Origin of the sequence: Paenibacillus fonticola DSM 21315 (genome assembly GCF_000381905.1) — a bacterium.
GTDB lineage: Bacteria > Bacillota > Bacilli > Paenibacillales > Paenibacillaceae > Fontibacillus > Fontibacillus fonticola.
This window is the reverse complement of sequence record NZ_KB907245.1, coordinates 60,622-150,539: the sequence shown is the minus strand read 5'-3', so window position 1 is coordinate 150,539 and position 89,918 is coordinate 60,622. Positions and strand designations below refer to the sequence as shown.

General features: G+C 50.0%; 85 protein-coding genes, 1 pseudogene and 2 riboswitches (1 of these 88 running past the window's edge). Of the genes and pseudogenes, 61 read left to right on the top strand and 25 right to left on the bottom strand.

Annotated features, from left to right (window positions below):
* The 5 genes from G358_RS29235 to G358_RS29230 form a co-directional block, all read left to right on the top strand.
* A partial coding sequence (locus G358_RS29235) for a peptidase U32 family protein (protein WP_205621501.1) occupies positions 1 to 1,320 on the top strand: 1,320 nt, incomplete at its 5' end.
* A 611-nt stretch (positions 1,321 to 1,931) separates the two neighbouring features.
* Positions 1,932 to 3,218: an aspartate aminotransferase family protein gene (locus G358_RS0100660; RefSeq protein WP_019635264.1), complete on the top strand. Its 1,287-nt coding sequence runs from the start codon at positions 1,932 to 1,934 to the stop codon at positions 3,216 to 3,218.
* A gap of 360 nt (positions 3,219 to 3,578) precedes the next feature.
* Positions 3,579 to 4,448, top strand: a complete 870-nt coding sequence (locus G358_RS0100655; protein ID WP_019635263.1) for a UbiA-like polyprenyltransferase — start codon at positions 3,579 to 3,581, stop codon at positions 4,446 to 4,448.
* A 159-nt stretch (positions 4,449 to 4,607) separates the two neighbouring features.
* Positions 4,608 to 6,941: a nitric-oxide reductase large subunit gene (locus G358_RS0100650; RefSeq protein WP_026341978.1), complete on the top strand. Its 2,334-nt coding sequence runs from the start codon at positions 4,608 to 4,610 to the stop codon at positions 6,939 to 6,941.
* Between the two features lie 329 nt (positions 6,942 to 7,270).
* Positions 7,271 to 8,005 carry a Crp/Fnr family transcriptional regulator gene (locus G358_RS29230; RefSeq protein WP_019635261.1) on the top strand — a complete coding sequence of 245 codons (735 nt, stop codon included), beginning with the start codon at positions 7,271 to 7,273 and terminating at the stop codon, positions 8,003 to 8,005.
* A 110-nt stretch (positions 8,006 to 8,115) separates the two neighbouring features.
* On the opposite strand, the gene G358_RS0100640 is transcribed toward G358_RS29230, so the two are convergent.
* From G358_RS0100640 to G358_RS0100610, 7 genes are all read right to left on the bottom strand, one after another.
* A complete protein-coding gene (locus tag G358_RS0100640) occupies positions 8,116 to 9,534 on the bottom strand; it encodes an ABC transporter substrate-binding protein (RefSeq protein WP_019635260.1) in 1,419 nt (472 codons plus the stop codon).
* A 333-nt stretch (positions 9,535 to 9,867) separates the two neighbouring features.
* Positions 9,868 to 10,719, bottom strand: coding sequence for a carbohydrate ABC transporter permease (locus G358_RS0100635; protein ID WP_019635259.1), 852 nt, complete (start codon positions 10,717 to 10,719; stop codon positions 9,868 to 9,870).
* Positions 10,716 to 11,633 (bottom strand): carbohydrate ABC transporter permease, encoded by a 918-nt coding sequence (locus G358_RS0100630; RefSeq protein WP_240479913.1) that lies wholly within the window; start codon positions 11,631 to 11,633, stop codon positions 10,716 to 10,718. Before G358_RS0100630 ends, G358_RS0100635 begins: the two co-directional genes overlap by 4 nt.
* A gap of 957 nt (positions 11,634 to 12,590) precedes the next feature.
* A complete protein-coding gene (locus G358_RS0100625; protein ID WP_019635257.1) occupies positions 12,591 to 13,571 on the bottom strand; it encodes a polyprenyl synthetase family protein in 981 nt (326 codons plus the stop codon).
* Between the two features lie 45 nt (positions 13,572 to 13,616).
* Positions 13,617 to 14,069: a hypothetical protein gene (locus tag G358_RS0100620; RefSeq protein WP_019635256.1), complete on the bottom strand. Its 453-nt coding sequence runs from the start codon at positions 14,067 to 14,069 to the stop codon at positions 13,617 to 13,619.
* A gap of 237 nt (positions 14,070 to 14,306) precedes the next feature.
* Complete coding sequence (locus tag G358_RS0100615; RefSeq protein WP_026341976.1) at positions 14,307 to 16,184, bottom strand: FAD-dependent oxidoreductase; 1,878 nt, start codon at positions 16,182 to 16,184, stop codon at positions 14,307 to 14,309.
* A gap of 184 nt (positions 16,185 to 16,368) precedes the next feature.
* Positions 16,369 to 17,280 (bottom strand): hypothetical protein, encoded by a 912-nt coding sequence (locus G358_RS0100610; protein WP_019635254.1) that lies wholly within the window; start codon positions 17,278 to 17,280, stop codon positions 16,369 to 16,371.
* A gap of 425 nt (positions 17,281 to 17,705) precedes the next feature.
* On the opposite strand from G358_RS0100610, the gene G358_RS0100605 reads away from it, so the two are divergent.
* The 3 genes from G358_RS0100605 to G358_RS0100595 all read left to right on the top strand — a co-directional run bounded on the left by G358_RS0100605 (position 17,706) and on the right by G358_RS0100595 (position 21,196).
* A complete protein-coding gene (locus G358_RS0100605; protein WP_019635253.1) occupies positions 17,706 to 19,211 on the top strand; it encodes an HD-GYP domain-containing protein in 1,506 nt (501 codons plus the stop codon).
* Positions 19,212 to 19,308: 97 nt separating this feature from the next.
* Entirely contained in the window at positions 19,309 to 20,778 is a 1,470-nt protein-coding gene (locus tag G358_RS0100600) for an ATP-binding protein (protein WP_019635252.1), read from the top strand.
* Positions 20,779 to 20,818: 40 nt separating this feature from the next.
* Positions 20,819 to 21,196, top strand: a complete 378-nt coding sequence (locus tag G358_RS0100595) for a RidA family protein (protein ID WP_019635251.1) — start codon at positions 20,819 to 20,821, stop codon at positions 21,194 to 21,196.
* 134 nt (positions 21,197 to 21,330) lie between these two features.
* Here G358_RS0100595 and G358_RS0100590 read toward each other — a convergent pair whose 3' ends face one another.
* Positions 21,331 to 22,086: a tryptophan-rich sensory protein gene (locus G358_RS0100590; RefSeq protein ID WP_019635250.1), complete on the bottom strand. Its 756-nt coding sequence runs from the start codon at positions 22,084 to 22,086 to the stop codon at positions 21,331 to 21,333.
* Positions 22,087 to 22,427: 341 nt separating this feature from the next.
* Between G358_RS0100590 and G358_RS0100585 the strand changes: the two genes are divergently transcribed.
* Positions 22,428 to 25,649, top strand: coding sequence for a DEAD/DEAH box helicase (locus tag G358_RS0100585; protein ID WP_019635249.1), 3,222 nt, complete (start codon positions 22,428 to 22,430; stop codon positions 25,647 to 25,649).
* A 30-nt stretch (positions 25,650 to 25,679) separates the two neighbouring features.
* Here the strand turns inward: G358_RS0100585 and G358_RS32800 are convergent, their stop codons facing one another.
* From G358_RS32800 to G358_RS0100570, 4 genes are all read right to left on the bottom strand, one after another.
* Positions 25,680 to 26,120: a hypothetical protein gene (locus G358_RS32800; protein ID WP_157274214.1), complete on the bottom strand. Its 441-nt coding sequence runs from the start codon at positions 26,118 to 26,120 to the stop codon at positions 25,680 to 25,682.
* Between the two features lie 290 nt (positions 26,121 to 26,410).
* Complete coding sequence (locus tag G358_RS32795; RefSeq protein ID WP_205621500.1) at positions 26,411 to 26,656, bottom strand: hypothetical protein; 246 nt, start codon at positions 26,654 to 26,656, stop codon at positions 26,411 to 26,413.
* 222 nt (positions 26,657 to 26,878) lie between these two features.
* Positions 26,879 to 27,589 (bottom strand): GTP pyrophosphokinase, encoded by a 711-nt coding sequence (locus G358_RS31150; protein WP_019635247.1) that lies wholly within the window; start codon positions 27,587 to 27,589, stop codon positions 26,879 to 26,881.
* A gap of 118 nt (positions 27,590 to 27,707) precedes the next feature.
* Positions 27,708 to 28,082 carry a hypothetical protein gene (locus G358_RS0100570; RefSeq protein ID WP_019635246.1) on the bottom strand — a complete coding sequence of 125 codons (375 nt, stop codon included), beginning with the start codon at positions 28,080 to 28,082 and terminating at the stop codon, positions 27,708 to 27,710.
* A gap of 231 nt (positions 28,083 to 28,313) precedes the next feature.
* Between G358_RS0100570 and G358_RS0100565 the strand changes: the two genes are divergently transcribed.
* The 4 genes from G358_RS0100565 to G358_RS0100550 all read left to right on the top strand — a co-directional run bounded on the left by G358_RS0100565 (position 28,314) and on the right by G358_RS0100550 (position 32,094).
* On the top strand, positions 28,314 to 29,033 hold the full coding sequence (locus G358_RS0100565) for a zinc-ribbon domain-containing protein (protein ID WP_019635245.1): 720 nt from the start codon (positions 28,314 to 28,316) through the stop codon (positions 29,031 to 29,033).
* 270 nt (positions 29,034 to 29,303) lie between these two features.
* Positions 29,304 to 29,609: a hypothetical protein gene (locus G358_RS0100560; protein ID WP_019635244.1), complete on the top strand. Its 306-nt coding sequence runs from the start codon at positions 29,304 to 29,306 to the stop codon at positions 29,607 to 29,609.
* A gap of 142 nt (positions 29,610 to 29,751) precedes the next feature.
* Positions 29,752 to 29,852, top strand: a riboswitch (purine riboswitch).
* 182 nt (positions 29,853 to 30,034) lie between these two features.
* A complete protein-coding gene (locus G358_RS0100555; protein ID WP_019635243.1) occupies positions 30,035 to 30,622 on the top strand; it encodes a xanthine phosphoribosyltransferase in 588 nt (195 codons plus the stop codon).
* Positions 30,623 to 30,729: 107 nt separating this feature from the next.
* On the top strand, positions 30,730 to 32,094 hold the full coding sequence (locus G358_RS0100550) for a nucleobase:cation symporter-2 family protein (protein WP_019635242.1): 1,365 nt from the start codon (positions 30,730 to 30,732) through the stop codon (positions 32,092 to 32,094).
* A 129-nt stretch (positions 32,095 to 32,223) separates the two neighbouring features.
* On the opposite strand, the gene G358_RS0100545 is transcribed toward G358_RS0100550, so the two are convergent.
* The 3 genes from G358_RS0100545 to G358_RS29215 all read right to left on the bottom strand — a co-directional run bounded on the left by G358_RS0100545 (position 32,224) and on the right by G358_RS29215 (position 34,897).
* Positions 32,224 to 32,562 carry a DUF4870 domain-containing protein gene (locus tag G358_RS0100545; protein WP_019635241.1) on the bottom strand — a complete coding sequence of 113 codons (339 nt, stop codon included), beginning with the start codon at positions 32,560 to 32,562 and terminating at the stop codon, positions 32,224 to 32,226.
* Positions 32,563 to 32,687: 125 nt separating this feature from the next.
* A complete protein-coding gene (locus tag G358_RS0100540) occupies positions 32,688 to 33,836 on the bottom strand; it encodes an MGDG synthase family glycosyltransferase (RefSeq protein ID WP_019635240.1) in 1,149 nt (382 codons plus the stop codon).
* A 35-nt stretch (positions 33,837 to 33,871) separates the two neighbouring features.
* Entirely contained in the window at positions 33,872 to 34,897 is a 1,026-nt protein-coding gene (locus tag G358_RS29215) for a serine hydrolase domain-containing protein (RefSeq protein WP_157274211.1), read from the bottom strand.
* A 355-nt stretch (positions 34,898 to 35,252) separates the two neighbouring features.
* Between G358_RS29215 and G358_RS0100530 the strand changes: the two genes are divergently transcribed.
* The 28 genes from G358_RS0100530 to G358_RS0100395 all read left to right on the top strand — a co-directional run bounded on the left by G358_RS0100530 (position 35,253) and on the right by G358_RS0100395 (position 57,356).
* Positions 35,253 to 35,450, top strand: a complete 198-nt coding sequence (locus tag G358_RS0100530) for a hypothetical protein (RefSeq protein ID WP_019635239.1) — start codon at positions 35,253 to 35,255, stop codon at positions 35,448 to 35,450.
* A gap of 159 nt (positions 35,451 to 35,609) precedes the next feature.
* On the top strand, positions 35,610 to 36,362 hold the full coding sequence (gene map, locus G358_RS0100525; RefSeq protein WP_019635238.1) for a type I methionyl aminopeptidase: 753 nt from the start codon (positions 35,610 to 35,612) through the stop codon (positions 36,360 to 36,362).
* A 543-nt stretch (positions 36,363 to 36,905) separates the two neighbouring features.
* A complete protein-coding gene (coxB, locus tag G358_RS0100520; protein ID WP_019635237.1) occupies positions 36,906 to 37,964 on the top strand; it encodes a cytochrome c oxidase subunit II in 1,059 nt (352 codons plus the stop codon).
* A 93-nt stretch (positions 37,965 to 38,057) separates the two neighbouring features.
* Positions 38,058 to 39,908, top strand: a complete 1,851-nt coding sequence (gene ctaD, locus G358_RS0100515) for a cytochrome c oxidase subunit I (protein WP_205621502.1) — start codon at positions 38,058 to 38,060, stop codon at positions 39,906 to 39,908.
* A complete protein-coding gene (locus G358_RS0100510) occupies positions 39,905 to 40,534 on the top strand; it encodes a cytochrome c oxidase subunit 3 (RefSeq protein WP_019635235.1) in 630 nt (209 codons plus the stop codon). The genes ctaD and G358_RS0100510 overlap by 4 nt, the downstream gene beginning before the upstream one ends.
* 3 nt (positions 40,535 to 40,537) lie before the next feature.
* Positions 40,538 to 40,855 (top strand): cytochrome C oxidase subunit IV family protein, encoded by a 318-nt coding sequence (locus G358_RS0100505; RefSeq protein WP_019635234.1) that lies wholly within the window; start codon positions 40,538 to 40,540, stop codon positions 40,853 to 40,855.
* Between the two features lie 101 nt (positions 40,856 to 40,956).
* The gene (gene ctaG, locus G358_RS0100500) at positions 40,957 to 41,883 is read left to right on the top strand and encodes a cytochrome c oxidase assembly factor CtaG (protein ID WP_019635233.1); all 927 of its coding nucleotides are present in this window, start codon (positions 40,957 to 40,959) and stop codon (positions 41,881 to 41,883) included.
* Positions 41,884 to 41,951: 68 nt separating this feature from the next.
* On the top strand, positions 41,952 to 42,416 hold the full coding sequence (locus G358_RS0100495; protein WP_019635232.1) for a DUF420 domain-containing protein: 465 nt from the start codon (positions 41,952 to 41,954) through the stop codon (positions 42,414 to 42,416).
* A gap of 208 nt (positions 42,417 to 42,624) precedes the next feature.
* A complete protein-coding gene (locus G358_RS0100490; RefSeq protein ID WP_019635231.1) occupies positions 42,625 to 43,356 on the top strand; it encodes a hypothetical protein in 732 nt (243 codons plus the stop codon).
* 48 nt (positions 43,357 to 43,404) lie between these two features.
* Positions 43,405 to 43,812, top strand: a complete 408-nt coding sequence (locus G358_RS0100485; RefSeq protein ID WP_019635230.1) for a GntR family transcriptional regulator — start codon at positions 43,405 to 43,407, stop codon at positions 43,810 to 43,812.
* Between the two features lie 2 nt (positions 43,813 to 43,814).
* Positions 43,815 to 44,714 (top strand): ATP-binding cassette domain-containing protein, encoded by a 900-nt coding sequence (locus G358_RS0100480; RefSeq protein ID WP_019635229.1) that lies wholly within the window; start codon positions 43,815 to 43,817, stop codon positions 44,712 to 44,714.
* Between the two features lie 55 nt (positions 44,715 to 44,769).
* A complete protein-coding gene (locus G358_RS0100475) occupies positions 44,770 to 45,675 on the top strand; it encodes an ABC transporter ATP-binding protein (RefSeq protein ID WP_019635228.1) in 906 nt (301 codons plus the stop codon).
* Positions 45,668 to 46,960 carry an ABC transporter permease gene (locus tag G358_RS0100470; RefSeq protein ID WP_019635227.1) on the top strand — a complete coding sequence of 431 codons (1,293 nt, stop codon included), beginning with the start codon at positions 45,668 to 45,670 and terminating at the stop codon, positions 46,958 to 46,960. The genes G358_RS0100475 and G358_RS0100470 overlap by 8 nt, the downstream gene beginning before the upstream one ends.
* Before the next feature lie 69 nt (positions 46,961 to 47,029).
* Positions 47,030 to 47,224 (top strand): hypothetical protein, encoded by a 195-nt coding sequence (locus tag G358_RS0100465; RefSeq protein ID WP_019635226.1) that lies wholly within the window; start codon positions 47,030 to 47,032, stop codon positions 47,222 to 47,224.
* A gap of 183 nt (positions 47,225 to 47,407) precedes the next feature.
* Entirely contained in the window at positions 47,408 to 48,613 is a 1,206-nt protein-coding gene (locus tag G358_RS0100460; RefSeq protein WP_019635225.1) for a TraB/GumN family protein, read from the top strand.
* A gap of 54 nt (positions 48,614 to 48,667) precedes the next feature.
* A riboswitch (TPP riboswitch) is annotated at positions 48,668 to 48,777 on the top strand.
* 74 nt (positions 48,778 to 48,851) lie between these two features.
* Entirely contained in the window at positions 48,852 to 49,499 is a 648-nt protein-coding gene (gene thiE, locus G358_RS0100455) for a thiamine phosphate synthase (protein WP_019635224.1), read from the top strand.
* On the top strand, positions 49,477 to 49,692 hold the full coding sequence (gene thiS / locus G358_RS0100450; RefSeq protein ID WP_019635223.1) for a sulfur carrier protein ThiS: 216 nt from the start codon (positions 49,477 to 49,479) through the stop codon (positions 49,690 to 49,692). The genes thiE and thiS overlap by 23 nt, the downstream gene beginning before the upstream one ends.
* Positions 49,693 to 49,696: 4 nt before the next feature.
* Entirely contained in the window at positions 49,697 to 50,476 is a 780-nt protein-coding gene (locus G358_RS0100445) for a thiazole synthase (RefSeq protein WP_019635222.1), read from the top strand.
* A 32-nt stretch (positions 50,477 to 50,508) separates the two neighbouring features.
* Complete coding sequence (locus tag G358_RS0100440) at positions 50,509 to 51,762, top strand: FAD-dependent oxidoreductase (protein ID WP_019635221.1); 1,254 nt, start codon at positions 50,509 to 50,511, stop codon at positions 51,760 to 51,762.
* A 257-nt stretch (positions 51,763 to 52,019) separates the two neighbouring features.
* Positions 52,020 to 52,619 (top strand): sulfurtransferase TusA family protein, encoded by a 600-nt coding sequence (locus G358_RS0100435; protein ID WP_276203549.1) that lies wholly within the window; start codon positions 52,020 to 52,022, stop codon positions 52,617 to 52,619.
* Between the two features lie 48 nt (positions 52,620 to 52,667).
* Positions 52,668 to 53,063: a DsrE/DsrF/DrsH-like family protein gene (locus G358_RS0100430; protein WP_019635219.1), complete on the top strand. Its 396-nt coding sequence runs from the start codon at positions 52,668 to 52,670 to the stop codon at positions 53,061 to 53,063.
* 34 nt (positions 53,064 to 53,097) lie between these two features.
* A complete protein-coding gene (locus tag G358_RS0100425) occupies positions 53,098 to 54,249 on the top strand; it encodes an MBL fold metallo-hydrolase (RefSeq protein WP_019635218.1) in 1,152 nt (383 codons plus the stop codon).
* 81 nt (positions 54,250 to 54,330) lie between these two features.
* Positions 54,331 to 54,561, top strand: a complete 231-nt coding sequence (locus G358_RS0100420) for a sulfurtransferase TusA family protein (RefSeq protein ID WP_019635217.1) — start codon at positions 54,331 to 54,333, stop codon at positions 54,559 to 54,561.
* Positions 54,562 to 54,881: 320 nt separating this feature from the next.
* Positions 54,882 to 55,676, top strand: coding sequence for a sulfite exporter TauE/SafE family protein (locus G358_RS0100415; RefSeq protein ID WP_019635216.1), 795 nt, complete (start codon positions 54,882 to 54,884; stop codon positions 55,674 to 55,676).
* Between the two features lie 176 nt (positions 55,677 to 55,852).
* Positions 55,853 to 56,119, top strand: a complete 267-nt coding sequence (locus tag G358_RS0100410; RefSeq protein ID WP_019635215.1) for a metal-sensitive transcriptional regulator — start codon at positions 55,853 to 55,855, stop codon at positions 56,117 to 56,119.
* A gap of 40 nt (positions 56,120 to 56,159) precedes the next feature.
* A complete protein-coding gene (locus G358_RS0100405) occupies positions 56,160 to 56,471 on the top strand; it encodes a rhodanese-like domain-containing protein (protein ID WP_019635214.1) in 312 nt (103 codons plus the stop codon).
* A 114-nt stretch (positions 56,472 to 56,585) separates the two neighbouring features.
* A complete protein-coding gene (locus G358_RS0100400; RefSeq protein WP_019635213.1) occupies positions 56,586 to 56,942 on the top strand; it encodes a rhodanese-like domain-containing protein in 357 nt (118 codons plus the stop codon).
* A gap of 27 nt (positions 56,943 to 56,969) precedes the next feature.
* Positions 56,970 to 57,356: a rhodanese-like domain-containing protein gene (locus tag G358_RS0100395; protein WP_019635212.1), complete on the top strand. Its 387-nt coding sequence runs from the start codon at positions 56,970 to 56,972 to the stop codon at positions 57,354 to 57,356.
* 932 nt (positions 57,357 to 58,288) lie between these two features.
* Here G358_RS0100395 and G358_RS0100390 read toward each other — a convergent pair.
* From G358_RS0100390 to G358_RS0100375, 4 genes are all read right to left on the bottom strand, one after another.
* Entirely contained in the window at positions 58,289 to 58,996 is a 708-nt protein-coding gene (locus tag G358_RS0100390; RefSeq protein ID WP_019635211.1) for an AIM24 family protein, read from the bottom strand.
* Positions 58,997 to 59,026: 30 nt separating this feature from the next.
* The gene (locus G358_RS0100385) at positions 59,027 to 59,434 is read right to left on the bottom strand and encodes a hypothetical protein (RefSeq protein ID WP_019635210.1); all 408 of its coding nucleotides are present in this window, start codon (positions 59,432 to 59,434) and stop codon (positions 59,027 to 59,029) included.
* Positions 59,435 to 59,825: 391 nt separating this feature from the next.
* Positions 59,826 to 60,686 (bottom strand): DegV family protein, encoded by an 861-nt coding sequence (locus G358_RS0100380; RefSeq protein WP_019635209.1) that lies wholly within the window; start codon positions 60,684 to 60,686, stop codon positions 59,826 to 59,828.
* Positions 60,687 to 60,808: 122 nt separating this feature from the next.
* A complete protein-coding gene (locus G358_RS0100375) occupies positions 60,809 to 61,702 on the bottom strand; it encodes an AraC family transcriptional regulator (RefSeq protein WP_019635208.1) in 894 nt (297 codons plus the stop codon).
* 306 nt (positions 61,703 to 62,008) lie between these two features.
* Here G358_RS0100375 and G358_RS0100370 point away from each other — a divergent pair, with 306 nt between their 5' ends.
* Positions 62,009 to 63,418 (top strand): MATE family efflux transporter, encoded by a 1,410-nt coding sequence (locus G358_RS0100370; protein ID WP_019635207.1) that lies wholly within the window; start codon positions 62,009 to 62,011, stop codon positions 63,416 to 63,418.
* A 198-nt stretch (positions 63,419 to 63,616) separates the two neighbouring features.
* Here the strand turns inward: G358_RS0100370 and G358_RS0100365 are convergent, their stop codons facing one another.
* Positions 63,617 to 64,174 carry a hypothetical protein gene (locus G358_RS0100365; protein ID WP_019635206.1) on the bottom strand — a complete coding sequence of 186 codons (558 nt, stop codon included), beginning with the start codon at positions 64,172 to 64,174 and terminating at the stop codon, positions 63,617 to 63,619.
* A gap of 376 nt (positions 64,175 to 64,550) precedes the next feature.
* Positions 64,551 to 66,419, bottom strand: coding sequence for an LTA synthase family protein (locus G358_RS0100360; protein WP_019635205.1), 1,869 nt, complete (start codon positions 66,417 to 66,419; stop codon positions 64,551 to 64,553).
* A 366-nt stretch (positions 66,420 to 66,785) separates the two neighbouring features.
* On the opposite strand from G358_RS0100360, the gene G358_RS34215 reads away from it, so the two are divergent.
* Positions 66,786 to 67,070: a Spo0E family sporulation regulatory protein-aspartic acid phosphatase gene (locus tag G358_RS34215; protein WP_084662603.1), complete on the top strand. Its 285-nt coding sequence runs from the start codon at positions 66,786 to 66,788 to the stop codon at positions 67,068 to 67,070.
* Here the strand turns inward: G358_RS34215 and G358_RS29210 are convergent.
* Positions 66,974 to 67,918 carry an alpha/beta hydrolase gene (locus G358_RS29210; protein ID WP_019635204.1) on the bottom strand — a complete coding sequence of 315 codons (945 nt, stop codon included), beginning with the start codon at positions 67,916 to 67,918 and terminating at the stop codon, positions 66,974 to 66,976. The genes G358_RS34215 and G358_RS29210 overlap by 97 nt on opposite strands.
* A 244-nt stretch (positions 67,919 to 68,162) precedes the next feature.
* On the opposite strand from G358_RS29210, the gene G358_RS0100350 reads away from it, so the two are divergent.
* From G358_RS0100350 to G358_RS0100325, 6 genes are all read left to right on the top strand, one after another.
* Positions 68,163 to 68,738 (top strand): GNAT family N-acetyltransferase, encoded by a 576-nt coding sequence (locus G358_RS0100350; RefSeq protein ID WP_019635203.1) that lies wholly within the window; start codon positions 68,163 to 68,165, stop codon positions 68,736 to 68,738.
* Entirely contained in the window at positions 68,732 to 69,490 is a 759-nt protein-coding gene (locus tag G358_RS0100345; protein ID WP_019635202.1) for an energy-coupling factor transporter transmembrane component T family protein, read from the top strand. Before G358_RS0100350 ends, G358_RS0100345 begins: the two co-directional genes overlap by 7 nt.
* Positions 69,491 to 69,596: 106 nt before the next feature.
* Positions 69,597 to 70,187, top strand: a complete 591-nt coding sequence (locus G358_RS0100340; protein WP_019635201.1) for an ECF transporter S component — start codon at positions 69,597 to 69,599, stop codon at positions 70,185 to 70,187.
* A 7-nt stretch (positions 70,188 to 70,194) separates the two neighbouring features.
* Positions 70,195 to 71,958, top strand: coding sequence for an ABC transporter ATP-binding protein (locus G358_RS29205; protein WP_019635200.1), 1,764 nt, complete (start codon positions 70,195 to 70,197; stop codon positions 71,956 to 71,958).
* Positions 71,959 to 72,111: 153 nt separating this feature from the next.
* Positions 72,112 to 73,611, top strand: coding sequence for an MDR family MFS transporter (locus G358_RS0100330; RefSeq protein ID WP_026341972.1), 1,500 nt, complete (start codon positions 72,112 to 72,114; stop codon positions 73,609 to 73,611).
* 193 nt (positions 73,612 to 73,804) lie between these two features.
* Complete coding sequence (locus G358_RS0100325; protein WP_019635198.1) at positions 73,805 to 74,149, top strand: hypothetical protein; 345 nt, start codon at positions 73,805 to 73,807, stop codon at positions 74,147 to 74,149.
* Positions 74,150 to 74,256: 107 nt separating this feature from the next.
* On the opposite strand, the gene G358_RS0100320 is transcribed toward G358_RS0100325, so the two are convergent.
* Entirely contained in the window at positions 74,257 to 74,724 is a 468-nt protein-coding gene (locus G358_RS0100320; RefSeq protein WP_019635197.1) for a MarR family winged helix-turn-helix transcriptional regulator, read from the bottom strand.
* A gap of 264 nt (positions 74,725 to 74,988) precedes the next feature.
* Between G358_RS0100320 and G358_RS0100315 the strand changes: the two genes are divergently transcribed.
* Complete coding sequence (locus G358_RS0100315; RefSeq protein WP_019635196.1) at positions 74,989 to 75,693, top strand: ABC transporter ATP-binding protein; 705 nt, start codon at positions 74,989 to 74,991, stop codon at positions 75,691 to 75,693.
* A gap of 22 nt (positions 75,694 to 75,715) precedes the next feature.
* Positions 75,716 to 76,972: an ABC transporter permease gene (locus G358_RS0100310; RefSeq protein ID WP_019635195.1), complete on the top strand. Its 1,257-nt coding sequence runs from the start codon at positions 75,716 to 75,718 to the stop codon at positions 76,970 to 76,972.
* Between the two features lie 9 nt (positions 76,973 to 76,981).
* Here G358_RS0100310 and G358_RS0100305 read toward each other — a convergent pair whose 3' ends face one another.
* Positions 76,982 to 78,244 (bottom strand): BaiN/RdsA family NAD(P)/FAD-dependent oxidoreductase, encoded by a 1,263-nt coding sequence (locus tag G358_RS0100305; RefSeq protein ID WP_019635194.1) that lies wholly within the window; start codon positions 78,242 to 78,244, stop codon positions 76,982 to 76,984.
* Between the two features lie 144 nt (positions 78,245 to 78,388).
* Between G358_RS0100305 and G358_RS0100300 the strand changes: the two genes are divergently transcribed.
* The 7 genes from G358_RS0100300 (at position 78,389) to G358_RS0100270 (ending at position 85,538) form a co-directional block, all read left to right on the top strand.
* Positions 78,389 to 80,221, top strand: a complete 1,833-nt coding sequence (locus G358_RS0100300; protein WP_019635193.1) for an ATP-binding protein — start codon at positions 78,389 to 78,391, stop codon at positions 80,219 to 80,221.
* A 194-nt stretch (positions 80,222 to 80,415) separates the two neighbouring features.
* On the top strand, positions 80,416 to 80,850 hold the full coding sequence (locus G358_RS0100295) for a BrxA/BrxB family bacilliredoxin (RefSeq protein ID WP_019635192.1): 435 nt from the start codon (positions 80,416 to 80,418) through the stop codon (positions 80,848 to 80,850).
* Between the two features lie 90 nt (positions 80,851 to 80,940).
* The gene (gene nadE, locus G358_RS0100290; protein WP_019635191.1) at positions 80,941 to 81,750 is read left to right on the top strand and encodes an ammonia-dependent NAD(+) synthetase; all 810 of its coding nucleotides are present in this window, start codon (positions 80,941 to 80,943) and stop codon (positions 81,748 to 81,750) included.
* A 175-nt stretch (positions 81,751 to 81,925) separates the two neighbouring features.
* On the top strand, positions 81,926 to 82,579 hold the full coding sequence (locus G358_RS0100285; RefSeq protein WP_019635190.1) for a Yip1 family protein: 654 nt from the start codon (positions 81,926 to 81,928) through the stop codon (positions 82,577 to 82,579).
* 6 nt (positions 82,580 to 82,585) lie between these two features.
* Positions 82,586 to 83,656, top strand: a complete 1,071-nt coding sequence (locus G358_RS0100280) for an efflux RND transporter periplasmic adaptor subunit (RefSeq protein ID WP_157274209.1) — start codon at positions 82,586 to 82,588, stop codon at positions 83,654 to 83,656.
* On the top strand, positions 83,653 to 84,342 hold the full coding sequence (locus tag G358_RS0100275) for an ABC transporter ATP-binding protein (protein WP_019635188.1): 690 nt from the start codon (positions 83,653 to 83,655) through the stop codon (positions 84,340 to 84,342). Before G358_RS0100280 ends, G358_RS0100275 begins: the two co-directional genes overlap by 4 nt.
* Complete coding sequence (locus G358_RS0100270) at positions 84,339 to 85,538, top strand: ABC transporter permease (RefSeq protein ID WP_019635187.1); 1,200 nt, start codon at positions 84,339 to 84,341, stop codon at positions 85,536 to 85,538. The genes G358_RS0100275 and G358_RS0100270 overlap by 4 nt, the downstream gene beginning before the upstream one ends.
* A 106-nt stretch (positions 85,539 to 85,644) precedes the next feature.
* Here G358_RS0100270 and G358_RS0100265 read toward each other — a convergent pair whose 3' ends face one another.
* Complete coding sequence (locus tag G358_RS0100265; RefSeq protein ID WP_019635186.1) at positions 85,645 to 86,469, bottom strand: alpha/beta hydrolase family protein; 825 nt, start codon at positions 86,467 to 86,469, stop codon at positions 85,645 to 85,647.
* Positions 86,470 to 86,809: 340 nt separating this feature from the next.
* Here G358_RS0100265 and acpS point away from each other — a divergent pair, with 340 nt between their 5' ends.
* The 3 genes and pseudogenes from acpS to G358_RS32790 form a co-directional block, all read left to right on the top strand.
* Positions 86,810 to 87,205 (top strand): holo-ACP synthase, encoded by a 396-nt coding sequence (gene acpS / locus G358_RS0100260; protein ID WP_026341969.1) that lies wholly within the window; start codon positions 86,810 to 86,812, stop codon positions 87,203 to 87,205.
* 215 nt (positions 87,206 to 87,420) lie between these two features.
* Positions 87,421 to 88,428 (top strand): annotated as a pseudogene (gene mutY, locus G358_RS33395) (A/G-specific adenine glycosylase); the annotation flags it as partial.
* A 741-nt stretch (positions 88,429 to 89,169) separates the two neighbouring features.
* On the top strand, positions 89,170 to 89,918 hold the 5' portion of the coding sequence (locus G358_RS32790; protein ID WP_157274208.1) for a hypothetical protein. It continues 193 nt past the right edge of the window; 749 of the gene's 942 nt are visible here — the first part of the coding sequence; its start codon is at positions 89,170 to 89,172; its stop codon lies off the right edge, out of view.

The following is an 89,918-nucleotide window of genomic DNA, read 5'->3' as shown; positions in this document are numbered from 1 at the left end:
CATCTAGCCGAGACTACGCCCCATCTGGCCGAGGCAGCGACTCATCTAGCCGAGACTACGCCCCATCTGGCGGAGGCAGCGACCCAGCCCGCCCATGCTGCGTCCCATCTCGCCGAGGCATCAACAAACATCGAAACGGGGCAGCATGAGGACAAACGAAATAATAGAAACAATCAAATCGAACTAGGTGAACGAATGGAACGGGACACACAAACCGAACGAGACGAACTAGGTAATCAAACCGAACAAGGTGGACGAATTGAACGGGGTACACAAACCGAACAAGGTGAACGAATGGAACAGGGCACACAAACCGAACGAGGTACACAAGCCAAACGAGTGAAACAGATGGAACTGTCCGTGCATGTGAATAATGCGGCCCAAGCGCGAGCAGCGTTTGAGGGAGGGGCGGATCATGTTTACCTGTCGGGCGATGTGTTCGAGCCGGACCGTCCGTTTACGAAGCAGGAGATTAAGCAACTGGCAGCGATCAAAGGGAAAGCCAAGCTGTATTTGGGTCTGCCGCGCATGATGACCGAGCTGCACTTTGAGCTGTACGACGGGCTGCTGTCCGGTGAGCGGCTGCCGATCGATGGCATACTCGTGACGAACCTGGGTGCAATCCATAAATTCGCCTCCAAGGGATATCCTCTTGTGGGCGATATCAATTTGAATATTTTCAATCATTTATCCTCGGAGATGTATGCAAAGCTTGGCGTAGAACGGTTTACGGCTTCCATTGAGCTCCCGCTCCATGATTTGACCAAACTGTTGGGAAATGCGGCTGCTCCAATGGAGGTTGTCGTTCACGGCTCCCCCGCCCTGATGTATATGGAACATGATTTATACAAGAACGCCGAGGTGTTTGAGCCGATTGCCGAGGAGGACAACCGGTACGTCGATAACCGCATCCTGGTGCTGATGACCGACAAGGGAGAGAATCCAGTCTACCGCGACGTCCATGGCCGATGCCATTTGATGCTGGCCAAGGAACTGTGTTTGTTGCCTGTGGTGAAAGAACTACAGGACGTTGGTCTGTCCGTTTGCCGGATCGAAGGCTCGACCTATCAGCCAGAGCAGTTGCGTTCGATCGTTAGCGTTTATAGAGCCGCGATAGAGAAGCCGGAAACTGCTGGTGAGCTGTTTGCCGGAATGACCCCGGTCTACGCGGGATATACGCTGGGGGCGCTGCAATTCGACGGCGGTGCAGCGAACCAGCCTGCCGCTGCGGAAGGAGCCCCGGAAGTGGAGCAAGTGCAAGAGAAAGAGAAAGAGAAAGAGAAAGAGAAAGAGAAAGTACGAGTGCAAGTGCAGGTATAGGAGTAGGAGTAGGAGTAGGAGTAGGAGTAGGAGCAGCTCAAGAGCAAGTACGCGAGCAAGTAAAAGAGCGGTGCAGCGCAAGAAAGTGGAGATGTAAGAGTAGGAATAGGAATAGGAGTAGGGTAGGAGCAAGCGGGGGCAGGTGTAAATACAGAAGTAAGTGTTGGTGTAAGTTTAAGAGAAGTCCTAAGTGTGGGTGTAGGTTAGGAATAGAGTCAAGTGCAGGAGCAGCTCGAGTGCAAGTAAGTGAGCAAGTAAAAGAGGGGGGCAAGCGCAAGTAGAGCTCGATTCAAGGATAGGGCTGATGAGCCTGCCCAAAACCTTCAAAATAACTGGATTATACGCATTTAAAATAAGGGTTTTTATGATCAAGGGAAGGTTAGCTGGATTTGATGTAGTTAAATCTGGATATTTTCATCTGTTATTCCAAGGGCTCAGTTTTAATTACAAGAAATCCAGTTAAAGTGCCGCTTAATCGTAGATCTGCATTTTTAAGCGCCATAAATACAGTTAAACATTTTATTTATGTTGTCTAAATTGTTTAGTTTGTCTATATTGTCTGTTTTGTCTACTAGTAAGATTTTGCCTCCAAAAGAAAAGGAGTTGACACAATGGTGCGATACAGCGGACCAGATCATATACTTCAACAACGTCAGCAGTACTTCTACCCTTGCACGAGTCATTTTTACCGTATTCCGCCGCAAATCGTAAGAGGGGAAATGCAGTATTTGTACGATCACGATAAACGGAGGTATACGGACTTTTTTGCAGGGGTATCCGTCGTAGCTTGCGGGCACTGCAACCCGGATATCACCAAACGTACGGAGGAGCAGCTGAGAACGCTGCAACATACGTGCACCATATATTTGACACAGCAGAACGCCGACTTGGCGCAGCGCATGGCCGAGGTGCTGCCTGGCGATTTGAAACGCACTTTCTTTGTGAACAGCGGTTCAGAGGCCAATGAAGGCGCTCTGCTTCTGGCCCGTCTGCATACGGGAAAAAGAGGCTTCATCGCGCTGGAGCAAGGGCTGCACGGCCGCACCTATTTGACCATGAGCGTGACGGGCCTGCGCATGTGGCGGACCGATCCGCAGCTGGAGGCGGATCGTGACGTGACGTTCATTCCCCGGCCCTATGAACGGGGAATGAACGGCGACGAGGCGGCACAGCGCTCCCTCGCTGCCCTGAAGAAGACGCTCGAGAAGAAGGGCGGCGAAATCGCCGCCATGATCGCCGAGCCGATCCAGGGCAACGCGGGCATTATCGTGCCGCCAGCAGGGTATTTCGCCGAAGCGAAGGCGCTGCTGCAGCAGCACGGCGTGCTCTTGATCGCGGACGAGATCCAGACCGGCTTCGGCCGGACGGGGGAGATGTTCGCGATCGAGCACTACGGCGTGCAGCCCGACATCGTCACGATGGCGAAGGCGCTCGGCAACGGCGTGCCGGTTGCCGCATTCGCCGCGACGGACGAAATCGCTGCCAGCTTCAACCGGCCTTCGGCGTCCACGTTCGGCGGCAACCCCGTGTCGGCGGCAACCGCGCTGGCGGTGCTCGACTATATCGAGACGCACCGATTGGTGCAGCGCTCTAAGCTGCTTGGGGGCATCCTGCAGGAAGGCCTGCGCAGCTTGGCCGCTCGCTTCCCAGACGCCATCACGGAGGTGCGCGGAGCCGGCCTGATGATCGGAGCTGAGCTGTGCGGGGACGATACGGCGCGCGGCGCGACATTGGTGGACGATGTGTTGGAGTTGATGAAGAACAAAGGATTCATCATTGGCAAAAACGGCTTGGATCGCAACGTGCTGGCTTTTCAGCCGCCGCTTGTCATTACGGAGGAGGATGTCGAGGGCATGCTGACCGCTTTGGAGGAGACGCTTCGCTCCTTAATGAGATGAATTGCGATGAGCCTTTATCAATTCCGGACTCCCATTTCGTAGTTTCGAATAGATGAAGCATAAAATTGAATGAAGATTAACTTTACAATTTAATCATTACAATTAGGCCCTCCAATTTGATTTTCCAATTTGACTTTTGCATTTTGATATCATTTGACTTCTGCATTTTGATATCTTTTGATTTTTGCATCAATCTCTGTACTTGAACTTTTGCAAATTGATTCTAAATGGGATGATGCTTTTGTGTTATAGAGTGTCATTTTTGAATAGGGTAAGCGGGAAGTGGGAGCGGCCAGCCACTTAAAGGACGGTACGGTACCTGCCACCAGCCGCCTGCTGCATCAAGGGAGTGTGGATGTTATGGATTACGCCCGCAAAGTCGGGGCCAAAATCAAGCTGTACAGTGAACTGGTCATGTTCTCGCATACTTTATTCTCGCTGCCCTTTGCCATCATATCGATGGTTTGGGCAGCGAACGGGCTGCCGCCCGCGCGTGTCATAATATGGGGGCTGGTTGCCCTGGTCGCTGCGCGCAACGGAGCCAATGCCTTTAACCGCGTCGTGGACCGGATATACGATGCCCGGAACCCGCGAACGGCGCACCGTCATTTGCCGCAAAAACTGCTGGAGGCGAAGGAGGTTCTGCTATTCGTCACAATCAACTATGGCATCTTTATCGCAGCCTCCGCGATGCTGAATCCGTTGTGCTTCCTGCTCTCTCCAGTGGCGATATTCTTGATCTCGTCGTACTCCTATACGAAGCGCTTTACATATTTAAGCCACTTGTATTTGGGATTTACGATCGCTTCCGCGCCGATTGGCGCCTGGTTTGCGGTGACCGGCAAATTTGCATTTACGCCGTTTGTGCTCGGAACGATCGTTATGCTGTGGATCGCTGGATTCGACATCATCTACGGTTCGCAGGACATCGAATTTGACCGAAATCATGGCCTGTGGTCGATACCAAGCTATTTCGGCCTGAAAAACGGTCTGCGCATCGCCGCGGCGCTCCATCTGCTGATGGTTCTGCTGCTGCTTGCCCTCATCCCTCTGCGGGGGCTCGGCTGGTCCTACGGCATCGGGATTGGCATAGCCGTCATCCTTCTGCTAGCAGAGCATCGCATCATTAAGCCAGGCAACCGGCAGGTGATGAAGGTCGCTTCCTACAACCTGAATCAGGTGATCAGCATCGTTATTTTATTTACCACATTAATTGACTTCTTTATTTAATCTTTATCAAAATTATTTTCAAAAAAATAGCGCAGCTAGCCATGTATTTAATAATTTGATGAATTTGTGTTATTTTCCACCCTGGCTTCAGTTGTTTTTGGGATTTGTAATCTGAATCACAAAACCCCTCATTCAGTAGTTTTATCCTTGAATTGTCTAATGGAATGGAAGGAGAGAACGCTGATGAAGGGGAATAAAGCTCAAAATTCATTTTTGAAGGGGATTCTGATTTTTACCCTGTTAATTAGCTTTACTGTACTGATTGCCGGAGGCTTCTGGATTTTTAAGACACAGGCTCCAACCCCGTTGAAAGTAGTCGACAGCAAAGGGACAGTGTTGACGACGCGGGAGCAAATTACTGGCGGGCAAGCAGTGTTTCAAAAATATGGACTCATGGATTATGCGACTGTTCTGGGTCATGGCTCTTACTTGGGTCCGGATTTCACGGCGCAGGCCCTTAAAATCGTTGTGGATGGCATGCACGACGTACATGCCGAGACTGATTATGGCAAGTTATTCGAGGAGCTTAGCAATGATGAACAGACCTTGATCATCAAGAAGGTCAAGCTGGAAATGAAGCAAAATCGCTATGAGAAAAATACTAAAGAGCTGGTTCTAACCGACGGCCAGGCAGAAGGACTTAAACGCGTACGGGCATATTACGACAAGGTTTTTACAGAGGGCGATGGGCTCGGAATTAAGCCGAATTTGATCGAGGATACGTCGATGCCGGAGCAAGGCCGGGCATATGTTGCGCCTGGGGATATGCGCCAGCAAATTTCCGACTTCTTCTTCTGGACGGCCTGGCTGTCCGGAACGAACCGTCCGGGCGATACGATTACCTATACGAATAATTGGCCCTATTTTGAAGAAGCGGGCAATACGATGTCATACTCTGCCGTACTGTGGAGTGGTGTAAGTGTGACGCTGCTCATTCTTTTTATCGGCCTGATTTTGTATTTTTATAACCGATACCGTCTTTATATGCACGAGGCTTATGAAGCGAATAAATTTCCGGTGTTTGATTTGGATAAAATGCCACTAACAGCCAGTCAGGTAAAGACGGGAAAGTATTTCCTCGTCGTCGTCCTGCTGTTCCTGATCCAGGCTGGATTAGGCGGGCTTCTTGCCCACTATTATATTGAGCCGAATGGCTTTTACGGGCTGAACTGGCTGGTTGAGCTGTTCCCATTCAACATTGCTAAATCATATCATTTGCAATTGGTCATTCTGTGGGTAGCTACCGCTTGGCTGGGGATGGGCATTTACGTGGCGCCGCTGGTAGGAGGCAAGGAGCCTAGACGGCAGGGCCTGTTAGTGGACATTTTATTCTGGGCGCTCGTTGTGTTGACCGCCGGCAGTACGATTGGGGAATGGTTTGGCGCCAAAGGATATCTCGGTAACTCCTGGTTCTGGTTTGGTCATCAGGGCTGGGAGTATTTGGAGCTGGGCCGCTTTTGGCAGGTTGTACTTGTTATTGGGATGGGCATTTGGCTGTATATCGTTTTCCGAGCTATTCGCAGCGCTCTACGCAAGGAGAATGATAAAGGCGGACTGACACATTTACTGTTCTACTCTTCCATCGCCGTACCCTTCTTTTATATATTCGCCTTCTTTTTTAATCCATCGACTTCATTTACTTTTGCAGATTATTGGCGCTGGTGGATTATCCATTTATGGGTAGAGGGGATATTCGAAGTATTCGCCGTCGTCGTCATCGGCTTTCTTATGGTCCGCATGAAACTGGTCACTAAGGAATCGACTGTGCGCGCCCTGTTATTTCAGCTGATCCTGCTGCTCGGCAGCGGTGTGATCGGGATCGGGCATCATTATTACTATAACGGCTCCGCTGAAATTTGGATCGCTTTAGGTGCGGTATTCTCAGCGCTGGAGGTCATTCCGTTGACGCTGCTTATTTTGGAGGCTTATGAGCAATACAAAGTGATGAAAGAGGGCGGGCATGCGTTCCCGTATACTTCGTCTTTCCGTTTCCTGATCTCCACGGCAGTTTGGAACCTGCTCGGTGCTGGTGTGCTTGGTTTTCTGATTAACCTTCCGGCGGTAAGCTACTTTGAACACGGGTCCACTTTGACTACCGCTCATGCGCACGGTTCGATGATGGGAGTCTATGGCATGTTTGCGATCGCGGTGCTCCTTTATACGTTACGGAATATCGTCAAGCCGGATCAGTGGAATGATAAGCTGCTGCGGCTCTCCTGCTGGGGCTTAAATATTGGATTGACGGGGATGATTGTCATTACTTTGCTGCCAGTGGGCTTTATGCAGCTGAAGCATGCATTTGACTTCGGATTTTGGGCGGCCCGGGACTATTCATTTTATGAGCAAGGCCCTGTACATTTGCTGCTTTGGCTGCGGATGCTCCCGGACACGGTCTTTATTGTTGCGGGTATTGTGCCGCTCGTCTATGCGGTGATACGCTCCATGCTGCACTTGCGAAAGCCGAATGTGGCTGAAGATGAAACTTTTGAGTAGCTAATAGAGGAGCGGAGTGTAGGCAAAACCTACATGAGCACCGGAAGGACCGGCTGAATTCAAGATTCGATGCCGATTTTCACCTTGGTGCAACTACGTGCTCAAAAGATGTCTTTTTGAACAACCTCTCAAATCAAGTTGAAAAAGACAAATTTTCAGCACCGAGAAGGTTGAATGAAGATAGGGACTGAGGAGCGGAGTGTAGGCAAAACCTACATGAGCACCGGAAGGACCGGCTGAGTTCAAGATTCGATGCCGATTTTCACCTTGGTGCAACCACGTGCTCAAAAGATGTCTTTTTCAACAACCTCTCAAAAGGAAGTGTTCTTATGGAACTATCGGCGGAAACACTCCGCTCAATCCCGATACTACGCGACATAGGGAGGGAGGGGGCCGAGAAACTTTGCAGCGCCGCAATCCCGCGCGGGCTGCCGCGAAGAACGACGGTGATCCGTGAAGGGGAAGAGGTTAAGGCCGTTTATTTCATTTTGCAAGGGCTGGTTAAAACGTTTCGAACGGATGAAAAAGGCAATGAACAAATCTTTTCGCTTTTAAAATCGAAAGAAATGTTCCCGCTGACTTGCCAGTCTGATGGGACTTTGCATTCCGTTAGTGCAGTAACCGTCACAGATACTAAGCTACTGGCCATCCCGAGCAAATTATGGGAGCAAATCATTACTGGTTCGCCGGATGTTGCGGTAAAAATGGTGGAACTCATGAGCCATAAAATTAAGGAGCTGCAGGATAAGCTGCAGCGTTTCTCCCAGCGCAGCGTGGAAGAGCGCGGAATTGCATTTTTAATTGAGCTGTCCGAGCACTTCGGTGTTGAACGTGAAGGTATGGTTTGGATTCCCGTGCCCATGACCCATCAGGAATTGGCCAGCACGATCGGCTTCGCCCGTGAATCGATAAGCCGCCTGCTGATCAGCCTGCGCCGAGAGGGGATTGTACAGATGAATCGGAATGGCTTCGTCGTCAGAGACTTATTTGCTTTGAAGGAAAAAATATGCGTAAAGGAAAACTGTGCCCATTGCCGGGAATTATTGCTGGGGAAGCAAGGATAGGGGCAGGGATTAGGAACAGAAGCTGACGCGATAAAAAAACAATAGCTCTTTTCCCTATGCGGGAGGAGAGCTATTGACGTAAATGGGAACGGGTTTATTTTTTCACCGTTTTACCGTTTCACCGTTTTGTTATAGTTGCCGATTTTGTCCGTGATCGCTTTGGCGGCATCGTCCAGCGCCTGTTTTGTGGATTTGCTGCCGCCGAGAGCTTCTTCGATTGCGCTCTCCACGATTTGCCTGGCCTCCGGGAATACGCCCATAACCGCTCCCTGCGTTGCCAGGCTCGGCTTGCTGGCATGAAGCTGATCGACCGCCGTCTGGAATTGTGGATATTTGGCCAAATTGTCCTTCACGATCTGCTCGTCGTAAGCCTTCTTTGTGATCGGGAAGTATCCAGTCGCGATGTGCCATTTGGCTTGCGTCTGCGGCTCGGCGAGGAACTTGATGAATTCCCAGGCAGCCTGCTGCTCTTCGTCCGGCTTATTATTTAATACCCACAAGCTTGCTCCGCCGATAATAACACCGCCATCGGAGCTGCCGTCTGGCTTAGGAAGGAACGCAGTACCTACCTCGAATTTGTCTCCCACACCATCCACAATGCCCCGCAGCCCTGCCGTAGAATCGAGCGTCATGCTGATCTGTCCGGCAACGAAGGCTTTCTTTGTGTCATCGGTTTTACGTCCAAGATTGATAGCGGCCTGGCTGTCGACAAGACTTTTCCACCATTCTAGCGTTTTCACGCCGGCTTCTTCGTTGACTAGGGAATTAGTTGCCGCAGCGGTACGGCCGTTGCCGTTGTCGACGTACTCCGCCCCTTGGTTCGCAAAAAACTGCTCCATAAACCAGCCGTAAATGGCGAAGGAGGCCGGGGCTCCGTTTTTGCTTAGCGCCTCGGCTGCCTTTTTCAACTCCTCATAAGTGGCTGGAGCTTTTTCGGGATCAAGCCCTGCGGCTTTGAACAAGTCCTTGTTGTAGTACAAAATCGGGTTCGAAGTATTAAAGGGCATGGAGTACTGTTTGCCTTCGAACGTATAGTAATTCATAATATTTTCTTCCAAATGACTGAGATCGTAGTTCTCTGCATCGATGAACTGCTGCACCGGGGTTATGGCACCAGAATCGATCATGAAGCGGGAGCCAATTTCATACACCTGAATGAGAGACGGGCCTGATTTGGAGTCCATCGAGGCTTTCATTTTGTTCAAGCTCTCATCATAAGTACCCTGGAAAATCGCTTCAACTTCCACCTTGTCCTGGGAGTCATTGAAATCGGCCACAAGCTGATCCGCCGCTGTACCGAGTTCGCCGCCCATCGAGTGCCACCATACGACCTTTGTTTTGCCGGCCGGGGCGGAATTCGCGCCATTCTTCAAATTGCCGGAACCAGCTGCGTTGTTGGCCGAAGCTTCTCCGCCTGTACTGGCCCTCGAATTTGCTCCAGCCCCGCCGCAGGCGGACACAAGCATGGATAGCAGCAAAATCGTGGTCAGCAAAAATGAGTACTTAAGCTTGAACGGTTTCCGTTTCATTTGGTTTCATCTCTCCCTCTTGATCTTCATTAGTTTATTTGGCGTAAAAAACGCCGGAAAATAACATCATGTATAATCATCCGTCTATGAGACGGTTGTTACTGTTGTTATTGTTGTTTTGCTGTGTGCAGCGTTTGCTGTGATCAGGATCAAACTTCACAGTGCAAGTTATCCGAGTACGGTTGGTTAGATAGGCATACGGGAGGTTTACCTGTCATCTCAAAAGCGAATCCTTGTTTGGAAGCATGCCTTGCTCAAAAGCAATTCCTTGTGCATAAGCTATGCCTTGCTCAAAAGCTATTTTCTGCTCAACAGCTATTCACCGCTCAAATATTACCCCTTGATCGCCCCGGCCGTTAACCCTCGCACAAGCTGCTTGAGCCCGAGGACGATGAGCAGCAGGGAAGGAAGCAGCACGAGCGCGACTCCGGCAAGAACGACGTTCCAGGCAGTCATTTCCTCAAATTGCAGCATGCTGATGCCGATTTGCACGGTGCGCATGTTGGCGGTGTTCGTAATGAGCAGCGGCCATAAATAACTGTTCCACGTGTTCAGGAACACGTATACCGCCAGCGTTGCCAAGCCGGGCCTGGCCAGCGGCAAAACAATGCCGGCGAAGTAGCGCGTATGCCCACAGCCGTCGATGCGTGCTGCCTCGAACAGCTCCCGGGGCAACTGCAGGAAAAATTGCCGCAGCAGAAATACGCCGAAGGCGGAGGCGAGAAAGGGGAAGACGAGACCCGGGTAAGAGTCGAGCCAGTTCCAGGACTTGATCAAGAGAAAATTCGGGATCATCGTCACTTCCCAAGGAATCATCATCGTCGATAAAAAGACGGCAAACCAGAACGCCTTTCCGCGAAAGGCGATGAAAGCGAAAGCATAAGCCGCCAGGCTTGCCGTAACGAGCTGCCCCAGCATGACGAGCGTCGAGACGAGGAAGCTGTTGGCGATAAAACGAAACACCGGGATTAGCCGGACAACCGCCTCTATACTGCCCAAATACAAGCTGGACGGGAAGAGGGCCGGGGGAAATTGGCTCGTCTCTTCCGGCGTCATGAATACCGAGAGAAAGGTGTAAAGCAGCGGATAGAGAATGAACAGCGACAGCAAGCACAGGAAGAAATATATTGAGCCGTGCCGCAGTGAACGGGACAAAACAAATCCCATTTTTATTCCTGGCGTCATTGATAATGCACCTTCTTTTCCAAAATGGTGAACTGTATGAGCGTCAAAGCCAGAATGAGCAGAAACAGGATGATAGCCATGGCGCTTCCCGTACCGAATTGGTAATTGACGAAGGCTTCCTTGTAAATGGAATAGACGAATACTTCGGTCGAGCCCGCAGGGCCGCCTTTCGTCAAAATATGCATTTGCCCAAACGCCTGAAACGAACCGATAACCGAGACGATGAGCAGAAAGAATAGTGTAGGCGACAACAAGGGCAAAATGATGCGGATAAACGTGCGGAAAGGTCCTGCGCCGTCCACTTTGGCACTGTCGTACATATCCTCGGGAATGCCTTGCAGGCCGCTGAGCAGGACGATGAAATTAAAGCCGGAATTCATCCAAATTGTCATGACGGAAATCGAGAGCAGCGCCCAGCGCGAATCGGTCAGCCATTGTACCGCGGGAAGTCCCGCCAAATCGAGGAAGTAATTGAACATGCCCAGCGTAGGATGGAACAGCATCATCCAGATGACTGCCGAGGTGCTGACCGAGACGGCGAGAGGAAGGGAGAATATAAACTGAAACAGGCTCATCCCTTTGAGGCGGGAATGAGCGAGCGCAGCCATGATCAGGCCGAGGGCAAGCCCGCCCGGAACGGTGAGCAGCACGAACTTTCCAGTAACCTCCAGGCTGTTCCAGAACTGGGCGGAGCCCAAAAGCTGCTTGAAATTGTCCAGCCCGACGTAAGCCGCGATATTGCCCCGAGGGTCAGTCAGGAAGAAGCTGAGGTATATCGATTTAACGAGGGGATATAAGAGAAATAGACCGAAAATTACGATGGATGGAGCGAGAAAAAGATAGGCCAGCGCATGCTCTTTCAAGCTTGCTGAGATTCGTGCCCTATGTATGGGTTTGTAAGGTGAGGTGGGTATCGCGGCAGAAGCTGGCGCGTTTCTGGCTGTGGTGTTCAAGGCTATTCCCTCCCTGGCGAATCAATTTTATGGCTAAATATCAATCTCAGTTTAGACGGGGGGGATTAACACGGCATCAACGCCGGGTTAAACGCCTGTTAAATTTTTGGGAGAGAACTTCCACCTGTTACGAACCTAAGCTGGCAAGCCATCCTCTACGGCGTGAACGTAAGCGCTCGAACGAGTATCATTCAAGGAATTTGGGTACAACAGCGATTGCAGCAACATTTTACGTACTTGCCTTTGCCGCGCATTCAATTTTATAGTTCAACTTATATAAATGGATTTTTAAATGGATTTTTGGCAGTTAGTTGTTGTGGGAAGTAGGGGAAAGCAGATTTAAATGTATTTCATGTCATTAAAAGAAGGGGGAGGCCCATCATAGGCTGAATTTTTGATTTTAGATACATAAAATCTATCTAATCCGCTGAAACATTCGTATAGAGCATAATTAGATACATGAATTACATTTATCATCCAAGAAATCTGGGTACAGCAGCGATCAAAGGAATATTTACGTACTTGCCCCGCATTCATTTCGATAGTTCATCTTATATAGAAATATCTGAATGTCTAAGGAACGAAAAAATACCGAAACATCTAAACATCGAAATATCTAAATATAGAAGATGGAAATATAGAAAATGGGGATACCAAAATATGGAGGATAGAAATATAGAAGATAGAAATATAGAAGATAGATATATAACCTCAAACGAATATTGAAGATATCTGAGTAAATTTAACGGGAAATACAACAAAAGGCGACCAAAAAAAGAAGGCATCCGCCCCATAATGTGGGAAATGACACCTTCTTTTTGAGCTGGACTATACCGACTCTTGAAAAAAGCCAGTTCTTCAGTGGCCCCATCCATGACGAGAAGTGTCTTCTTATGAATTTAGTAGAGAACCTGAGAATTATTTCTCACGGCCGCCAAAGAAGCTGAGCAGCGCCTGCAAATCCCGGTGGGCCGGATAGCCGCTTAACCGATCGATGATTTGCTGCGCCTCGTCCAAATATTGCTGGCTTAACGCCTCGGTTTGCTGAAGCGCCCCGCTGCTTTGGATCGCGTCGATGACTTCGCTTGTATATTCGGCCGGCGTGTGCGCGCCGATCGACCGGATTCTAAGCGCAAGCTCCTCATCCTGCAGCGCGAACAGAACGGGAAGCGTCACTTGACCGCTGCGCAGGTCGCTGCCCGCAGGTTTGCCAAGCTTCGCCGAGGACTGGGTGAAATCCAAAATGTCGTCGCGAATTTGGAAGGACATGCCCAGCTTCTCCCCGAAGCTGTACAGTAAATCCGCTGTTTCCTCGTCCGCTGCGGCTGACAGCGCTCCGATTCGCAGGCAGGCTGCCATGAGCTGGGCGGTTTTATTTTTCGATTTCTCCAAGTATTGCTCTATCGTTACGTCGTAATCGAACAGATGAGATAACTGCTGATATTCGCCCAAGCAGAGCTGCGTCGTAACCAGAGAAGAGAGATCGTAAGCATAGCGTTCGCGATCGGCAGAATAGGCGGAGATCAGTTCGATCACCCGGGCCGACATATAATTGCCGACGTGGATCGCCCGGTTGATTCCGAGCTTGATATGCATCGCTGTGTCGCCCCGGCGAACCGGAGAGTCGTCGATGACGTCGTCGTGGATCAGGGAAGCGGCATGAATGAATTCGGCGGCAGCGGCCAACCGCCATGCCTTGCGCTCGTCAGGCGCGGAGCCGAAGCGGCTTCCCACGATCACCATTAGTGGACGTACCCGCTTGCCGCCTGAGCGAATAAGTTCGAGAATGCTGCGGGCCAGCTCTGAGGAGCGGGGAACATCCTTGTCAAACTTCACCATATTCTCGATTTCTTTATCTACCGCTCTAAGGGAGATGCCAAGCTGTTCATTCAGGTTCATCCTGTTCCCCTCCTCGTTAAAAGTGGCCGCCTAACGCCTAAATTGTTAAATGGCTTCGCGGGTATTGTTGCGATGATGCTCCAGTCGGAGAAATATCTCCATTCCTTTAATAAGCCGTTCATCTTCAGGTTGGCCTTCTACCCGTTTAATTTGAATTTGCTTAACAACAGGAGCCAAATGGGCAAGGAAATCAAATTCCTCAAAGCGCAGGCAGAGCTGCACGTATAAGCTATATAAGTAATCGCCGTCCAACACTTTACGAGTAAGCACGTCACCGGGTTCCAACTGATTGCAATTTTGGTGACGCAGGAGAGCGAGATTGATTGCGATGTAAATGGAGAGCAAACGAGCTTGTCGTTGTGCTGTCATATCATATTCAGAGAGAAGAAGGGCTGCAGGCCATACGTCTTCTTCTTTTAAATGAAGGATAATGCCGGTTTCGGGCGATATTTCGCCCTGCAATAAATGAAAAGCATCTTGAATGAGCGCAGTAATCATAAGAAACACTCCTTAACAAGCAAGTAGGTTGCAGGGAATTTCGCACCGGTGTCGGCGGCTTAATCTCCTTTGCGAATCATTACAGTGATTGAAGAGCAGATAAAGATTGAAGAGCAGATAAAGATCGAAGAACAGATATAACTTAAATGTTTAATTGTTAAAAATCAGAGTAATGTGCAGCAACCGCACATTACTCTGGATTTAAGAGGTCAATAACTGATGTGCAGTTTTAGATAACTAATCCGTGTAAAGATACCATCTGCGTACGAGTGGTATTCTCTTCCAGTGCTTTTTCAGCCAAGGCAGTACGTAGTAATCCAGTCCGAACATGCTGCCGGATCCGCCAATCAGTGCTACGCCAGCTGTCATGTACCAGAGCATTTCGCCCGAAGCCATGCTGGACGACCAGATCATGATGCCCAGAGCTACAGTGACAATCGAAGATACTGCAGTGAACAGGCCGACGATGAGCAGAATTCCGATAACAATCTCCGCAAACACCATGCCGGTCTGGAATACGGAGGCGAGCCCGGTATAGCCGCCGTCGGAAGTATAGAAGAAGAGACCCATAAACCAGTTCACCGTATCGGTAATGAAGCCTGGTACTGGCAGTGCTGTAACAGCGGTAGATGCGCTCTCTACTGCGGATGCTGCCGTTTGCGCGTCGACGGTTGTCGTAACGGCCTGTGCCGCTTCACTTGCTGCCGATATCGCGTCGCCGGCATTCGGAGGCGCCGGAATCAGAAAGATGTCGGATGGGTTCTTCAACACTTTAGGCAGCTTGTCGAGACCTTCCTGCAGCCATTTGTAACCGACGAATACCCGAAGCGGCAGCAGCCAGAAGTTAGGCGAGCGCTTGGAGAAATGGCCGCCTACGAAGCTTCGGCGATTGTTCACGTGGAAAAACTCATGCATCATATAAGTCCATACTTTATTGAAGCCTACTACCGTGAACAGATAATACATATTGATCAAGTGCTTGCAGAACATTGCGAAGAATCCGCTGACCATGAACATTTTATTCGGCATTCCTACATTCGCTACGCCGTAGCGGCTGCCGATGCAGACCATCGTTCCATGGAAGCCTGGTTTGTAGGATTTCTGCGGCTTGCCTTTGATAACTGCATGAATGTTACGGGCTATGAGCGGTCCCGCTTGCTCGGCGTTCTCAACCATTTGCGGAACAGGACGGGTCTCGCCTTCCGGGATGTAGTAGATGTTGTCCCCAACGATATATACATCCTCGTGATCGACACTTTGCAGCTTGTCATTGGTGACAATCCGTTTGCGGCCTTCCTGCTGAACGTCCAGCTTGCCTACCAGCTCGGAGCCTTCTACACCAGCTGTCCAGACGATCGTCGCCGCTTCGAGTTCCTTCTCTCCGAGGAGGACGCTCGATTTTGTAACGCCGGTAATTTTAGCACTCGTCACGATTTCGACGTTCATTTTATTCAGGCGTTTGACCGCCTTGTCGATCAGCTTGTCAGGCAGGATGGGCAAAATTTTCGGCGCCATATCCGCTACGACGAGGCGAACCTCGCTTTGATCGATGTAGAACTCCTTGCACAACTCGTCGCGGAATTCGGCAAGCTCGCCTATGAGCTCTACTCCAGTAAAGCCAGCTCCGACGACGACGAAGGACAGTTTCTTCTTACGGATCGCTGGGTCCGTCTCTTTGGCGGCCTCGCTGAACATGCGGCGAACCTGTTCCTTTAGTCTAACGGCATCCTCGTAGGACCATAAGGTCATCGCATGCTCCTCAGCACCTGGAATGCCGAAGAACGTTGGTTTACAGCCGGTACCGATAACGAGGTAGTCATACTTGTAAGTGTGTTTCTTGGAGCGCAGCTCCTTGGATTTAAAATCAATGTTGTCGATGTAGTCCAGGACGACATCGACTTTCTGTCCTGCGAAGATTTTCTTCAATTCAATTTGTATGGAATCTTCAGGCGCCCGGTTTGCCGCGACTTCGTGCAATTCCGTGAGCAGTGTATGGTACGGGTTCTTGTCAATGAGCTGGATTTCGACGTCTTTGTCTTTTTTGAACAGTTTGGCCAGGTGCTTCGACGTGACGACACCACCGTAGCCGCCGCCAAGAACAACTATTTTCTTCAACATATTCACCTTCTTACTTTAGGCTGGTAATCAATGGAGATACAGTAGCTTAGCTGCTAAACCAGCTGCATTTTTTTGTAGGAGCCGCTGCTCAAGCAGAGATGTTCACTCTCTAAGCTGGAATTACTGCTTAAGCAGCGGCGGATAATTCAATAAGATGGGGCTGCTGCTTAAGCGGCGATGATTACTTCGCTTGTTCTAAAGCTTTAGCCGTAAGATCAAAGTACGATTTCAAAGTAATGGATACACCAGAAACAGCATCGGTTTTACCTGCATCATCAAAGCTTGCAGCGGCTGGATCTTGTTTCTCAATCAAGTATTGCTCGGCTTTGGCTGCTTGCTCATGCCACTCAGCTTGCGCGCCGCCGTTGGCAACCATGCCGTATTTGCCGTCGATGGAGTTTTGTTTCTTGTCTTCGCCGGCTTCGTTTACGCCGCTGAAGTTCACTCTAACGATATTTCCTGCGGATACGATCACGTCAACGGTTTCTTTCCAGCCGGATTTCTCGGCGAATTTTTCTTCTTCGGCGTGGTAATTACCGTCTTTGTAAGGCCCTGGTTGGATTGGACCTGCAGCTAGCGCTTGATCAGCAAGGTCGAACAAGTCGTTAACGTGAATGGATACGCCGGAAATGGCATCTGTTCTGCCTTCAGCATCAAGGGTTACCGCCTTTGTGTCTTGCTTCTCGATGAGGAAAGCGACCGCTTTGGCTGCTTGCTCATGCCACTCAGCTTGCGAGCCGCCTTTGGCAACCATGCCGTATTTGCCTTGCTCGGAGTAAGTAACTTTGTCTACTGGAACTGTTGCGTTGGTGCCATTCCAGTCTACGTCGGTGATTTTTCCGCCTTCCACTTGCAGCTTCACGAAATACTGCCAGCCGGATTTTGGATCTTCTTTACCCAGTGCGAAGTAGAGACCGTCCTGGAATTTGCCCTCCGCAGAAGGAGCTTCAGCAGCAGCGTTCGTGGAGCTGTTCTCGGTAGCGGGAGCGTTGTTTGCCGGCTCCGTCTTGTTGTTAGCTTCATTTTTTGCCCCGCAACCTGCGAGAAGGCCTAGCAGCAATGCGCTGCAGAGAAGAATGGATGCTTTTTTCATGTTAAATGACCTCCAAAAGATAAAATTGTATATATTAAAATGTGAACCATTTTAATAACGTAGGGGCTATATAATTAAGGAAGTTTCAGGATTCCTGAAGCCTTGGAAAAAGAGGAAATCCTTTGGTTTGAGGAAAGCTTATCATATAAATAAAAGCATATATGTGAAATAAATCACTTACCCTGTGACAAAAAACATCCTGCAATAAAATGAAGAAGGGATGAAGCTTGATACATCGCGTTTGTAAGCGATTACTTAGATTTTAAAATATTTTTTTTAAATATTATGAAAAAAAGCAATCTTTCCCGGAAAAGATATTTGACCTGTTGAAAAACGGAAAAAGGTGTCAAATTTACATACTTTTGTGCCGATAATGATGTAATATAGCATCCATAATTTCCTAGTTGAAAGGGATGAATATTCTATTGTCTGTATACAAGACATTTTTTTCTCGGCTGATGCTTGATTATGTGGCAGGATTGCTCGTAACAGTACTTTCGATTGGAGGTATTCTGGCCTTCACGCTTATGGATAAGCAGCTGGATTATCCAAGGAGCGAGTACACCTGGCTGTATATTGTCATGCTGCTGTCCGTTACATTGATGAGTTTCTTGGAATGGGAGATTTTTAGAAGGCAAATCAAACCGGTTCGAATGGCATTTTATCAGAAGATCGAAAGCTTTCCTACAATGCAGACGATTTATTTAAGGACCCACCGCTTACCTGCACTGACCGTCAAAAGAATTCTTGGCTCCCATTCATTGGGCTTGGCTGTACCGGCATTGACCTTAACTATGCTGCTTAAGTCCACTGGCAAACTATCGATTCCTGTGTATGATATAGCGATGACCCTGCTGGGAGCAGCGCTCGTTACTGGCATGCATGCGTTGATCGTGTTTTTTCTAACCTCCCATTACATTCGACCGGTGCTGCAGGAGCTGCATATCCGATCGCTGTATTTGTTCGGCAGAGAATTAAACCTAGGGGGCAAGGTGCTTATTACGATTAAACGCAAGCTGAGATGGAGCTTCTTTCTGATAGGTGCATTCCCGCTCCTGCTGTACAGTCTGTTTATGCAATTTCGGCTGGAAGATTGGAATATCGATCACTATACATATTGGAAATGGGCCGGCATCGTATTATTGATTGGGCTTAGCTTTGCTTTTGGCGGCTCGCGCCTGCTGACCCGGGAAATTGAAGAGCCTATACAGCATTTATTCGAAAGAATGGCGGAGGTGAAAAACGGCCATCTGCGGACGGATGCGGGCGATCTGTTCTCGGATGAGTTTTCCCGGCTCGTTTCCGGTTTTAATCACATGCTGCGCGGCATCAGAATTCAGTCAGCCCGAAATGATCAATTGGTTGAAAGCTATTTTGCAACGTTAGCGGCAGCGCTTGACGCTCGTGATCCCTACACGGCCGGCCATTCTTTACGGGTAGCTGAATACGCTGTTCAAATCGGCATTTTGGCCAGACTGCCCAAGCATACTATAGATCAATTACGAAAAACGGCACTGCTTCACGACATTGGAAAAATGGGCATAAGAGATGCTGTGCTGCTGAAGGAAGGGCGGCTTACCGAGGAGGAATGGGTTCAAATCAAGGCCCATCCCGTACTTGGCGAGGCGATTTTGAAGCAGATTGAGCCTGCGGATGAAATGGCTGCTTTTTTGCCAGGTGTTCGTTCCCACCATGAGCGCTACGATGGCACGGGATATCCCGACGGTCTCAAGGGAGAGGAGATTCCTCTATTTGGCAGAATTATTGCCGTTGCCGATGCTTTTGACGCGATGACATCGGATCGGCCCTATCGTAAAGGCTTAGATGTTAATACAGCAATCGCTATTTTGGAGAAAGGACAGGGAACGCAGTGGGATCCGTATTTTGTAAGCTTGTTCACTGAAGCTTTTCACGAAAGAAAATCGTTGTGATGCTTCCAAGTCCTGCTTCATGTTAATATGGTGAAGAACAAAGGACTGCAAACAGTTCCAGACCTTATTAGCACATAAATAAAGTAGGTGGGAACAGATGGGGCTTGGAAATTCATTCATAATGAATTTAGGAATGCTGGTCATGGTCGCCTACTTGGCGAATGTGTTATATAAGTACTGGTTCACGGCAACGTCACGGCGCATAAATTATATTTTATCTGTACTATTAATGATATTTTCAGGCTGGATTTGCATGAAATTCGGCTTCAAATTAAGTGACAATGTTATTTTTGATCTGAGATTCGTACCGCTGCTTATTGCTACGGCTGTTTACTCGCAGCCGATTACCCTTGTAGTAATTGGTCTTGGAATCGGACTCGCCCGGTTTACTTTGGGATTTACTGATGCAGCGTTCGCCGGCTTTCTCAATCTGACGATACTAGGGATCGTTTGCGCCGGAATCAACATTTGGATGAGAAGAAATGATTATCGCTTTACTTTAAAAGCATTGATCGCAATCGTAATTGTAAATGTGGTAAACACGGTGAATATCGCGGTGTTTGGCGTGCTTCCTTTTAAGCAGTATATGCTGGAAATTATGCCTTATGTCCTGCCGCTCAGCTTCGGCTTAAGCATTGTATTTTCGATGATACTACGTGACTTTCAGTTGGATCGGCGCAAAACATTGGATTTGAAATATGCCAACCATGTGCTTCTTGAGCAGACGGCTGAGCTGCAAAAGGCACAGCGTGTGCTCGAGGAGAAAAACAAGCAGCTGGCCCTCGCTTCCCAGTATAAATCGGAATTTCTGGCGAATATGTCCCATGAATTAAGAACCCCACTGAACAGCATTATTAATCTGGCGCAAATCATTTCCGAGAATACCCCAAAGGAAGAGCATTCGGCGGATTATGCCCAAATCATTCATAAGTCGGGGCAGGAGCTGCTGCAGATTATTAATGACATTCTTGATTTGTCCAAGGTCGAAGCGGGAAGGCTGGAGATTTCCGAGGAGGAGGTCAACGTGCTGGAGCTTCCGCAAATGTTATATTTGCAGTTCGAGCAGACCGCCCGGCAGAAGGGGATTAACTTCGAAATCAAAACAGCTCCTCATTTGCCGGCCACGATTTCGTCCGATCCGCAGCGTATCGGCCAAATTTTACGGAACCTGCTGGCTAACGCGTTCAAGTTCACCGTTGAAGGCTATGTCACACTGGAAATATACCGGGCAGAGCCGGAGGAGGCGTTGCCGGGAGATTACATCGTGTTCGCTGTAAAGGATACCGGGATTGGGGTTCCTGCGGACAAGCATACGGTGATCTTCGAAGCGTTTCATCAGGCGGACGGTTCAATCAGCCGCAAGTATGGAGGAACCGGCCTCGGATTGCCGATTAGCAATCATTTGGCCCGCCTGCTCGGCGGATTCATTGCCATGAGGAGCAAGGAAGGCGAGGGGAGCGAGTTTTTACTGTACCTGCCCCTGAATAGGGAGCAAGCTTCCGGCGCTGGCTCTCTGTCTCTGGCTAAACATAATGTCAAGATTGCCGGAAAAGAAGTATCAGGCTAAAATTTATAATGTAATCGTATAAGGAAGGTTGGGATTTGCAATGGAAAAGCAAGCATTATCAACGAAAGCAGCACCCGGAGCTATCGGTCCATACTCGCAGGGGGTAGTTGTCGGCGATTTGGTATATACATCGGGGCAGCTTGGCCTCATTCCGGAGACAGGTCAATTGGCAGAAGGCGTAGAGGCGCAGGCCAGTCAGGCGTTAAACAATGTCAAGGCGATTCTTGAGGCGGCTGGAAGCGGGCTGGAGAAGGTCGTAAAGACAACCGTGTTTCTTAAGGACATGAATGATTTCGCCAAAGTAAATGAAGTGTACGGTTCTTTTTTCGAGGAGCCTTATCCGGCGAGAAGCGCTGTGGAGGTCGCCCGCCTGCCTAAGGACGGTCTGGTGGAGATCGAAGTGATTGCGCTGAAATAGCCTGATTTATTTGTAAAATGTGGTTTGTTGGTAGAAAAATAGGCTGTTTGCTAGAAAGAAGATCCACCTGCATTTCCGAGGCATCATAGCTGGAAGTGTAAGTGGTCTTTTTTTGTGAGAGAGGGTCAACAAATCTAATCTCTTTCACGCGCACGCATTAACATAATCCAAAACGCATATAGCAGTAAAATGAACGCGAGAATTCCCGCAGCCATGCTCAAGCTGGATAAATTTCGATGCTCCAGTGCGATGGCGGCGTAAGCCCACACGAACATCAAGGGCAGCACCCCGTCGCGAGGACGCAGCGTTATGGCGATGGCGGCCACAGTGCCGATGACCAGCAGGGCAATACCTGTTATGGATGGAGCAAGCTTTATTCCGCTTCCCGTGTAGTATAGGATGACGGCAAGGTTAACTAGCGCAGCAACGCAAATCCATCCGAAATAAATGCTGAACGGCAAACGTATAAACCAGGTTTCACCCATTGTTGGAGAGTAGATAAAGCGGGTTTTGGCATAAATGACAGCTAGAGATATGAGGAGGGCGGTCATTGCCGCCATGGACAATCCGAGATATTGATACTGCCATAGGACAACCCAGGCTATATTACAAACACAAGATAGGATGAACCAATAGCTTATAGCCAGAACGGAGTTTCGTTTACCGGTGATGCTGCGAAACTGATAAATGATATAGCAGGCAAGCGAAAGATAGATAAAGGACCAGATCATAAACGCGTATCCTGGCGGTGTAATCGCCGTGTAATATTTATTCGATAATTGCCCCGTAGTCATCCCGCCTAATGGAATGGACATGGCCAGGAAATTAACAATGAGAACAGCGAGGAAGAACAGCGCGTTCCACCAGCGATATTTATTGTTCCGAAACATGTGATAACCTCCTACAGCGCACGTTTACTAATTTTTTTACAGCCCAGATACATTGGCTTATTTGCAGATCTCAGTCTGCGAAGGTTGAGTGACTTATTAGTTGAGTTACTTATTATATGAATATACCCATTTGAAGCGAATGATATCAGGCCAAGAGCGCATATGTTATCATATTTATGGTAAGCAGGTGAACAAATTGCCGTACTATGCCCGTGGAACGTTTGGAAGCCCCTGTTTTCTGGGCAAGATGTAGCGAGAATGCAAGCTTCAGAAGACTGGTTCGTCAAGTATGTGGAAGTTTAATCAGTTAGAGATACAATCAGAAATGACGGGAGATCATCATGAATCAACGTCTTTATGCGATATGGCTTGGAGAGGTATTGTTTTGCTTTTCCGGGGAAACATCTGAACCTAAGGTGGATGCATGGGCAGCCGCACTCAGGCGATTGGAGCTCACTGGGGGACAGCGTCCATTTCAGCACGCAGCCCTTCGTTTGGCTGAAGTGCGTTATCCGGCAGCTTCGGGGCGAAGCGCTTTCAAGGCAGGCGAGCGCAGAGCACTGATCGGCCGAACGCAGGAAGGGCTGGCCCTGTCTGTGCAACAGGCCTGGCCTCTGCTCCTTTCCTGGGATGATACAGAGATAAGGAAGCAGGATATTCAGCCCGGCATGGAATTAAATTACTGGAGCAAGGCAGCCAGGTTTTCACTTGAACTCATGCTGCGGGGACGGATCGTTCCTGGGATGATAGAGGTGCCTTTGACCGGAAATCGCCGTCCGAAGGGCCTGGCTTCGGCCCGCGCGCTTTGGGGACCCGACCTGCAAGATCCTTACGATGAAGAGCGGTTCCGGCAGCTGGCGGGAAGCATGCCGCCGATTTGTCTTTCTGCCGTTCAGTACGGTGTTGGACAAGAGGAGGATATCGAGTCCAGACAGTTGTCAGTTCTACACTCTTTTATGAGCAGGATGATCGATGATCAAGCCCGCAAAGCGATCACCGGCCTCGGAAGGAAGCTGAATGCCAGTCGTGCGGATTACCGCCGGGGCAGTTCTCCGCTATCTGAATTGTGGTGGAATGGTCTGCTTGCCGGAGTGCCGCTTGCGGATATTCAGGGCAGTGCGGAGGAACTGGCGGAGCTTCGGGAAAATATCGGGAACGCAGGAGGAGGTCAGCCGAGGGCCCCACAGGAAGAGAACGAAGACGCCGGCTTGAATGCCGGAACCTTCCGCTTTTGTCTCCGGCTTGAACCGAGTGCGGTGGAGCTTTGGGCTTTGCCGCCCCAGGAGCGCAGTCAAATCCAGGAGCAGGGTCATGTTCAGGAGAACGGTCCTGTATTGGAATACGGTCATGGCCCGGAACATAGTCATCTAACGGAACAGCCCGGGCCCGCCGCTCCGTTTTGGCGGCTGTCATTTTTGGCGGAAGGCGTTGAGGACCCGAGTGTGCTGCTTTCGTACGGACTTCTATGGAGCTATCCGGAGCGCGAAATTGAGATTTTTGGCAGGATGTATCACGATGTCGCAGGTAATTTACTGCTCCGTTTAAGCAAGGCGGCTAAAGTGTCCGCTGCCGTGCGCGAGGGGATGAGGCAGCCGCGTCCAGAGGGGGTCCTGCTCAGGCCGGAGCAGGTATATGCTTTTCTTAGTAAAGAGGTAAGCCAGCTCCGCAAGTATGGCGTAACAGTGCAAATGCCTTCGCGTTTGACGAAGGAAGGCCGCCGGACCACCGGAGTCAGAATCAAGGCGGCAGGCGGAATTGCAGCCCCAAAGCTTAGGTCGAAAGAGGCTCCGCAATTAGGCGTGGAGCAGCTTGTGGCCTATGAAGCGGAAGCCGTGCTAAGCGGAAGTGTGATTAGCGAAGCAGAGCTGAATGAATTGGCGGCCTCCCGGTCTCCGCTCGTTTTTTTTCGCGGGGAATGGATTGAAATAGATATGAAGGAAATACGTCAAATGCTCAAGTTCATGAAGCGGCATGGGACAGGACAAATCACTTTCCGTGAGTTCATGCATCTGGCTTCTGAGGAAGAGGGGGACATCCGTTGGGACGGTCTGCGGGTAGAGCAGGTAGAGACTACGGGAATGCTCGCAATGTTAATGGAAGGTCATCCGGAGTGGGAACTGGGTTTTAAGCCAATACCCTCATCGCTGCACGGAACGCTTCGGCCGTATCAGGAACGGGGCTACAAGTGGCTGGCCATGATGCGGCAATACGGATTCGGCGCACTGCTTGCAGACGATATGGGGCTTGGGAAAACGATTCAAGTCATTACAGCGCTGCTGGACGGAATAGACAGCGGGACGGTACTCATCATTTGTCCCACTTCATTGTTAGGTAATTGGCAGCGGGAGTTGTCGAGGTTTGCTCCCGAGCTCAGGCTGTATATGCATCATGGCAGTCACCGGCTTCACGGGGAGGAATTCCGGAAGGAGTCTGGCAGGAAAAATGTGGTACTGACCACTTATCCGCTGGCCGGGCGGGATATGAAGGAGCTGCAGTCTGTTGAATGGGCTTCTATTGTGCTGGATGAAGCGCAGTATATTAAAAATTATGGCACAAAGCAGGCGCAAAGCGTTATGAAGCTGAAAGCACCACATCGCATCGCGATGACCGGAACCCCAGTTGAAAATCGGCTAAGCGAGCTCTGGTCTATTTTTCAGTTTCTTAATCCGGGCTATCTTGGTTCCCATAGTTCATTTAAGGCGCGTTATACGGGAGGCGGCGAGCAACAGCCGGCTGAACTGACGAAGCTTCGCAAGCTGGTGGCTCCTTTTTTAATGCGCCGGTTGAAGAGCGATCCGGACATTCGCAAAGATTTGCCGGATAAAATCGAGCTGAAATCCTATTGTGCGCTTATGCCCGTACAGGCGGAAATGTATCGCGAAGTGACGGAGGAATTGATGAGCCGGATTAGCGAAAGTACGGGAATCGCCCGCAAAGGCATCGTGTTGTCTTCACTTACCCGCCTGAAGCAAATTTGTAATCACCCGTTGCTGGTAAAAGGAGCGAAAGGCTCCAGGCTGCGGGGGGAAGGCTCCGGAAAAATGGATCGCCTGTTCGAACTGCTCGATCTCATCATCGACAATAATGAAGCAGCGCTCATTTTTACGCAATATGTTCAGATGGGCGAGCTGCTCTGCTCCGCGCTGGAGCGGAAATATGGCGTGGTCCCTTCATTTTTGCACGGGGGCGTAAGCAAGAGCGAACGCGATCGTATGGTGGCGGATTTTCAAGAGGGTGACGGCTCTCCATTCTTTGTCCTGTCACTGAAAGCGGGGGGCGTAGGCCTAAATTTGACGCGGGCCAACCATGTGATTCATTATGACCGCTGGTGGAATCCAGCGGTGGAAAATCAGGCGACAGACCGGGTATTCCGGATCGGCCAGAAAAGAAATGTAGAGGTGCACAAGCTGATCTGCCAAGGGACGCTGGAGGAGCGGATAGACGAGCTGATCGAAAGCAAGCGGGCATTATCGGAGCAGGTTGTCGGTTCTGGAGAGCAGTGGCTGACTGAAATGTCTAACGAGGAACTGCAGCAATTAATTTCTTTGCACGCGGAAACTTAAGGAAGGTGAGGGTGAACAATGGGCGAGCTGTCAGGTCATAATACGGTTGGAATCCACATGGAGCCGGTGCCCGGGGGCTGGCGTATCGACATGCCGGCTGGGGACACTGACATTGACAAAAAAAAGGTCAAGGTCAAGGACAAGGGCAAAGACAAGCGCACAGAGGAAACCAAAACCAAAACCAAAGCCAGTTCCAGAGTTAAGGACATGGACCCTAACACCGGCACTGGCACTGACGTAAAGCAGACGGACTGCTCTGTGCTCCTGCTTGAAGCAGGCGCAACGGCGCCCAGCGCTGGCCAGCGTCTGCTTCACGCCCTGGCGCAGCAGCCGCTGGAGCTGGCTGCGCTGCAGGAAGGCGGCGCGCCAGCCATCGCCGGCCTGCTGCCCCAAATTCCGCCGTGGGAAACGGCGGAAGGCCAAGTGCGCGGCAGCTGCAGCTGCGCTGCTGCCGAGGGCGCCTGCGGCCATGTGGCGCAGGCAGCATCCCGCGGCGCGGCGCTGTGGCGCGCCGCCACACCCGAGCAGCGGCTGAAGCTGCTCGGGTGGACGCGCGAGGCGCTGCTCGCCGCCGCGCTGGCCGCCTGGGCCGGAGGCTCTGCCCCGGCCCAGGCGAAAGAGGCCCTGCGCGCAGCGCTGGGGCCTCGAGGGAAAGCGGTTCGGCCGAGCGGCGGCGGGCCGAACCTTGCCGAGTGGCTCGCGGAGATGGCGGACCAGGGCAGCATGCATGCCCCTGGTCCGCGGTTCCACGACGTCCAGATTCATCTGGACGTCGTGGAATCCGCCGCAGCCCCCGCGGCCACGCCCGCTGCGACCAGCCCGGCTCGCGCGGCCGAACCGCCTACCGCTGCATCCAGCCCGGCTCCCACGGTGACACCGTCACCTGCCGCATCCAGCTCGACTCGCGCGGTCGAACCGTCACCCGCCGAATCTAGCCCAGCACCTACAGCCACGCCCGTACCCGCTGCGTCTCGCTCTGTTCCTGCCGGATCCAGTCGGACTCCCATGGTCCCACCAGCATCCGCCGCATCCAAATCGGTGCCTGCGGGCACATCTGCGGCCAGCCCCGCGGCCGTGCCTGGCCCCGACCCCGTGGCCTGGGCCAGGCTGCTCCCGGGCGTGCCGGGAGCGGCTAAAGGCCTCGGCCTGGTGGCCGGGGCCGTCATGCAGCAGGCGGAGGAGCAGGCCCGCCCGCTGCGTAAAAAGCTGCGCAGAGAGGAGCGCAGCGGCTATTGACCGTCTAACGAAACGTTGCAATGGGCTTTGGGCAAAGCGGTTTCGGCCGCGCCCATAATTTCCTTGCGCAGGCCGTGCATTTTTTTATCCAGCGCATCGGCTGCTCGGGCCGCTTCCGTCAGCTCGTGTACCACATGAGGGGGCACCTGCTTGTCGTATTTATAGAACAAAATATGCTCCATGCTGGCCCAGAAATCCATCGCCAGCGTACGCATTTGAATTTCCACCTTCATCCAGCGCTGTCCTTCGAACAATGTCAGCGGTACCGCTACGATAACGTGGAGGCTTTGGTATCCGTTCGGCTTCGGACTCGCGATATAATCTTTAATTTCGATAATCGTTATGTCCTCTCTGCGGCGCAGATGATCCAGCAAGCTGTAAATATCTTTAACGAAAGAAAACACGATACGCATCCCGGCGATATCGTGGATTTTGTTTACCATGTTGTCCACCGTCATCTCCAGCCCTTTGCGCTCCAGCTTTTCTAAAATGCTCTTCGGCTCCTTGATCCGCGTCTTGATATGTTCAATTGGGCTGTATCCGTTATGGATTTTCCATTCCGTCTGGATCAGCTTGATCTTATTTTTCAATTCATCGAGCGCCAGCTGGTATAGCGTCGGAAGCTTTTTCCATTCCTCCAGCTTGCGGAGCGAATCGTCTCCGATTTCCCATTGATATAACTCTCGCAAGTCCAACTGATTCAACAGAGGGTTGTTCCTGCTTTCGTCTACTTTGTCCAGATTAATCTACTCCCAGTTTATAAAATTGTTCCTCAGCCCCCTTATTGTAGCGTGAATAGCATGGCAAAATCAAAGAAGAGCATCAACTATTGAACGGTGCGGCACCGTCGTAGCCGGGATGATGATAATCGGGATTTTGCAGCTTGCCGAGCACGCCGAGGCTGATGATCGTCTGCCGGGTTTGATCATCTCCAAACTGATACAGTAATGTGTACAACTCAATGAGCCGTTTGTTGAAATGCTCGGTTGCTTCATCGTGATCCGCTGATTTATAAGGTATAGGGGCACGCTGAAAAGTAAAATCATCCTCCCGGGACAGCTCGGTGAGCTTATCACGCAGCTTTACGAGGTCCTCATCATCGAGAAATACTTTGAATTCCGCGGAATGATGATGGGGCGCCTCTCGAATGACCCGGTGACCGACAGAAACATAATAGGCCTTCTTCAGTGGTTTCATAAGGAATTCCCTCCATTTTTTAATACTCGCTTATATATATTGTCTTTATAAACGGGCGCAGCTAGGCTGAATCAAAGGAAATTTTCACTGCGCTGGCAAATCTGTTATGATAATTACAATTTCATAGACAGCAAGGATATGGATTTCGTAAAGGCAAGGTAAAATATCAGCTTGCGGGACAATATAAATCCAATTACATCAGGAAGCTTAAGAACATGGGAGGAGTATGTCATGAAATTTTTGCAGCGGATTAAAGACGGTGCGGGCAAAGTGACCGACAAGGCGCAAAATGCGGTGGAGATTGGAAGATTGAATACGCAAATTCATAATATCGAGCGTGAGATGGACTTATATTTTCAAAGAATGGGCGAAGTATTTTATGAAGGATACCGCGTTAAAGATATGTCTCAGGCGGAGAAGGAAATGATCGATTTGGCCAAAACCTGCGATCTGCTCGCCGAGGAACGGGACGAAGTCCGGCTTAAAATCGCGGAGCTCAAAAATGAGCGCCTTTGCGTTTCCTGCGGCAAAGCAGTCACGGACGAGGCGTTATTTTGCCAGTATTGCGGGCATAAGCTGGAGAAGGAAAGCAAACCAGCTCCGGTCAAAGCAGAAACGCCAGAACAAAGGGAAGATGAAGAGCCGCTGGCTTGGGCCGAGGAAAATGTCCTTTTTGCTTCTCCAGCTCAGGAAGAACCGCCTCAAGAGGAGCCCGTTCAGCGGATTGGTCCGGAAGAGGAAGCGCGGCTGCTGCGGGAGCTTGAACGGGAACGGAAGCGCCAGGAAGAGCTGGACCGCCGGATAAGAACCTGGAAAGAAAATGTAAAGCCAGCTGATGATGCCGAGGTGACAGAGACATTGTCAGCGGACGAGACAAACTGCCAAATTTGTTCGGCGCAACTGGTCAAAGGGACGAAATGGTGCCCGCACTGCGGTTCCGAACAAATTTAGCGCGTATTTAGGCGTAAATAGAAGGAACATGGATAAAGTTCACCGAGTTGTTATAAATAGCGTCTTACTTGCCGAGGGCTGATACGTAGTAACAAGTAGGGTGTTAACATTCTCGCTGGCACGACGGTAAACGGGAGGAAATATCCGGTGCCGCCGTGCCTAATCTAGTTTGGCTGCATGCAGAGAGACGCAGCAGGGAATGATGAATGGCAGCAAGGTCGCTTTTTACCGTATGGAGACATTATTTATAACTTGGGAGTGTGGACAGACATGGAATGCATCGTTCATTATGAATTGGAGAACAAGCAGGGGACAAAAGAACTGCGAGGGCTGATTTTTTTGGAGCCAGGCAAGGCGCCGACCGAGAAGGATTTTTTATCAATGTTTGCAGATATGGGGTACAAGCTGCGGCTTGAGGACCAGGATAATCTGGTGTTCAAACCAGTCGATCCCGCTGCGGAATATCGGAAAATTCGTATCCGCCGCCTGGATACCGGGGAAGAAAACCTGCATGAAGACGGAAATCTGAAATCGATTATTTCTAATTTGCTGCCGAAGGATACCAGACCGATCTAGTCCAGGCGGCAAAAGCTGTGGTTGAAAGGCAGCTGCGGCCGAAAAGGATAATTAACAAAATATTTGCTTAATCCACGAAATACCTCTTTATTTCTGTGGATTGTTTGCGTTATACTACTAATCATTGCATATTAACATTCGACAATTTTCTTCATACTTTTCTCGTATATGTGCAGGAATTGGCCTGCATGTTTCTACCTGATCACCGGAAATGATCGGACTACGGGGGAATTTGACCGGTCGGACCATGCTGCTTGGCCGGCTTTAATTCGGGCATGACAGGGCCCGAGAACGGGTGAATTCTGCCATGAAGTCCATTTCCCAGTTGTGGGAACTGGACTTTTTCTTATTGTGGCATGTTACTTTATGAAATGATCGGGAAAGATGAAGTTGAAGTTGAAGATGCCTAATAAGGGGGAAGAGAGATGAAACTGCTGAAAGACAAAGTGATTGCGGAAGGAATTGTGCTGGGCGGGCAAGTGCTGAAGGTCGACTCCTTTTTAAATCACCAGATGGATCCGGTTTTGATGAAAGAGGTTGGCGCTGAATTTACGCGGAGGTTTGCAGGTGAGCGTATTACGAAGGTGCTGACGATCGAATCTTCCGGGATTGCTCCGGCGATCATGACTGCGCTCGAGCTTGGCGTGCCGATGATTTTTGCCCGCAAGCATAAGTCACTTACGCTGAAGGATAACATTCTCGTGGAAAAGGTGTATTCCTTTACTAAAAAAGAGAGCAATGAAATTACAGTGTCGAAGAAGTTTCTCGGCCCGGAGGATCGCGTGCTTATTATCGACGATTTTCTCGCTAATGGCGAAGCGGCGTTTGGTCTTGCCCGGATCGTAGAGCAGGTAGGAGCGAGCGTAGCCGGCATCGGCATCGTTATTGAGAAGTCATTTCAGCCTGGAGCAGGCCTGCTGCAAGAGGCCGGATATCGCGTAGAGTCATTAGTGCGCATCGCTTCATTGGAGAACGGGGCTGTCGCTTTTGTAGACGAGGTTACAACACAATAACGGATGATAAATGATAGAACATCTATATAGAACATAAGACCATAACAGAGATACTTACCTGAATATACGGTGATAGGGATACTTACCTGGGGAGGAACTAGATTTATATGGAGCGCGAAGTGAAGCGGGAAGCCATTTTTCAAAGAAACAGACATCCATTCCAAACATTATCGCTGGGATTACAACACGTATTAGCGATGTATGCGGGCGCGATCATTGTACCATTGATCGTCGGCCAGGAGTTGCAATTGAGTCACGAGGAAATTACTTATTTGATTGCGATAGACCTTCTGGCCTGCGGTGTAGCTACGCTGCTGCAGGTATGGGGCAACCGTTTCTTCGGGATCGGCCTGCCGGTTATGCTGGGCTGTGCTTTTCAGGCCGTATCGCCTATGATTGCGATCGGCTTGGCAGACGGTATGGGGATAACGGCCATTTACGGCGCCATTATTGCATCGGGGCTGTTCGTCTTTCTATTCTCCGGCTTGTTCGGAAAATTAATTGCCTTATTTCCGCCTGTCGTAACGGGCTCGGTTGTGACGATTATCGGTGTGACGCTGGTTCCTGTAGCCTTGGAGGATCTAGGAGGCGGCCAGCCGGGCAGTCCCGACTTTGGCAGTCCTCTTAATTTGGCGCTCGGCTTCGGTGTTTTGCTGTTCATCATATTGATGAACCGTTTTTCCAAAGGATTTCTTCGCTCCATTTCAGTACTCCTTGGCCTTATTGCGGGTACGATCGTGGCCGGTCTCGTTGGTAAAGTGAATATGAAGCCGCTCATGGAAGCGAGCTGGGTCCATATGCCGGAGCCGTTCTACTTTGGTACTCCGACCTTTCATGCCTCCGCTATTTTGACGATGATACTGGTGGCGATCGTAAGCGTCGCCGAGTCAACGGGAGTATTTATGGCTCTCGGCAAAATTGTGGAAAAGGACATTTCATCCAAAGATTTGGCGAAGGGATATCGGGCCGAAGGATTGGCGATTATGCTCGGCGGCATATTCAATTCATTTCCTTATACGACTTATTCCCAGAATGTCGGGCTGATTCAAATGAGCCGGGTCAAAACGCGTGATGTCATCTTCGTAGCCGGAGGACTGCTCGTGCTCATTGGCTTCGTACCGAAAATTGCCGCTCTAACGCAGCTTGTTCCGCCATCGGTGCTTGGCGGGGCGATGATCGCTCTGTTCGGGCTTGTGCTGTCCTCGGGCATTCGCATGCTGGGGGATCAGGTTGACCTTAACCGGCATGAGAACCTGCTCATCATTGCCTGCGCGGTCGGGATGGGACTGGGCGTAACTGTCGTTCCGGACATATTCCAGCGCGTACCGGGCTGGCTCCGCATTCTCGTTGACAATGGCATTGTTGCCGGCAGCTTTACGGCTATCGTGATGAACCTGCTGTTTAACGGCCTTAAGGGGCACAAGGGGAAAGCCGCCGATACCACAGCTGCGGCGGACCAGTTTCCACAATAATTATGTCCTAAGTTTACGCAATAATTTCGCCATAAATATAGTTAAAGAACGGTGATCATAAGGCCAGGGGCTGATCGCCGTTCTTTTTTCATTGAGGCGGAAGGGATGTGGCATGACCATCTTTTGCAGCTACATCCGGTTCAGTTGTCTTTCGGCAAGCTCGCCGATCCAAGGCAGCTTTAACCATTTGCCCTGCAAGCAGGTCAGCATCAGAAGGAGCCACAGGAAGACGCCGAGCAGGCTGAGCAGCAGGCTGACGACAACGCCGATCAGCGGAAGAAAGCCGGCGGCGGCATGGGCAATCATGAGTCCGGCGAACAGCATGACCGATTGAAGGGCATGGAAAAGGACGAAACGGCTTCTTTTTTCTACAGCAAGAAAGAGGACACCGCCTACAAAAGCGAATAAATAGCACAGAAATGCCGCTACATTTTCATAAAGACCGGTAGAGGATTTGAAAGGGGACATCGATATTTACCTTCTTTCTTTAGGAAAACTGAAGGGAATCAGACTGCTCCCTGCGCCTTATTCAATTGTATGACGAGCCCTCATGGTGCAGAACGCCTTGTCTTAAAAACGTGAGGATTCCTGCGCTACATGACGACAGGACAGCCCGGATCACGCTGGGGAGCAAACCATTGCTCCATAATATCGCTTACGATAAGCTCGGCAGCACCCGGTTTGCGAAGATGGTCTATTTCTTTGTGAATTTGGGCGAGCTGTTCCTCGTCAGACAGCAGTGCGCCGATCTGCGTGATCAGCGTATCCGCGTCGTAAGCAATACTGGCGATGCCTTTACTTTCTAAATAAAGTGCATTGTTAAGCTCTTGACCTGGTACCGGGCGATATATAAATATAGGCAGCCTGCTGACAAGCGATTCGGACAAGGTGATGCCGCCAGGCTTGGTGACAATACAGTTGCTCAACTGCATGAGCTGGGCTATTTCGCTTACATAACCAAACAGATGGAAATTCGGGCGATGTCCAAGCGCGGCCTGGAGCTTGCGGTACAGCTCTTTATTTCTGCCGCAAACGGCGATGACCTGGTGCTCTTTGCTGTCGGTCAATGCAGCGCAAATTCCGCGAATTCCCTGCATTACTCCGAATGCGCCGGCCATAAGGAGGATCGTTTTTCTGGAAGGATCAAGCTCGCAGGGCAAAGAGGCTGACGGCTGCGGATCGGAATCAAAATCAGGCTTCAACGGAATTCCGCTAACAAACACTTTTTCTGCCGGGATTCCGCGGTTCTCCGCCTCTTTCTTCAAATCCTCGGTAGCGACATAATACCGGTTGACGTCGGGATGAACCCAGCGCGCGTGAAGGTCAAAATCGGTTACGATATTGATCAGCGGCAAGGTTAAGCCTGTTTTTTTGAGCAGTTTAGGCATTGCGAGCTGAGGGAAGGTATGAATTATAATATCCGGCTCCATACTGAAAATAGTTTGCTGCATTTTTCTCATGCCCAAGGAGTTGAGGACGTTTAACAACGATGTATCAGGAGGCATGTCTTTCGTAGCGTTATAAACCCAGCCATACAGTAACGGCATCGTTTTAAAGCTCTGCATATACACAAATTTAGTCATCTCATTCAACAGAGGATGAGCTTCTGCCATTAAATCGAGCAAAACTACGTCGCTCACGCCTGATTTATGAAAACCGGCTTCAAGGGCTTTAGAGGCTTGATAGTGTCCATCACCGTAACTTGCGTACATTATCAACACTTTGGGTGCATAAGAATTCATTGACAAATTCCTCCATTATAAGAGCGTTATTTAGGCTAGCCGTGCTTCAAGGCGGGAATTACATACTTCTCCAGCAGCGGCTTGGGATTTTTCCAGCGGTTTAATGCACTTTCTGACGTGAACACTATGACGGCATCCAAAGCAGGAATTACGTTGATTTGCTGTCCGCCATGACCGTGGGCATAAGCATAGGAGATGCCGTTCGCCTTTGCTGTCCACCAATGGTAGCCGTAACGGCCATACCCGGGACACTCTGCAGATCTGGGAGTCATCGATTGGAGCAGCCAATCCGCGGACAAAATACGCCGCCGCTCCCAAAGGCCTTCCTGCAGGCAAAGGACGCCGATTTTAGCCATATCCCGCGCTGTTAAATGAAGGCCAATATGGCCTGTAGAATGGCCATCCGGGCTTGTATTCCAAGCGGTCTGCTCAATGCCGAGCGGCTCGAATAAATGCTGTTTAGCATAGTCTTCTGCGCTTAGCCCGGTCCATTCGGTCAGGAGGATGGATAGTAAATGACTATCTACACTACAGTATTGAAATTCGCCGATTTTATGCTTCACGATCGGGAGATGAACAATGTATTTGGCCCAGCTCCTGCTTTGGTGAAAGCGATGAATGAAGGCTTCTCCCATTTTGGCGCCGGTCTTCCAGTGGAAGCCGGAAGTCATCGCGAGAAGATCGCGAAGCGTCAGCTGCTGCCATAAAGGATCTGGAGGCTGTACTGCATATTTTTTGACAAATTCCAGTATGGGCTTATCCAATGGAGGCAGCTCCCTCCGGGTATCCGCGATGCCTAACAGAATACATAAAATCGATTTTGTGGCGGATCTTAAATCATGAAGTTTCGAAGGATCGTAACCGTTATAATATCGCTCTATCAGCAGACGGTCCCCCTGGGCAACTACAAAGCTATGCATTTTGGGATAATGCTGCTGAATCTCTTCGTCCGCGGCACGCAGCAGCTCGTGCGATTCCTTGTTCCATACAGGAGAAGAAGGCGGTGCAGTCTCGTCGGCTAAGGCGGCAGATGAACGATGTATATTGCTGGCTTGCTGCATGAAGCTCCCTCCAAAAATAATATTATATTCCTATTGTAACCAGAAATCGGGCTTAACAATAAATTTAATAATTTACAGCAAAAAAAAGGCTCCGTTTGGAAGAAAGCTGTAAGGTTGGCTTGAATATGTTACAATATAAAAGACAGGAGGTTATTCCATCAAGTCTGCGACTGTCCTAAGCATACGGACAACACTTTGCTAGCACGCTTGATTAAGCGGGAATTTCAGCGGGTATGTATGTTTTAGGTGCCTGCCGGGAAGGCGTAATGCAGCCTGCAACTTCATGAATCAACATCACTTTTCGGCGTTCTCGAAATCGGAGCATTAATTACAAGCGTTCTGGGAGGGAATTTGTATGGCAACGAAAGGTCATAATGAAGTAAAGGAAAGTCTGCGGGAAATGACCCGAATCTTTAAGCCAAAAGACCCGAAAAAATTCGTTAAGGAATACGTCCGGAAATACCGTATTATGGGTGGCTATGAAGAAGAGTTAACGGATTTAGTCGAGCATGAAATGGGCAAGCTGAATTCAGTGAACTCGTCTGTATCTTGACGCTTCAACGAAGCGCTGTTTCATAACTGTTCGCATTAGGAAACATCTTATATCCGTCTTGGGCAGATGCCATAGGACGGTTTTTTTCTGCTTATTCCTACATATATTATATTAACTCGTTATTAACGTAGTGTTAAGCCCTGAGAGGAGAATGAGATTTTGAAAATAAATTTGAAATCCCAGAGCGAGATAGCCATGATCCGCAAAGCCGGGATGATTCTTGCCGAATGCCATAAGGAATTAGCAGGTAATATATCAGCCGGTATGACCACTTTGGAAATTGACCGGTGGGTAGAAGCGTATTTGGCAGGCAGGCAGGCTACGCCTGAGCAGAAAGGATATCGCGGATATCCTTTCGCGACATGCGCATCGGTCAACGATGTAGTATGTCATGGATTTCCGAATGATCGTCCGCTGGAGAACGGAGATATTGTCACGATCGATATCGTTGTGAATAAAAATGGCTGGCTGGCGGATTCAGGCTGGTCGTACCGGATTGGCAAGGTGAGTGAAGAAGCGGATATGCTGCTGACCGTAACGCAGCGCGCGCTCGAAGCCGGAATCGCTCAGGCCGTACCGGGCAACCGGGTTGGCGACATTAGCAGCGCGATCCAGAAAGTGGCGCGAACCGCGGGTGTCGGTGTCGTCAAGCCGCTGATCGGGCATGGGATTGGCCGTGCTATGCATGAGCCGCCTGATGTTCCGAACTTTGGCCGAGCTCACACCGGCCCGCTTTTAAGAGAAGGAATGGTCATTACGATTGAACCGATTTTTACATTTGGAGATACGGGGGCGGTCTTATGGGATGATGACGGGTGGACGATCCGCAGTGCCGATGGAAGCTTGGGCGCTCATTACGAGCACACGCTGGCTATTACGAAAGACGGCCCGCTCGTGCTGACAACGGTGTAAAGGGCTGCTGCTGTAGGCAGCCTGCCGGTTTACTTTCAATTAACTCCTTAAGTAAACTTAGGTGACCTTCATATGTAGCCTTCACGTGTAACCTTCACGTGTAACCTTCACATACAACCTTCTTATGTAACTCCTTTAAGTAACCTCTTTTAGTAATCTTCATTAAAGGAACCTCGTCGTTGGCGAGGTTTTTTTGCAATTGTGACAAGAAGTTTGCCGAAATGTCGAAAATGTTTCAAACGATCTAGGGTGATTTCACCAGGGAGGCCAGACGTTTGTGTCTAGCGATCGAAGTGTAGGGTCCCAGGTTAAATAGAGAGGTGAAAACGTTCGCAAACCCTAATTTGACGGGCTTTTTCGGCTTTTTGAACAATTTGTGAACTCCCCCTATCTCATTGACAAAAGAGGGGTTCGCTCTTATATTTAATAGGTGATTGTTTTAATTGACAGGATTGCAGTTTCCGTGCTAGTGCAGGTATGTTTTTCAAAGGAAGGGAGAAAACCTGTAATCATCGGAAGAATACGTAAAAGTGGGGTAGATCAATGATGAAACGGTGGAAGGCTGGGAAGAGGCTTGTTCCTTTGTTCGTAGGAATCTCGCTCTTGCTGTCCGCTTGCGGTCGCGAAGATTTGTCTGCGTTAAGACCACAAGGCCCGGTAGCTCAAGGGCAGTTTGATTTGATGAAGCTTTCAATTACGATCATGTTATCTGTACTCGTGATCGTGTTCGGTATTGCGGCCTATGTGTGGATTAGATTCCGCCGCAAGCCGGGGGATACGGAGTATCCTAAGCAAGTGGAAGGAAACCATATGTTGGAAGTAATCTGGACGGGAATTCCATTGATCCTCGTTCTGATTCTTGCTATCGCGACCGTTCAGAAGGTGTTCGCGTACGGGGAGAACTACTGGGATGACAAGGATGCCATCAGGGTTAAAGTAACCTCGCATCTTTTCTGGTGGGAATTCACTTATCCGGATTATGATATTACGACGGCTCAGGATTTAATTATTCCTACAAATAAGAAAATCGCTTTCGAATTAAGGACAGCGGACGTGCTTCACTCTTTCTGGGTGCCATCGCTTGCCGGAAAGACGGATACGAACACTGAAGGAACGGTTAACTCGATGTGGCTAGAAGCGGAGAAAGAAGGCGTTTATCTGGGTAAATGCGCGGAGCTGTGCGGACCGTCCCACGCTTTGATGGAATTTAAGGTGAAGGCAGTGAGTCAGGAAGCGTTTGATAATTGGATTGAGGCATTTAAGCAACCGGTTGAGCCGATCCAGGACCCTGCGCTGGCTGAAGTATTCAAAACACAGTGCCTAAGCTGTCATGCTGTAGGGGATCAGGGCGGACCTCTGGGACCAAACTTGACGGGAATCGGCAATCGGGAGACCGTCGCCGGCATTCTGATCAACGAGGAAGGCTCGAACAAGCCGTTTCCAGGCAAACCGGTCAAAGACAATTTGATCGAGTGGCTGCAGGATCCGAATGCGGTTAAACCGGGCAACCATATGCCTTCTCCGAAGGAAGATTTGGGATTGACGGACGAAGAAATTGAAGGAATCGCCGAGTATTTGGCTAACATTAAGCTGGACTATTAATAGTCCGCTTGTCAGACAGCACTGATGCACAGGAATTTAAAGGGGGTACAAACCTTGGCTCACGCTCACAGTGTCAAGCGACACAAGGGTTTGATGGACTGGTTGACGACAGTTGACCATAAGAAAATAGCCATACTGTATTTGGTTGCAGGCGGCTTCTTCTTTGGCATAGGCGGAATTGAGGCGCTCTTGATCCGCGTTCAGCTATGGAAGCCAATGAGCACGTTTGTAACGGCTCAGCAATTTAATGAATTAATTACAATGCATGGTACTACAATGATATTCCTCGGGGTTATGCCTATTATTTTTGCGATTATGAATGCGGTTATTCCGCTGCAAATCGGGGCGCGCGACGTTGCGTTTCCGTTCTTGAACTCGCTCGGCTTCTGGACGTTTCTGTTTGGGGGCTTGCTGCTTAACCTGAGCTGGTTTATGGGCGGAGCGCCGGACGGCGGCTGGACTGCTTATGCACCGTTGTCCTCAACGACATACAGTACGACGCATGGGGTCGACTTTTATACGATCGGCTTGCAGATCGCCGGTTTGGGTACGCTGATCGGGGGGATTAACTTCCTGGCGACAATTATTACGATGCGGGCGCCGGGCATGTCCTTCATGCGGATGCCGATGTTTACATGGACGACTTTCGTTACATCGGCTATGATCCTGTTTGCATTCCCTGCGATTACGGTAGGATTGGTGCTCCTTAGCTTTGACCGGATTTTGGGGGCAAACTTCTTTAACGTAGAGCTGGGCGGAAACCCGGTTTTGTGGCAGCATATATTTTGGATCTTCGGGCACCCTGAAGTTTACATTCTGATTCTGCCTGCTTTCGGAATTATTTCCGAAGTTGTAAGTACGTTCTCGCGTAAGCGCTTGTTCGGATACAGCTCGATGGTGTTCGCAACGATCCTGATCGCCTTCTTGGGCTTCATGGTTTGGGCGCACCATATGTTCACAACAGGAATGGGACCTGTAGCGAATGCGCTCTTCGCTATTGCCACGATGTTGATTGCCGTACCGACAGGGATTAAAATCTTTAACTGGTTGTTTACGATGTGGGGCGGACAAATTACGTTTAATACCGCTAACTTATTCGCAGCCGGATTTATTCCTACGTTCGTTATGGGCGGGGTAACAGGCGTTATGCTTGGTGCTGCGCCAGCGGATTACCAGTTCCATGATACGTATTTCGTAGTTGCGCATTTCCACTATGTTATCGTCGGTGGGCTGGTGCTTGGTTTGTTCTCCGGACTGCACTACTGGTGGCCGAAAATGTTCGGCCGTGTATTGAACGAAACGCTTGGTAAAATCGAGTTCTGGACGTTTATTATCGGTTTCCACCTGACTTTCTTCCTGCAGCATTTCCTTGGTTTGATCGGAATGCAGCGCCGCGTATATACATATCTGCCGAATCAGGGCTTTGATATGATGAACGTACTTAGTACGATCGGCGCGTTCTTGATGGGTGTAGGGGTCATTATATTCCTGATCAATATTGCCATTACGGCTAGAAAGCCTTCAGGAGTAGAGAACGATCCCTGGGGCGACGGCCGGACGCTGGAGTGGGCTATTCCATCTCCTCCGCCGGAGTATAACTTCAAACAGCTTCCGCTTGTACGCGGCCTTGACGCTTACTGGAAAGAGAAGATGGCCGGTAACACTGAAATGACGCCAGCGGAGCCGGTGGGGCCGATTCATATGCCTTCACCAACGATCATTCCGTTTGTAATGTCCGTAGGACTGTTCATTGCGGGACTTGGCTTCATGTTTACAACGGAGGATTTCGGCAACAGTGCGCTTAACTTTATTTTCAACAATTATATTGTTGTTATTCTCGGCTTGGGAATTACCTTCGGCTCGATGATCGTTCATTCCATCAATGATGATGAAGGATGGCATATTGAACCGGAAGAAATCGACGGGAAGGGGGTAGAAGCATGAGTACTCTTCATGCACAGAAGGCTACGAACACGTTACCCCACGAACCGGAGAAGGCAACGCTGGAGGGACGCAATAAAATACTGGGCTTTTGGCTTTTCCTTGCCGGAGAGGCTGTTCTGTTCGGTACTTTATTCGCGACGTTCCTGACACTTCGGAACCAGGTGGCTGACGGTCCGTCGGCCTCCGAGCTGTTCAGCTTGCCGATTACCGCAGTTGCGACACTGATCCTATTAGTGAGCAGCTTGACGAGCGTATTCTCGATTCAGGCCATGCATCGGGGCAATGTGAAATCGCTCTTGACTTGGCTGACGGTTACGGTACTGCTTGGCTTTGGATTTCTATGCTTGGAAATCTATGAGTTTTATGAGTATGTGACCCATTATGGATATGGGATGACGACCAGTGCTTTCAGTTCTTCATTCTATACGCTGGTAGGCTTCCATGGTGCGCACGTCATTTTCGGAATTTGCTGGATTTCAATCATTATCGGCCAAGTAGCCAAAAAGGGATTGACCGTCGTTACAGCCCCGAAGGTGTACGTGTCCGCGATGTATTGGCACTTTGTTGACGTTGTATGGGTGTTCGTGTTTACGGTAGTTTACCTGCTTGGAAAGGTGGTAGGTTAAGCGATGACAGATCATCACAATGACGGTTCTGTTGTAAGGCACCGGCACCGCCATGAAGGGCCACGAAAGCATGTCATAGCTTTTATATTTTCCATTGTCCTGACAGCGATCGCTTTTGCTACAGTAGCTGCGGGAGGCGTGAATACGGCCTTTACAGTAATTCTGTTACTAGTCATGGCTGTTCTGCAAGTCCTTGTTCAGCTAGGTTACTGGATGCATTTGAAAGATAAGGGCCATATGATTCCGATTGTGTTTATGGCTGGAGGATTTTTCGTCGCTGGACTGTGTATCATTGCGGCGCTCTACTGGATGTGGTGGTAGAATCAAAAGAGGCGGGCTTGCTTAAAGCCCCCTCTTTTGTATATTAAGGGGTCAGTTCACAATTTGGACAGATTTCAAAAGCGGCGGAGGGAGTTTTTACATTGCTGGGATTACAATATTTTAGCTTTAAAGATGTTTGGAGTCCCGTACTTTTGTCATTTATGCTGTTTGTCACAGCCGGCTATTTTTTGCTGGTTGGCCCGCTTAGTGAGCGATTTGCCCACAGTGAGCCGACTTCTTTTGGCCGAAGAGTGATGTTCGTTACGGGGATGTTCTTATTGCACTTGGCCCAAGGCGGCCCCGTCAATTTGCTAGGCCATACGATGTTCAGCTTTCATATGCTGTCTATGGCGTTGTCTTATATCGTTGCTCCGCCGCTGATCATGTTGGGAATTCCGCCGTGGATCTGGCGTTATGTCGTAAAGGTTTTGGAACAAAGTCCGGTAAAAAAACTGAAGTTTTTAGTTCATCCTGTTGTCGCTGCCATCTTATTTAACGGATTGTTCTCAATCTATCACCTCCCTGTGGTGCTTGATTATGTTATGCTTAACTTTGGAATTCACCGCCTGTATTATATAGTCCTGTTCATAGCAGCCATACTGATGTGGTGGACGTTCGTCAATCCGATCCCGGAACGCGCGACTCCACAGGGCTTGAAGAAGCTCGGCTTCATTTTTTTGAACATGGTGCTGTTGACGCCGGCCTGCGGCTTGATCATCTTTGCCAGCGAGCCGCTTTACGCCACCTACAGCGATCCCAATATATGGGCCAAAGCGATGGGGTATTGTGTACCTAACAGTGACCCGGCGGCCCTGCTGAGTCAATTCGGCGGGCCTGAGTTTTTCGGCTTCCTGGAGCCCCGTGTGGATCAGCAAGTCGGCGGAATCCTGATGAAATATACGCAGGAACTTATTTTCGCGTCGATGTTGGCTTATGTATTTTTCCGTTGGTATAAACAGGAGAATAAAGAGGATGCAGAAGATAGTCTGATTGCGGATGTGCCTCCAGGCGAACTGAATCAGGGTTAAGGAACTTACGCAAGATTTGACTTATAGAATTGTCTCTAAATAAGACATTGTAGGGCAGGAGGATGGAAATGGATTTATTTACGCTTTTCCCCACGCTCAGCACATCATTTATCGTCATCAGCGCAGTATTGGTGGCCATCGGCTGGGGACAGATCATTAAGGGCAAAAGAGAGGCCCATAAGAAAACGATGATCGCAGCGGCGATCGCGGCAATCATTTTCTTTATCATCTATACGTCGCGCACCGCTTTTATCGGCAACACCGCTTGGGGCGGTCCGGTTGGGCTTAAGCCTTACTATCAGACGTTTCTTATTTTCCACATTGTTCTGGCGACAGTGGCTGCCGTGTTCGGTATCACGACCTTGACGCTTGGCTTCAAGGAGAAGTATGCAAAGCATCGCAAATGGGGCAAAGTTACGTCGATCATTTGGTTTTTCACGGCCATCACCGGGGTAGCTGTGTATGTATTGTTGTACGTACTGTATCCGGGCGGGCATACGAAGCCGGTATGGGATATTCTGCTTGGCACATAAGGAATAAACGGCAAGACCTCGATCTTGAGCGGTGTACGCTTGAGAACGGGGTCTTTATTTTTTTCCAAAAAGGGGATTGACGTCTTAAAACGACCCGTATATACTGTGTATAAAGATATATACAGTAAGCACACATAAATACACACTGAACATTAAGGATCGTCATGATCGAAATGCAATTCTAATTGGCGAAGGAAGGTTGATCGGCTTGAACAATACCTGGAAAGACGCATGGGTTATTTTTAAAAGGGATTTAGTGCTGGATCGGCTGTATCTGATTTGGAACGTGATCAGCATGATATATGTGGGTGCTGGGATTGCGATTATGGCATGGGCGACTTCATCGAACAACTCGGGAGAATACTTGAATCCATTGCAGGATTTCATGCTGTTCGTAATAATCCCCATTACTGGCTTTTACTTCTCTAGGCGGTCTTTTAACTACCTTAAGGAAGATTCGTACACCCGCATGCTGCAATATTACCGGACACTGCCCATCCCTGCGATTACGGTGATGAGGGGACGGATCATTCAGTTGCTTACGGCGACGCTGTTTAATGGCCTTATATTTTATCCGACTTATTATCTGATTACGGGGTTCACCAGTGACTGGCTTAGCGATGTGGGAAGGATGCTCACCTTCGCATTGACATGGACCGGATACCTGCTATTCGTTAACGGAATATATATTTACTTTGAATTTCTCAGCAGAGGACGCGGGTACTTCTGGGTTAGTGCTCTTTCCGCGCTCGCGGTAGGCATGCTGGCATTTTTGATTCACTGGTTCGACGGGAATATGCTCGTATACACACTAGAGCAGTCCAAGCGGTATTCGCTTTTATCGCCTTTAATGTGGGGAATGTTGATCCTTGGAGGATCATCCTTGGCTCTATTTTGCAAAATGACGTTAAGCAAATTGGGAAAGAGGGATTTGATATGATCGCGGAAATAATTTCCGACAGGGATAACCCGGAGGTGAGATAGAAAGGTGTGGATTCCCATTCAGATCAATGAGAATAGCGCAGAACCCTTATATTTTCAAATAGAGACACAGTTGCGTTCTTTAATTGTCAGCGGACAGATTGAGGAAGGGACACTACTTCCTTCTATCCGGGAATTTGCAAGCAGTTTAAAATGCAGTGTAATTACGGTTCGCAGGGTATATCAGGATTTGGAGAACGAAGGGCTGCTGCTGACTAAACAAGGTACGGGCACCTTTGTCGCTCGGGTTGGACATAGCGAGAGGAGTGAATACCGCAGGATGGTCGTGCAGGAAGCCGTAGAAGCCGCAGTCGATGCGGGCTTATCCGTTCAATATAGCGAGGAAGAGCTCAAGGCTCTTTTTCTGGAAATCATTAAAAACAAATACCGTTCGCAAGCGGGGGAGGGGAGCTAGGAATGAACGAAGCATTGGCGCTAGAGCTTAAAGATATCGTAAAGAAACGCCGGCGGAAAACGATTGGGCCCATCAATCTCCAAATTCCCCAGGGATACATCGTCGCGCTGGTCGGCACCAACGGCTCAGGTAAAAGTACGATTCTCCATATGCTGACTCGGAGCCTTATTCCGGATGAAGGGGAAATTAAGTGGTTTGGGGAAAAGAGTGCCGGCGATTTGCCGCAGGAAATCAGAAGCAAGATGGCTTATGTGTCAGAGAATCCGGTTGCAGAGGAAAACTACCAGACCGCGGAGCAGGCCGCGAGCTTCCGGGCTCACTGGTATCCATCCTGGGATCAAAAGAAATTTGAGCGATTGATGACACACTTTGAGGTGCCGCGGAATGAACGGCTGAGCCGTATGTCCAAGGGGGAGCGCCGCAAATTCGAGGTTGCTGCTGCCCTGGCCACAAGCCCTAAGCTGCTTATTCTCGATGAACTATCGTCCGGGCTTGATCCTTTTGTCTGGAAGGATATGCTCGAAGAGCTTCAGGAGAGCATGATGGGGGAGGATGTTACCATTATTATGGCCACCCATATCGTGGAGGAAGTAAAGCGGCTTGCCGATTACATCGTATTGGTGCATCAAGGCAAAGTGCTGGGCATGGTGGAGAAAGACCTGCTTTACGGAAGCTGCTATGAAGCTTGGGTGGCCGGCGATTTAGGCGAATGGAAGGGAAGACCTGAGCTGATTCGGTGCGATGAGGATGGACCGTCGATGCATAAATTGATCGTTCGAAACGAAGCTTTCATTAGCGAACTGCAGCAATCCAAGGATCTTCAAGTAAAGCGTACCCGGGCTCTTGAACTGGAAGAGGTGCTTGAGCTATGGATCCAAGGGTACGCTCCGGAGTATAAGTGATGTTTATTGATTTATTGATACTGAAATACAAGCATGGTAAAAGGAGGCTGACACGATGGCAAAACCATTGGTACTGGAACAGGTAACGAAGCAGTTTGGAGAAAAAACGGCCGTAAACGACGTATCCCTTCAAGTGGAGGAGGGGGAAATATACGGGCTGCTTGGCGGCAATGGGGCCGGTAAAACAACGACAATGCGGATGGTGCTCGGGCTAATCTATCCCGACGATGGGCGAATTCTCTACCATGGGCAAGAGTACAGTAGCGAATTGCAGCACAAGATGGGCTACTTGCCGGAAGAACGCGGTTTATATCCGAAAATAAAGGTCAGCGATCAAATCATATATTTAGCGCGGCTGAAGGGGATGTCGGCTAAGGAGGCGGATAAAAGCCTACGTTACTGGCTGGAGCGCTTCGAGGTGCCGGATTATTACAACAAGAAGATCGAAGAGCTCTCCAAAGGAAATCAGCAAAAAATGGGCTTTATCGCAGCTGTCGTCCATAAGCCTAAAATCCTCATCCTGGATGAAGCCTTTAGCGGACTCGATCCGGTCAATGTCGAACTGCTCAAAGCCACGGTGAAGGAGCTGCGGGATGAAGGAACGAGCATTCTGTTCTCAACCCACCGTATGGAGCACGTAGAGGAGCTGTGCAGCAACATTACGATTTTGCAGCGTTCCAATACGGTACTGCAAGGGAAGATTCAAGACATCAAGAAGCGCTATCCGCGTGAGGAAGTTCTGCTTCATACGACCGGAACGGTCACCGGCCTGGAAGATATTTCGGGCGTAGAGCGGGTCGAACGCCGTGAAAGAGGGTATTCCCTGCGGATTTCCGATGTAGCGGCCGCGCAGGAGATTTTGCGCCGGGCGATGGAAGAGAGCACGGTTGAGCATTTCGAAATCAAGGAACCGACATTGAATCAAATCTTTATTAAAGAGGTAGGTGAATCGCATGAATAAGCTGCTGCCGGTCATTAATTTTACGTTTAGCAACAAGCTTAAAACGAAGTCCTTCGTTGTCACCACGATTATTTTCGCCGTATTGTTATCTGTCGGTATTCATCTGCCGTACATCATCCAATTATTCACTGGTAACGAGTCCACTGAATCGCGGATCGGCCTTGTTTATGGCAGCCAACCTGAGATTGCGGAATCGCTGGAAGCGATGATCGCCAAGCAGCCGGATGGAAAAATCAAGTTCGTGAAATACGAGCAAGCGAATGAACAGGCGCTTACTCATGATTTCGAGAACGGAACGATCAAGGGTTATCTGGAGTTCGGAGAGTCTGTTGGACTGCAATTTCCGAAGGTCACTTACACCTCGAAGAAGGAAGGCATGGATTTGACCCTTCAGTCGGTACTCCAGCCTGCTCTGGAGAACGTGAAAATGCAGTACGTCACTCGTGGAAGCTCCCTAACCGATGAGCAAATCGCAGCGATAAGCGCGCCAGTCGTCATCGAAGAACAGAAGACCGAGCGGACCGCCGGGACGGGCAGCGCTGCCGATACAAAGGAAGATCCTAAGCCGGCGGTGGTCAATTACGTTATTGTATACGGGCTTATCGTGTTGTTCTTCATGACCAATACGATGACGGGCAACATGATTGCTGCAGAGGTTACTTCGGAGAAAAGCTCGCGGATTATGGAGATTCTGGTGACGAGTGTCTCGCCGCTGACGCAAATGTTCGGCAAAATTCTAGGCATGTTCCTGATCGGATTGCTGCAGATTGCCATCTTTATTGCTGTCGTTGCCGCCAATCTTGCCTTACCGTACAATCAGGCTTCCTTGGCCGAACTGAATTTGGATTTATCGCAAATTAATTTGCAAATTGTTATCGTGGGGCTCCTGTTCTATATCTTGGGCTACTTCCTGTATGCCACTTTGTATGCCGCGGTAGGCTCCATTGTCAGCCGCACGGAGGATCTCGGCCAGGCGGTCATGCCGATCACGATGCTGTCCTTGGCGGCGTTCTATATCGCAATGTTCAGCTTGTCTTCGCCGAACTCCATGCTGCTCAAGGTATGCTCTTACATCCCGTTTGTATCTCCGGTAACAGCTCTGCTTCGGTTTGGCGTTGGGGACGCAACGCTCCTGGAGGTCGGGTTGTCTCTGATTATTCTTCTTATCGCCATTGTATTCTTCAGCTGGCTGGCCGCTAAAATTTACCGCACAGGCGTCTTGCTGTACGGCAAGCGTCCGACGCTGAAGGAACTGCGCAAAGCGATGAAGGCTTATAAGATCTAAACATATATTATGAGTAACCTTTATAGTTGAGACTGTCCGGAGTCAAACCAATATTGAGGAGTGGAAATAATGAATAAAAAACAAAAACAAAATGTAGGAATACTCTTTACAATCTCTATTTTCTCGCTAACATTGAGTCAAATTATTCATTCTAACGGGAGTAATTTGATGGATTTCGCACAAGGGACTCTAACTGGTGTGGGCATTGTAGGTGCGGTGCTAACCATCGTAATCTTTGGTAGATATAACAAGCGCAGCCAATGAGAATAGGTCCTGTGGCACGTTTCAATTCAGTTGATTAACGGGCTCAATTCTTAGCAATTTCCTTCCAGGATTTTGTTCCGCGTGCGGGTACAGTGTACTTGCGAAAATCTGTTGAAATTTTCTCATTATTTATGAAACCACACAGCTGTTATTTTAAGCAATATATTTTAAGGAGAATTGAACATGAAAAATTGGAGAAAATCGCTCTTATCCCTCTTTATTTCTGTAGGCTTGCTTGCTGCGGCGGCCCCGGCTATGGCTGCTCCACAGCCAGCTTCGCTCAAGATCAACAACGAAAACGTTGAATTCGCAACAAATGCGCCTATTGTTGATCAAGGAACTACGATGGTGCCGCTGAGATCAACGCTTCAAGCAATGAATGTTCAATTAAGCGATGTACAGGATAGTACGATTCATGTCGTGATGGACGGCAAGGAGATTGTGCTGAACAGCAAGACAGAGCTGATTAACGGCGAGACGTACGCGCCGATTAGAATCGTCGGCGAAGCGGCAGGCTATAAGGTGCATTGGGATCAGCAATCCCGCACAGTGTTTCTTTTCTCCGAAGCTACGGGAGAAGGTGCCCGCGGCTTCATGTGGGAAGTCAAACATGGCGGCAATACGGTCTATCTAGTAGGATCGATGCATATTGCGGACGACAGCTTTTATCCGCTGCGTTCGGAATTCGAGGATGCTTTTGCCGAAGCGGATTATTTGGGGGTAGAAATTGACCTTAGCAAGGCTGCTGATGAAGCCAATCAGAAGCTGATCCTGGATGTGGGGATGTATCAGGACGGTACGACTTTGAAGGATCATGTGTCCAAGGAGACATATGCAAAGCTTCAGGATATTTTGCAGCAGAACGGCCTGGAGCCAAATGCCTTTGATGTCTTCAAGCCATGGGTCGTCGAGAGTACCATCAGCACGCTTAAATCGATGCAATCAGGTTATGAAGCCTCTGCCGGAATCGACCTGTATTTCATCCAGAAAGCCATAGAACGCAAGCTGCCGGTGTTGGAACTGGAAACCTACGAGTCCCAGCTGAGCATGCTCGACGGGTTCTCCAGCGAATTACAGGAGAAAAACCTAAATACCGCCTTGGACAACTTCGATGTTTCGGCTGAACTTGTGGACGATATGGCCGATATGTGGAAATCAGGGGATGATCAGAAACTGCTTGAGTTCACCGAGAGCATGATCGAGGATCCGGAGTATTACAAAGCGATGCTGACCGACCGGAATATCGTTATGGCCGATAAAATCGATGGATACCTGAAAAGCGACAAGAAAGCGGAATATTTCATTGTGGTTGGCGCCGCGCATTTCGCCGGCAAAGACGGCATCGTTCAGTTGTTGCAAGATAAAGGCTATTCCGTCGTTCGCAAATGAGGGTTCGGATAATCTTGCCAAGGCTACTAAGGTAAGTTATAGTGAGAGTAACTGAATATCGAGTGCGGGTGCTGGATGAAGTCCGGCTGAGATTGGAACCTGATGTTCCGGACCGTTAATCTGATCCAGGTAATGCTGGCGTAGAGAACATATCGAATTTAAAGCCATTCGTGTATTCTCGGATGGCTTTTTTGCGTGGTATGGGCCGGTAAATACAAAACGGAGGTAGAGTTAGCAGATGAGAGATTTTCGTTTGTACGCTATTACCGATGAAAGAAGCCATCCGGGCAAAGAGCTTGCCGAAGTGATGGAGGAGGCTATTCTTGGCGGCGCTGATATCGTGCAGCTTCGGGATAAGCACAGCGATCGGGCGGCCGTGCTGGAGAAGGCGAAGCGGCTTCGCGAATTGACACGAAGGTATGATGTCCCTTTTATCGTCAACGATTATATCGATATTGCGCTTGAGGTGGATGCGGACGGCATTCATCTGGGACAGGGCGACACGCCGCTTTCTACGGCCAGGAAGCTGGCTGGCGGCAAGATCATCGGTATTTCCACGCATGCGATCGAGGAAGCGCTGCTGGCCGAGCAGCAGGGAGCGGACTATATCGGCGTTGGTCCCGTATACCCGACGGCCACGAAGGCGGATGCAGCGCCGGTGACGCTTGCTTATGTTCGCGAGGTAGCGGCGAAAATTCGCATTCCGTGGGTGGCGATCGGCGGCATCAAGCTGTACAATGCGGATGAAGTGATCGCTGCCGGGGCAACGCGAATCTGCGCGGTGACCGAAATTGTAGGCAATCCGGACGTAAGAGGGACATGCGAGGCTTTTATTCGCAAATTAGAGCAAGGGGGAACGGCTCATGGGAAATACGCACAGCGTTAAGCTGAAGGTGAATGGTGTTATGCAGAGCTTGCAGGCGGGAACCGTTCAGGATGTAATCGCCCATTTCGGCTTGACGGGCAAGCCGGTTATCGTAGAAGCGGACGGTGTGATTTTGACCCCCGAGCAGTGGGCGGATACAACGGTGTCTTCAGGGATGGTCATCGAGCTGGTTCATTTTGTGGGAGGGGGTTAAACGGATGCGGGATGATGCATTGCGTATCGGCGGCCGCTCGCTGTCGTCGCGGTTTTTTATTGGCACAGGGCTGTTTCCCAACCCGTTCGTGCAGAAGGAAGCGATCAAAGCTTCCGGAGCGGAAGTGCTTACGTTTGCTATTCGGCGCATTAATCTCGACGCGGTAGAGGATGATTCCATATTGCAGCATATCGAGGATGACGCTTTTCAATATTTGCCGAACACATCAGGCGCAAGCACGGCCGAGGAAGCGGTCCGGATTGCGCGGCTTGCTAGAGCCTCCGGCCTCAGCGACTGGATCAAGGTTGAGATCAGCGCGGACGCGAAGACACTGCTGCCCGACCCGATTGAGACGCTTAGGGCGACGGAAATGCTGGTCAAAGAAGGATTTACGGTGCTTCCTTATATTTCGGACGATCCGGTCATCTGCCGCCGGCTGGAAGAAGCCGGGGCTGCTGCAATTATGCCGGGAGCAGCGCCGATCGGCACGGGGCTCGGCATATTGAATCCTTACAATTTAGGCCTGATTGTAGAGGAAGCGGGCGTGCCCGTTATCGTGGATGCGGGGCTTGGAACGGCGAGTGACGTAACGAAAGCGATGGAGCTGGGTGTGGACGGGGTGCTTATGAATACTCCGGTAGCTAAGGCGAAGGACCCGGTCATGATGGCGGCCGCCATGAAGCACGCGATAGAGGCAGGAAGGCTAGCTTATTTATCCGGACGAATTGCCCGGAAGAAGTATGCTTCCGCGAGCAGTGGTCTGGAACAATTCATTTTGAAATAGCCCTATGAAAAATGGCGCCTGGGAGCGATAGCATGATGCAGAATATAGTAATTATGGGCGGCGGCGTTATCGGATTGTCCTGCGCCTTTGAATTGCGGAAGCGGGGGCATAACGTAACTCTGCTGGAGATCGGCAAATGCGGCGGGCAAGCCTCGGGAGCTGCTGCCGGTATGCTGGCGCCTTACTCCGAAAACCTGGAGGAGCCGGACGAATTTTTCCGATTGTGCCTGGACAGCCTGCGGTTGTATCCGGCATGGCAGGCGGAGATCAGGCAGATGTCGGGGCAAGCCTTTGAATATGCCAACTCTGGCAGCCTTTATGCGGTATACCATGAGGCGGATATTTTGGCCTTGGAGGGCAGGCTGCTCTGGCAGAGGGATTTCGGTTCCTCCGGCCGGATTGTCGAGGGGGAGGAGCTCCGGCGAATCGAGCCGGGGATCTCCGGCGAAGTCAAGGCGGCGCTATATACGCCGGAGGAGAGCCACATTTATTCGCCGTATTATGTGCAGGCGTTAGAGCAGGTTTGCCGAGACATGGGCGTGCGTATTTTCGAGCATTTGGAGAGTGTGGACATTGACGATTGGCAGGCAGAACTGGCGAAAATGCCGGAGCGGGCACAAATGCACTTGCCATTACGGGCGCAAGCGCAAGCACCACTGACAACAGGGCCAGGGCAACTGCTTGGTCTGCTGCAAGAGCAGCCGCAGACTCTGCGCCGCGAGATCGTAGTGAAGTCCAAGGATGGCCGGAAATTCCCGGCAGATCGCTTAGTTGTATGCTCCGGCGCTTGGGCTCAGGAGCTTTCCGGGACGATTGAGCTTCCCCTTCCGATCTATCCGATTCGCGGGCAAATATGCGCTTACGATAACGCTCGGCATACGGTGAGGGGTATGGTGTTCAACAATCAAGGTTACGTAGTCGCCAAAGGTAACGGCACCGTTGTATGCGGCGCATCCGAGGATATCGCCGGATTCGATACTACGGTTACGGAGAAGGGCATAGAGCGGCTGCGCAAATGGAATAAACGGTTGTTTCCTTCTCTGGGAGGAGAAGTCCCCTTTCATAAATGGGCGGGCCTGCGCCCTTCGACGCAGGATGGCCGTCCTTTGTTAGGGGGGCTTGAAGCTGCGGAGCAGATTGTTTTTGCGGCTGGCCACTATCGCAACGGGATTTTGCTCAGCCCGATTACGGCCAAAATCGTCGCGGATGTCATCGACGGCCTGGAATTACCCAGCTATTATCCAGCGTTCGCACCGGAAAGATTCAATCATATGATGATGCGGTAAACGCAGCAATTAGAAAATCGGAAGCAATCGCAAGTGAACAGAACAACCTCTTCTTGTGGGCGGCATCGTCTTTCGCAAGAAGAGGTTTTTTGTCTTGGCTATTATTACCGCCTCAAGCTTTCGACAATCTTTGTTGACAAAGTAAAGGTTATGTTCTAAGATTTATACCCATAGGGGTATATGTATTATATATCACGATGAATCAAAATTAGGCTCGTTTGGAAAGTTATTAAATCATGATGAAAGGGAGAATCGAATTGTCTGAGCCACAAGAAGTACAGACGCTGCAAGTCGATAAAACTCTGGACTGTAAAGGACTTTCGTGTCCGATGCCCATAGTAAAAACCAAGAAGGCCATGGATGAGTTGAATCCTGGCCAAGTGATCGAAGTTCAGGCCACGGACCGCGGTTCGCTGGCGGATATTCAAGGCTGGGCCAAAAATACCGGCCACCAATATTTAGGCACGATTGAAGAGAATAGCGTTCTCAGGCATTATCTTCGCAAGTCGCGGCCCGATGAGGTCAAAGCGGAGCAGAAGTACCCCTATGTCGCTTCTAATGAGGACTTGCAAGTCAAAATCGCAGCGAAGGATGCGATTACGATTTTGGATGTGCGCGAGCCAGCGGAATATGCCTTCGGCCACATTCCCGGTGCGAGGTCTATTCCACTGGGTGAGCTGGAGCAGCGTGCGGACGAACTGAATCCGGACGAGGAAATCTACGTAGTGTGCCGGACCGGCAGCCGCAGCGACCTGGCTTGCCAACTGCTTGCCAATAAAGGCTTCAAGCAGGTGAAGAATGTAACACAGGGGATGACAGATTGGAAAGGGCCTATGGAACAGGCAGTTGAGAAGTAACCCGCACCATTTTTAAAATTAAATCAACTAATTCATGGAGGTATTATGATGACAACAAAAGTAGCAATCATTGCAAGTAACGGCGGATTATTCGACGCGTACAAAGTATTCAATATCGCCACGGCATCGGCAGCCACGGAGGCTGAGGTAGCTATCTTTTTCACATTTGAAGGGCTGAATCTGATCCACAAGCAGGGTCACCAGCAATTGCCGCTTCCAGCCGGGAAAGAACATTTTGCGGAAGGCTTCAAGAATGCCAACGTTCCATCTATTCCGGAATTAGTAAGCATGGCTCAGGAACTTGGCGTGAAATTGATCGCCTGCCAGATGACGATGGATGTCATGAACCTGGCTAAAGAAGATTTCGTCGACGGCATTGAAGTCGGAGGGGCTGTAACGTTTTTAGATTTTGCGAAGGATGCTAATGTGTCCTTGTCCTTTTAATTAACGATCCATTTATCGAAAGGGGATAACTCGAATGTCAGCAACAACTTCACTATTGCAAAAAATGACGGCCGGCGAGTTGACCCGGCGGGTTCTGAACAAGGAGCCATTATTCATTCTCGATGTCCGCAACGATAGCGACGCAGCCGATTGGCAAATCGAAGGGGAGAGCATTGAGCTGATTAACATTCCTTATTTTGATTTGCTGGAAGGCGTGGACGCTGCTCTGGAACAGCTGCCGGAGGACAAGGACGTACTCGTCGTTTGTGCCAAGGAAGGCTCCTCCAAGTTTGTGGCCGAGCAGCTCTTGGAAGCGGGTAGAAGCCGCGTGTATTATTTGGAAGGCGGGATGAAGGCATGGAGTGAGCATTTGGAGCCCGTGCTGATCGGCAAGCTGCAGGATGGCGGATCGCTGTACCAATTTGTGCGAATCGGCAAAGGCTGTCTGTCCTACATGGTCGTTTCCGAGGGGGAAGCCGCGGTGATTGATGCGGCAAGAATGACTGACGTATACTCGGCCTTTGCCGCAGAGCAAGGTGCTGCGATCAAGTACGCGCTGGACACGCACCTGCATGCAGACCATATCTCTGGAGGCCGTAAACTGGCGGAGCAGACGGGAGGAACGTACTGGCTTCCTCCAAAGGATGCGGAAGAAGTAACATTTGATTATGAGCAGCTGGAGGAAGGAAAAGTCGTCAACGTGGGAAATATTAAAATCGAAATTCAGCCGGTGTATTCTCCGGGACACACAATCGGCAGTACTTCCTTCATCATAGATAACCGGTATTTGCTGACCGGCGATATTCTGTTCGTCGAGTCTATTGGACGCCCGGATCTGGCTGGCAAAGCAGAGGATTGGGTGGGTGATCTGTATACTACCTTGCATGAACGCTATAAATCGTTACCGGATGAATTGATCGTACTTCCTGCCCATTTTGGCAAGATAACGGAGCTGGGAGAAGACGGGGCTGTCTCCGCGCGGCTCGGGGATCTCTATGAGCGCAATCCTGGCTTGCAAATTACTGCCGAAGCCGATTTCAGAAGGATGGTTACCGAAAATTTACCGCAGCACCCTAACTCCTATCAGGAAATCCGCCAGACAAATATGGGAAAAATACATCCGGATGAAGAGCAGCAGCGTGAAATGGAGAGCGGTCCGAACCGCTGTGCCGTGCATGATAAATAATCCGCGAACCTGCGGAGAACCGCGATGACCCAGTAACTACGCAATACATTCATTTCATTGATCATTAGGAGGTATGAACCAGTGGAAAGCAACAAAAAAGTTGATACAACAGGATTGATGTGTCCTATGCCGATCGTAAAGGCAAAGAAAGCGTTAGATGAGCTGAATCCCGGCGAAATTATGGAAGTCATTTCTACGGACAAGGGCTCCCTGAATGATTTTCAGGCTTGGGTTAAGCAAACGAACCATGAGCTGCTTAAGCATTCAGAGAAGGACGGCGTCTACACTTTTCTGGTGAAAAAAAATGAATAAAATCAGCGAACACGGCTTCGTCCGCTGATTGCTTATTTCGAATCGTAGACGATGCGCACGCCGAGGGTGGCATAAGTTTCTTCTTTATAGTGGCCTTGTGGACAGTACTTTAGCACGTGCAGGCTATCCTGCCGGGATTGCATAGTCCGCTGGCATTGAGGACAGCGATTGGCGAAGAGGGCGCGAAGCGCTTTTAGCATATGACTTCACCTTTTTCATATAAGTTTACTTGGTTTTGAGTATAACTTATTATTTTCAATTCGTACAGCCATAAATGTTGGGAGACCGCCTTCGGTAAAGCAATCGGAAAGGAGGGAGCTATGGACTTTCTGTTATTCATCGTCATGCTGCTGCTTGGTTTAATTGGTTCCTTCTTTTCAGGCCTGCTGGGAATAGGCGGAGCGATCGTGTCGTTTCCGTTATTACTTTTCGTTCCCTCAGCGCTTGGCGTTGCGAATTTTACGGGGCAGGAAGTCTCTTCGATCAGCATGTTCCAGGTGTTCTTTGCCTCACTTGCCGGCGTACTGACGTATCTTAAAAACAGTAAAAATCAAGCGGCTGTCATTCATAAAGGCCTTATTATATATATGGGCGCCGGGATTTTATTCGGGAGCCTCGCCGGAGGGCTTGTCTCCGGATACCTGGACGGAAGGATCATCAACATCATTTACGGGGTTCTGGCCATCATTGCGGTTATCCTGATGCTGATCCCAAGCAAAGGCAAAGAAGGGGAAGCGGCTGGCCAGCCTATCGTATTTAATCGGGCGTTCGCTGTTATTATATCGTTTCTGGTCGGCATCGTCTCGGGAATCGTTGGCGCTGGCGGCGCATTTATTCTAATCCCTGTCATGCTGACGGTCATGAAGATTCCGACCCGTATTACAATTGCTTCTTCCTTGGCCATCGTGTTCATATCAGCGATCGGCGGTGTAGCCGGCAAATTGACCACAGCGGCTATCCCCTGGGAGGCTACGCTGTTCACCGTCATCGGCAGCCTGCTTGGCGCGCCGCTTGGTTCTTGGCTCAGCGCGAAAATGAACGTCAAATATTTACGGTACGGGCTTATTGTTTTAATTGCACTGACAGCTGTTAAGGTGTGGATGTCGATATTGTAATGTCAACATTGTATCCCAATGCCGTAGGCATGGCTTTTATTCGCATTATTTCATTTGCTGAGTGGTTTATGGGGGTATTTCCTTTGCTGGGTTGCGGTTGCCATTGCACCAGCTGTTATTTTCGAATAATATACCCTTAGGTGTATAGGTTAAGTGAATGAAATGGAGTGAATCCTATGGAATACAATTATAACGAAGATTTAAAAAGACGCCTGAGAAGAATAGAAGGACAAGTTCGGGGAGTTCTGCGTTTGATGGATGAAGGAAAATCCTGTAAGGAAGTAGTAAGCCAGCTATCTGCTGTCCGCAATGCTTCGGACCGGGCTATCGCTCAAATCGTAGCCGAAAATTTGCAGCAGTGCATTTTAGAGGAGCAAGCGGCAGGCGGGAACACGGATAAAGTCGTGCAGGAGGCGATCGAGCTGCTGGTCAAAAGCCGGTAGTATTTCAGAGTTTTTTAAAATAGACAGAGGAGAGATTACGATGGCAGGACGAGTAAGCAAGGAAATTTCGCCGCAAGAGCTATCCGCACGTTTGAAGAAGGGCGAGGCGGTCAAGATGCTGGACGTCCGTGAACCGGAAGAATGGGCGGCAGGCCATATAGAGGGAGCAAAGCATATTCCGCTTGGACAAATCCTGGAGAGACTGCGTGAACTGGATGCGGACGAAGAGCTTATCGTGATTTGCCGCAGCGGCAACCGCAGCGGATTAGCTTGCGAGCTGCTGGAGGAGAAGGGCTTCAATGTCGTCAACATGACCGGCGGGCTGCTGGCTTGGGAAGACGAGTTGGTCTAAGCCATATGTTTTTAGGCGAGTGAAGGATAGTGGGTTAGGTTAGCTGACACCGCTTTAAACCTTGGATATGAAGTTAGTTATTAGAGTTATAGAGTTTGGGAGGAAGAAATGCTCATGTGGTTCATTGTTTTAATCATAGCCGGTCTGGCATACGTGCTGCTTCGCAATTTGCTGCCTGTAAAAGGGCTGGCCTATGTCGACGCGAGCATTCTGCATAACGATTCAGAGCTGCCGGAAGAGACGAGGATGCTCGATGTCCGGGACGAGGTGTTCTACCGGGAATGCCACGTGCAAGGGGCGATTAACATTTCGATCGGTCGTCTTCCTTTCGTTTGGAGCAACGAACTGTCCCCGAATGAGCCGATTCTGATTCTCTCAGACAGCAACATCAAGAGCAAGCGGGCAGCGCGCCTATTAAAAAGTCGGGGCTTCCGGCAAATATACGCTGTCCGTGGGCACTTCTGTGCGTAATAAGCAGCGAAAGCGTGGTTAACTATCATGGAGACAGGCACAATAATCAATATTTTGTTCATTCTATTCGTTGTTTGGTTCGCATACACCCGTTTCCGGCCTGCCCCCGGCTTGAAGACACTTCGCGAGGAGCAATTCAGAAATGAAATGCTGAGCTCTGAAGGCCGGGTAGTTATCGACGTCCGGGAAACGGGCGAATATATGAGAGGGCATATACCTGGCGCTAAGAACATTCCGCTCTCTCAGCTGCAAAGGCGGCTTGGCGAAATTCCGCACGATAAGGATCTCTTGCTCTACTGCCAGAGCGGGATGCGCAGCAAGAACGCGGCTCGAATCCTTAGCAAAAACGGCTTCAGCACGCTGTCCCACCTCGCCGGGGGAATTAGCGCCTGGAGAGGCAAGATCACGAAGTAGATGCCGGCGTGGCAGTGATGAGGGCTAGGGATTTCCCGGATCAGGGACTTCCCTAGCCTTGTTTTTGCTGGTGATAATGGATCCAGAGAGCCAGCAACACCAGCACGCTATGGCTGCACCAGCAAGCTATGGCTGCACCAGCAAGCTATGGCTGTATTAGCATGCTATGGCTGCATCAGCATGCTATGGCTTACCGGCTCCTCACCATTGGAGCTGTCGCAATCCCTCTCTAAATGGCAATGCTAGCGGCTGCGGATGGCTAATGCAGCTAGTGCTAATCATTGAGCTAATCATTGAGATGGCTAACGAAAGCGGCTAGGTTGGGTCAACCAACTGTCCGTGATGGCTAACGGACCGTAGTTCCGCTATTCGGCGAAAAAGCAGAAAAAACTAAGGTCAACGGACACAGGTTCCGCTATATCGCTAAAATGGAATGGAAATGAGGAGGTTTGTGGCAAATAGGTGCCTCTCTGTCCGTTAGGCTATGTCAAACGGGTATATCCTCACGAATAGCGGATCTCATGTCCGTTAGCATTCGCCAAGCTCATCTGTAACCTAGAGGCCGTTCCCATTATAGCTACATCTGCAACAGTTACTCCAGCTACTCAAACCACGTTCACGATGCTCAGTTACTCCAGCTACTCAAACCACGTTTACGATGCTCAGCAACTTCAACTTCAGCTACACAAACCACGTTCACGATGCTCAGTTACTCAAGTACGAAGGGGCGGGGGAACGTTACTAAATTTACTCACGTCCAGCCTGCCCAATATCTTTTCACCAGTCTTTGTTCACGGTTCTTACTCCGTCTTCAGTGCTTACGAACAACTCTCTGAAACTAGTGCCCCAATGCAAAAATCGATGGTAGTGTACAGCTATTGACCGGCGTGACCAGAGCTTGTTAGGGTGGCTCACCCGCCCGTCTGAGCCTCTTACTTGATGAAGACGCTGCCGAAGGGAATGGCCTCGCGCAAGAAGCGTTTCACGATGCCATCTTCGTTTTGCAAATCGTGTTCCAGCTCGCGATTGCCAGATCCGGCTTGGATAAGGACATGGCCGCGTCCAGTCATCTTCCACTGGTAGCGCATATGCTGGCTGGCGAGATGATTACCGTAGACGGATAGCTCCAGCTTGGCGTTCTCGGGGTAAGCGATGACGCTGCCTGCCTCCACATAGATCGGCTCCTCGGGATCAAGCGGCAGTTCCAACACCTGGCCTTGCGTCAGGATTCCGATAAGGCCCTCCCCCGAGAACTTCATCTTGATCGCATCGCGGGTAATCATCATGTTTTTCATACTGAGAACCCGGGTTTCCATCTGCACACCTTCGGTATAAAAGAACAAATGCTTGAAATCGTACAGCAGATCGCTCCCCGTTGTAAGCGTAATCGGCTTCATCGTAATAGAAGGGGGGAGGGAAGCTACAAATTGGCAAGGGCCATGGATATCCGCACGGATTAGCTTGCGTTTCCGGTACATTCCTTTCATGTTCATCAGCTTATCGCTCCGCAGGCTGCTCTCTCCCCGAAAGGCGATAATTTGCCCCGGATGCAGCACATGAGCAATCTCCCCGTCTTGCAAATGAAAGGTAACCGCCTGCCCGCCCAGCAGAGCGGATTCGTTATTATACTCAATGTTCAACCTTTTACCCCCTTCCTCCCCTCTCAAGAACTACCTCCGCAGCACAACGCGGATCACACGAAGGAGAATGAAATATCCTGCAAGCAGAGCGGCGCCCGTAATCAACATAATCCGCGTTTTGCGGGCTTTGGCATCGCGGACTTCCTGGGCTTCGGTCAAAGCGGATACCGTTGCGGCCAACTCCTTGTTGCTGGCCATGAGCTCTTCGTTCTGCTGACGATAGGCTTCCAATGTCCCCTGCGCTTCCTCCAGCCTGTCCAAGGTGACCTGATAGTTTTCCTTAATTTCATTAATATCATTAGGAAGCTCGGACAGCACCTTAACACCTTTGAAAAAATCGTCGAAATATCCCGCCTCGGCGCGGGATGCATTTGTTAATCCGGCGAAAAATACAGTCGCCAATACGACTGAGACGATGCGCACTAAACCTTGCTTCATTCTCTATTCACCTCCGGTGTCATCCGTTCAAAATAGGAGTTCCTCATTATGAGATATTACGTAGTATTTGCTCGAAAAGTTTCCATATGCAATGTCGAAGCAGTTGCACTTCGAGTACTATTATAGCAAAAAGACCGCTTTTTACCGGGGCATACAGCCCATCCGGGGAAAAGAGCGGTCAAACAAGGCCATTGAGCGCCAGCAAAGCACAATCCAAGTACAACAAGGTACGAACCAGGTACGAACCAGGTACGAACCAAGTACGAACCAAGTACGAACCAAGTACGAACTAAGCACGAACCAAGTGCAATACAAGTACGATCCAAGCATCACACGAGTTGCATTAAAGCGCCACAATCCTGCAAAGTTCCACAAATTCGCCAAGCGAATACTAGGCCTGGGCAGCTTTGCGCATATACATAATGGCAACGGTACGAGGGCCGCAATGGCAGGAAATCGCGCAGCCGCCTTCGATAATGGCTACTTCTTTCGCATCCGTCTGCTCCAGCAGCGTTGTCCGGATATAATCCGCAGCTTTCTCGGCAAGCGTCTGGGCCACGATGATTAAATCACGATCAATCTTCTGAAAATTGTCGAGGAGATTCTGCAGCATCCGCTGAACAGCCTTCTCCGTTTTGCCTCTATATTTATCGGCGGAAATGACGAAGCCGTCCTTGATTCGCAGCACGGGGCGAATTTTGAGCAGGCTGCCGATCATGTGCTGAACGCTGGAGACACGGCCGCCCCTATGCAAATAATCCAGGCTGTCCACAAGCACTTCCATCTCGACGCGCTCGCGCCATTCCTCAACAAGCTCGACGATCCGCTGCGGGCTAGCACCGTCCTTTGCCGCCAAAGCGGCTTTGAGTACGAGGAGCGCAACGCCGCCGGATACGTGCATCGAGTCGACGACCCGCACACACCCAGCTGGAAACTCCTCCGCTGCAATGAGCGCGTTCTGGTAGGTGGAAGAGAGCTTCGAGGACATGCTGATAAATACGATGTCCTGTCCTTGCTCAATGCAGGGCGCGAAGGCAGCGACGAAATCAGCTGGCGAAGGCGCCGCCGTCCCGGGCAGTTCTCCACCTTCATCCACCCTGCGGTAAATGTCGGTTGTGGTGATTTCAAGCTTGTCCTTATAAGCTGTTTCACCGAACACGACATATAGCGGAACGATACCGATATCATGCTGTTCGATCCAAGAGCCCGGTACGTCAGAAATACTGTCCGCGAATATTTTAACTTGTGTCAACGCATTTCCCCCAGTAATAGGTTTTGGTCATAATGAAATAATAGCAGAGACCTACTTGAATTATAGTAGAGTTGATCTGCTATAGCAAAGGATCGTGTCACATTTTATCGTATAAGAAGCCACTATTGATTAATCCACGCAAAACGCTGACGATACTTGCGGGGGGACAGGCCCTCAATTTTGGTAAAGCTGGCGGTAAAATAGGCGGGGTGGTTGAACCCGACCTCCTCGGCGATCCGCTCCACCGTATAATTGCTCTGCAGAAGCAGCAGCTTGGACTGCTCGATCCGGTAACGCTGCAGGTAGGCCGCAGGCGAGCAGCCGAAGACCTTCTGCATGCAGCGGGCGATATAGACGGGATGAAAGTTGATGCTCTCGCCGAGCCGCTTGGCCGAGAACTGTTCCTTGTAATGCTCCCTTAGATACGAGGCGGCCCGCTCCGCGCAAATCGATTGCGGGGACGGTCCGTTCATGCCGAGGGAGGCGGACAAGAGGGAGATCACTTCCTGAAACAGCGTTTGCTGGCGCAGCTTGGCACCGGAGATATGCAGGCTCCGGTTCAAATCGGTCAACTCCGTAATGGTATCGCTCAGCTTCTGCGGCTGCACGACCTTCGTAAATTGGGGGACCGGCACACTGAACGTCCATGTGGAAAAAGCCGATGCCGGCATATACCCCGGACGATCATCGCCCGTGCAGAAATGCTCGCCGCATCTCTCCGTCTCGACGGTCCAACTGGAGCTTGTATGAAAATGAAGCCAATGATAAAGCGTATCCTCCTTGCAGTCGGCTACCGCATAGTGGTAGCTGTCTGGCCGCAAAATGAGCGCATGCCCTTCGCTGACCTCATAGCTGCGTCCTTCCTCGCCCATGTAGAGGCAGCCTTTGTCGACGAGCAGAAGATCGAACACATCGATATTTTGACGGCTGGGATGCTTTTGCCCTGCACTCAGCAGGGACAAGCCGCTAGCGATATAGTGGGGAAGGGGAGGAACTGTAAATTGAATGACAGACATGCGAACAACCTCCTAGTACAATTGCATTCAGGTTTGAATATTTAAAGATTCAGTTGGTTGAGTGATACATCCATTCCAATATAACATCTATAATGTGTCTCATGCTAAAAGTTAGTTAAAAAGTATGATTGTCAGGCATCTGCATCCTGGATTGCTTTTGAAGGAACGGAGGAGCGCTGCGGCTGGAAGGCTGCACCAGCTTAAAGCGAATTCCCGCCTAAAAGCGAAATGGGACTTTTATAGCGGCTTTTACAAGTTATATTACGGATGGTTGATATCTTCTCCGCCATACTGGAGGTTGTAATAATGAAAAAAATACGGAGTAGAGAGAAAGATAAATTCGGCCTTTGGGTCCTGACCTGGCCAATCTTCATTGAAATGTTCCTGCAATTCCTGCTGGGCGCCGTCGATACGCTGATGGTGAGCCGCATCTCGGATGATGCCGTAGCGGTTGTCGGCTTCTCCAATCAGCTCTTCAATGCGTTGACGACGTTGTTTGCTACCGTCGCGAGCGGAGCTGGAATCGTCATTGCTCAGAAACTTGGCTCGAGGCGCGAGGAGGACGCCAGAACTGTCGCCGTCATTTCGGTAAAAGTGACGGCATTGATCGGCCTCGGCCTAAGCCTGATGCTCGTGGCTCTTCCCGGCCCTATTGCGAGAATGCTGCAGCTGCCTGAGGAGCTGATGCCGCTGGCCATGCCGTACATCTCAATTGTCGGTGGAGGAATGATCCTGACCGCGCTTATGTCTGCGCTCAGCACTGCGATTCGCAACACCGGCAATACGAAGGGACCGATGTACATTGCCGTAGCGATGAACATCATCCATATTGTAATGAACTATGGCTTTATTTTCGGAGAGCTTGGATTTCCGCAGCTCGGCCTGACCGGGGTGGCGATTTCCACAGTGACGAGCCGTTTGCTCGCGACAATTATGCTGCTTCTTATGTTCCTGGTCGCCTTTGAACGCAGAATCGGCGTTCGCGACATCTCCCTGTTCGACCGCAAGCTGTTCAAGGAAGTGCTCGTCATCGGCTGGCCGCTCGGGGTCAACTCGGGCAGCTGGGTGTTCTCGCAGCTCGTTATTTACTCTTTCATAGCGACGCTTGGCTCCATGGAGCTGGCGGCGAGGACGTACATGAGTACTTTGGAAACCTTCTGCTTCCTGCTCGGCTTCTCCCTCGCTCTCGCCGTACAGATACAAATTGCCCATCTATACGGTGCAGGCCGGACGAAGGAGGCTTACAAGGCGGTATACCGCTCGTTGTCAGCAGGGCTGCCGCTGGTCATTATCAACACCTGGCTCCTTGTTCTGTTCGGCAAACATATATTAGGTTTGTTTACGCAGGACGAAGGGATATTGCTAATCTGCGGATCACTGCTCTGGATGAATCTGGCGCTGCAGCCTGCTAAAGTCCTGAATATGACGCTGGGGAACGCGTTGAATGCTGTAGGGGATACGAGATATACGATGTTCGTATCGCTGACGGTCATGTGGATCGTGGCTACCGGCTGCTCCTATGTCCTGGGGATTTCCGTAGGTTGGGGGATTGTTGCCATATACGGCTGTATGATCGCGGATGAATATATCCGCAGCATCTTCTGCTACGTCCGCTGGCGAAACCGGAAGTTTTTGCGGATGAAAGAGGCGGAACTGCAAGGAAGTCAGACTACCGGAGGAGCATTCCGGAAGGAATCCGCTTATGTAGAAGCCTAATTGAATTTTCGATTAAAGCGATTTAAGCCATAAACGTTTAGAAAAAGCCATAACCTAAAGAGCCTCCCCGTCCGCAAAGCGAATGGGGCAAGGCTCTTAGTAGGTTTGGAACATTATGTTGTCCGTTTTCTTAATATTGGATAATTTGTAAGTTTTAAGCAGATCTGAACAATTGTATATTCGCAAGAAAAACTACCGCTAATGGCGGTCTGCCTTCCTAGAAAATACATCGGTAGCCGCTTCTCCTATAACCTCCAGCTTACTGGCCTCCGTTTCCATTTTATAAACTGTGCTGCTATCCCCTTCGTTCACTGTAAATTCAGCCACTGCAGTAATGCTATATACTCCTGGTGTTTTAATTCTGTATGTAAATTGCTCTGTAATCTTTGCGCTTTCCGGAAAAGTCTGACGAATGCCCATATCCGGCAAGACGATAGTATTAATATTTTTACCTGTACTATCCTTAACTGTAAAATAAAAAATTCGCTGTCTGCTTTCGATGGTGAAATCTTGTTCGGTCTCATTTTGCAAGAAAGCCGAAATTGTAAACTCTTCGTTCATCTCAACTTGCTGGGGGATTGAGCTGCTGACTGAAAAGCGATTGTTATCTACGCTGCTCTCCATCGGCGAGTCTGATATTATATTTCCCTTCGGCTGAACATCCACTTCCGGAGAATGACAACCAAACAAACTAAAGAGAGTCACCATCACAGCAACCCACATTTTATTCAACATGAACACCTCCAATTGATTCAAGGTAAACACCTCCCAATTTATCAACGTGCAAACTTCTACTGATGTTGCAGTTGCTTAGGAACCTGCTGAATGAGAGTTTGATGCGAAACATGAAAAATATTATTGGCGTAAAAATAGTACCTTTGAAAAAGGCAAGGACAATATCGGGGTCGATCTCCGGTTATCTCCGGTACCTATGGCTTACAATTACGAATGGCTAAGGCTACGGGGAAAGTAAAACGGCCTTACCCCCATGACATTCAGGATTAAGGCCGTAAAGGATATGCGTATGATCTTGCAGCTTGCCCGAAGCCAAAGCCAGGCTAGCCGCAGGATAAATGCAAGGCTATTATATAACAAGCTACTAACAAGACTAGTGGCAAGGATAAGTACAGGACTAGTAGCTCTCAGGTATATCCGGAAGCTGGCGTACATAGCTGTCGGACAAATGCAATAGATCCAGTGCACGGGTATATTCATTTTCCGTTGTCAGCATCCGTTCGTTACTGTCTGGGGTAAATGGATAATGATTTCCGTCGCCGTACTCAACGCCAGGAATGAACAAGGCTTTGTCATTCAGGAATGATCCTGAAGGCAAATAGTACCGCTGCGGCAGCAAATTATAGGACTGATTGAACAAGTCCTGACCGAAATGGAGCTGGTTATCGAGGGAGATACCCAGCAAATTAGTCAGCGTAGGTAAAATATCCACCTGCCCGCCGACCGTATCCATTACGGCTGGTTCGGATATATTTGGCGCTGAAACGATCAGCGGAATGTTGATCATATCGATATAGCTGTACTCTTTGCCGTAGATTTCCTTCATAAGCTCCAGGCCTTGTTTGTCCAGGGAGTACATGGGCAGGCCGAGATGGTCGCCGTAGATCATTATAATGCTCTCGTCCCAAATGCCTCTTTGCTTCAGGTCTTCGATAAATTCACCCAAAGCGTGGTCTGCGTAATTTTGCGACTGGATATAATCTCCGACCATATTGTCCTGATACCGCTCCGGTAAGGGTAACGATCGTTTATCATCCGGCAGAGTAAATGGATGGTGCGCTGTCATCGAAAGCACATGAGCATAAAATGGCCGATCGGCATCATGCATTTTTTGAATTTCTTCGATTGTTTTCTTATAGAGCACCTCGTCAGAAGGACCAAAGAATACAGTATCGTCACTGCCAAAAAACGTTTTATCATAGAACCGGTCAAATCCGAGGGCGTCATATAACGCACGTCGGTTCCAGAAATCAACGACATTAGTATGGAAAGTGGCGGTATCATAGCCATGAGCCTTCAACAGCTTCGGCAAACTCGGCAGCTGCTTCGATGCGTAGTTTTGCGTTGCCGCTTCGTTATATGGAATATAAAACGACGTATTGACAACGAATTCGGCATCCGAAGTATTCCCCTGACCGACCATTTGATAAAAATGCTTAAAATAAGTGTTTTCCCGGGCAAGTTTGTTCATCGTCGGCGTCACTTCCTTGCCGCCAACTTTAAAATCAATCAGGAAGTTCTGGAACGACTCCATTTGAATTATAATGACATTTTTGCCTTGGTCTGCCCCGAAATATGCAGGTTCCGCAACAGGGGCAGTGCCTTTGATTTTATTTATTTTTGCCTGCGTAATTTCTTTCTTGTTCGTCAGATCCTCGTCCTTGCTTTTGAATATGGCGTAGGTTTCATAATTGAGAATGCCCATTTGCTCCGCCTGTTTGATTTCATTCATAGTAGCCCGGTTCGGCCAAATATTAAAAATACAGAGAGCAACCGAAACCGCGAAGATCACCGCCGCCACACTCCCGCGAATACGGTTTAAGTTGAACAAGCTTTTTAGCTTGTGGGCCCGTTTTTTGCGCATCAGCCAGAAGCCGAGCACGACGATATCCAGAAATATTAACAGGTAGTGCGGGCTGAGCAGTGAAAATACGCTGTTCTTAACCGCTGTAACCTGATTGACCTGCTGAAGGGCGTGATAAGTAACAAAGACGCCGTAATATTTATAATACATAATGGCAGCGAATAGAACTGCTGTGATAATAAAGTTGACGACGAGATAAATGCCGATTTTCCGCTTAGATGAGAACCATTCAATCAAAGAGAAGGCGGCCCAAATAAAAGGGATTTCCTTCAGCAGAGGGCCCCATGGCTGTGCGCCGTCGAAAATAGCGAACCAGGCGATATAAATTTTAAGAATCATAACTATGGAAAAAAAGACAAACGGTTTTGTATTGGATAATCGGATACGAGTAATCAAGGACACTCTATTCCCTTCCTTTCAAAAATATAGCTCGAGCGCAGATTAATGTCCGGCTTACACTCCATTTACACAACTATATAAATACTTTAATATAATACCTTATATTACGGTGAGATGAAAATTACGTAAATGTTAGCTATTTATTGACTAAAGGGCGTAAAGGCAGTTAAATCGCGCCTGATAATCGCAAAGGGATAAATTTGATACCGTACGGAAAACGAAGGAGGAGCCTGGGATTTGTCCCGGGGCTCCTCCTTTTACAGACTCCTAAAGATCGACAAATAATGTTAATATTTTGCTTTTTTGAAAAATATGTTTTTTGGCATCATAGGTTATGATAGTGTTGAACAGTAGAGAGAAGGTGAACATATGGCTTTCAATGCACTAAAGGAAATGGGCCGGCGCACCAATCGCCCCAAGGTAAGCGGGGAACTGATGGACATTATCGAGAACCTTCGATCAGAGTTAATGAATGCCGCGGGAAATAGCAGCTTTAGTAGTGAGACGGTGTTGGAGCTAAGTCAGCGTCTCGATAAATATATTGTGCTTGCGCAGAATCAAATGCTGGGCAAAGATTTTACAGCAGGAGCTGCAAGTGCATCATGTATGAAGGAATGTACTTCTTCTGAATACCGCTTTGGATCGACGCTATAGGCATTCGCATGCTCGGCTCCGTCTACAAGCAGCAGTCTTTTTGGCTCTGGCTTATGTTCATAAAGGTCTTTGCTCATGTGAGTAGGTACGTAGCGATCATCTGTGCCGTGAACAAATAGAACAGGCAAGGAGCTTTGTTCGACCGCTTTAAGCGGACTTACCTGTCTTAGCCTGAAGCCCGCTTTTCGTTCCATCTGCCTGTCGATCAGGGGAAGGAGCGGAAATGCGGGCAATTTATTTAGCACCCTTAATTGATATGACATAAGCTCGGTCAAATCGGAATAAGGGCAATCTGCGATTACAAATTTAACATTAGGGTGAGCGATGCTGAGGTACTCCAATACGGTTCCGCCCCCAAAGGACTGGCCATGCAGACCGATCGTAATCTCGCTCCCGTAATTTTCAAGCAGCCATGTCACCCAGGTCTGCACATCGTATTTTTCATGGTAGCCATAGGTCGTGTATTTACCTTCACTGTTCCCATGCCGGCGCTGATCGATGAGCAGGATGTTAAATCCCTCCTCCTGGAACATGTCCACATATTGGGCAGATACATGCAGCGATACGGTGTATCCGTGAACGATGATCATCCACTGTTTCGAGTCAGGTCTCGTGTGCAGGATGTAACCGCATAATGTAAGGCCATCCCTGGAAGTAACCTTAACCTCTTTTTTATCAAGCAATTCAAAGCGCTCACGGGAATATATACCGCTTTTCTCCAGGTAGCCAAAAATACTTTCGTATGTCTGCAGCTTCATTTGAGTCATTTGGCGAAAAGCGAAGCGTGCCACAAGGCTGGCGCCCAGCAGCACAACCAATATGACAATAAGCAAAATGGTGAAAATCATCAGCAGGTAACCTCCTAATTTTCCTTCCAAATATTCTCTATGTCACTATAGTATCACCGAAAAGAGGACAAGAAAATCGAAGGATTTTCATTTTTTGAACCATGATTTAAAAATATGTCAGTTATTTTTTCTTTGACTCGCCCTCCTTGTTTATGATTAGCTATATACGGATCAACAACAATCATGAATATCGCATTGCGAGCTGTTCATTCCCCTGAAGGCTGGGGAGAAAGGAGGGCTATAAGTGTACAGATGCGGGGGATACATACCGGTGATCGAAAGCGAGAGACTTCGGCTAAGGAAAATGGAGTCTTCGGACGCAGAGCGGATGTTTCAATTTTGGAGCGATCCGGAAGTGGTCAGGTATATGAACATTCCGCCGTTTGCCTCGGTGGAGGATACGCTGGAAATGATCCATTTGCTTAATGGTCTTTCGGAAAGTGAAGACGCGCTCCGCTGGGGAATCGAGCTTAAAGAAGAAGGGCGATTGATCGGCAGCTGCGGTTTCAATGTCTGGGAGCTGTCGGGGGCTTACCGCGGGGAAATTGGGTACGATCTGGGCCAGGAATATTGGGGTTGCGGATATATGTCGGAAGCGCTGCGCATCGTGCTGTCCTACGGCTATCAGACGATCGGCTTAAATCGGATTGAGGCGCTCGTTCATCCTGACAACAAGGCTTCCAAGGGACTTTTACAAGCGTTTGATTTCACAGAGGAAGGGCTGCTTCGCCAGTATCAGAAGACGGAGGACGGATTTGTCGATTTGCTGATGTTTTCGCTGTTAAGACAAGAATATTACTCAGGGGGGAAGGCATGGTAACTCAGGCACGGCAAGATAGACGATTTCCGCTGGAACGGCTAGACCCTCTCAGCAAGCTTATTGTGCTGCTCTGTCTAGCGATATTGGCGATGGAATCGGATAATCCGCTTCACCTGGCGATAATGCTGCTGTTGGTCATGACTGCGGCAAGATGGGGAGCTGGGATGAGCGGGGGGCGGCTGTACAAACGAACGCTGTTTATTACCGGCTTTGCATTGCCGTTGTTTGTGCTCACCGCTTTATCCGCCGCCGCTGGCGAGTCCTATTTGTCTCTTGGGCCGCTTACTGTAACGGCGGGGGGGCTGATCCATGGAGCGGGGGTTGCGCTGCGCATGGTCGTATTGTTTCTTTCCTCACTCATTTATATCGAATCTACAGATGCTAAGGACTTCGTAGTCATTATGGCGCAGCGGCTGAAATTGCCTTATCGCTTTTTATTTGGGGTGTCTATCGCGCTGACGTTTCTGCCGCTGCTGGAGGCAGAAGCAAAAGTTTCCGGAGCTGCCCGGAAAATTCGGGCTGGACGAGCTCCGCGAGGTATGGCCGAGCGGATTCAGATGTGGCGCGGCCAAATGTTTGCGATCTTTGCCGGGGCGATCCGGCGCGTTCAGCAAACGGCCGGAGCGATGGATTCAAAGGGGTTCGGGGCATACCCGGAGCGCACGTATCTTCGTGAAGTACGGATTCATCCAGGCGGATATGCGATTTCCGGCTTCAGCGTCATGGTTCTCGTAATTTTGCTGCTCTTGTAAGAGTATTATCAACTGGTTTTTGCAAAAAAGTCTTGACGTATTTTAATTGTTAACCTAAATTAATCTAAGTGGTTAACAATATGCGAGTGAGAGGAAGATTACATTGATGAAAAACAATACAAAGAGAAAGGCATTTGCTGCTTTCACGACGATGGATATCGTGCTGATGGCGATGCTTGCTGCCGCAAATGCTGTGATGACGGTATATATGTCCCCCGTCAATCAGGCGCTGAACAGTGTCGGGGGGCCGATTGCCACCTCGACAATTACCGGTCTCTATATGGTTTACGGACTGCTTGCTTATTATATTATTCGCAAGCCGGGGACAGCGGTCATTACATACAGCATCGGTGCGGTTGTCCAATCCTTTATGGGAACGGCATACGGCCTTCCGGCATGTTTTGCCGCTGCAGCATGCTATATGGTTATCGCTGAAATTATTTTTGCTATATTCAAATACCGGAATTGGGGATGGTCCGTGCTGCTTCTCGCGGGTGGAGCGATGGTGCCTATTTGGTTTTTTGTGGCGGCTCAAATGTTTGGCTATACGGTGTGGGGAATGGATATTTTGCTTATCGCCCTCGTCGTACGCACGATCAGCGGCGTCGTATTATGCGGCTTGTTGACGAAGCTGCTGGGCGACGGCCTGGCGCGCAGCGGTTTGCTTCGCCGCTTCGCCGTCAGCGCCAGGAGCTGATGGCTGAATGAAAGGACCGGCTATTGAACTGCAAAATGTCACGTATAGGTACGAGCCGGAGGACGCTGCGGCAGTTGAGGATGTATCGATCACTGTGCAATCTGGTGAATGGCTTGCAATTACAGGCTCCAGCGGAAGCGGCAAGTCTACATTGGTCCAGCTCCTTAACGGCTACTTGCCCCGCTCTGGCGGCGGTGAACGCCAAGGAGCCGTGCTTGTGGACGGGTACGATCCGGCTGAGTCCGATATCGCGGAAGTCGTTCGGCGTATCGGCATCGTGTTTCAGGACCCTGATGCCCAGCTGGTTCAGGGGCGGGTTGAGGACGAGGCAGCCTTCGGCCCCGAGAACTTGCGAATTGACGTGCCCGCGATCGAGCGGCGGGTAACGGATGCTCTTGCCGCGGTTGATCTCGCTGAGCGGCGGTTTGACAGCGTCCATACGCTGTCAGGCGGCCAGCGGCAGCGAACGGCAATCGCGGCAGTGCTGGCGCTGGAGCCGCCGGTGCTGGTGTTCGACGAGCCGGTGGCCAGTCTGGACGCAAGGTCCCGGCGGCGGTTCCTTGCGCTGCTGCGCCAGCTGCATAGCGAGGGGCGGACGCTTATTACGGTGTCCGGCCGGCTGGATATGCTGGCGTCGGCGGCCCCGCGGCTCATCGTGATGGACGGCGGCAAGGTGGCCATGGACGGCCCCGCGGCTGAACTCACCGGCGCCAAGCGCGCGCGGCTGATCGAGCTGGGCGTTCTCCCGGCTGTGGTGGAGCCGCAGGACACCTCGCTGCAAGCGAACGCCTGCGCATTGCAGCAGGTGGGGGGCCCCGCCGCACCGGCAGCGAACGCCCGCGCATTGCCGCAGGCGAGTGCCTACGCCGCACTGCAAGCGGACGCCTGCGCATTGCCGCAGGCGGGTGCCTACGCCGCACCGGCAGCGGACGCCCGCGCATTGCCGCAGGCGAGTGCCCCCGCCGCACCGCACGAGGGCACCTGCATGGCAAGCGGAGCTGCCGGGGCCGCAATGACTGCAAACGCAGGTCCTCCGGCAGCCCGGCAGGATGCCAAAGCATCGGCATCTCATCAGGATGCAAAGGCATCAGCGGCCCAGCCGCTATTACAAATTTCCGGACTGACCTTCGCCTACAGCAAGACTGGCCCCACCATTTTGAGTGATGTGAATGCAACTTTGGCAGCAGGCGAGTGGCGGCTGCTCTGTGGTGAGAACGGCTCTGGCAAGACGACGTTATCACGTTTGCTGATGGGGCTGCTGTCTCCTCCGCACGGCACAATATGGTGGCGGGGAAAGGATGCCGCCACCATGAAGCTGTATGACCTTGCAGAAGATATTGGGTATGTCTTCCAGCAGCCGGAGCATCAATTCGTCGCCGCTACTGTAATCGAGGAACTGCTGTACGGCTCGCGCTTTACGCTGCGTTTGGCCCCGGGGAAGCCGGTGCCAGAGCATATCGACAGGCGGGCGCAAGAGATGCTGCAATGCATCGGGCTGGATGGGCGGGAGCAGGATTCGCCTTACCTGCTTAGCGGTGGAGAGAAGCGGCTGCTTAGTGCGGCTGCAGCGATGATGCTGCCGAAAAAGCTCTACATTCTTGACGAACCTACAGCGGGAGCTGATTATAAGGGAGCTAATGCTCTTGCGGCTTTGTGTAGGCGCGCGGTTGCGGATGGCGCTGCGGTCATAATTGTTACCCATGAGCCTGAATGCTTTATAGGTGAGGATTTATCGGTTTGGACGATGAAACAGGGCAGACTGCATATGTAGTCTGCTTCCTTTTTATAGTGGCTTCCCTTATACTATTAGCTTACAGGCGTTCATTTTCATAGAATAAGAAAGCATGTTCTAGGAAACTTCCCATGGGTCAAGAACGCGTGCGAGTAAGTTATACGAAAGGAAGTCATCTTCTTGAAGACAGATTTGAAACGCAATTACATTCTAGCTGGCTTGCTTCTGTCCACTTTCCTTGCCGCAATTGAAGGCACGGTGATCGGCCCGGCTGGTCCGCGGATTGTTGGAGATTTAGGCGGAGTGGCTTTACTCAGCTGGGTATTTACTGCATATTTGCTAACTATGGCCGTTTCTACGCCGATTTTTGGAAAAATGAGCGACTTGTACGGTAGAAAGCCCGTATTTATTATCGGGTCTTTATTATTTTTAGCAGGATCACTGCTATCCGGACTCTCGCAGAGCATGGAACAGCTTATTGTGTTCCGTGCGCTGCAGGGGATCGGAGCCGGAGCGCTGATTCCGGTTACCTTTACTATCATCGGCGATATTTATTCCATCGAGGAGCGGGCCAGGGTTCAGGCTTTAATGAGCTCGGTGTGGGGCATATCCTCCCTCGTAGGACCGCTGCTTGGCGGCTATGTCGTAGATACATTCAATTGGCGCTGGATTTTTGGTTTTAATGTACCCTTTGGTTTGTTGTCTTTGTGGTTCATCATAAAGTATCTGCAGGAAAAAATTGAAAAACGTAATGTGAAGGTTGATATTAGCGGCGCGATAACTTTTACAATAGGTGTAACAGCACTTCTCTTCGGGCTCGCTACGGGCGGGCAGCAATTCGCCTGGACATCCCCATGGCTAATAGGTATTTTAGCCGTTGCCGTCATTTCGCTAATTCTGTTCCTAATCGTGGAGAATCGGGCTGAGGAGCCCCTCGTGCCTCTCAAGCTGTTCCGCATCAGGGATATCGCATACTCGAACGTTGCCAGCTTGCTTGCAAGCGCATTGCTGATTGGTCTTACTTCTTATTTACCGCTATGGATTCAAGGGGTACTTGGCAAAAATGCAACGATGTCCGGCCTTATCCTTGCGCCCATGTCCATAGGCTGGTTATTCGGCTCCGTTTATGGTGCGCGCTGGATTATTAGTAAAGGATCCCGCTATACATCCCTGATCGGCATGGTGTTCATTGCTATTGGCGCAGCAGGAATCGGCTTTGTGACGGAGGAGACACCAGTGTATATGATGCTGCTTTCAAACGCCATCTACGGGGTGGGCTTCGGGCTCTCCTTCACGGTGTTCACGATCATCGCCCAATCCTCCGTAGGCTTCAGCTTGCGCGGGGCCTCGACCGCACTGAACACATTTACCAAATCGATTGGCCAGACGATCGGCGTTGCCGTATTCGGCACTTTAATAAATTTGCGGATTGTCGCGCAGACAGCTTCCGGAACAACCTCCGGTCTGCAGGTATCGCAAGATGACATTAACAATTTGCTTTCTCCAGAGAAAGTCCACCTGCTGCCTACAGAGCTGTGGAACGAGCTGAGGCACGTACTGCAGAATAGTCTGCATGCCCTGTTTATCGTGATGGCTGTACTGGCGGTGATCGGAGTTGTTTCTGTGCTAGGTCTGCGGAATCGCGCTCCGGAAGCTGAAGAAGAAGGGAAGACTAGCGGCATCAGTAATTAGCAGTACCCGTAATTAGAGGTCGCAAAAAATGAACATTTTGGGTAAATGGTGATTAAATTTAAAAATGGCATATAAGGATAAAAGCGGTGATTAAGGATAAATAGCAATTGAAGGCATATAACAATTAGAGGAAAACAACAATGTATAAAAGTAACACCAATTGGCGCACCTTAAAGAAAAGGAAGGTGTTACAATGAATGAAACATGGAATGTGAGCCAGGATGCTCTGGTGAACGCTTGGCAAACGGAGCTCCCGGAGTATCTTAATCCGGGGGACACGGCCGTAGTCCGGGCTGATCTTGCTAACCCCCACAGTCTGCGGGTACATATCGATGTGGAGGGGCGCCAGGATTATTCATTTGACTTCCAATGTTCTTATATGGATCGGCGGGAAGTGCAGGTTAACCTGGTCGATGTGGAGCGGGAAGGGCAAACCGTCAACGAACGCTCAGAGCAAGTGCAAAATCTTGCCGAGGATTATGTGCGGCATATTCATGAATGCGCTCAAGCGCTGCACCGCATCACAAATCCGACTTAAGCTCCGGCTGCCATGCATCTATTACAAAAAAACTTACAAAAAACAGGCTGCTCCATCCCAACTTGGGAAAGGGCAGCCTGTTTAGCGTCTAATACTGCATATGCATGTTATTTACGGACGAGCGGTGCAAGCTTTTCAGCTTCACGCCCCATTTTTTTTAACAAAGTAATCATCAGCTGTTTCTCTTCACTATCCAGCCCGCTGAGAGCATAGTCAATTCTCTCGGAGAATTCCGGATAGAGCTTATTCATAAGCTCCTTGCCCTTCGGAGTCAGTTCAGCAAAAATGACCCGCCGATCCCTTGGACAAGGCTGACGCTGCAGAAAGCCTGCCGCCTCCAGCTTGTCGATGACATAAGTGACATTGCCGCTTTGCAGCAGCAGCTTGGCCCCGATTTGCTGAATAGGCTGGGGCCCCTTGTAGTAGAGCACTTCCATAACAGCAAAGGCTGTCGGGTTGAAGCCTTGAATTTTGCTTCCCGTAACGGCATGCTCATTGACACTTTTGAAAGATTTGGCAAATACCCGGTATAAGTGCAGTGATAAATCGGTTCCGCGTTCCTCGGTCTTCAACATCATCATCCCGCCTTAATCTATATTTGGTTGAGGCCATACAAGTAGAATCCTGCAGTGCATTCTGGTACACAATTATTGCTCCACAGTTATGATGTTAGGGGATTACCGATTTTTTAAAAATATAATTTATCACAATTTGCGGTATTCATATTTAAAACATGAATTAAAATTGAAAAGTTCATCGTTTGTCCAAAACTTGGGACGCAAGGTGTCCTTGTTCGTATATATTTGTAAATAAATAGATTCGGAAAGGGATGGGGTTTAATGGAGACATTGCTTGAGGCCGATATCAACGAAGCGGGTTATGAGCTTGGGGATCCGAAAATTCATGACATATCCCTGGCGGTCTGTCCCGGTAAGCTGACGGGATTAATCGGAGCGAACGGGGCAGGCAAGAGCACGATACTAAAAACGATACTGGGGATAATTCCTTATGCGGAGGCCTCTGTCCGGTTCATGTCTGGCAGCGGTCAATACGCATATATTCCGGAGCACCCGGTATTTTATGAAAATCTAACCTTATGGGAGCATCTCGACTTGGCTGCCGCCGTTTACGGGCTGAAGCAGGATGACCTGGAGACGGAAGGCGAGCGGCTGCTGCAGAAATTCAGGATGGCTGATGTGCGGCATCATTTGCCGGGAGGCTTCTCCAAAGGAATGAGACAAAAGATGATGCTGATGATCGGCTTTTTGAACCGTCCTAATATTTATATTGTGGACGAGCCGTTCATCGGTCTCGATCCGAGAGCGATGAAGGATTTTCTGGGGCTGCTGGAGGAAGAGCGGCAGCGAGGGGCAGGGATTCTCATGTCGACGCATGTGCTCGATACGGCGGAGCGGATCTGCGATGATTTTATCATGATCTCACAGGGAAGGATTGCTGCCCGGGGAACGCTCGATGAAATTCGTTCTGCAGCCAGCCGCCCAAAGGCTTCGTTATTTGATTGCTTTGATGTCTTGGCTGAATAATATGCAGGGAGGGGGGAGCAATATGTCTGGTAGAGATAGGCACCGAATCTCAATCCACAGCCACTTCATGGGGCGCTGGAAAGATCATCTGCGCGATCAGTATGGCGTCGTTCGTTCCGTAGTCGATTTGGCAGTTCTGCTCTATATCGTCATTCCGGCTCTGCTGATCTTTGGACGGGGCAGCTATAGCTTGTGGCAGGAGGAACTGCCAGGATGGCTCGTTCAACTGCCGTATGCGGTTATCCCGGTGTTGTTATTCATCGTTATTTATACCGGGGGCGGTTTAATGACTTATCAGGAGGCCGCAGACGTCATGTTCCTAAGGCAAAGCAGGAAGTGGAGGAGGGGCATCATCTACCGGGGTATTTTGACAAGCCTTTTGACACAATGGCTGATTTTGGGGCTGGCCGTCCTTGTTCTTTTGCCCGTGCTGCTTCGCGTTTATTCACTTGATGGAATCGAAATTATGCTCTTATTTTTCATGGGGGCGGCTGTTAAGGCGGTTGCCATGCTAGGCAGCAATATTATAGGCATTTTAACTGCGGGTTGGAGAAGGGCGCTGCTCGGATTGCTAGTTGTGGCTGGATTGGGAGCCGTGTTTATCACCGGGGCGTTCATGTTGAGACAGAACTCGCTGGCAGCTTTAATTCTAAGCCTGGCCTTCTTGGTTATAGCTGCCTGGCTGGTCCTTATCAGAATGCGGATCAAAGGGAAATTTGAGGCGGAGATTCGGATGGAGGAATTTGAGAAGACGAGGCTGACGGGGATGGTGCTATCCGGAGCCGTGAGCCGCCCCGAAAAGGTTAGAGCCCGGCCGTGGCTATTCCGCCGTTCCAACCCGGTGCTTCAATCCCGCCATCCCGAAGACAAGGTTGCCGTGGCGACTATGAAATCGTTTTTTCGCGGAAGAGAGCTTGTGTTGTATACCCAGTTTACGGTTCTTGGCATTGTGTCGGTGATTGTTCCGCCGTTCCCGGCGAATGCCGTGGTATTCACATTGCTGATTGGACTGCTATATTACTGGATGAACGGGTACCGGAAATTTTTTATGGGAAGGGAGCTTATGGCCATACTGCCATTAAAACCAGAGCTGAAGCTTCGTTCATCCCTGCTTGGCAATTGGCTTTTAATGCTGCCAGGCGTCATTTTTATTAGCGCTGGCCTGGGTGTCTCCCTATTTCGCGGGGGTTGGGGCATAGTCCTGGCAGTTCCGGCTGGGGTGTTCATGGGATTGCTCTTTTGGTTAGGGAGGATGCGCGGACGTGAAAAAAGGGAGTGAGCCTTCGCTTCACTCCCTTTTCCCGGCATGATGACCCGCAGTGTAGCCGGTCGTAAAAGCAGCCGTAATGTTGTAGCCGCCGGTATACCCGTGCACATCCAATATTTCTCCGCAAAAATACAGTCCCGGCATGAGCTTGGAGCCCATCGTTTTCGGATCGATTTCCTTCAAATGCACGCCGCCCCCCGTAACAAAAGCCTCCTCAAAGGACCGCGTTCCGGTAACCTGCAGCGTGAAATTTTTGAGCGCTTGAATCCAGTCCTGCCAAGGCGTTTTGGGCAAGTGCTCGTAAGTGATATCCTCCGGCAGATTAGCGCGCTTAAACAGCAAGGGCAGCAGCCTTTCGGGGATCGTGCCTTTGAACACATTTTTGAGCGCCTTTTTCGGTTCGGCTGCGGCCAGCTGGCGCAAATGATTCTCTAATGCCCCCGGCTTCTGCTCCGGGAATAAATCGATGGACATCGTAACTTGGGATACGTTGTGCTTCTTCTTAACTCCGCGGATAAATCCGCTGCAGCGCAGGGCGATCGGTCCTGACAAGCCAAAGTGCGTGAAAATCATATCCCCTTGGTGGGCTACGACGGTTTTTCCTTTCGGATCAAGCAGAGAAAGCTTAACATTTCGCAGGGACAGACCCTGAAGCTCCCGGTTCGCAATAAAGGGCTCCTTGGAGACAATCGGCGTTTCCGTTGGATAAAGCTCTGTGATCGTGTGGCCCGCTGCTTCGGCCCAAGGATATCCATCCCCGGTGGACCCGGTATGGGGCACCGATTTACCGCCCGTAGCTACAACGACGGCGTCTGCGCGGACGATTTCCCCGGAAATCAACTTGACGCCATAGGTCCGGCCCTCCTTGTAAATAACCTCCTGAACCGGGTGATGCACAAGCAGTGCGACACCAAGCGACTTGGCTTTGCCGATTAAAGCATCAACGACGGTTTTGGCTTTGTCTGAGACGGGAAACATTCTCCCGTTATCCTCCTCTTTCAGCGCGATGCCAAGCCCTTCGAAAAAAGCGATAATATCGCGGTTGCTGAACAAGGCAAAAGCGCTGTGCAGAAACCTTCCGCCTCCCGGTATGTAAGTAATGAGCTCGTCGATTTCCTTAGCATTCGTAACGTTACAGCGTCCGCCTCCAGAGATGCCGAGCTTGCGTCCGAGCTTGTCCCCTTTGTCGAGCAGGGCGACGGTCGCTCCTTGCTGGGCCGCGGCAATCGAGGCCATCAAGCCCGAAGGCCCGCCCCCGATAACTACAACATCATATTTTTTCATAGTTCTAATCCTTTCATTTACAAATTCTGAACAGCGATCAACCATGTATGAACAATATATTTCTTTAAACATGAAATATTGTAAAACTTTGTCGGCTATGTTTTAATCGAAATTAGATAGTATTCTTCCCTGAGGAGGGAGAACTTGGATGCTGTAAAAGAGATGGTGTTGCAGGCATTGATAGCAGGGCTGCCGGCCTTTTTGTTTCCATTAATATATGAGAAATACAGCTTGATCCGGAGAACGGGGAGCACAGGAAGCATCGGAAGCACAGGAAGCATCGGAAGCACAGGAAGCATCGGAAGCATCGGAAGCATAGGTAGCATCGGAAACACAGGCAGTATCGGAAGCATAGGAAGCACCGTGAACACCGAAAACACAGAAAGCGCCGGCTTAAGTTCATCATACGGGGCTGGGTTTACGGCTGCTTGCGCCCTAAGCATGCTGCTCTGTGTGTTGTTCTCCGGTAAGCCCTGGCATGGCATTCCGCTGGAACTTGGCAATATGCCCTTAATTGCACTGATGCTGTACGGCAGACTATGGGGCGGCCTCATTCTGGGCGTTATTCATGTGTCATTGTTTCCTTTATATACAGATAATCTCACTTTTACAGGATGGCTTACGGATACAGGGGTACTGATCTATCCATTAATCATTGGACTATCCGGCCGCTTTATTAAGCTAAACCGCCGGAACAAAATTAGGATGATGACGGCATTGTTTGCAGCCGGACAAATCATCACGCTAACGTCGGCGCTGCAGCCTGGAAATATGGACGGGGATCACGTTCCCAGCGTTATAGGCGCTGCAGTGCTTATTATAACCGCTGCGGCTCTGCTTAGCAGCATGTACGTCTACTTTGTAGAGAAGACGATTGAAAGGGTCCGGCTGACTGAGCAAATTACGCGATTATCGCATGAATGTGCCAGAGAAGCAGGAAAGCTGCAGCAAATTATGGATGCCGCGCCGCTGAACATCATTATCATCGACCATCAAGGCAGTATCGTTTCCGTAAATGACACGTTTCTTCAATTATATCGAAATGAGGTGCCTTCCGCGACCAGAGATGATCTGATCGGCATACGGCTGAGCGGAGAATGCGGCGGATTTAATATAGATGTCATTGCCTCGCGGGTAAAGAGGACGATAGAGCATAACGAGAAGTCGACCGAACTGCTGCAATTTCAGGATAAAGTATTTTTTACGAGCACCTCCCCGATTACAACAAACGGCACGGAGGAAGTATGCGGCGTCGTCATAATTGTGCAGGACATTACCGAACTGGAGACGCTAAGGATGGAGCTGAATCATGTGGAGCGGCTTAGCCTTGTCGGCCAAATGGCGGCGGGAATTACGCATGAAATCCGTAATCCGATGGCTGTGGTGAGAGGATTTCTGCAGCTGATGCGCGAAAAAAGTCCAAACGACCTGGATCATTACTACCGCATTGTTATGGAAGAGCTTGACCGTGCTAATAGCATCATTAATGATTTTCTGGCGTTGGCGCAAAATCGGATTGTTACGAAGGAGCTTTGCAGCTTGCACCGCATTATTGAGGAACTCACGCCACTGCTTTGGGCCGATGCGAATTTGCGCGGACAGAGCATAGAGATAATTATGGATGAACGTGTTCCCTTATTGTATTTAAATGCTAAGGAAGTGAAGCAATTAATTCTCAATTTGGCGCGTAACGGGATGGAGGCGATGGGGGATAAAGGCCTTCTGATGCTGAACACCAAACTGGAATCGGAAGGGGTTCAGCTGTTCGTTAGTGATACGGGTTCCGGAATTTCAGCAATGCAGCGGGAAAAGCTGTTTGCACCGTTCTATACGACGAAAATGAAGGGGACAGGGCTTGGCCTGCCGCTATGCCTTAGTATTATGGAGCGTCATGGCGGGAAAATAACGGTTCATTCCGAGGAAGGGACCGGTACGACGTTTATTGCCGTTTTTCCGTTGAATGGCAGCTCATCGTAAGCTGCGGCCTGAATAAATCCAGTAAGATGCGGAAGGGGAGGAACCAAGGCGATGACGCAATGATCATGCAGCGGAAACTGCGCACTTAAAGTTGCTTTCCTCCTTGATGGATGTATAATAAAATATAGCCCGACACAGGTGAGATAAAGATCACATTACTGTGTTAATCAGTTGGTTATAAGGAGTGAAAGTACATGTCCATGTCATTTGACCAATATATGCGCGATATGGTTCAACCAATGAGAGATGAATTGACGGTGCTTGGCATCAAGGAGCTTCGTACGCCTGAAGATGTTGAAGCCAAGCTTCCTGCTGCCAAAGGCACGGCTCTTGTCGTAGTAAACTCGGTATGCGGCTGCGCAGCCGGACAATGCCGCCCAGGCGTCGCCAAAGCGCTGCAGAACGATTTAACACCGGATCACCTTTACACCGTTTTCGCTGGACAGGATAAGGAAGCTACGGCCAAGGCCCGTGAATATTTTGCGCCATACCCGCCTTCATCGCCTTCGATTGCTCTTCTAAAGGATGGCGAGCTAGTTCATTTTATTGAACGTCACCAAATCGAGGATCGTTCAGCAGAAGACATTGCAGCTGAATTAACGAGTGCTTTCGACCGTTTCTGCCGATAAGGCGAGCTATCGAATGAAGCGCCCTGCATATCGGATAACCGGTATTGGCGGGGCGTTTTTCTTATCAGGACAAGGGAGAGGGATGAAGCTATGAGCCTGCAGGCGGAAATTATCCGGCTTCTTGGCGTAAAGCCGAGTATTGATGCCGATGAAGAAATACGGAGACGCGTCGATTTCCTGAAGGAGCATGTACAGAGCTCCAGAGCTTCCGGGCTGCTGATCGCCATCAGTGGAGGATTGGACAGTGCAGCTGTGGCCGGGCTATGTAAGCGGGCCACAGATGAGCTTGCGCAGGAGACCGGCAGCGATTACATAACACTGGGAGTTTTTCAGCCGTACGGCGACCAAGAGGATATCGGGCACAGCTACGAGACAGCGAAAGCGTTAGGGCTCATCCATACCGTAGAAACGAACATAGAGGATACGGTTGACGAAATTGCTCTGGAAGTAGAACATGGCATGAAAAATATAGGCCAGTACAGACATCTGAGCATACCCGGCAAAGGGAATGTGCAAGCCCGAACCCGGATGATCATGCAGTATGCATTAGCGTCCGAGCTGAATTTATTGGTAGCAGGAACCGGTCATGCATCGGAATCCATTACCGGTTTTTTTACAAAATGGGGAGATGGCGCAGCCGATATTATGCCGCTAAGCTCTTTGAACAAACGCCAAATTCGGCAAATTGCCGCTGCCTTAGCTGTTCCGGACAGTGTTCTGAATAAGGCGCCAAGCGCCGGCCTGTGGGCGGGGCAGAAAGATGAACAAGAGCTGGGCATCAGCTATGAGGATATTAGCGATTATTTAGAAGGCAAACAGGTGGAACCCGCCGTCCAAAAGCGTCTGGAGTCGTATTATACGAAAACAAAACCTAAGCGCAGTCCGATACCAGGCATATAAATATTAATGGCTCTATTTCCAACAAGGGATATGGGGCTTTTTTTCCATGTTTATATTCATATGCAAGTTTAATGAATCTTCTATTCTATTTTCACGTATATAACCTAGAGATTAAACTATTTTCATTGTATATTTTAATAAAATTTATTGTTAAGCAAAAAGGAGAGGAACTGTATTGAAAAATTTACTGACGATATTCTTCTCACCTGGGGAGACATTTGAAAGGATTAGGGACAGTAAGACGGCCTGGATTTTACCATTAATATTAACGACGATACTATCCGTAGTTGCTACGATGTTACAAATGCCGTTCATTATTAATGAAACAAGATTGATGCTGCAGAAGCAGGGACTTGATGCAGCTTTTATTGAGCAGACCCTCAATTCGACGCCTTTATGGTCCTATATAGGCATAGTTTTTATGCTGGTCGTCTCGCTCTTCTTTACCGCGCTGCTGCTTATACTGCTGAATTTGATTTTGCGCGGGGAAGGAAGGTATATGCAGTTGGTAAACGTAGTAGCCTTTGCTGGTTTACCGGCCGCGATTGGAACGATATTGACCTCCATTTTGCTGGTGTTATTTGATGCAAAGTCCATATCGGATGTTACACTTAGTCTTGGAGCATTGGTAGCAGACAGGCCAAGCCTGCCGTATCTCTTGCTTTCTCAAATCAGTCCGTTTGCAATTTGGGGCTTGTGCCTGCAAATCATAGGCGTGGCCATTATGATGAAGCGCCCTCGTAAGAAGGTAGCGATATGGATTGTTGCCACCTGGGTCGTCTTCACGCTGATTTCGGTCTTATATTCTGCCAGCAGAATAACTACATAAGATAGGGTGATTAATTTGTTTAAGAAAAAATGGTTTTGGGGAGCCGTACTCGGGTTGGCGATTATTGGTTTAGCCTTAGCTAATATGACGAATATGAACAAAAAAATTACCGTGTCTACGACCGAAGTAATTGAAGGATTAATTACGGAACAGATTTATACGAGCGGCAAGCTGGAGCCGGGAAAGAGTACGGATTTGTATTCGCCGGTCAGTGGAGTTGTGGAGTCTGTCAGTGTAAAGCAGGGGGATGCGGTCAAGAAGGGGCAAGTCATGGTTACCTTTAGTATTAATGATGTGAACGAGCAGATTGCTAAGGAGCGGCTGAATATCGAAATGGTAGAGGCGGAGCGATTAGCCGCGAAGAAGCAGCACTTTGAAAAATTTAAACAGTTGATTGTCGACGACCCTGCTGCTGAGGTAGAGGAGCTTGATTTGACCGCTTATGATCTTAGGATTCAGAGCAGCCAGTTAACGATTGCGTCATTGGAGAAAAGGCTGAACAACCGCGTGGTTACTGCGGCCGAGGAGGGAGTATTGACCCAGGTTCTCGTCGATCCGGGACAGATGATTGCCGAGGGCAGTCCGATCGCTACTGTTGTAGATTTATCTTCCTATAAAGTAAAATCCAATCTTAACGAGCTGGATGCGGGGAAAGTGTTTGAGGGAATGGCAGCGGTAGTTAGCGGTGAATCCATTGCAGAGATTTATGACGGAGAAGTGACGTATATGTCTCCCATAGCTGTGCTCGCGGATCAGTCCTCAAAAGATGCATCCGTTGAAATGACGGTTAAGCTGAATCGAGTCTCCCCTGAGCTTCGTCCTGGCTACAACGTCACGGTTGAATTGGAAATACCGGATAAGGAGCGGCTTCTCGTGCCGTTGGAGGCTGTTCAATATGAAGGCGACAAGGCCTATGTGTTCAAAATACAGGACGAGACAGCCGTGAAAACTGAGGTGACGACCGGCAAGGAGAACGAAGAATTTATTGAAATCGTATCAGGTGCCGTTAAAGGGGAAAGTGTTGTTACGGAAGGGGCCAGGCTGCTAAGAGACGGTGAAAAGGTGAAGCTGCAATGATTACCTTAACTGACATTTCAAAAGTATATAAGAACGGCGAGCTTGAAGTTCAGGCGCTGCAGCCGCTTAACTTGAAGGTTGAGCAAGGGGAGTTCGTAGCGATTATGGGTTCATCCGGCTCAGGCAAGTCTACGCTGATGAATATTATCGGGTGTCTGGACGTGCCAACCTCCGGCAGTTATGTGTTGGATGGGGAAGAGGTTCATACGCTGGATGAGGACGACTTGGCCCGGGTACGCAACCGCAAGATCGGCTTCGTCTTTCAAAGCTTCAATCTGCTGGGTCGTCAGACAGTGCTGCAAAATGTAACCCTTCCGATGATGTATGCAGGAATTCCGCGCGATAAGCGCAATGAGCGGGCCCATGAGCTGCTGAAGAAGGTGGGCCTCGATACGCGGGTCAAGCACCGGCCGACAGAGTTGTCGGGCGGACAAAGGCAGCGCGTGGCGATCGCCAGAGCCTTGACGATGAATGCCCCGATCCTGCTTGCAGATGAGCCGACTGGAAACCTGGATACGAAATCATCGCATGAAATTATGCAGCTGTTCAAAGAGATTCATCAGGAAGGAACAACGATTGTGCTTGTTACCCACGAGCCTGATATCGCGGAGCATGCCGACCGGATTTTACTGTTCGGAGATGGGCAGATGCTTAAGGATACGCGCAAAGAAAGGGTGGGAACATGAGCATATGGGAGAGTATCTGGGTCGCGCTGGATAATTTGCGGCTGAACAAACTGCGGTCGTTTTTGACGATGATCGGCATTGTGTTCGGTGTAGCTGCGGTCGTTACCGTCGTCTCGATTGGCCAAGCTGGGCAAAGCTCGATCATATCGATCGTTTCCGTTTACGAGGATGGATACTTCGTAATTTATAAGAACCAGATGGAGAACGGTGGAAATGCGGATACGGATTTCCGGATGCGCGATTTAATGGAAGTGAGAAAATTGCCTGGAGTGCGTTACGCATCCTCTTCCCTGCCTTATTCCATGACGATGAAGCATAAGAAGGAGACATTACGCACCTCCATTACTGCCACTACGTCTGAATCGAGCAAAATGCAAAAAATTGATATGGTGGAAGGGCGTTTCTTTACTTCGCAAGAAGAGCGCGCAAGACAGAAGGTTATCGTCGTTGAAAGTAAATTTGCCGAGAAGGTGTATGGCTCGGACCGGGGAGCGATTGGACGAAAGCTGGTGCTCTCGGAAGGAACTTTCCGCATTATCGGTGTCTTTAAGCCACAGGAATCCATTTTGAGCGGATTTGAGGGTCAGTCCTACACTGCCTTTGCGCCAATAACTGCGATGCCTGCCGGGAAAAATGGGGAAAATGAACGGTTTCAAGCGTTGGAGGCGGTGGCTTCTAACCCGGAAAATACGGATGAAACTGTGAAGGTCGTCAAAAAATGGCTTGCCGATTTAAATAATGTCGACCAAAATGCCTATGCTTCGCAAACGGGAAAAGAAGCGGAGCAAATGGTTTCAAGCACGTTTTCTATTTTACAGACGATTATCGGCTCGATTGCCGGGATTTCATTGCTCGTTGGCGGGATTGGCGTCATGAATATTATGCTTGTTTCGGTAACAGAGCGAACTCGTGAAATCGGCATTCGTAAAGCGATTGGAGCTACACCAGGCACTATTATGCTGCAGTTTATGATTGAAGCAGTCGTTCTTTGCTTTATAGGGGGTAGTTTGGGAGCGTTATTTGGATTGGGAGCGGCTTATTTATTTTCATTCATTTCAGGCTGGCCGTTTGTCGTGTCTACGTGGGCGATCCTGCTCGCATTCGGGTTTTCGGCCGCGGTGGGCATTTTCTTCGGATTATATCCAGCCAATAAGGCATCCAAGCTGCATCCTATCGAGGCTTTGAGATATGAATAATTTTGTCATTAAATAAAAATAAGGTTGCCCTGAAAGTCAGCTTCATGACTCGTTCAGGGCAACCTTATTTGCTGCTGCAAGGCTTCTGTCAGAGACAGGCGCCCATTTATTTTATTGTAGACAACGTCTGCGAAATAAATAACAGGCTTGCTCTAAGCGCTTCTTCCAACGGGGGAGTAGTCCCCTGGAAAGGATGGACGGCGTTGAACGTATGGTTGCCCCCGGGAATATGAATCCAGGGAATGTCCGGCCTGATCTGGACTAATTGGCTGGAGCCGCGCCGCAGATGGATACTATCATCCGAGCCTTGTATGAGAGCGATATTGAAGCTCGCGTCTTTAATACGGTTCAAAATATCGTAGCGTGCCTGTTGTTTGTCCATGTCGTCGAGAATAACAACGTCAAGCGGCATTTGCTGTCCTGTCCGTCCATTCGTGACATAACTGCGCCCGTTATCGCGCATTTCCCGCTTCTGTTCATCAGTGAATACATCGAGATTTGTAACACCGTTCCATGACAAAACGCCGGCAACGGTATCAGGGTGATCCAGAGCATACACTAGGCAGACGCCAGCGCCGCGGCTATGGCCGAGCAGAAATAGCGGGAGAGAACGCAGCTGCTCTTCCTGCTGCAAATGGCGGATCAAAGCGGTCAGGTCTGCAAGTTCCCGCTCATATGTATTGACGGCGAATCGTTCGAGCTCCGTAAATTCAAACGGGTTGTCACCGATGCCATTGTGGGAAAAATTAAAAGTGATAATTTCGTGCTTCTGGCTAAGGCGTTCGGCAGCGTAAGGGAACATTCCCCAATCCTTAAATCCTTTATACCCATGGGCGATAATGATAAGGCTGGCAGCTTGCTCCTGTGCCGGAAACCGGGTGCACTGCAGGGTGTAACCGTCTTCCAGCGGGATCATGAAATCGCTCGGCATTGTTCAAACGCATCCTTTCGTGACAGGTTTGAGTCGGTTGATTCTTCACTTCGTTATTATACCATATCGGCTATTGGCTCGCTTCACTGAACGATCCTGTTACAGTGATTGGCACACTTTGCCGAACCATCTCTGTTATAAGTGATTGTCACGCTTTGCCGAACCATCTCTGTTATAAGTGATTGTCACACTTTGCGGAACTATCTCTGTTACAAGTGATTGTCACACTTTGCGGAACTATCTCAGTTACAAGTGATCGGCTCGCTTCACCGAACCATCCCTGTTACAATGTGAATGGGTTGTTCGAAGAGCAAGAGAACTTCATAAGGAAGTGAAGCTGTTGATCTATGGTATTGGTCACGACGTGGTTGAAATAGAGCGTATCCGTAAAATAGTGGCAGGGCATTCTGGGAGCAGGCTAATGAAGCGTGTGCTGACTTCGGCGGAACGGGAGCTTCCGGCCTGTTTCACCCGTCCTGCCGAATTTCTGGCCGGACGTTTCGCGGCGAAAGAGGCGATCAGTAAAGCGTTCGGCTGTGGGATCGGCAAGGTGCTGGGTTTTGCGGATATGTCGATCCTGCCGGATGCACAGGGAAAGCCGTTTGTTGTATTAGAGAGTGAGGCATGGAAGCGGCTTGGACTTGAGGAGGGACCGCGAGGCTATGCCGTACATTTGAGCATTACGCACGAGAGGCAGCTCGCCTCCGCATTCGTTGTAATAGAGAGCTGCAAATAGCAGCAGTTCGCCTCCGCGTTCGTCGTAATAGAGAGCTGCAGTAGCAGCAGTTCGCCTCCGCGTTCGTCGTAATAGAGAGTTGCAATAGCAGCAGTCTCGCCTCCGCGTTCGCCGTAATAGAGAGCTGCAGTAGCAGCAGTTCACCTCCGCGTTCGTCGGTTGCAATAGAGGGGAGAAAAAATAGAGAGTGCACTAAAGGGGAGAAAATTAAGGCAATGGAAGAGAAATGGAGCGGGGAAAGCAGAGTGTATTTCAGCACAGAGCTGCTGTCGTGGTATGAGCGGTCTAAAAGGGATCTTCCCTGGCGCAAGCATCGTAATCCTTATTATATTTGGATATCGGAAATTATGCTGCAGCAAACCCGGGTAGATACGGTCATCCCGTATTTTAACCGGTTTATCGAACGTTTTCCGACGATTTCCAGCTTGGCGGAAGCGCCGGAAGAGGATGTGCTGAAATGCTGGGAAGGGCTCGGATATTATTCCCGGGCCCGGAACTTGCAGGCTGCTGCCAGGCAGGTGATGGAACGTCATGAGGGAGCCGTACCTGATGACAAGCCATCGGTAGCCGCATTGAAAGGCGTGGGGCCTTATACGACGGGAGCGATCCTGAGCATCGCCTTTAACCAGCCGGAGCCTGCTGTAGATGGCAATGTGATGCGTGTACTGTCGCGTTACTTTTTCATTGAGGAGGATATTGCGAAGGCGGGGACGCGCGTGCTGATGGAAGGACTGGCCGCTTCGCTTATTCCGGCAGGCCGGGCTGCGGATTTCAATCAGGCATTAATGGAACTTGGTGCGCTGGTGTGCACACCGAAGGCACCGCAATGCCTGACCTGCCCGGTCATGGCGCATTGCACGGCGCGCCTGGAAGGCGCCGAGCTTCGCCTGCCGGTGAAGAGCAAGGCGAAGCCGCCGCGTCCCGAGTACCGGATCGTCGCCCTAGTTGAGGGCGAAGGGGATAGGCAGGGACGCGTGCTCGTTCGCCGGCGGCCTGACACGGGGCTGCTGGCACGGATGTGGGAGCTGCCCCACGTGTTGGCGGCGGCCAAGCCTGCCGAGGGCGCAGGGCTGCCGGACGGTTCGGCAATGAGCCGTCTGGCCGGGGCGCTGGCCGAGGACGGAATGTATATACGGCCGTCTGGGCCATTTATGAGTGCGGAGCATGTATTCAGCCACATCCACTGGTATTTGCGCGTTTTTCGCTTTCAGGAAGCCGCGGCATTGAGCACGCTGGCCGGATTGGCTGGATTGGCCGAGCTGGTCGAGCCAGCCGAAATGAGCAAGCAGGCGGGAGTGACCGGGCTGACTGAGTTAGTCAAGCAGGATGGAGCGACCAAGCTGAGCAAAATGACCGAGCAGGCGGGAGTTTCCGGAGGGTCAGGAATGTCAGGAGTGACCGAGCTGACTGAGTTGTCCGAACTGACCGGGTTTGCAGCCGAGGCGAGTGCAACTTATGATGCGGGTGGGTACACTGCAATGGCTGGCAGAAATACCAATGGTTGCCCCGATGATCATTCCGATGGTCACCCCGATGGTAATCCAAATGGGAAGACTGAAGGTAAATTCAGTGCTAATGTAAGTAGTGTAGACGAAGTCAACCATGTCAACGATGAAAAGGAACAACCGCCTCATGAATATCGGTGGATTACGGCTAAAGATATGGAGCAATTGGCTTTTCCGAACGTTTTTTTGAAAATTCTGAATCAACACTTTGCCGAGGTTGACGGAGAGAAAGAAAATTAGAACAGGAGAGGCATTAGGAGAGGCACTATTGCGGGGATGGCTGACAGAGAGAGGATTAACGAGGATTAACTGTATTATAGGTATCTAAATTATCTAATCTTCTGGAAAGTATGAAGTTAACTGTATTTGATGTTGTTAAATTGGGGCGATTTGATGAATTGAGGGATTAAGTTATTTTTAAATGCATGAAATCCATTAATTTTCACGATGTTTATCCTTTTGATCCAAATAAATACAGTAAATACATTTAAATTTACCAAGAGTGTTGAACCAGCGATTCCCATACATCAGCAGCCGAGGAAACGGCCACATGACTATGAGCCCGGCCAAAGGCACAGTCCCAGCATCTCCGCCGTCTGGCCGCCTACCGGCCAAAGGCACAGTCCCAGCATCTCCGCATCCTGGCCGCCTACCGGCCGAAGGCACGGCCCAGCAACTCCGCCGTCTGGCCGCCTACCGGCCGAAGACACGGCCCAGCAACTCCGCCGTCTGGCCGCCTACCGGCCGAAGACACGGCCCAGCAACTCCGCCGTCTGGCCGCCTACCGGCAAAAGGCACAGTCCCAGCAACTCCGCCGTCTGGCCGCCTACCGGCCAAAGGCACAGTCCCAGCATCTCCGCCGTTTGGCCGCCTACCGGCCGAAGACACGGCCCAGCAACTCCGCCGCTGGCCACCTACCGGCCGAAGGCACGGCCCAGCAACTCCGCCGCTGGCCACCTTTCGGCCAAGGCACAGTCCCAGCAGCTCGGCACACCTGCCGGCCGAGGAACGAGTCCCCAGCAGGATGGTAAATGTCAATCGAGAGGTAACCGTCTACCTGAAATCCTGCTGCATAAGAATGGGGATGAGGCGATATGGCACTCCTCCCTAGACGAAGCCGAGCCCCATACCCATCCTAAAGTGACAGGAGCGCTATTCAAGCATGCGATTTTCAACGTCTTTCATGTTGTTCTGCTGGTCGGTTTCCC

Bases quoted from the DNA above. Each gene is read 5' to 3' on its own strand.
- G358_RS0100660 (WP_019635264.1), top strand. From the start codon at position 1,932: ATGGTGCGATACAGCGGACCAGATCATATACTTCAACAACGTCAGCAG.
- G358_RS0100655 (WP_019635263.1), top strand. From the start codon at position 3,579: ATGGATTACGCCCGCAAAGTCGGGGCCAAAATCAAGCTGTACAGTGAA.
- G358_RS0100650 (WP_026341978.1), top strand. From the start codon at position 4,608: ATGGAATGGAAGGAGAGAACGCTGATGAAGGGGAATAAAGCTCAAAAT.
- G358_RS29230 (WP_019635261.1), top strand. From the start codon at position 7,271: ATGGAACTATCGGCGGAAACACTCCGCTCAATCCCGATACTACGCGAC.
- G358_RS0100640 (WP_019635260.1), bottom strand. From the start codon at position 9,534: ATGAAACGGAAACCGTTCAAGCTTAAGTACTCATTTTTGCTGACCACG.
- G358_RS0100635 (WP_019635259.1), bottom strand. From the start codon at position 10,719: ATGACGCCAGGAATAAAAATGGGATTTGTTTTGTCCCGTTCACTGCGG.
- G358_RS0100625 (WP_019635257.1), bottom strand. From the start codon at position 13,571: ATGAACCTGAATGAACAGCTTGGCATCTCCCTTAGAGCGGTAGATAAA.
- G358_RS0100620 (WP_019635256.1), bottom strand. From the start codon at position 14,069: ATGATTACTGCGCTCATTCAAGATGCTTTTCATTTATTGCAGGGCGAA.
- G358_RS0100610 (WP_019635254.1), bottom strand. From the start codon at position 17,280: ATGAAAAAAGCATCCATTCTTCTCTGCAGCGCATTGCTGCTAGGCCTT.
- G358_RS0100600 (WP_019635252.1), top strand. From the start codon at position 19,309: ATGGGGCTTGGAAATTCATTCATAATGAATTTAGGAATGCTGGTCATG.
- G358_RS0100595 (WP_019635251.1), top strand. From the start codon at position 20,819: ATGGAAAAGCAAGCATTATCAACGAAAGCAGCACCCGGAGCTATCGGT.
- G358_RS0100590 (WP_019635250.1), bottom strand. From the start codon at position 22,086: ATGTTTCGGAACAATAAATATCGCTGGTGGAACGCGCTGTTCTTCCTC.
- G358_RS0100585 (WP_019635249.1), top strand. From the start codon at position 22,428: ATGAATCAACGTCTTTATGCGATATGGCTTGGAGAGGTATTGTTTTGC.
- G358_RS32800 (WP_157274214.1), bottom strand. From the start codon at position 26,120: ATGGCCGCAGGCGCCCTCGGCAGCAGCGCAGCTGCAGCTGCCGCGCAC.
- G358_RS32795 (WP_205621500.1), bottom strand. From the start codon at position 26,656: ATGGGAGTCCGACTGGATCCGGCAGGAACAGAGCGAGACGCAGCGGGT.
- G358_RS0100570 (WP_019635246.1), bottom strand. From the start codon at position 28,082: ATGAAACCACTGAAGAAGGCCTATTATGTTTCTGTCGGTCACCGGGTC.
- G358_RS0100565 (WP_019635245.1), top strand. From the start codon at position 28,314: ATGAAATTTTTGCAGCGGATTAAAGACGGTGCGGGCAAAGTGACCGAC.
- G358_RS0100560 (WP_019635244.1), top strand. From the start codon at position 29,304: ATGGAATGCATCGTTCATTATGAATTGGAGAACAAGCAGGGGACAAAA.
- G358_RS0100555 (WP_019635243.1), top strand. From the start codon at position 30,035: ATGAAACTGCTGAAAGACAAAGTGATTGCGGAAGGAATTGTGCTGGGC.
- G358_RS0100550 (WP_019635242.1), top strand. From the start codon at position 30,730: ATGGAGCGCGAAGTGAAGCGGGAAGCCATTTTTCAAAGAAACAGACAT.
- G358_RS0100545 (WP_019635241.1), bottom strand. From the start codon at position 32,562: ATGTCCCCTTTCAAATCCTCTACCGGTCTTTATGAAAATGTAGCGGCA.
- G358_RS0100540 (WP_019635240.1), bottom strand. From the start codon at position 33,836: ATGAATTCTTATGCACCCAAAGTGTTGATAATGTACGCAAGTTACGGT.
- G358_RS29215 (WP_157274211.1), bottom strand. From the start codon at position 34,897: ATGCAGCAAGCCAGCAATATACATCGTTCATCTGCCGCCTTAGCCGAC.
- G358_RS0100530 (WP_019635239.1), top strand. From the start codon at position 35,253: ATGGCAACGAAAGGTCATAATGAAGTAAAGGAAAGTCTGCGGGAAATG.
- coxB (WP_019635237.1), top strand. From the start codon at position 36,906: ATGATGAAACGGTGGAAGGCTGGGAAGAGGCTTGTTCCTTTGTTCGTA.
- ctaD (WP_205621502.1), top strand. From the start codon at position 38,058: ATGGACTGGTTGACGACAGTTGACCATAAGAAAATAGCCATACTGTAT.
- G358_RS0100510 (WP_019635235.1), top strand. From the start codon at position 39,905: ATGAGTACTCTTCATGCACAGAAGGCTACGAACACGTTACCCCACGAA.
- G358_RS0100505 (WP_019635234.1), top strand. From the start codon at position 40,538: ATGACAGATCATCACAATGACGGTTCTGTTGTAAGGCACCGGCACCGC.
- G358_RS0100495 (WP_019635232.1), top strand. From the start codon at position 41,952: ATGGATTTATTTACGCTTTTCCCCACGCTCAGCACATCATTTATCGTC.
- G358_RS0100480 (WP_019635229.1), top strand. From the start codon at position 43,815: ATGAACGAAGCATTGGCGCTAGAGCTTAAAGATATCGTAAAGAAACGC.
- G358_RS0100475 (WP_019635228.1), top strand. From the start codon at position 44,770: ATGGCAAAACCATTGGTACTGGAACAGGTAACGAAGCAGTTTGGAGAA.
- G358_RS0100470 (WP_019635227.1), top strand. From the start codon at position 45,668: ATGAATAAGCTGCTGCCGGTCATTAATTTTACGTTTAGCAACAAGCTT.
- G358_RS0100465 (WP_019635226.1), top strand. From the start codon at position 47,030: ATGAATAAAAAACAAAAACAAAATGTAGGAATACTCTTTACAATCTCT.
- G358_RS0100460 (WP_019635225.1), top strand. From the start codon at position 47,408: ATGAAAAATTGGAGAAAATCGCTCTTATCCCTCTTTATTTCTGTAGGC.
- thiE (WP_019635224.1), top strand. From the start codon at position 48,852: ATGAGAGATTTTCGTTTGTACGCTATTACCGATGAAAGAAGCCATCCG.
- thiS (WP_019635223.1), top strand. From the start codon at position 49,477: ATGGGAAATACGCACAGCGTTAAGCTGAAGGTGAATGGTGTTATGCAG.
- G358_RS0100445 (WP_019635222.1), top strand. From the start codon at position 49,697: ATGCGGGATGATGCATTGCGTATCGGCGGCCGCTCGCTGTCGTCGCGG.
- G358_RS0100440 (WP_019635221.1), top strand. From the start codon at position 50,509: ATGATGCAGAATATAGTAATTATGGGCGGCGGCGTTATCGGATTGTCC.
- G358_RS0100430 (WP_019635219.1), top strand. From the start codon at position 52,668: ATGACAACAAAAGTAGCAATCATTGCAAGTAACGGCGGATTATTCGAC.
- G358_RS0100425 (WP_019635218.1), top strand. From the start codon at position 53,098: ATGTCAGCAACAACTTCACTATTGCAAAAAATGACGGCCGGCGAGTTG.
- G358_RS0100415 (WP_019635216.1), top strand. From the start codon at position 54,882: ATGGACTTTCTGTTATTCATCGTCATGCTGCTGCTTGGTTTAATTGGT.
- G358_RS0100410 (WP_019635215.1), top strand. From the start codon at position 55,853: ATGGAATACAATTATAACGAAGATTTAAAAAGACGCCTGAGAAGAATA.
- G358_RS0100405 (WP_019635214.1), top strand. From the start codon at position 56,160: ATGGCAGGACGAGTAAGCAAGGAAATTTCGCCGCAAGAGCTATCCGCA.
- G358_RS0100400 (WP_019635213.1), top strand. From the start codon at position 56,586: ATGTGGTTCATTGTTTTAATCATAGCCGGTCTGGCATACGTGCTGCTT.
- G358_RS0100395 (WP_019635212.1), top strand. From the start codon at position 56,970: ATGGAGACAGGCACAATAATCAATATTTTGTTCATTCTATTCGTTGTT.
- G358_RS0100385 (WP_019635210.1), bottom strand. From the start codon at position 59,434: ATGAAGCAAGGTTTAGTGCGCATCGTCTCAGTCGTATTGGCGACTGTA.
- G358_RS0100375 (WP_019635208.1), bottom strand. From the start codon at position 61,702: ATGTCTGTCATTCAATTTACAGTTCCTCCCCTTCCCCACTATATCGCT.
- G358_RS0100370 (WP_019635207.1), top strand. From the start codon at position 62,009: ATGAAAAAAATACGGAGTAGAGAGAAAGATAAATTCGGCCTTTGGGTC.
- G358_RS34215 (WP_084662603.1), top strand. From the start codon at position 66,786: ATGGCTTTCAATGCACTAAAGGAAATGGGCCGGCGCACCAATCGCCCC.
- G358_RS29210 (WP_019635204.1), bottom strand. From the start codon at position 67,918: ATGATTTTCACCATTTTGCTTATTGTCATATTGGTTGTGCTGCTGGGC.
- G358_RS0100345 (WP_019635202.1), top strand. From the start codon at position 68,732: ATGGTAACTCAGGCACGGCAAGATAGACGATTTCCGCTGGAACGGCTA.
- G358_RS0100340 (WP_019635201.1), top strand. From the start codon at position 69,597: ATGAAAAACAATACAAAGAGAAAGGCATTTGCTGCTTTCACGACGATG.
- G358_RS29205 (WP_019635200.1), top strand. From the start codon at position 70,195: ATGAAAGGACCGGCTATTGAACTGCAAAATGTCACGTATAGGTACGAG.
- G358_RS0100325 (WP_019635198.1), top strand. From the start codon at position 73,805: ATGAATGAAACATGGAATGTGAGCCAGGATGCTCTGGTGAACGCTTGG.
- G358_RS0100320 (WP_019635197.1), bottom strand. From the start codon at position 74,724: ATGTTGAAGACCGAGGAACGCGGAACCGATTTATCACTGCACTTATAC.
- G358_RS0100315 (WP_019635196.1), top strand. From the start codon at position 74,989: ATGGAGACATTGCTTGAGGCCGATATCAACGAAGCGGGTTATGAGCTT.
- G358_RS0100310 (WP_019635195.1), top strand. From the start codon at position 75,716: ATGTCTGGTAGAGATAGGCACCGAATCTCAATCCACAGCCACTTCATG.
- G358_RS0100305 (WP_019635194.1), bottom strand. From the start codon at position 78,244: ATGAAAAAATATGATGTTGTAGTTATCGGGGGCGGGCCTTCGGGCTTG.
- G358_RS0100295 (WP_019635192.1), top strand. From the start codon at position 80,416: ATGTCCATGTCATTTGACCAATATATGCGCGATATGGTTCAACCAATG.
- nadE (WP_019635191.1), top strand. From the start codon at position 80,941: ATGAGCCTGCAGGCGGAAATTATCCGGCTTCTTGGCGTAAAGCCGAGT.
- G358_RS0100275 (WP_019635188.1), top strand. From the start codon at position 83,653: ATGATTACCTTAACTGACATTTCAAAAGTATATAAGAACGGCGAGCTT.
- G358_RS0100270 (WP_019635187.1), top strand. From the start codon at position 84,339: ATGAGCATATGGGAGAGTATCTGGGTCGCGCTGGATAATTTGCGGCTG.
- G358_RS0100265 (WP_019635186.1), bottom strand. From the start codon at position 86,469: ATGCCGAGCGATTTCATGATCCCGCTGGAAGACGGTTACACCCTGCAG.